This window comes from Streptomyces sp. NBC_00988, from assembly GCF_045162645.1.
Classification (GTDB): domain Bacteria; phylum Actinomycetota; class Actinomycetes; order Streptomycetales; family Streptomycetaceae; genus Streptomyces.
On the sequence record NZ_CP108730.1, the window covers coordinates 1 to 115343 of the forward strand.

A 115343-nucleotide genomic window follows, 5' to 3' on the forward strand; every position below is an offset into this window, starting at 1 on the left:
GAGGTCATCACCCTCAAGGACCGCGACCGGCTCGTCGGCGCGATCGAGCTGCGCACCGGCGAGGAGGACCTCGTCTTCATCACGGACGACGCCCAACTCCTGCGCTACCAGGCCTCCCAGGGCCGCCCGGCCAGCGGCATGGCGGCGCAGTCAGTCAGGGAGCGGACGAGGTCGAGGACACACTCAGCGTCGGGTACCTGGTCCAGCTTGTTGACCACGACGAGATCTACGAGCCGGAAGAATCACCGCGAAGTGAACGATTGTTAGCAGCCCTTGGGGGGCCGACGTTGGACAAGGCGCGCCCCTCGCTTCCCCATGCGCCTTCCTGCCGATCAGAGCCGCTCGGCACCCAGCAGTCTGGAGGAACAGCGCCTGGAACTGGAAGAGTTGGCAGTCCGGAGCAAGGCACTGGTACTGGAGTGGAAGCCGCTGGCCAGGGCCATTTACACCCCTCCCACGGCGCGGTAAGAGAGGGCGTTCGACGGCCTCGTCCTGGATCTCGACGAAGCGGACACGGACGAGTGGTGGGTCGTAGACGAGACACCCCGCCCGGGACCTCCCACCGGTCAACTCCTCCCCATCACACACACCACAGGGCAACTTTCCCGCATGTCGCCTAGCCCTCTCGAACCATGGCTATCTTGCCTAGCACCACGCAGCCCCGCCTTGGCTCCTGGAGTTCCCACGATGACCGCGCCCCGTATCCCCGACGTCCTCAACTTGTCCGTCGCCGGCCTGACGGCGATCGGCGATGCCCCGTTGTGGGTCGCGCTCGCGTTCGTGCTGCCCAGCGTTCTTACCGTGGCAACCCGGAGCTTCAACGAGGCGCTCATCGGCATCTCCCGCTTCCGAACGGAAGCAGTGCGACGCCAGCACGAAGACCGGCTCCTCAGCGAAGTCACCGACGCGGCAACAGGCCTGGGACACCTCCAACGGATGCACCAAGACACCCCAGCCGCTCGCACGCCCACCGACGATCCAGGCCCATCCAGCCCACCGAACGCCACCCCGCCACCCGCATCACCCCCATAACCCATAAAGCGACCTGCAACCTCACCACGCTGCCCCTAAGGCTCTGCACCCGTGCCCCAGACCACAATTTCGAGGTCCCTCCGCCCGAGCCGTGGCCGCGGCGCGGGAACTGCGGGCAGCTGAACCCGCGTCAGTGGCGGGTGACGGTGTAGCCGGTGTCGTTGACCGCGCGGGTCCACACGTCCCGGTCGAACCATTTGCTGATGTCGGGCTGCGCCTCGGTGATGGTGCGCATCCGGGCGTCCCAGTCGTGGCCTCCGGGCCCGCGGCTGCCGTCGCAGCCGGTGCACCCGTCCTCGCCGTGGATGTGGCCGGCCATCCAGGCGTTGACCGCGACGTTGACGATGACCCCGTACAGGTCGCCGCCGGTCTGGGCGAGGGTGTTCGGAACACCCGCGAGGACCAGGGCAAGTTCCGGATTGTCCAGCGGCGGCATCGGCGCCTGCCCCACCCCCTGGCGGGCGCTGCTGTCCTCGAAGGTCCGCGCGCTGTCGGCGAGGCGGTCAGCGAGCGTGCCCGCGTCGAAGTACCGCCAGGCCGAGCGCAGTTGGATGCCGAGGCGGTCGGCCACCGTGCGGATGTTCTTTTCGATGGTGTCCTCGACCATCGCCGGCGCGAGCGTCACACCGCGGTGGGCGAGCTCCGCCAGGGTCTGGGCAACGGCTTCCTTGAACGCCTTCGTGTTCCGCACGATGACAGCGTAGGGCAGCCCTACCAGCGGGCCGGCCCCCACGCCAACGGGCCACACGGGCATGGCTGTTGCCGAGGGAGGTGATGGTTCCGTCGCCTGGTAATCGCTGGCGCTCAGTGACCCCACTCAGGGCATGGGCGTGCGTGTGGCGTGCCCGAGGAGCCGGGCCACGTCCGGGGGAGCCACCGTCCACTCGGATTCCCAGGCGTACTTTTGCACGATGCCCACCAGATGCTGCCAGTCTTCGTCGGAAGGCGACGCCTCTTCGAGGTACACGACGAGATAGGTCTGCAGAGCGTCGTAGCTCGCCTCCAAGGTTTCCAGCGTGGTGGCCGCCGCCTGAGCGGACGGCCGACCAGAAACCTTGAACCAGGCACGGAACCAGGGCGCCAGAGATTCGTCGTTGATCCCACAGGCCTGCAGAAAGGCGACGTACTGCCGGAAGTCCCGTGGGACGGTGCGGCCGGTTGTAATGGCATGGGCGGTACTGCGCGGCAACCGCCTGGAGGACAACTCCATCCTCTGTGCCCCCGACCGCCCCTCGTACGCCCAGGCGTCGCGCAGGGCGCCGCTGAGATCGGCGACGTCCCTGACGAACTGCGGCTTGGGCTGCACACTTGACCGGCGGGAGTCCCGCTTGGCCTGCGTGACACCCTGCACGGCCTCGGAGTAGTAGATCTGGGTGATCAGGGACGGCCTCAAGTTCCCCGTGCATGCCCCCACGTACGCGAGCATCACCGGGCGAGCAGGCAGGCTTCTGCCACTGGCTGCCCGCTTGAGGTGGGCGGCCGAGTAATTGGTTCGTACGGCGAGTTCGTCGTACGAATGGCCCGCCGTACGTCGGAGCTGGCGCAGGTACTCGGCGAGCATGCCCAGGGCGGGCACGGTGTGGTCGACCGGCGTTTCCGGGCGCGCCATCATCGCCCGCCCGTCAGTTGCCGGAGCCGGGCGTCAGCGCGGCTTTCAGCAGGCGCCGCAGCAGACTGCGTCCCCCGCCACCGCGCGGGAAGCCGACGGCGAGCAGCACTGCGACGCCAATCGCGCCAGCGGCGGCCAGCAGCGTGACGGAGTCGCGCATGCTCATGCCCGCGGCCAGTCGGAGTACGACGGCGGCCGCGACGAAGCCGAGGACCACAAGGGCCTGCGCCATTCCGATGCCGGCCGGAGCCGCCGGGCTCGGCGACGTCACGCCTTCGGGGACGGGTTCGGACGCGCGCGTGGTCGCCTGGGCGTTCTGCTGGGGCATGATGCCTCCCGAATTATTCAGAGGGCCGGCTACGGCGGCCGCCGCTCTCGCTGCTGACAGGGCGAATCTGGTGGATCGCGGGGCGGTCTGGCGTTCCGCCCCGTGCGCGATGGGGATTCGGGTGGTCCGTGGGCCGCGGGCTGTCGGCGTACAGTCCGGTGCAGTGGCGTGGGGACCGCCGGAGGCCAGACTTCCGTAACTGGAGCGTCTTCACGGACGCACCTGGCGTTGGCTCAACATCCGTCCAAGGCGGGGACTTTCCTACCGGAAGCTCTGACCTGCCGCTTCGCCTGTGCGTGAGGGATTGGCTCCAACTTTGTCCCCCTTAACAGCACGACGGGCGCCTATTTGCGGACGCATCATGGACAGCGTTGCTCGCGCGGTCCGACGGTCCCCGCGAGCGCACCCCTGAATTGCTGCTGACACATCAATCTGGGGATCTATCGGGCCGCGATTGGCGCGCGGCCCAAGAGAGATTGGGCCGGTGGCCGCCGCCCGACAACGGCCACCGGCCCTCGTCATGCGGCCCTTTCAGCCCAACCAACGGCCTCGCCGAGTCACGCCCCACCGCGAGGTGCGGGCGAGCCCCAGCCGGACCGGACCGTGCCAGAGGTAGATGGCTGTGTCCGGGACGCCGAGAGCGCGCAGCAGTGCATCGAGCTGGAGAAGGAGCCGGACCTGGCGCCGGAAGCCAGCGGGCCAGATGCCGGCAAGCCGGTCACGGACGGTCGCCTCAGGCAGCGCGGCCCGGCGGGCCAGCACCCGGTACGGAACGGCGGTGCGGCCGCGGCGGCGCAGAGCTTCGAGGGACTGCCCGAGCGACCACATGATCACCCTCCGGGTCACTCCGGGACGGTCAACGGGAGCGAAGGGCTGCCAGATCGCCTCGGTCCTCAAGCGCAACAGCTTGCCCGGGTCGACTCCGGCAATGGCCGCTAGCGCCTTCACGGTCTCCGCCGAGGGCACGCACCTGCCGCTGCGTGCCCGGCCTACCGTGGCGGCCGAGAGCGGGAGGACGGTCGCGGTGGCGTGTATGGCGACCTCGGCGTCGGTCCATCCCCGCAGTACGTCGTCCAGCGCGGCAGCGAGACGGCCTTGGGCACTGCCGGGCGGGTGGACGGGGCGCCGGGGGCGGCCACCGCGCCGGTACGGGCGCCTGGTACACGGGGAGAGCGGAACGGACGGGGACATGGGGACGGTGACTCCTGACGAGGGATTGGGTGAGGGTGGAGTGCTGGCCAGCGCCGACCGCGCGAAACCAACCTCACCACTCGTCGAAGCCGTCCACAACCTGCGCAGGTTGTCCCGTGAGCGACATTCCTATATTCATCAGCGAACAGGAACTCGCATGTCACAAGGTGCGTTTGTGACATCTTCCCGAAGACGTCAGGGCCATGGCCGAGCAGGTCCCAGCCGTGGCCCGAGTCCGGGTTCGTCCGTGCGGTGGGGCCAATAAGGCCGCCACCGGAATCCCCCTTCTCGGCCACGTCCGCGTCCGCGACCACCGCACACGTACAGCGCAGAGACCGGGCAGCTCTGGTAAGGCCGCCATGTCCTGGGGCCGGCGGGCGGGATCGAGCTGGGTGGCCTGGCGTACGACGCCGTACCACGGTCCCGGCGGTCGTCAGTGATTGCCCCACCACCAGGCTCCGGCGGCGAACAACGCGGTGCCGGCTGCCGCCGATGCTCCTCGCACCATGCCGAATAGTGCGCTCTGTGCCAGGCGGCGAAGTGTCCTGGCGGGCGTCTTGTTCTGCTTCGAAGTCATCGTGGTCTCCTTCGCGCGCTGTCCTGTGGGAGTGAAGAGAAGGTCGTCGCGGTGTCGATGTTTCGCTACGCCAACTGCCTTTGGACGGCGTCCTGTTGGAATGCGATGTCTTCGGATGACTCCCGCCGAAGTCGTACGCGGTGGCATGATTCCTGGACGGATTCGGATGGTTTTGGACGGGGGGTCGGGATGGGGCGTGCTGGGCAGCTTCGTAAGCCTGAGTTGTCCGGTGCGCACCAGGAGTTGAATGCGGCGCTGCACCGGTTGCACCTGCTGGCCGGGCGCCCGAGCCTGACGGAAGTCGCTCGGGTCCTGCGCGGGGCTGGAATCTCCCGGAGCACCGTTCATGACGCGTTCTGCAGCCAGCGGCTGCCGAAGTGGAAGGTGATCGACGCCTTGGTAGAGGTCTTGTCCTCCCAAGCGCCGGGCGGCCGTCCCGAAGACGATCAGAGAGTGCTCCACGAGGTGTGGCTTCGGGCCGCTCAGGAGAGCGACGACCAGGAAGCGCCTCGGGCGCGGGCCGTCATTCCGCCGGAGTCAGACATCAACCCGCTCCATTTACAACGCGCGTTTCTGCCCCGCGAGGTTCCGTACTTGGAGGGCGTGGACATCGCATGGCGCTATCGCCCGGCGTCTGATCTGCGGCGGTTCGGCGGGGACTGGTTCGATGCGGTGCCCCTGCCGGGCCCCACCGTCGCGCTCGTGGCTGGGGACGTGATGGGATCCTCCACGCTCTCCATCGCTCTCATGGGGCAACTGAGCAGCGCACTCAATGCCCTGGTCCAACTCGGGCTTCCCCCGCACGAGGCCTTGAACCAGCTCAGCGATCAGGCGCAGCGCCTGCACGGAGACCAGCTGGCCACGTGTGTCTGCGCTGTCTACGACACGCGAACCCGCCGCCTCGACGTCTCCAACGCCGGCCATGTACCGCCCGTAGTGCTGTTCCCTGACGGCGAGAGCCACTTCCTGGACGTATCAACCGGGCTGCCGATCGGTGTCGCACCCAGTCTCTGCGAAACCGTCACATTCGAGATGACCCCGGGCACCACGCTCTTCCTCCTCACCGACGGGCTCGTCTCGTCACCCACGATGGACATCAGCGAGGGCATCGAGCGGCTGAGTACGACTCTGTCGGATGCGCAGACGGCCGCCGGCTCGCAGCTCCCACCGCTCGAAGGCCTCGTCGACGTGGCCATGAACGTCCTGGTTCAGGAACATCAGCACGACGATGCCGTCCTGCTCGCAGCACGCCTGTCCTGACAGATGTGTGAGAGATCCAGTGGCTGACCGCGCCTTTTGCGCTGCTGGCGCCGTTGGCCGGACTGGGTCGCGGGGCTTGGGAAGCAGCTCGGTGTCAGCGAACTAGCTAGTTGTGCGGCGTGCTGGATGAACTGGTCGAGGGTCTCTCGTACGGCGGCCGCGCGGGCACTAATCTCGTCCCGGTCGACGGCGCGGTGCACGATGTTCGCTTCTACAAGGATGCGCCGGGCCTCGGCGACGAGCTCGGAGTCCTGGCCATACATGTACAGCGCAGAAATGGGGCAGCTCCGGTCGCCGCCTCCCCGCTCGACACCCGGCGTCGAGTAAGCCGCACAGGCCATCGCGGACCGCTGGTAGCCCGCCGGGAGCGTGTGTCGCAGGTGTTCGGGGAGGGCCGTCGGCGGAGTGAAGTGGCCTGTGTCTCGTTGTGCTGAACCTGGTGGGATCTGCTGCCGCGATCCGTACGGGTCCGATAGAAGAAGGCCATGGCGGCGGATGAGAAGGCGGCGTTGACGGAGGGGATGTGGCGGGCCACGGACCTGATGTGGGCCTACCTCACCGAGGACCGGACCCGGGTCAGGACCGGACTGGTAGGCCTGGACAGTGACCAGCTGGCGCACACGCTCGCATGGCAAGCCCGGGACCACGACTGGCTGTTCGACGACCTGGGCGAGCCGTCGATGTCCGTGCTGCTCCTGGACACGGTCGCCGCCCTGGCACCTGTGGACTGCGAGTTCATGATGACGACCGCGGTGCGCAAAGGTGTTGCTGCGGGCACGGGACTGGCCTCCAGCGGGCTGGAGGACTTTCCGACGACCGCTCAGATTCACGCGCTCACGGTCTGCATGGCCGTGATGCTCCTGGAAGCCCACGGACGCCAGGGAGCTCTGGGGTTCGTCGCCGCATCGGCCGACGACTACGTCCGACGCGGTCACCCACGCCCCTACCCCACCCCGTGACTAGGACCAGCTCAGGTGCCTGCTGCGGGACTGGACGGAGGTGGTGGGTTGGGTTGGGGTGAGGGAGAGGGTGGGACTAGGAGCCGGGAGACGTCGTGAGTGGTCTGGGTATGGCTGGCCAAGTCGCCGGCATCCAGAGCCGTACGTTGTGTGTTTTGGGTGGCCAGGTCGGTGACCGTGACGTGGATGCGGCCGGCGTAGTCGATGTCGAAGGCGACCTCGATCTGCGGTGTGCCGCGGGGTGATGGCGGCAGGCCGGCCAGTTCGAGCATGCCGAGCTTCTTGTTGAAAGCCGCGATCTCGCGCTCGCCCTGGTAGATCGGGATTTGCACAGACGGCTGGTTGTCCTCGGCCGTGGTGAAGACTCCAGAGCGTTTGGTCGGGATCGTGGTGTTGCGCTCGATGATTTTGGTCATCCTGCCGCCCTTGGTCTCGATACCGAGGGACAGCGGGGTGACGTCGAGGAGCAGGATGTCCTTGACCTCCCCCTTGTTGATGCCGGCCCGGAGCGCGGCGCCGACGGCGGAGGCCGTCCCGGGGTGAAGCATTCTGCGGGGCGTCTTGCCGGTGAGTTCTTCGACGAGTTCGGTGATGGCGGGCATGCGGGTGGCGCGGCCGGTAAGGATGACGTGGTCGATAGCGTCGATGCGGGTTCCAGCGTCTTTGATGACGTTGTGGACAGGTGTCTTGCAGCGCTCCAGGAGGTCGCTGGTCAGCTGCTGGAACTGGGCGCGCGTGAGCTGCTGGTCAAGGTGCAGTGGATCCTGGGCGACGGTAGTGAGATAGGGAAGGTTGATCGAGGTCTCTGTGGCCGAAGACAGTTCGATCTTGGCGTTCTCGGCGGCCTCGCGCACCCGCTGCACCACCATCCGGTCTCGGGACAGGTCCACGCCGTGGAGGAAGCGGAACTCTTCAAGAAGGTGGTCGACGATGCACTGGTCCCAGTTGTCGCCCCCGAGGTGCTGGTCGCCGTTGACGGCATGGATCTCGACGACGCCGTCGCCGATTTCTGCGACACAGACGTCGAGGGTGGCGCCCCCGAGGTCGAAGACCAGCACGATTGCGTCCTCACCCCAGTCCAACCCGAAGGCGAGCGCGGCCGCGCAGGGCGCCGCGAGCAGACATGTCACGCTCAGCCCCGCCATCTGGGCTGCCTTTTCGACGGTGCGTCGTCCGGCGTTGTCCAGCAGGGCCGGCACTGTGATCACGACGTCCTGCACGGTCTCGTCAAGGTACTGCTCGGTGTCCCGTTTAAGCTTGCGCAGGATGTGGGCTGTTACCTCGGTGGGCGTGTAGGTGTGTCCCCCGATGCGGGTACTCCAGTCAGCGCCCAGCCGGTAGGTGGGGAGACGGACCGTGCGGTCGATGTTGATGAGGGCCTGACGGGCGGCCCAGGCCCCCACAAGAATTGTGTCTTCGGCGGACCAGGCGAAGACCGAGGGAGTCGTCTCGGATCCTTCCGCATTGGTGATGACGACGGTCCCTCCGCCTTCTATTACGCTGACGACGGAGTTGGTCGTGCCCAGATCGATGCCAATCCCTCGGTGTGCAACGGCGGTTCGGGAAGGTCCGACGCTGGTCGCGTATTCCGCCCAGTACACCCGGCTCGCCTCGGCGGCGTGCACCACGAAGGCGTCGGGCCCGTGAACCCGCACGAGTACGGCGGCGATGTCCGCGTACCGCCGGGCTGCCTCAGGCGGATCGCCTTCGTGCCCGACCCGCTCTTCCTCATCCAGGAGGAGCCGGGATGAGTTCTGGACCGTCCCGGCGCCCATGGGAGGGGGCCGGTAGCCGATGTTCCGGGCGATCGCCAGGTCTCCGACAGTGTCCCCCGTCTGCCGGCGCGGCCGGGGAAGGCCGCGGCCGCGCAGGCTCTGCAACAGGAACCGGTACATGTCGTCCAGGGTCAGCAGTTCGGCAGACGCCTCCGGGTCCCCTTCTTTGAGGAGGCGCAGCAGTTCGCCGGTGAAGGCGGTGTTGCGTTCACCAGCCGGCGCGAGCGCGGCCCTGTCTCCTGCGGTGGCGGTGAGGATGTAGCTTCCGGAAATCGCGGTCTGGCCCTTAACGAGATGATCGGGCGCGGCCATCAGATTCAGGGCGCGGCCGGAGAAGCAGCAGTCGAGAATGACCACGCGGTTACGTGCAGGGCTGTCGACGACCAGGTCCCGCACACCCCGATACGGCATGGCCGTATACCTCAGTAGGGCACCGCCGCGCCGGGTCTCGGCGAGGGCGAGGTACAGGTTCCCTTGATCGTCGAGCAGCCCATGACCGGCGAAGTAGATCAGCAGCAGATCCTCGGCCTCCTGCGTGAGGGCATCGAGTTGGCTGGCCAGTTCCTGGGGCGTGTGAGGATTGTCGATGACCGTACAGGTGTGCGGCGTGAACCAGCCGTGGACGGGCTCCCCGAGAGCCGCAGCCATATCGGTCAGGTTGTTGCGCACGGACGGCAGATCGGGAAGCTCGAGGTCGACCAGATGGCTTGAGGTACCGATCAGGACGACACGGGAGCGATCGCCGTCAGGCAGTCTCATCGCGGTCGGCCACCGGCTGCCCGGCATCGAGAAACAGCCGGAGCTGCGCGATCACGCTCTCCGGATCGGCAACCCGCCGCAGGTCGAACTCGAAGCTCTCTCCAGTGGGCCTCACAGCTTTGACCGTGACATCGCTCTTGCGTTGCTTCACCCACTCCACGACGGCGCGGGCGAGGACACCTGCTGCGCCGCTGGCAGAGAGGGCCACAGCCAGCGCCTCCGGAAGTCCGCCCAGCTTCCCGGCCGCGATCTCGCTCTGGACCAGCCGGGTCCGCCCTCTGAGGTCCTCCTCGTAACGCAGCGATGCGGCCAGGGATGTGAGTAGTCGTGCCGATTCTCCGGGACTGCTGCCCGCAACGATCAGTCTGCATTCCATCGTCATGACCCCGGTTTCCCCCTCACGACGCAGTGACCTCCCGTCGCCACCTGCGCGTTGACGTCGTTCCCGCCCAACTACCGCCGCGCGCCTCCGATGCTACGCGTGATGATGGCTCAGCCCGCCCGTCATGACAGATCGTCGTACACGAGCCGGATGCCGTCCTTCTCCAGGTCCTGCCGCCGGGGCGCCTGGCGCAGAAGACCGTGCAGGTCCCGGATCTTCAGCTGAGCCACGTGCCCTTCCTCTCCGTGACGTTCCCGGCCCGCTGGTGACGATGCATCAAGCCGCCGCCGGCCTTCCCCTGCTTCGTGCGCGCGGCTACCTGACTTCGACGGAGTACGAGGCACCGGGGAACTCCCAGCCGTCGGTGCCTTCGCCGATGTCCTCCACGATGACGTCGTCGACGAAGTGGTCCTCGAACTCGTCGTCGGTGAGTTCGCCGGCGAGCCAGAGTTCCTCGATCCCGTCCCAGTTGCCCCGGGTGCCGTCGATCCGCAGGGGCGCGGCGTCCACCGTGCCGCGCGTCCGTTCGTCGGTCCCGGTCCTGACGACACCGCTGATCTCGTACTGGCCCTCCGTGATGAGGTCCGGGAGCGGGTCGGCGGGGACGATCGCCACGTTCTCGTAGGCGGTGTGGATGAGATCGCGGTAGCCGCGGCGGACGTTGTACTCGGGATCCGACAGCCACTTGAAGAGGGTGTCGGGCCGGACGTCGAGGCCGGCGGTTTCCAGGGCTTCGTATCCGCGTCGGGTTCCGGTGAGCTGGGAGAGCTGGGCGTGCCAGTACTTGGCGTTGTATGTCGACAGCCGGTGGCGGGGTGTGACCTGGGCGCGCAGGAGGTCGCCCAGGGCGGCGCCGAGGGATCCTCCGCGTCCGGTGGGTCCGGCCATCAGTCGTCACCCTCGGGGATCATCTCGCCCAGCTCGATGAACTTCGCCTTGACCTCGCCGAAGCCAGTCCCGATCCGGTACGTGTCCGGGGGCGTGCCGGGCGGCGTCCAGAAGACAGCCGCATCCACGTTGCGCAGCGCGATGAGCGTGTGCCCGGCCTGGACCGCCTTGAAGGCCGCGACCCAGTGACGCACGGACGCCTCGGCGACCATGCTCATGCGCCAGTCCGGCCGCCAGAACGGGGAGCGCTGTTCCTGCCGCTTGGGCCACAGCAGCCGCAACGCGATCGACAACCGCGTCTTGTACGCCTTGTACGGCTGACCGCCGGCCTCGACGAGCTCGGTACGCGCCTTCCGGGTGGCCTCGTAGAACGGCTTGAACAGCGACTCGTTGGCCTTCCCCGTCCACGAGTCGTGGACGGCCGGCATCGCGGCGAGGTGCTCTTCGCGGACGAGCCTCGCGAGCAGCTTGATGTGCGGAGTGGTCACCCACACACGGCCCTGCTCGTCGGGCCGGTCGATGATCCGCCCCAGCGGGTGCGGCATGTCGGTGCGCGGCCACTGCGGGATGTCGATGAGGTAGATACCGGCGCTGGCCTTGTCGAACACCTCCAGGGGCCCGGTGTGCAGCAGCTTGTTCGGGGCCAGAGGAACGGCGGAACAGGCGGACGGATAGGAGCCGTTGCGGTCGATCAGGCACAGCACCCCCGCACCGAACGCGTCGGGCACGCCGAGCTGGTCACGCCGGACCCGCTTCCCGTTCTCCCGGATGAAGGGCACGCGCGTACTGGTGACGTCGGGGTGGACCCAGCGGGGCTCGCCGTCCATGTGCTCACTGATCAGCGGCCACGGACCGCTCTCCCGCGCCTCGATGCCGATGACCGAGACCGGGTGCATCTTCGAGCGGCCGACCGCGTCCTTGAGGATCTTCAACGCGGGGAAGACCGCTGTCTCCGGCTCGTCCTCCTCATCCCCCGGCCGAAGTTCCACTTCGCCCTCTGCGTCGTCTTCGTCGTCTTCGTCGCCCGGGCCGTGCCCGCTACTGCCCGCGGTGGACTGAACGGCGACAGACTGCTCGGTGGCGTCGGCGGGAGCGGTGGTGGTGTTGTAGGCGTTCAGCGCGGCGGCGAGGCGACGTCCCTCGTCGGTGTCTGGCAGGTGGGGCGGTGCCGCAGCGAGTTCGGCGAGCGATGGCCCGAGTTCGTTCAGGGCCTCGCGGTTGCCGTTCGTGAGTGCGGTGCGCAGCGCGGCCAGGACATGAGTGACGGCAGCGGGCAGTCCCTGCCGGGCGCCGGACGTGTACGGAAGCGCCGCCTCGGCCAACTCCCGTTCCACGGCACTGCCCACAGGCCGCGCGGGTTCTTCACCGGCCGTACGGACGGCGGGGGCGCTGCCGGCGTCGAGGAAGCGGGCGTGCAGCAGATCGGGGCTCAGGTACGCCGAGCCGATCACACCCAGGTCGCGCTCGGCGACCGTCACCCGGACCCTGGCCGGGTCCTCGGTCGGAGTGAGCGTCAGGGTGACGTCGGCGTCGAGAAGTCCCAGGAGCGCGGGGTCGTCACTGTCCACGATGGCGAGGACCGGCACGTGCAGGGTGCGCGCAAGCGTGGCCAGAACCTGGGAGGCGTCCGGGAGCCGGTCCCCGGACAGCGGCAGACGGGCGCTGCGGGCGGCCTGGAAACGGTCCACGACCACAAGGGCCAGACCCTCCATGTGCGGGGCGGTCTCCGCGACGTCCACGGCGGTCAGATCGCTGCCGTCGTCGATCATCAGCAGGTCGCCCGCCTGGACCAACTGGTGGGCGACCTCCTGCTCGTGCTCGGTGAGGCGGCCCTGCTTCAGACGCGGGTAGTCGCCCCCGGTCTCCGCGGCAACGATCCGGCGGAAGATGTCGTCCCGGTTGGGTCCCGACGCCGCGTACAGGACCGTACGACGGTCCACGAGCGCGGTCTGCCGCGCGGCCGCGAGTCCCAGGAGGCTTCCGCCGACGTTCGGGGCGGCCGCCACGAGTGTCAGCCGGCCCGGCTGCAGACCGCCCGTCGCGGCGTCCAGCCCGGCCAGTCCGAACGTGGGGCCTCCGGTGAGGACGGAGGCGAGGACGGACACGGCGTCACCGAGCGTGGCGAGCCTGCGCGGCGTAGTGCCGCGGTCCTGGTCGGCTTGGCTGTTCACCGCACCTCCTGCGGTCGCCGCGCCGGGGTGCGCGGCCGTGTCGGTCGAGAGGGCACTTGAGGCGGGGTCGGCGGGGAGCAGTACCGCGACCGGTGTGCTGTTGCGCCGGAGCACCTGCGGCTGGCCCTGAGCCGCCAGCGTGATGAGATCACCGAAGTCCCTCTGTGCCGCACTCAGGACGTGGGAGGGGAACGCGCCAGGCTGCCGGGCTGCCGGAAACCGGGCCAGCGGCACGAGCAGGGCGTGATCATCCCGCTTGTGGATCAGCGTCGAGACCCCGTCCTTCTCGGCACGCTTCACCAGGGTGAAGAGCTCCGTACGGGCCTCGGTCGCGGTCATTGCGGTCTCGGCCGGCGGCTTCTGACTCTGACTCACTCACCCTCCCAGAACACTCAACTCCTCACGACAGTAGCAAAATTCACTCACTAAATTGATCAGGCTCACACTTTTTTCCTGAAGACTTCACTCACCTGTCCGCCGGGGTCTGCAGCAGCGCGTTCTGCACGATGCGCGACAGGATGTCCCCGGCCTCGCCGGCCGTGACGTGCAGATTCGTGGAACGGCCGGTGTGTCCGGGGCAGACGCCCGCCCACTCCCACACCTTGATCGGCTACACCGCGGCAACGGGCACGATCCTCGGAAGAGCCAGCCGGACTTGCCGTGGTGCCGTCCCGCGCGGCATCACCCGACACCCGTAAACGCCATACGGGCTGTCCCTCTCCTGCCGACTGCCCAGAACATGCCGCCGGACAGCCCCTCGCCATCCCGTCGAGGCATCTCACCGCGATCGACTGTCGGGTTCACTCTTACGGCGGCATCGCGTTTTGTCGCAAATCTGCTTCCCTCGCCTCCCGCAGGCCCCTGTTTGAGTCGCTGAGCAGCGTGTTCCAGGTACGGCGGTCGGATTCCGGTGTGTCCGGGATGGCCTGATCGTCTCTCTGTGCAGCGGGATTTCGCTGCTGGGCGTCCCCGATTGTCAGACCCGGGCGACAGGATGCGGCGCTATGAGTCTGACGTCTTCACTGGCCGATCCCCACTCGCCGCTGTCTCGCTTTCTCTCCGCCTACCTTCCTCGCCCTCAGGAGGTGGTGAAGGACTTACGAAGACGCCTCGCTCCTTTTCCCGCCCCCGTCGAACCGGAGCATGACGGGCAGCGCACGGACTTTGCACTCATCGGACACACCATCGATCACCGGCTGCGCGTCGGCTTAGGAGCGCCCACCGGCAGTCCCATCGCCGGCGGAGTCGATTTGGCGCGGATCGATGACGCGGGCTGGCCCAGCCCGGAAGTGATCCTGGCCGTTCAGGATGCCGGGCGGGATCTGCTGGCCGAACTGGCAGGTTACGAGCGGCCTGACGGTGTGCCCCTGCCGCTGGCCGATGCCGCTGCGGAGGACCGTCTGGTACGGCTGTGTCATACCGCGTCCGGTTTCGAAACGATCTACCGGTGCGGCGGCTTCGTACACGGCAACAGCCTGGGGCAATGCGCGCCAGATGCCTGTCTTGAGGACCTGCTGGCAGCCGTTCCCCGCTCTGTTGTGGAGGACATCCGGCGTCAGACGATGCTGGCCGCCGCTCCCGGCCCCTTCCTCGCCCTGCGGGAGCTGCCGGCCCACCAGCGGATCTGCGGGCCGGTCTTCGAGGGCAGCATGCATGTGGGCGGCGCGGACGCAGACTTCATCCTGGGTGGCTGCCTCATCGACTGCAAAGCCACCATCCGGCCTCAGCGGCTGGGCCGCGCCGCGCTGTATCAGCTCGCCGGCTATCTCCTGCTCGACTACCACAACACCTACACCATCGACCGGGTCGGCCTGTATCTCTCCCGGCAAGGTGCATTCATCGACTGGGACATCAAGGACTTCCTCGGGCTGCTGGGTGCACGGCTGCCGCTGCCCGACCTGCGAGCCGCCTGTCATCGCGCCCTCACCGCGACGGCTCTCGCACACACCGACCCCGGCCCACCGCAGCCGCCGTCCGTCCCCTTCCCCCGGCCCCGCCCTTCGGTCCGTCCCGTCCAGGACACCCTCTTCGACTAGCCCCACACACGAGGCAGTGCCACCCCGCCGGCCTGCTCGGCGACTCGCCCGTTGTCCCTATCAGCGATCTCAAGGAGCTGTGCCTCATGTGGCTTTCACTCCAGACAGCACACCAAAGGCTTGCCGACCTCACCCATCACACGACGGTCCCCGGGTATCTGGATCATGTGAACCGCTACACGTTCGCCGCTGCCAGCCACGTGCTCATCGGTGATACGGCCGTGCCCGGCTACAAGCACCGGCAGCAATGGCGCTTCCTCGACCGGGACATCCAGAAGTCCGGCAAGCGGCTCGCCGGACTCCGGGTCGACCCCGGCGACCTCGTCGACGCCGGCCTGGAAGACAGCGGGTCACACACCTGGCGCTCTCGCGTCCGGCAGTGGATCTCTCAGGCCACCTACGAGTCCGAGCTTCCCCAGGTGCAGGGCCCTGGTGTCCTACCTGAAGGTTTCACCGGGCAGCAACTGCCCGAAGCTTTCACTCGGCGGACCATCGCAAGCACCCGGCCGCTGCCGCTGATGGTCTGGTCAGGGAAGGAGTGGCTGGTTCCTCGCGCCTATACCGCTGTGCTGGACCGGGCCGAGGAGGTCGAAGCCGGCCTCGCGGCGCAGGACGACGTGTGCAGCGGCTGCGGAGCGCCGGCCGGCCGCGAGCAGTGGCGTTCTTCGAGCGCCGCGGGATTCGTCGTCCTGTGCCCGTCGTGTGCCGCCCGGGCCTCAAGGCCCTATACCGGCCACCTGCGAGGCCGCCCGTACACGAAGGGGTTCGCCAAACGCTCTCCCGCCGAGGTTTTCCTGTGCCGGATGTGTCCTGAACCCCGGCGGGCCCTGTACTGGGACCACTGCCATTCCCACGATCTGTTCCGCGGACCGTTGTGCGTGAAGTGCAACAACTCCGAGGGCACTCGTGGGTTCATCGACCGTCCCGGAGGGATCGAGCACCTTCTGCAGTGCACCCACTGCCGCGCTCAGCAGACCCTCCCCCTCCAGCACCACGCCGACATCGTCCGCCGCCTTGCCGTATTCGAACCACACGCAGCATGTACACACGAGCTGTCCTGGAGGTGGTTCTACGTCGAGGACGACGGATCGGTCGTGGCCCGATTCCGGTGCTATCAGCATCACCCGGAGCTTGCATGGTCCGTCACCGTCCCAGCGGACGAAGTGAAACTTCTGGTACGCCGGTTCGTCGACGAAGCCATCAGCTCCGGACTGTAGCGGGGTACCGGGCATGTCGCCCTCGGCCGCCACCGGAGACGACATGCCCGCTGAGGCCGGACGTCGCCATCGGGTAGGCAGCGGCAGCAGAGACCCCGCGCCACGAATATCCCATCGTCACCCTTCGTCCCGCCCCTCCCCCGAGGATCCTGAGTGACAGGACGTCACCATGCGCTGGCCGTTCCGGTCCCGGGCCGCTGTCGTGCCTTGAGGGCAGTTGGTCAGGGAGCACGGGAACTGCCGTGATCGCATGAACCGTCCCTACTTCGTGCGGCCGGTTAGTTGGTGCTGGACAGCGGCGACGCTGTGAGAGGAGGGGCAGAGCATGTCGGGTGGGCGGAGAGCCGCGGTGACGGTTGCTGCCGTGTTGGTGATCGTTTCGACCCCGGTTTTCTGGCTGTTCGACGGGCCGTATACGGGGCAGTTGGTGGGGGCCTCGGTGCAGGCCGCCACGGGTGTGGGCGCTTTGGTGTGGGCCTGGATCCAGCCGGCCGCCGAGGCACGGGACAGCGCCGTGCGCACGGGGCGGGCCGAGGCGAGCGGGGGCGGGAGTGCCCATACCGGCATTCGCCGCCGTGGTGCCGGCGGCAGCGGAGCGGCTCGTGTTGAGCAGAGCGGGGATGCGGTCGCCCGCGGGCAGGGAAGCAATGCCGGCACCGGCATCGACTACACCGGCTAAGGCTGCCGTGGCTACGGGTGGACGGCGGGAGGGCCGATGAAACGGTTTCGGAAGGGGCGTTCGTCGGCTGCCCGGGAGGGCACGGGCGCAGCGGTACCGTCCGTCAGCGTCATTGAGAGCGGTGATGCCACTGCTGCGGATGGTGGCGATGCGCTGAGCGGCTATCGAGGTTCGGGGCGTCAGGCCTCGGCGGGTGGCGGGGCTGTGCAGGTGGAACGGTCGGGTGACGCGGTCGCCATGGGCGCCCATGCGGTGGCCATCAGCGGCCATGTCAGCCAGGTGCTGCTCTCTGCTCCGCCACCGAGCAGGCCGTTGGGCTGGCCCATCCGGTTGGGTGCCGGTGCCGGTGCTGGCGTCCGCGTTCCAGGCGCGGTCTGCGGTGCGGGAGCGGATCGATCGTGCCAGGGACGGCCATGCCACGGTGGTGCTGGCCCAGGTTCTGTCCGGCGGCGGGGGCGTGGGCAAGACCCAACTCGCCGCCGCCTACGCCCATCAGGCATTGGTGGACGGCGTCGACCTGGTGGTGTGGGTCGACGCCAGTGACATCGAGCAGGTCCTGGCACGCTATGCACACGCCGCGCACGCTGTGGAGGCGGCTTCCGATCATCTCCTCGGCAAGAGTGCCGAGTCCGACGCCGGACTGTTCCTTCAGTGGCTGGCGACCACCCGGCGCTCATGGCTGATCGTTCTCGACGACCTCACCGACCCGGAGGCGATGCAAGCGTGGTGGCCGCCGTCCTCCGTTTTCGGGTGCGGCCGCGTCGTGGCAACGACCCGCCGCCATGACGCGGTACTGTCCGGCGGCGGCCGGGCCGTGGTGGACATCGACACCTACAGCGCCGAGGAAGCCGAGGCCTATCTGCAAGAGCGGCTCAGCTCGGCAGATGCGGATCATCTCCTGGACGCACAGGCCGCCGTGCTGGCGGAGACGTTGGGTTTCCTGCCGCTGGCGCTGTCGCACGCCGCCGCCTTCATGGTCAACGAGGACGTTGCGTGTGCGGAGTATCTGCACCGCTTCAACGACAGTGCCGCGCGCCTGGACGATCTATTGCCGCGCGCGGCGGACACCGAGGGGTACGGGCGGCAGGTGGCCGCGGCTCTCCTGCTCTCGTTGGATGTCGCGCAGGCAAGCGAGCCCGTCGGCCTGGCCGTTCCGGTCATGCGTCTGGCCGCGGTCCTGGACCCGGCCGGCCATCCCCGTTCCCTGTGGGCCAGCGACGCGGCCATGCGCTACCTCAGCACCCAGCGCACCACGCCCCCAGACGATGCTCCCACGGCAATCGGTCCCGCCCAGGCCCGGGCAGCACTGCGGCTCCTGCACCGCTATGGTCTGCTCACCGATCACGCGCAGGCCGGCTCCCGGGCCGTGCGACTGCACGCCCTGACGGCACGCGCCGTGCGCGAGTGCACCCCTGATGCCGCAGTACCAGAGGTGGTGAAGACCGCTGCCGACGCGTTGACGGAACTGTGCGACGAGGTCCCTTGGGGCGATCATGAGACGAGGGCCGCGCTGCTGACCAACATCGACAGCCTCGACGGATGCTCAGGGGATCTGCTGTGGCAGGTCGACGGCCACTACGTCCTGCGCTGGGCCGGGCGCAACATGGCACAAGGTGCGGCGGTCCCCTACTGGCGGCGGCTGGTGGGCACCAGCGAATGGAAGTTGGGCCGGGCTCATCCCTCGACGCTCATTGCCCGGCGTGAGCTCGCCCTGGTCTGCATCTGCGGTCCTCTTCGCAAGGAGGCTTTCGCCGTACTGCAAGAGGACTTTCCCTACCAGGACAACCGGCTGGTTCTTGAAGGGTCACGGCCCGCTGCGGGCCCGGAGGCCGTGAGCGCCGTTGGGTTGCTGAAGGACACCGTCAGCGTTCGTCAACGGCTGTTGGGCTGGGCGCATCCGGCGACCCTCACGGGCCAGGCCAACCTCGCCCTCCTGCACTGGTCCCAAGGCGACAGGTCGACCGCCATCGGTGTGCTGGAGCGTTCCCTCGCCGGCTACCGGGCGACCTTCGGCCCCCACCATCCGTACACAATCTCGGTGGACAACCGGCTGCGCAGCTGGCGAGAGCAGCACAAGTGGCGCTGGTGGAGGCGCACACGCGGCCCGGCCGCGCCGACCGGGCCGGCGGGCGGCGACGCGACGCGGTGACGCGGCACGACCGGCGTCGCGGTGAGAAGGCGCAAGGTACGGGCCGGGAGTCACTGCTGGGTGCGGCTTTTGCGTGGCGGGTGACAGATCGGGCAGCGTTTGCCGGTGCCGCCGCGGCGGGAGCGCTGATCGGGCGTGGCTTCCCACCTCCCCGGGCAGCCGGGCTTCGAGCAGGCCCACCGGCACAGTTTGGCGGAGCTCGGCCTCAGCTCCTTCGCGGTCAGGTTCGGTTCGTCGATCACCTCGACAAGCTCGCCGGCGAGGACAGGGTGCACGTCCTGCAGGGATTTGCCGGGCTTGGGGCGCACCCTGCCGGCGCTGGTGCGTTGGCGAGCGCATCGGGGGCATCCGCTGGACTGGCCCGTGCGGCGGTTCGGCGGAGCGGGGTACTCAAACCGGCAGTCGGAACACCTCCACCGGCACGTCTTGTTCGACCCCGGAAGCAGGTCGAACGCGGTCCAGCCGATGTGGTCGACGACTTCGATCAGTTCTGCCGCCATCGCCGGATTGACCTCGGCGAGAGACTCACCGGCTCCGGGCCTGCTGTTCGCTACGCCCACCCTTGCGGAAGCGCACCGGCTGCAGCCACGGCCGCCAAGTGCCCGGCTGTGCAGTGCAGCCTGCCATTCGTAACCGCAGCCCGGCTGCCCGCATCGCCAGACGCACACGTCGTTGCAGCCGGGCGGCATACGGTCGGGTCCCCGGCCCGGGTTCGTGAGGTTCGCAACAAACTCCGCCTCCAAGTGCGGAGCCACATCCGCCGCCGACACCTCGGGGCCAGCAACGACTCTCTCCCACAGCTGCACCCCCTTGGTGAGAGCCGCTGTGACCTCGGCCGGTGTGAGCTGCCGCCAGGGAAGGCCGCGGTGTCGAAGTACGACGCCCACCGCCTCCGCCCAGTCTTCGGGATCCACCCCAGGGCCGGCCTTGTGGTGGATGAGTCCGGGTACCAGGACGGGCGGCAGCCCGCAGCTTCGGATGCGTTCCATGTCGAGTCCGGCAGCGAATGCTGCCTTTGTCTTCGCGGTGTCACGCTCCAGGCTTCCGGGTCTGCTGTGGGTCCATTCCGGGTCCAGGTCGATCAGCAGGCCCGGGGCCGGCTTGGGCAGGTACAGGTCGAATCGGTCCTGACTGCGCCCGGGCAGGCGGAGACGGTGGTCCAGTTCCACGCTGAACCCTGAGGCGGCCTCGACGAGCATGGCGACGTTGCACTCGAACGGGGAGCGGCCGTGACCGATGCAGTCCGGGCAGCCGCGCCCGTTGGTGCGGTTGGCGAGTGTCGCAGGCCAGATGTGTCCCTGGGCGCACTCCCACTCGCACAGGTCGTGGGACTGAGGGCGCAGGGTGTCCGGACCACGGTCGGGGCGGCTGAGGTTGCGGCGGAACTGCCGTACCAGCGCAGGATTCAGATCGGCCAGCGCTTCTCCCGGCCCTGGGGCCCGGTTGCGGCGCTTCGCGCACTCAGGGCACCCCGAGGGGTTGACGGTACGGGTGCGGAACTGCAACCGGGTGCGCCACTCGTGATCGCACCCTTCCGCCGAACAGCGCCACTGGCACCGGTCGGTGGAGGACAGCGGTATGTCTTCCAACGCCGTACCCGGGCTGGACAAGTTGGACACGAACTCGGCCTTCAGCCGAGCACGAACTGCAGCCACTTCGGTAGCACTTCGCCGTTTACCCATGACTCTTGTCTCCTCACGCGCTCCCCTCCCTTTCAAGGAGGGGAGGATTCAATCACCTGCCAGCAGCCGTGCCACCACGCCGGCCGGTGCCTGCAGTTCGGGGTTCAAGGACGTATCGGCGAGCATCGTGCGCAGGCGCATATGGAGCCTGGCGGAAAGCTGGCCGGTGCGAGTGAGCTCGTCCTCGGCATCGGCGAGTACTCGCTGCAGCAGTCGCGTGGACGCGGCAGGTCTCAGCAGCGTCAGGCGGTTGCGCAGTTCACTGACCGCGTTCAAGGCGGCTTCGGCGGCTTCGTCCCGGCAGGTCTGCCGATGCCCAGGGCTGCTGGCTGCCGGGGCGGCGTGGGCGTGGTCACCGACCGCGCGGCGCAGTCTTGCCTCCGTGGCGCCGCCGGGCGCGAGTGGTTTCAGCGTGAGTTCGGGATTCCATACGATGAAGCGGGGGCGGGTCCTTGGTGGCTGCGTGTGGCTGGTGGGCGGGGTGGCGGCCGCGGGTGGGCTGGTGCAGTCCGCATCAGTCATCCACTCCCGCAGTGCGTGCTTGCGCTGCTGGAGGCTGCCGGGATCGATATCGACAGCGACTTCGACGTTCTGCAGGAGGTGGGCAAGCGGGTCGTCGTGCATGCGGTGGTGCTGGTCATCTGTCACAGCTGTCCCTCCCGTCGTGGTGTGGCCGGTTCGGTGATGGGCCGTGGGGTGCTGACGGCGTTGCGCAGTGCGGCGCGGGCGAGGGCAATGTGCTTGCGGACCCCTGATGGCTCGATCCCCAGCAGTTCGCTGATCTGCGCCGTCGAACGCTGCTCGGCGAAATACAGGAGGGCCACCTGCCGGCGTCGCTCGGGAAAGCCGCGGATCGCCGTCCAGCAGCGTTCCAGAGCGTCCCTGGCCAGAATGACGTCGGCGGGATCCGGCGGCGGCGAGAGGTAGTCGCGGGCCAGTTCGGCGCCCAGCTGCTTCAGTCGTTGTGATCTGCGGATGTCGTCAATCCACAGGTTGCGGCACACCCGGCGCAGCCATGCGCGGTATCTGCCGGCCTCTATTTTCCGGGCCGTGGTGAACGCGCTTGCGGTGGCGAGGGATTCCCACTGCTGGGCCGCCGCCATGAAGACCCGCTGCACCAGGTCTTCCGCGGCCGGCTGTGCACCTCCGGTTAAGACCATGGCATAGCGCAGCAAAAGCATCGCTTCGCAGTCCCACAGCGTGGATATCTCATGCGCCGTCTGCTCGGAGATCCGCCGGCTCATCGCTGTCGCCCCCTTCGTTGCCGCCCCCCAGGCGGACTTCCATCGCAGGGCTGCCCATGCCCCGCTGCTGTACCACCACCGTTCCCGGCGGCGCATGCGACAGCAGCGCTACCAGCGTGGCCCGGCGCCCTCGTTCAGCAAGCCAGGCGCACCCGCTCATCACAGCTCCGACCACGCAGACGCCAGCCCAGACATGCCACGATGCCGCCGACCACAGCCCCCACACAAAGTGCCCTACACCAACCGTCATGCCCCTGAATCGAACGGGAGCCCGCGAGCGCTGCCATTGTTGCCCGCACTTCCTTCGCACCGCCCCGCAACCAGCCCGACCCCGTCGGCAGTTGCGCAGGACAGCGTCGGGCCCTCCTATCGGTCTGCGCCCGTTTCGCAGCCTGCCACCGCATATGCCGCAGAGGGCTCGTGGAAGAGCTAGCTCGATCCCGAGCATTCAGTGCCCCTCCAGGCACACCGGCCGCCGGTGCCCACTGTCAGCCAACTGCGCTGCGGTGTCGCGGCGTTGGCCTCCCGGCGCTCGATCGTGTGCGCACGGGGCCAGACGGCGAGCAGTTGAAAACAATTCCCCACTCCGGCCGGAGACGGCAGGGCCCGGACATCTACCCGCCGTCCTCCTCCCTGCTGCTCTCTGCCCGGAAATCCGGGATCGTGAACGGCTATGTGAAGGACAGTCAGAGCCGAGTGAGGGGCGCACCCCGTGGCGAGCACCGTGTTTCAGGGCGGTGCGGGAAAGCCGCATACGGGCGCGCCCAGACCGGAGACGAGGGGAAGTAGGTGAGGCCCGGGAGTGGTGTCGGGTGGTGTGGTGGCTGCTTGAAGCGGAAGGCGTCGCGAACCTCTGGGTCGACGGCGGCAGCGAATGTACTAACGTTCCCCGAACTGGGAAGCCCATGGTCCGGGAAAGGTCGCCGTGCGAGGTCATCTGCGCATCTGGATCGCGCTGATGCTGCTCGCCGCAGGTCTGCTGGTGCTCGTCGACCGGCTCGCCCCGTCGGCCCATGTGTGGCAACGGCTGGCCGTCTGGTGGCCGCTGGGACTCGTCGCCCTGGGGTGTGGCGGAGGAATCCGGCTCACCCTCGCCACCAGGACAGCCCTGCGTGGACCCGCGTTCGTAACACTCGTCGGCCTGGTTGCCCTTGTGGTGACAACCGACCCCCTTCCCGACTCTGTACGGCCGCTGCTGTGGCCAGCTCTGCTGGTGGCGGCAGGCGTGAGCATGCTCGTCGGCGTCGCCGTCAGCAGACCGAGTGCGCAGGAGGGCTCGGTCATCCTGCGGCTGGTGAGCGTGGCCGAGTCACGGCACATCGTCTGGCCGGTGGGGACGTTCTCGCTCGGATCCCTCACAGCCGTGGCCAGCGGATGCGTAATCGACCTGCGCGAAGCCAGTCCCCTCAACCAGCGTGCGCGCATCGACGTCACCGCCTTCCTCGGCGGTGTCGAGATCCGGGTGCCCGTCGGCTGGGAGGTGAAGTATGAGCGCTTCGGCCGCCAGATCGAGGTGCTCACGCCCCCCGGGGTGGGGGTGGAGGCACAGGAGCGGCCGTTCCTGCACGTGACGGCCATGACGTTCCTGGCCGGGCTGGAGGTGCGGGTCGCTCAGGCAGCAGGCGGCGACGGCTCGCCCGCGGCGTAGGGCACGGGCTCCTCCAGCGGCCCCTCCCGTTCCCAGAGCAGCCGGAGTTTGTCGTTGATAGCGATCTCGTCGTCAGAGTCGGCCGGCATCTTGACGGACATCTCTTTCAGCAGCCTCAACCGGTAGACGTCGATGACGGAGGTGAAGGTGACGCCGTACGCCTGCGCCGCATGGACGGCCGCCCGGTAGGCCAGGCCCGACAGCAGCGCAAACCCCAGGGGCAGGGCCAGCCACACCGGGTGGCGCAGCAGCAGCGCTGCGCTCACCAGAGACGTAAGAGCGAAGGACAGGCAGAGCCGGACCGCCGTGTCGAGTTCGTTGCGGGACTGGGAGACGAACCTCAGGACGTCGGGGGGCAGTACGAAGTACAACCGCGGCCACGTCAGCGTCGCATCGAGGGAGTACGCCTTGCCCGCCCTCTCCTCGGCAGCGCGCAGCCTGTTGCCCAGCGCCGTGGGCAGCACCTGCTGGCCGTCGGGAAAAGACGCAAGTTCACGGGGCACATGCTCGACAAGTTCCTCGTATGCGCTCTGGCTCAACTCCTCCTCCAGCCACACCAGCCGGTCCTTGCGGCGCTGCTGGATCCATCGTCCGCGTTCGCCCAGCTGCTGCAGGGGCCCAGATGCCTTCCAGTAGCCCTCCAGGAATCGGATGGAAGCCAACTCCAGGGGCTGCAGCAGCAGCCCGATAACCAGCGCGGATGCGGTGAGGACCAGCGCTCCGGGCCAGTTGATGTCTTCGACGTTCTCTTTCAGGACGGTGAAGGCCGGCGGTTGCGCGGGGGCTCCGCCGAGCCAGAGAGCTCCCACGGTCATCAAAAACACCACCGAGGGAAGGATGTTGACGAACTTGAGCCGCGGCGTGAGATCGGCATCGGTGAAGCCGAGCGAACCGAGCTGGCTCACCGCATGTCACCTCCCCTCGTGCCGGCCACAGTTGATCGTCGCCGCTGTGTGCGTGGCCCGACTGTATTTCGCTATGAACACCGGCTCGTCACAGACGGGATCGAAGCATCGGATGGTCAGGTTGTCTCGCCCTTCGCTGATCTGTACCCAGTTGGTTCCCGCGTGCATGCACGCATGCGAGGGCCGTTTCCGGCTGATACTTCCGCATCGGCAACTGCGGACAACCCACAAGGTGCCGCCGCTGCCCCTGAGATGTCCGGGCAGTTGGTTGTCCTGCCCCAACGCCGGCGTCACATAAAGCAGCAGGCGGAGGATCCCCATCCGGGACAGGGGACGGGGTCTGTGAGGCGGCATCGGCCCTCCCACGGCAAGGACGCAGGGCCTTGAGAGTAGGGGCAGGCAGCCCTCGGCGCCATGCGCTGCACCTCATCGCCCCACGCTGCAGGGGAGAGAGAGGACCATAGCCGGCGCCTCGTTCTCCCACGGCCGGCCGGGGCACCGACTTCACACAGCACGGTCGGCCGACCAGCTCAACTGGCCCTCGAACAGGCCCCGGTGGGATTGCGACCCGCAATCCCACCGGTCTTTGAATACCCTCCCGGCCCGGAAACCTGCCGAGCCCGCTCGCCATCCTCGCTCTGTGCCTGGCCCTCTCGTTTCCCTTGCGGCGCACGTCCCTATCGAGCGCACCTCATGCACCCGTTCCACAACTCAGCGCAGAAACCCTGCTTCTGTGCGTCGACGACGGGTGAATCGTGGGTCTGTCAGCGATCACGGGGAGCCGTCACGGTCGATGAAAGGGCTGTTCGAATCGGATCCGTGAGCCGGGGTGTGCCTGGACGGAAATCGGCGTCTCTGACGCTCCGTCACGTTCTGCTGGTGTCGGCTGAATCGTCTCGCCGGTGTCGACGTCCAGGGCATGGGCCATGATGAAATCTCTTGGCAGGACGTGCTATTCGAGGGCTTCGAGGTGCTGGTCACCGCGGCGCTGCACGGCGTGTGCGGTCTGGTGGTGCGACTGACCGGGCGGAACTGCGCAGGCGTCAGCGCTGGTCGCTGGTCGCGCGCACGGCCAGGTCCAGGACGTCTGTCGGCGGCCAGTGAAAATTCCCCACGTACGGCCAGCTCGATTCCCCATCTGGCAGTCACACTCAGTAGCCTTGGTGCAGGCTCGGGGACCTGGCGGATGAAGGGGTTGTGATCGTGGCACGGACCTGGCTGTCGATCCGGGTGGAGTTGGTCTCCGGGCACGGTGCAGACCTGTGGCCCCGCCCCGGCCGCGTCTTCGCCGCCGCGCGCTCGCATTCCTTCGCCGAGTTCGCCACGGCCATCGATGTCGCCTTCGGCCGCTGGGACCTGGCCCATCTGCACCTGTTCACGTTGTCCGACGGCACCCGGGTCAGCCCTCTGGACTGGTGGCACGACGAGGCCCCCGACGCCACCATGGATGGCCATGCCACCAAGCTGAGCAGGCTGCAAGCCGGCGAGCAGTTCGCCTACGTCTTCGACATGGGCGACGACTGGGCCCACCTGTGCACGGTGGCGGAAAAGCGCATCGATCCCCTTGCTGAACTCGGAGAGGTGCCCGGCCACCCGGTTCCATACTGGGGCTGGGGCAGTCTTCCGGACCAGTACGCACGCCGCTGGGACGGGGACGATGGGGAGTCTCCGATGCCGAAGCGGCCCGCCCGCGGACTCAGTGACCTGCCTCCGATCCTGCCGTGGTGGGGAGAGCGCCGCCGAGGATGACCTCACGCTGCGTACGCGAAGTGGCCGCCCGTGGGGAATCGAAGTGGCCATGGTGGGGAGCTGAAGTGGCCGCGAGCGGGGAAATCTAACTGGCCGCTGGCCGTCGTCCAGGGCGAGCCCCAGCGGGTCGAGGAGTCCCAGGATCGCGGCCCACCGCGCTGCGCAGCCGTGGTCGGGCTGTGGGCGCTGCGAACGGGAGTCGTGGTCGGCGTCCATGGTCGCCCCGACCACGGCGACTGGGTGGGGACTCGCAGTGGTGCTCCCGGGCGGGTGATTCTCCTTCGCGCACGCGGGCGCAGTCCTTGCGGGGCATGTCCGGCTCCCGTTTCCGGGAGCTGTCGTCAGGCAATCTGCGGGGAGCAGTTCACGCTCGCCGTCTCAAAGCCCTCTACCTAGTATGGACTTCACAACTCTGGGCCTGGTCGGAAGCCTTGCCACCGGCCCACTGGCCTTGTGGCTTCGCCTTCGCTGGCGCGTGCGGCAAGAGCAGGCGCGCGGTGCCTACCTCGTTGATATCGCTCACGCCCTCCCCCAGGGAGGGCGGTTCGACGGACAGTGTGGGGACGGAACTCGGCTTCGTCTGGTCGTGAACGGGAGCAGCGAGCATGAGTGATCGTGAGCCGCGGGAAGCCATGGGCACGGCACAGCCAGCCCAGAGCGCCTCCACCTTCCCCTCCACCGAAGAATTCGAGGCCTTCTACCTGGAGTTCACACCCAAGCTGGTCGGTTTCCTCGTCAGGCAGGGAGCGCGTCTGCCGATAGCAGCGGAGATCGCCCAGGACACCATGCTCAAGGCGTTCCGGAAGTGGGCGGAGATCAGCAACCCGCCGGCCTGGACGCGGCGGGTCGCATCCCGGGAACTCATCCGGCACCTCAGCCGCGCCGAAGCGGATCTTTGTGAGGACGTTCCAGAGCCTTCCCCGCTCCTTTCCTCACCGGACGCCGCTGTGGAATGGGAGCAGCAGCAGGACCTCCTGCGGCTGCTGGCCGATCTCCCTCCCCGCCAGCGGCAGATCATGGCCTGGAAATACTACGGTCACTCACCTACGGAGATCGCCGACGAGCTGGGCATCAGTCCTGAAACCGTACGCTCCAGCCTCCGCAAGGCCCGCCTCATGCTTGCTGCTCGCCTGGCACCGCGTGAGGAGCGTGAAGACCGATGACAGACCTGTTCGAACGGTTGTGGGCGAAGCAGAACACGCAGTTCGACACGGAGCTGGCCGACCTTCTTGACCTCAAGGCAGGCCTGCGTGAGATCTCGTTGGAGAGGGACCAGGCGCAACTCGAATCCGGGCTGGAAGACGTGCTGGATCTGTCGGGAGGACTGGCGGCCATTCTGGCAGGGAACATTGACGCGCCTGGGTTCGTGCCGGTTGAAACCGCTTCTGCACATCCGGGCCAGGACTCCGGCCCGTGGCTTGAGGCGGTGCCCGTAGAGGCCCGCCTGGCTGTTCGGACGTCTCCTGTCGCGCACGCCCTGCACCTGTCTCATGCAACGGTCCGCTCTCTCGCACGCGCCCAAGAGCAGGCGCAGCAGGAGGAAGCCCGCAGCCAGTGCGAACCACAGGGCCCCGGTCCGAATCACCAGTTCGACACCGACCGGATGATGGCTGTCAACTGCACTCGTGCGCTCCTTGTCGATTGCGACGTCGAAGCACTTCCCGCCCAGGCTGTCCTGTGTGCACATGACCTGCTGTGTGTGCTCGAGTACGTCGAAAAGCACGGTCACGCGCACTACGCCCAGGCCCTGGAAGGTGCCCTCGCTCGAGCTCAGGACCTGCTGCGGGCCCTGACCACAGAGGTCGTCACTCTCCTTGGTCTCAGCGAGAGCCTCCACATGGATTACGAGACGCTCCTGAGCCTCCTGAACGACTTCATCGGCGCAGACCTGCGCCGGGCGAACCTGGCAGAGGTCGACCTGGACGGGCTGTGGTGGTCAGAGACATCCACAAGCTGGCCGCCCTACGTAGACATCGAACTGCTCAAGCTCGACTCGGTCCAGACCGCACCAGGAATCTACGTGATCACCCAACGCGGCATGACCAACATCCCCGACAACCTCGCGTGCGCGTGAACTGGGTTCCGGTATCGAGCGAGGCCCGGCCTCCCAGGCTGCTCGCGAAACCGACTCTCAGCTCAGCCGTCGCGCGCGGTCCCGGCCGTCGCGCGCGAGGAACACCGGCGGCGCCCGGTCCCCTCGCTCGCAGTCCGGGGCCTGTCCCACCCACCCACTTCTCTTTCTTCCTGCTGTGGGGCGTGGACTCGGGGGGCGTAGAGGGGATGTCGGCCTCCCGGCCACGCCCCAACCAGCATGGTGACCTGCAGGGTTGCGAGCAGGCGCGGCAGAGAGCGCGGACGGTTGTCGGCCGGGTTGCCGGAGGGGATGTCGGCGCGGTCCACGGTGGTGTTGTCGCTTCGTGACCGTGGTCGGGCCTTCACGGTCGGGTTTCCGGCCGGGGCCGGCTGCTGCCGTGACCGGTACACGGCGGCGGGCAGGACGGCGCTGCACCGTACGGGAAGCGAGCAACTTCATGATGATCGGTGTGGACGTGGGCGGCGGGGACCGGCTGGCGCTGGGGGTGCTGACGCAGTACCGGATGGCGACCACCGGGCAGATGCACCGGGTGATCGCCCCCGAGGTGCGTATCGAGCAGACGCGGCGGCGGCTGGCCCGGCTGCGCGGTGAGGGGCTGGTCGACCGGATCACCCTGCCGCAGGCCGGACGGACCCGGGTCTGGTTCCCCACCGCGTACGGCGTGCAACTCGCCTCCGAGTGGCCCGAACTGCGCGGGAGGCGGCCCTCCAGAACCGTGTCCGACCCCACCGCCGTACGACTGAAGGCCAGCCACGCGCTGACCGTGACCGAGACCGCGCTCGTCTTCCTCGAGGACGCCCGCCGCCGCGGCGACGTGTGCGAGCCGCTGGACTGGATGACCGAGGTCCACCATCCGATCGGGAGCGGCGAGGCCGTCATCCCCGACGCGCTCCTGTACTACCGGCACGGCCCCGCCGACGGCGCAGGCGGGGCGATGCTGCGGGCCTTCGTCGAAGTCGACCGGGCCACCATGGGCCCCGAACGCCTCGCCGCCAAACTCACCGCCTACGAACGCCTCCACCGCTACGTGCCCATGGTCCCGGGACGCCGGCCGACCCCCCAGGAGGCGGCAGTTGAGGAGTGGCGGCGGCGCTACCCGCTCTTCCCCCGCCTCCTGTTCGTCCTGGACGCCACCGGACCCACCGGTGTCGCCAACCGGATCACCGCCCTGCGCGCCGGGGCCGGACTGCTGACGCCGTCCCGCTTCTCCTACGACGTCCCCGTCCTCGTAGCACCGCTCGCCGACCTCCTCCACCACGGCCCCACCGCACCCGTCTGGCACCCCATCCACGACCCCGACCGGCGAGTTGGCTGGACCGAGTCCGGGCATGGGCAGACGTAACGTGCTGACCAGTTGTGGCCATGGTGAACGCGGCGTGGCCGGACCCGGCGTCAGTGACGTGCTGTTGGAAACGTCAGCTCCGTCGGCGGCCGTCTTCCTAGATCTTGTCGTTGCTGAACAGAGCTTTGTCCAGCGCGCCTTGGACGTTGCTGCGGGCCAGATCGGTGGTGGCGGCCGGGAGCAGGGCAAGGGCTCCGGAGGCAAGCAGGAGGATGCGTACGCTGTCGCCAGGCACGGGTCCGACGCCGGGGAGAAGGGGGATGAGGAGCCCCGCCGCGACGAGTACGGCCGGGCCGGTGAGCCTGTTGGCGGCACGCCGAAGCTGTGAGGCGGCAGTCAGCTCGGGTGCGTGTCGCAGCAGTTCGTCCCAGTCAGATCTGACTGCGGCGAGCAGCCCCGCCCGCAGGGAGTCGCAGATGCGGTCGTAGTCGGACAGGGAGTGGACCTGAGTGAGGGAGCGGCTGTGCAGGCGGAGCTGTTCGGCCAGCTTGCCGTGCTTGTGGCGGATTTCGGTGCGCAGTCCGCGCTCGCGGAAGCGGACCGCACGGAGAGGTACTCGGTTGTTCTCAACCCGGCGGGCACCGGCATCGATGTGGTTGCGCAGGTAGGCGATCTCCGAAGGTCTGTCCCAGTCGTCGCGTGACCGGTACAGGTTGACCGTGCTCAAAAAGAGGGATCGGATCGCTTCGTCATCGCTACGGTTCCACGGGGCCGGGCGGACGGACTGTATCCAGCCGTCGCCGACCACCATCACGCGGACCAGCACCCCGCCGAACACGAGTGCCAGGGCGATGAGGATGTTCCATCCAGTGGGCCATGAAGCGTAGACGTCGGCAATGGTCACCGCGGCCCATGGACCGCCCACGAGGATGACAGCCAGCAGCGGGACCGTCGCGTAGGGAAGGCCCCAGGTGACCCGGCTACCGTCGCCGAGGGCGGAGCGCAGTATTCGCATGGAGGTGCTGAAGCGGATGAGCAGGGCGCCGAGGCCGATGAGCGGGACGGTGATCAGCGCCTGGGTGCGGACGGACATACCCAGGCCCTCCGCCGGCACGTGGGACACGAGCCAGCTGCCCAACTCGGTGCGGACGCCCCTGTTAACAAACCAGAGCAGACTGGCGCAGCCCGTGAGAGCAAACAGCAGCGTGAACGCGATGGCGGCGGCAGCGCGTCGTTCCCGGCTCCACAGCGGCAACTGTCCGTCCGAGCAGGCATGGTAGGCGGCCGGGGTAATCGCTCCGCGCTCCTGTGCGGTGAGCCCTGGTATCTCGTGGACCCGCAGGAGGACGTAGCGGCGCCAGGCGTTCTCGTTCTCGTTCTCCTGTTCCGCCTGACGACGGGTGATGAATCGGAACCAGATATCCACGCCCCGATACTGGAGGACGGGGTGGCCACGCTGCCAGCACGGCGCCTAGTTACGCACTGACCGTCCCGCGCCCGAGCACGCGTGGTCAAGGCGGGCCGCTGCCGCAACAACCGCCGGCCAAAGCCGCCTTGGGCTCACCCGTCGGTGCAGGTGAGCCCCAGGGCCAGCGGAGCCTCGCCCAGAGAGCCGTCCGCGATCCGGAACCGGTGGGCGGACAGGATCGCGCGCAGGGCCTATGTCGCCTCGTTTCCCCCGAGTTGAAGCCCTTCTGGGTGGGTCACTCGAACAGGTCACCTCAACGGAGCGCGGCGAGGGCGATCTCTGGCAGGTGGTGTTCGTGGGCCTCGCGCAGCCCCACCGCCCTGATGCTCATGGCCCGCCCGAACCGACGTTTCGAACTGGATCGAAGTCTTGGAGTGTGCCCCCACTGCGCCCATAGGCTTTTGCCGCGCCTACTGACCAAGGGCGCCGAAGGGGAGGAAACGATCATGCGCAAGAGCATCAGAGGTGCCACCGCCGTCGCGATCGCGACCGTCGCCGCAGCCGTGCTGAGCGTCGGCACGGCGGAGGCGAAGCCCGCCGCCGACTCCTGGGGCACCTGCCCCTCCGGAGCGGTGTGCATCTTCCCGGAAGGTGTGAACCCAGGTAACAGCCAGACCAGCCCCACCAACACGTACTGGAGCTATGGGGCCCACAACCTCAGCGGCCAGTACGGCTGGCACTGGGTCTACAACAACCAGACCGGCGGCGCCCACGCCCACCTCTGCAAGGGCTACAACGGCGTCAACTGCGACTTCGACATGGCACCTGGCGTGGCCTACTGGGTCGACCTGACCCCCGTGAACTCCATCAATCTCGACCGCCCGTAACACCCAAGGCCCCGGGGCCGGTATCGCACACAGCGGTATCGGCCCCGCCGCGTGGCACGATGCTTCGGAATCCCCCTCCGGGAGCCGGGATCCGGACCGCAGGGGCGATGGCAGCGGCCTCGCCCGATCCATCCATCCGGCCCGGACCTGCCTCCATGCCATGACCATCGGCTGCGGCGCGCCAGGGTTCAGACACAGGCTCCTATCCGTACCCAGGACGCAGCTGAGTGCCCGTCAGTGCCTGTGTCACATCCTCTTTGCGCAGGTCACGAGGCAGGAAGGATGATAGTGATCCCGTTTGCCGTTCGGCTGGGCGTCGATGGTCGCTGTTCCGAACGGCAGCGGTGGGGCGTTGGTGATGGGGCCTTTTGAATATCCCCACCCTGTACTCAGGGACGAGACGGACATGCTCGCCTCGTTTCCCACTCGTTGCTCGCGGGTGGCAGGTCGCGTTCCGTTTCGCTCGTCTGAGCCCCATCCGACCGATGAGGTCGTGATCGCCCTGCCCGGCCGCGCTGGACGCAGCCACCATCGTCTGCCGCCTCGGCAGAACAGCGGCACAAGGTCTGAGAGCTCGTCCCGACCGATGCTCTCTTGCCAGGTCCAACGCCTTTGCGGCGATGGTGAGTTCCCGATGGGGATGTGACGTTTCGCCCAGACCGTTGACCTGTCGCAGCACACCGTGGGGACCCCATACTCCGGGACCTGACGAACCGACGGGTGAAGGAGCACAGTGAGCGCAGCAGCGGCAGCAGGGACCTGGAAGCTCGGGGACCTGGAGGTGAATCGCATCGGCTACGGCGCGATGCGGCTGACGGGCAACGGGATGATGGGCAACTCCGACGGCATGCCGGTCGACCGCGATGTCGCCGTCGGCCTGCTGCACAGCGCGTTCGAGCAGGGGGTCAACCACATCGACACGGCCTCCTTCTACTTCTCACCACTGCGGTCCGCGAACGAGCTCATCAACCGCGCACTCTCGTCCTGGTCCGGCGATGTGGTCGTGGTGACGAAGGTCGGCCCGGCGCGCGATCCTTCCGGCGAGTGGCTCTACACGGTCCGCCCCGACCAGTTGCGCGGCCAGGTCGAGGAGAACCTGCGCCAGCTCGGCCGGGACTGCCTGGACGTGGTGAACCTGCGCGTCGGCGGCCCCCGCACGGCCGCGATCGCCGAGCACTTCGGCGCCCTCGCCGAGCTGCGCGAGGCCGGGCTGGTCCGGCACCTCGGGCTCTCCGGTGTCCTGCCTGAGCACGTGGCCGAGGCCCAGAAGATCGCGCCCGTGGTCTGCGTGCAGAACTCCTACGGCCTGGACTGGCGCCGTGCCGACGAGAGCGGGCTGGTGGACCTGTGCGGGAAACAGGGCATCGCCTTCGTCCCGTTCTTCGCGGTCTCCGGCCTGCGGCGCGAAGCGGCCGCAGACCAGGAGCGTGATGCGCGGGTCCACTCCGTCGCCGACGCCCACCACGCGACGCCGGCCCAGGTACGCCTCGCCTGGACCCTCCACCGCGGTCCGCACGTGCTGGCCATTCCCGGCACCACGAACCCGGCACACCTCGCGGAGAACATCGCCGCCGGAAGCCTGCGCCTGACCGAAGAGGAATTGGCTCTCCTCGACAAGCCGGACGAGGGCACCATCTGAGACTCTGCTCGCGATGCCCGGTGAACTTCCCCAGTCCGCTGAGAACCAGACCGAGTGGGGCGAGGAGTGCCCCTGGTCGCTTTCAGGAATCGCCATCCTTGGTCCTCAGGCGGCTGCGAGGGTGGCCGGGACCGCCTTGGTCTGGCGGCGGGGACGGGCCAGACGGCGCGACATGAGGGTGACGAAGGCCCACTGAATGTGCGCTTCCGCGTGGGACATCAGGCGTTCGTAGTCCCTCGCGTTGCGCCGGGCCCGCATCGTCCACGAATTTGACCGTTCCACCACCCACCTCTTCGGCAGCAGTACGAAGCCCTTGGACCATGATTGTGATGCCCATGGTGTTCTGGGCCCAGGTGCTGAACTCCTCGCCTCCATAACCGTTGTCCGCCCAGACCAGAACGACTTCGGGGTGCTCGGCGTGGAGGCGGGTGAGCAGGGTGCGGGCCGCGTCACGGTCCTGGACGTCGGCAGGGGTGACGAGCAGGTCGACGAGCAGGCCGTCCTGGTCAACGATGAGATGTCGTTTCCTGCCGTTGATGTGCTTGTTCGCGTCGTATCCGCGTGTCGCGTTCGACACGGTCTCCGCACCTTTGACGGACTGGGAGTCCACGATCACCCGGACCGGCCAGGCACAGCGCCGACGGCGCAGCCGCAGCCGCCGACGCAACTGGTCAAGGATCCGCTTGAGTGCGCCAACCTTCGCCCACCGGGCGAAATACCCGAACACCGTGCGCCACGGGATGCCGAAATCTGCGGGCAGCGCCCTCCACTTCGCGCCGTTATCCGTGATGTACCTGATCGAGTCGACGACTCGGCGGCGGGGCCACTTCTCCGGGGCCCCGCCTTTCGGAGTCTGGCAGGCGGGGGTGGGCAGGAGCCGTCCCAGGAGGGCCCATTCGACGTCGCTGGTGTCGGAGGGGTAGTGGTAGCGGGTTAGCAGCATGACGGGGTGCCGGGCCGCGACCTGAAGAAGGGGCCAACTGCGGGGCGGTCGCGGCCCGTTGCCTTTCTCCGGTTCACTCCAGGTTGGCGAGGAGGTGCAGGGTGGACTCGATCGCGCCCATCTGTGCCATGACCGTGCGGATATAGGGATCGTCGGGCTTCTTCTTCTGGTGCGGCAGGAGAATCCCAGCGATGAAGTTCTCCACCCGGTGGTGGACGGACTCGAAGAACGCCCGCTCGTAGCCGATCCAGACCTCCGGCGCGTCCTCCAGCATCCGGTAGCCCCACGTCTTGTCCCAGGTCACCGGCGGAAGCCCCTTCGCCGCGGCCACCATGCGCAGGTGCGCGAGCCCGGTGTGGACCTGCGCGCGGGTGCGCTCGGTGGCGGCTGTCGGCGTACACGTGAACGTCCCCAGCCTCGTACGGATGAAAAGGGACAGTTGCTGATGCGGTGAGACCTGCTGCTCGGCACTCTGCTGCTGGGTCGATACGGGCGGCGGAGGGGGCTGGCAGTGGTCTTGGATCCGCAGCGATGGCTGGAGCTTCGGCGCTTTCGCGGCCTGCTGGAGTCCGGGGCGATGAGCCTGTCGGAGATCTCCAGGGAGACCGGTCTGGACCGCAAGACGGTCCGCAAGTACCTCTCCGCACCGGGGCTGGCAACCCCTCCGCGGCGATCGCCGAGCGGGCGGTCGCGGGCAAGGGTGATCGACGAGTTCGGGCCGCTGATCGATTCGATGCTCCGGGCCGAGATCCTGATGAAGGCCGCGGTCATCCACGAGCGACTGGCCCAGGAGTACGGCTTCACCGGGAACTATCAGCGGGTCAAGCTCTACGTTCAGACGGCCCGGCCGAGGATCGCCGAGGAACTCGGGATCACGCCCAAGGAACTGGCGGGGATCCACCGCCGGTTCGAGGTGATCCCAGGGGCCCAAGCGCAAGTGGACTGGGGAGATGAGGGCAAGATCCTCGCCCACATGGGCGTCGCGAAGGTCTACTCCTTCCACATGACGCTCTCGTACTCGCGGGATCCGTTCTGCTGCTTCACCACCAGCCAGGACCTGCGGACGTTCTTCGACTGCCACCGCCGGGCATTCGCGCACTTCGGCGGGGCGCCGATGACGATCGTCTACGACCGGACCAAGACTGTGGTCCGCCGACACGTCGCCCCCGGCGAGGCGGTCCCGCTGCATCCGGAAGCGGTCGGCTTCGCCGGCCACTACGACTTCGACATCGACGTCCTGGCCGCCTACCGCCCACAGGGCAAGGGCCGGGTCGAACGACAAGTCCTGATCGTCCGCGACCACGTCCTGTCCGGCCGGTCCTTCTCCTCCGTCGAGGAGATGGACGCCGCGTTCACCTCCTGGGTGCCCGTGCGGCGGGCCCAGATCCACAAGACGCACCGGGAGGTCATCGCGGAACGGGCGGCGCGGGATCACGCGGCTCTCAAACCGCTGCCGCCGACTCCGTATCTGGTGGCCGAACGGCAGCTGCGGCACGTCGGCAAGGACTGTCTGGTCGCCTTCGACGGCAACCTCTACTCGGTGCCGGCCCGCAGGGTCCGCCCGCGGCAGCTGGTCGAGATCCGGGCAACAAAATCCCAGGTCATGCTGCATGCCACCCTCGCTGGTGTCCACGGAAGCACGCTGCTGGCGGCTCATCCCCGGGCGATCGGCCGCGGTGCCCGTGTCGTCGACGAGTCCCATTGGGACGGCCTGCCCACCGGTCAGGGACGCCGGACCACCACCGGCGACATCCCGGTCCGGCCTCGTCAAGAACGGCCGCGGGGCGAGGAGACCGGCCCCTTGCAGGCCCTGCTGAACAGGGCCGCGGCCACCCGGATCGAGGTCGGGCGCCGACCGTTGTCGGTCTATGACGAGCTGACCGGCACCCGGCCCTTCACCACCAACTCCCCGACGAAGGAGTCGTCTTGAGCGAGCTGACCGGCAACCGCATCCGCACTACGGCCGGCAAGCTCGGCCTGCCCCACCTCGCGGAAACCATCAACGAGTTCACCCGCCGGGCCGACGAAGCGAAGATGGGCTACCTCGACTTCCTCGACCTGGTCCTCTCCGAGGAACTGGCCGTCCGTGACGACCGTCGATTCCGCCAGGGACTGCGACTCTCCCGGCTGCCGCACCACAAGACGCTCGACGAGTACGACTTCTCGTTCCAGCCCGACCTCGACCCGCGCAAGGTCAAGGACCTTGCCACCCTCTCGTTCGTCGAGGCCAAGGCCAATGCGGCTCTCCTGGGCCCGCCGGGGGTGGGCAAGACACACATCGCCGTCGCTCTCGCCGTTGCCGCTTGCCGGGCCGGCTACTCGGTCTACTTCACCAGCCTCGACGACATGGTCCGCAACCTCAAAGCCGCCGAAGCCGCCGGGCGCCTGGCCAACAAGCTCGGCACCTACCTCCGGCCGGGCGTCCTCGTTGTCGACGAGGTGGGCTACGAGATCCTCGAACGCGGAGAAGCGAACCTGGTCTTCCAGGTCATCTCAAAGCGGTATGAAAAGGGCTCGATCATCCTGACCTCGAACAAGACCTTCAGCGAATGGGGACAGGTGTTCGGCGACGAAGTCCTCGCCACCGCCATCCTCGACCGCCTCCTCCACCACTGCGACGTGATCTCCATCAACGGACCCAGCTACCGGCTCAAAAACCGGCTCAAGGCCATCGAACGGGACACAGACGTGGCCTGACAGGCCGCGTCGACTCGGCGGCCGGGGCACGATCAGTCGTCTTCGAGTCGCTGGAAGACCGTGGAGAACTCGTCGGTCTCGATCAGCCCGGCGATCACATCGGTCATGCTGTCGATGCCGGGATCCCGGACGATCAGGCCGTCCGAGACCCAGAAGTAACGGCCGCCGAGAGCCTCGCCGCTTCCTGCCCAGGTCTCCATCAAGCGTTCGACTTCGGCGACCGTGAAGACAGTCGCGCTCCACCGGGAGCCGTCTTTGAGGTCCACGAAGACATCGACGTTGCACACCGCCTCCAACTCCTCGTCCGGGCCAGGCAGGAACGACGCCTCGAAGTCGTCCGCGCGAACCCGATACCACGGCCCGTCCCAACCTCGTTCGACCGATCCGGGCGATGCGCTACGACTCATCGTGCGAGTGTCTCCGGCCAGCCTGACGATCTCAACCAAGATCTCAGCCGTGCTGCTTCCCGCGACATAGCTGGGGACGTTCACCCGTACGCGGCTGGGGAGCTTAGGTCGTACGCCGACAGTCGAGCCTGTTCGGCGGTACCTGCGGGACTTTGTCGCCCGGAACAGGCCCGGCTCCGTACGCAGTTACGCGTACGCGTTGCTGCGGTGGTGGCGGTGGCTGCGCGTTGTTCAGGTCGAGTGGGACAGGGCCACGTCGACGGAAGTGCGGGACCTGGTGCTCTGGCTGAAGCAGACGACCAAGCCCCGCAACTCGCCGCGGACGAAGTCAGCGTCCACCGCGGGGACGGTCAACCAGATCACCCGCAAGCGGAACCCCGGAGATCAGTACCAGCCCCGGACGATCCGGCACAGCAACGCGGTCGTCCGCAGCTTCTACGAGTTCTGGATCGAGACCGGGCACGGCCCGCTGGCCAACCCGGTGCCGCTCGATCGCAGGGGCAGCCGCCCGCACGCTCACCACAATCCGCTGGACCCCTTCAAGCCCGAAGGCCGGATCCGCTACAACCCCAAGATTCCCAAGGCCAGACCGCGCGAGATCCCCGACGAGCGGTGGAACGACCTCTTCGGCGCCCTGCGCTCCAACCGGGACCGCGCGATCCTCTCCCTGGACATCAGCAACGCGGCCCGGGCCAGCGAGGTACTCGGCATCCGGGGCGTCGACCTGGACTGGGGCGACCAACTGGTACAAGTCAGCCGCAAGGGCAGCGACGATGCGCAATGGCTGCCGGCCAGCCCGGACTCCTTCGTCTGGCTCCGCCTCTACCTGGCGGAACTCGCCCCACTGGAGCCGAACGACCAGATCTGGTGGACACTTCGACGCCGTGACCGCGGAGCTGGACTGCGGCTTCAGCCGATGAACTACGAAGCCCTGCGGGCCGTGTTCCGCCGGATCAACGCTGTCCTTGGCACCAACTACACGATGCACGATCTCCGGCATGCCGCCGCCCTGCGCATGAGCCGGGACAAGAACCTGACACTGCTCGACGTGCAGACCATCCTCGGTCACGCACACCTGAGCACCACCGCGGACGTCTACCTCCTGGAAGACGAAGCAGTGGTGATCCGCCGCGTCGCCGAACACCTGGCCGAGCGTGAACTCCGAGCTCAGCAGGCCCCGCCACCGGTTGCCGTCGGTTACGAGGCCGACGATCTGGCCGTGCTGTTCGGAGGTCTTCCGCGATGACCGTGACCAGCATCAGACAAGCGGATTCCACTCCCTCGCCACGAGATTCCCTCGATCACCAGCGGATGCTCACTGCCGACCGCGGTCCGTTCGATGGCCTCTCGGTCGAGGGTGTTCTGGAGCTGTTGCCGTCGCTGACGACCTTCCCGCCGGCAACGAGCAGGCGCAGCAGGAGCAAGCGCGCGGATCGGTCGCGCGGGACCGCCCGAATCCTCCACTGGCTGCTGTCCTTCCCCGGGGACGGCTGGCAGGAACGGTGGCTCGTCTCCGGTGTTGACAGCGGCCTTGACTGGGGCTGGATCGACCTCGTCACGGCCGAATACGGGTCCGCCGAGGCGCCCCGGCGGGCAATGACGGCGGAGGGCCTGGGCTGTGTGCTCCTTGCCAGGGTGGTGCGGCCGAGCTACGAATTCCTGCAGGGCTACCGGACCTCGGGGCTCTACCGCCACGCCAAGCAGGAGTTCGGTGCCGAGCAGTTCGACAGGATCCGCCAGGCCGGCCTGGCCCGGGCAATGATCCCCAGCCAGCTGAGCACGGCCGAGAACAGCCTGGTGAAGGTCGCCTTCCGGACCGGCCGCGATCTCGACCGGCTCACCGCCGAGGACCTGATCGCCTACCACGAGTGGAGCAGGGAAACCTTCGCCAAGGCGCCCGCAGGGCTTCACGCCGCCTGGGACCTGATGTGCGACGCCGGTCTGCTGTCCGACGTGTTGCCGTTGCGCCGGACAGTGGCGCGGGGACAGCTTTCCACAGCGGCCATGGTGGACCGGTACAGCATCCAGTGCCGACCGGTGCGCGATGTCCTGGTCCGCTATCTGGAGGAACGCCGCCCGAGCCTCGACTACACCTCGCTTCAACACCTGGCGAGCCAGCTGGTGGGCGCTTTCTCGGCCGACATCGAGAAGCACCACCCGGGCATCGACACCCTGGACCTGCCCACGGAGGTTGCCCAGGCGTGGAAGGAACGGATCAGATTCATCACCCGGGAGGGCAAGGACCCCATTCCCCGCCAGACCCGGACTGCTGTGCTGACCGGAGTCCGGGCCTTCTACCTGGATATCCAGCGTGGGCACTGGAGGAGCCGAGCTGGGCGGCCTGGGCGGTCCCCAGTCCCGTCCGCAAGGCCGACACCGGCGGGTTCACCAAGGTCAAGAAGAAGGTCCGGGCCAGGATGCACCAGCGGGTGCGCGAACGGCTGCCCCGGCTCCCCGAGCTGGTGGATACCACCGAAGCCCATCACACCACGCAGAAGGAACTGCTGGCCGCAGCCCAGGCCACTGCCGTCGGAGAGATCTTCGATCACGGAGGCCGGCGATATCGCCGCATCAGCCGCCGGGAGGACCGAACCAAGAAGCGCTTTCAGTACCGGCCTGAGATGGTGCTGATCGAGGACATGGCCACGGCGGAGCAGTTCGACGTCACCCGCGACGAGGACGAGGCGTTCTGGGCCTGGGCCATCATCGAAACGCTCCGGCACACAGGCGTGCGGCTGGAGGAACTGCTGGAGATCACGCACCTCGCGCTGGTCTCTTACCAGCTCCCCGACACCGGCGAGATCGTGCCCCTGCTGCAGATCATCCCGTCGAAGGGAAACGAGGAACGGCTCCTGCTGGTCGGCCCCGAGCTCGCCAGCGTCCTCGCCACCGTGATCACCCGGCTCCGCGGAGACAACGCCGGCAAGATCCCTGTCGTCGCACGCTACGACTACCACGAGTTGGTCACCGGGCCGCCGCTGCCACACCTCTTCCAACGCAGGATCGGCTGGAAACGGGACGTCATCAGCACGAACATGCTCTACCAGTTGCTCAACGACACCCTGGCCCGAGCCGCCCTCACCGACCAGACGGGCGAGCCCCTGCACTTCACGCCGCACGACTTCCGAAGAATCTTCGCGACCGAGGCCGTCGCCGGCGGGCTCCCCGTCCATATCGCCGCCCGTTTGCTCGGCCATACCAGCACGAGCACCACGGAAGCGTACTTGGCTGTGTTCCAGGAGGACCTGATCCGCTCCTATCGCGCCTTCCTCGACCAGCGGCGAGCGACACGGCCCGCAGAGGAATACCGCGAACCCACGCCCGACGAATGGCGCGAATTCCAGGAACACTTCCACACCCGCAAGCTGGAACTCGGCGACTGCGCACGGCCCTACGGAACCTCGTGCCAGCATGAGCACTTGAACCGCCCCGGTTCGAATGGAGACTCGATTTCGTGAAAGGATCGAGTCATGGCACGACCTTCCCGTTACCCGCCTGCTGAGCAGTCGACGGCAAGCAGGTTGCCTCTCGCCGTCTAGGCAGGCCGGAAAAGCAGAGACCCCCCGCATTCGACCTGCGGGGGGTCTCTGGCTTCTGGGACACAACGGGCCCCTTTCGGCCTGACCGTGATGTACGCGGCCCGTCCCCCAAGGCGAGTGAAAGACGAGCCGCCTACTGTCCTGGCCGGTGGCGCTCGTCAGCTGATGAAGTCGCTCTTGTAGAAGACGCTGGCGTCGAGAAGGTCGTCGGGGCTCGCTGCGGTCTTCGACGAGAAGCCGAAGGCCAGTCGCGGCTGGCCCGAGACCATCCAGGTCGCAATGCCCTGCGGTTCGCGGCCGGGCAGCGACGCCCCGGCGCTCGTCTCGAAGACGTCGTAGACCGAAGCCCCCGAGTCGTTCAGGTCGAGAGTGACAAGGTACGAGGTGTTGTTCGCGCGGCCGTAGGTCAGGTAGGCGTACTCCCCGCAGGAGACGATGCCCTGGAAGTAGTCGGTGTCTTCGAGTCCGGGGATCTCGCCGTTGTTCGGGATCGCCCGTTCTACGAGCCGGTAGCCGTCGCTGAGCCGTCCGGCCACCGCGTCGTCCATGTCGAACACCGCGAGTCGCCAGAGACGCTTGGCGGTCGCGTCCGTCGCGTAACGGATCAGGAGTCGGTTGCTGTACGTGTCGATCGCCGGCCGGGGGAGCTTGACGAAGCTGGAAATCGTCGGGGTGCGGTCGTAGATGGTGACTGCCGGATGGTCCGAGTAGTCAAGGGTCAGCCCGGCGACGAACCGGAAACGGGACAGCTTCTCCCCGGCCCCGTTGTCGTCGGAGTCGGAGCCTTCGATCCAGAGATACGGTTCCGATCCCGACCCTGTCGACTCCACGCCCATCGACGAACCGTGGCCGAATCCGTGCAGCGCCATGATGTCCAGCACGTTCCCCGAGAGATCGGTCTTGGAGATCCACAGATCTCCGTTGTGACCCGTGCTGTCCCCGATCCGGTGCTGCGCGAAGTAGATGTGGCTGTTGACACTGTCGAAGGCGAACGACTGCATGGCCCAGGTCGGCTGGTGCAGCGGTGCCCGCCAGACCGGATTCCCTCCGGCGCCGGACAGCAGGAAATGCTTGGAGGAAGGCACGGACGCCGCCGCCGACCCCGCCGCCCCGAGCGAAAACGCTGAACCCGTCGCCGCAACGGCCGCGATCCCCGCCCCAGTTCGCAGAATTCCACGTCTGCTCGGCTGCTGCCGCTGTTCGCTCTCAGAACTCATACCGCTCACTGCTGCGCTCCCTCTGATTCCTTTGCACGCCACCCGGGGTCCGACCCGTTGCCGCTCCCCGTTTCCACGTTCTCGACGCGCGAGCCGCCCAGCCTGGCAGAGAGGATCACTTCTGACCACCCCAGAACCTTGGCCCTCCCAGGAGAGGGCGAGAGGAGATCACTATCCTGAACAGGCGCTCTCCTACGACGAGTTGACCCCGCCGGAACGTGACCTGCGGGACGCGTTCCCCACGAGCCCTGGGCCGCCCTCTACACCTTCACCGCTGAGTGCGTTGTGGCAAAGGGAGTCCCTGTTCGATGTGTGCGGCGCGGGTGATCATTCGGACAGAGGTGCCGGTGGGGTCGCGGGCATGAAGAAACGGGCCTCCCGGTAGTGACGTGGTTGTTGAAGCCCGTCACGGTCAAGGAGACCCGTTGTCCGGACAGTTGACCATTTCCGCTGCGCCCGCGTCCATCACGGCCACTCCGGAGTGTGACTGCTACGTGCACAGGTTCGGTTCGATCGCTCCGGGGCGGCGGGCGCGGTGCTATCCGAGTGACATGACGGACGGGGAATGGGCCGAGGTCCGCTCCGCGATGCCGGTACCGGCCTGGCTGCTCAAACGAGGTGGTCGCCCGGAGGCGCACTGCCACCGCGAGATGCTCGACACTGTGCGCTACCTCGTCGACAACGGCGTGAAGTGGATGGCCGTCCCGGTCGACTTCCCGTACTGGCGGGCGGTCTACGACTTCTTCCGCCGCTGGCGGACCTACAACTACGTACGGGAACTCTACGAGCGCCTGCGCCGGACGGCGAGGGAGCGCACGGGCCGCAATGCCGAGCCCAGTGCCGGGATCATCGACAGCCAGTCGGTGGACGCCTCCGAGACCGTCGGCGAGGACAGTCGCGGATACGACGGCGGTAAATCACGCGACGGGCGCAAGCGCCACGTCCTGACCGACACCGAGGGCCTGCTCCTGGAGGTCACCGTGACCACCGCGGACGTCCACGACTCCAAGGCCGCCCCCGCGCTGCTGGAGACATTCATGGAGCAGCCGGGCCGGCTGCTGAAACTGGTGTGGGTCGACAGCGCCTACCAAGGTCCGGCGCTGGCGAAGGCGTTCGCCCGCCACGGGGTCCGGGTCGAGGTCGTGCGCCGATCCGACGGGCAGCGCGGATTTGTCATACTGGCCCGCAGATGGGTGGTGGAGCGCACGCTGAGCTGGCTCTCCCGCTCACGCCGCCTCAACCGCGACCACGAACGCCGTGCCGACCACCACCAGCAGATGGTGTGGTGGGCCGCCGTGATCAGGCTGTCCCGGCGCCTGGCCGGGGACGCTCCGCACTGGCCGGAGAAACGTCCCGACCGACTGCTCCGGGCGCGGGCGTGAACCGTCCGTCCTTCTCCCGCACCAGCCAGCCCCGCCTCTCCAGCACATAGGCACGGTGACGGATCTTCTCCACCTCGTTCTTTGTCTCCGCCTCCCGGCCCACCGCCCGCGCCAGCTCCACCCCACTCACCGGCCCCGAAGCGGCCACCACCGCGGCGAACACCTCCCCATACAGGCCGCTGAGCACCTCCTCACCCATGCCCGACCGCCACACCGGCGGCTGCTCGCCATGCACCGCCCCGGAGCCACTCGATCCCACAGCGGTAACCACCGCACCACCGGACGGCACGGAAACCGGCGAACTCACCGGGCTCTCCTCGGCCAGCACCGACACGAGTTCCTCACGCCCCACCCGGGCCCGCTCGACTCGCTCCCGCGCGGCATCCACCTCCGCCTGAGCCTGCTCCAGGACCTCTGTCCAGGACTCCAGATCCCGCCTCGCCCGCGCCTCACGCTGTTCCATCAACCCCAGCACCGACGGCATCGCGACCTCCTCGATCAACAACAAGCCGCCCGCTGCCTGCCCCTACCTCTCCGCGACCACGCCCCCCACACGAAGAAGCCCCTGCTCACCGAACAGGGACTCCCTTTGCCACAACGCACTTAGCGGCACCGGACCTCGACGGTGGCACCGTCACCGTCTACTGGGACGGCCACGGAGGCCAATGGAAACGCCACATATCGGCTTTTCCTCAGAGCTGACCTCGATTCGTCGGCACGGTCGGAGCGCTGATTGAACCTGAGCCTCGACGATTGTCATGGAAGCCTCAGACACAGCTTCTAAGCGTTCCTCCAGCGCCTGGGCGATGAGCGCAGGGACCGGTCGGCGAGGTGCCATGCCGCGGCGGGCGGGGGGTGTCACGGGCGGTCGACGCTCTCTTCACCGTGCCGACACCGTTGACGCGCCCGCCCTCCCCGGCCAGGACAGCCTTCTCCCACCGACGTCAGGCGGCTGACTGCAGTTCGGGGCGGGCCTGCAGGTAAAGGCGGCTGGTCGGGGAGGCGGGGTCGTAGAGGGCGGTCATGTAGCCGAAGGTCGCGGAGAGCGCCGTGCGTACCGGGGCCGGCAGGTGGGGGTCGGTGGTGATGCGTTCGCGGGCTTGGATCTGCAGGTCGATGACGAGGCCAGCGCAGATGTCCTCGGCGCGGCTGTCGTGGATGAGCCGGGTGATGGCGGTGAGGTCGTCGTCGGCACCGTTGAGGTAGGCAAGGAGGCGGTCGCGGTCCGCACTGGGCAGGTGGTCGAGGGCGGCGCGGACGAGGACCGTGCGCCGCCGGCGGGCGAGGTCGGAGGTGTTGGCCAGCGTCAGGACGGAGTCGATCGGCTCCTCGCTGCCGAGGACGCGGGCCAGTTCACGGAACCCGGCGAGGTCGTTTTGGACCTGGAACGCCTGGCACAGCGTGAGCCCGGCCTCGGTGATGCGCTCCAGGACGGTGTTGTCGTGTTCGACGAGGGCGGCGGCGAGGTGGAGGGAGCACAGCAGGTAGGGAGCGAACTGCCCGGAGTGGACGCGCAGGATGGTGTCCTGGGTGACCGCCTGGGGGTCCTGCACGGCATCGAGGTGGAGCTGCTCGGTCTGTCCGGAGGCGACCTCGGCCGTGGTGCGCTGGACGATCTCCGTCAGCCGGGCCCGCAGGCCCGACGGGAGCGCGCTGCGCAGGATGGGCAGTGGGGCGATCCCGGCGAGGACGTCGCCGGCGAAGAGCGCGGCGCTGGCCGCCTCGGAGCCGAACGGCCCGGCGAGCGCATGGTGGGCGGTGGGCTGGCCGCCGCGCTGGGTGTCGCCGTCGACGATGTCGTCGTGCAGGAGGATCCCGCCGTGACGGACCTCCAAGGCGGCGGCGACCGCGACCAGGTCGCCGTCGTGCACGGTCACACCGAGGGTGTGGGCGGCGTGCAGGAACGCCATCCCGAGGAGGCGCTTGCTGGGCCGGGTGATGTACACGGCGGCGGCATCGTGGACGGCGGGATCGCTGATGCGGGCCGTGGCCTGCCGGAGATCCGTGTCGGCGAGATGGGTCAGGACGGATTCCAGGTCGAGCTGCCACTGGACGAGGTCGGAATCGGTGGGCAGGCGCACGGCATCCTCCAAGAAGGGGGTCAGGTGGTGGGGTTGGGCCAGGGGATCGCGGTCTCGGCGGGCTGGTCGTAGTCGACGCCGGCCACGTCGAAGCCGTACAAGCGGCGGACCTCGCCGGTGAACCAGTCGAGGTCCGCGAGGGTGCTGATGCTGTCGGTGGTGGCTTGGTCCCAGCGTTCGGCGGTCTGGGCCTGGACGTCGTCCGCCAGTTCCCAGGTGTCCAGGCGGACCCGGCCTTCGTCGTCCAGGACCAGCTCGGTGGCTCCGGTCAACTGGTCCCACAGTTCGGCGAGTTGGCCAGCCGGGGAGATGAGCCGATCGCCGAGTACACCGCGCAGCAGCCCGACGTACAGGGCGATGCCGGGGATGGCGGTGGAGGACTGGGTGACGGCGGCACCGTTGACGGAGGTGAGGGCGCGGCCGGCGACGAGCTTGCCGAGGCGCTCGTCGAGGGTACGAGCGGTGGCTTCCAGGTGGGCCTTGGCGGCGCCGATGGTGCCCTGGCGGTAGATCGCCGCGGTGAGCGGGGAGCCGATGTAAGAGAGGGCGGCCGTGGTGAAGCCGTCGGCGAGCAGGTCCCGGTCGGCGAGGTGGGTGATCCAGCGCTCCCAGTCGGCGCCGCCCATCACCGCGGTGGTCTGCTCGATGTCGTCGCCGCCCGCCGGTCCGGTCTCGACCTCGCGGATCTCGGGCCGTCCGTCCTCGAAGACGAGCGTCTTGGTGCGGTAGGGCTCACCGATCGGCTTGAGAACGGACGTGTAGACGGTTCCCGTGTCGGGATCGGTGCGCCGGGGCGCGGCCACGGAGTAGACCAGGTAGTCGAGCCGGCCGCCGAACCGCTGCCCGATCAGATCGGCGACCTGCTCCTTCAACTCGTCACCGAACGCGTCCCCGTTGAGGAACACCCAGTCGCTGCTGGCCTCGGCCGCGAGCCGGGCGGTGGCCGCCGTGCGGTACCAGCCCGCCGTGCCGGTACGACGCTCGGTCGGCGCCTTCTCGAAGCTGATGCCGATGCCCCGGATCCCGGCCCGCTTGATCCCGGCGAGGGTGGCCGCCAGCCCGTACCCGGCCGAGGAACCGATCACCAGCGCGACCGGCTGCTTCGCGGGAGGCTCGGCCGGGGTGGGGATCGCCTGCCACATGTCGGTGACGATCCGCTCGCAGCCGGCCGGGTGGGAGTCGAGGAAGAGGAAACCACGGCCGCGGGGAGCGATGACGCGTTCGGTCACGAGAAGTCCCTTCAGGAGGCGGGCGCCATCAGGCGGGCGACCGCATCCTGCAAGTCTGCAACGCTGCGAACACGCGCTGTCACCTCGTCGGCGACAACAATGCCGAGGCGGCCTTGGAGTGTTTCCACGATCTCCAGCAGCTGCAGGCTGTCCACGCCCAGGTCGTTCGCCAGGGCGGCCGTAGGCCGCGCGCACACCTCCGGGGGCAGTCCGGTGATGGTGACCATGACGTCGGTGACGATCGCCCCGGAACTGGCGTCGTCACCCGTCCCGGCCGCCCTGACAGTCGTGTCCTGGCTCATCGCGGCGTCCCGTCGGTCTGGGCGGCACGGGTGCGGGTGAGGAGGGCGTGCGCGGGGATCACCGCCGTGGTCGGGTGTCCCGTGGTCTCCCCGGTGGCCTTGTCGTGCTGGCCGATCAGCAACGCGCACGAATCGCAGAACGAGGTGCACGGCGTGTGCTGGGTGAACTCGGCCGGGACCACGCCGTGCAAGGCCTTCAAACCGCCGCCGGCGCGGACCCGCGCGACGTAGGCGGACTCGTTGGCGCGGGCCAGGACGGTCCGGGCGGGCTCGCGCAGCAGATTCCCGAACGACAGCTGATCGGGGACGTTAAAGGCCGCGCACGAGAACCAGCAGCCGTCTTGCTTCAGCAGGGACGTGGGCAGCACGTAGGCGCCGACGGTCGGCGCGAAGCAGTCGAAGCAGTGGTCCATCCACTTCGCCACCGGCGTCGTACCCGGACGGTGGACGGCCGCCTGGTCCTCCAGCCGCTCGTTGACCAGGTAGACACGCATCGTGGAGTGCACCCGCTCGTGCGGGAACGCCCCGTACGCCGCCTCGTACACCGCGAGCAGCGCGTCCATCCGGTGATCCCGTCGCGCCGGGTCGGCGAGCGAGGACACGGCGACGTTCAGCTCGCGGTCGCTGTAGTGGGTGACCGCGTGGTGGATGATCCGGGCAACGTCCTCCAGCGGGGTGGTCTGCTCGCCGATCGACAGCATCAGCAGCGGCACGAACAGCGCGTTGCCGAAGAAGCCCGCCTTCTCCAGCCGCTCGAACTCGGGACCGCACCGCCGTGCCGTGCCCCACACACCGTTCGTGGTCAGCTTGGAGATGTCGATCCCGGCCGTACGGGCCTGGGAAATGAGCCGGAGCAGGGCCCGGGGCGCGGTGAACGGCTCACCACCGGTGATCGCGATACTCGGCAGACCGATCGCCGTGAACTGCCGCAGCAGGAACGAGATCTGGCCGTCGGTCAGGGTCCGCCCGTCCGCGAGCGGGAGCGCGCCCATCCCGCACGAGGGGCAGGCGTCGTTGCACTTGGTGGTCAGCTCCATCTCGATCCGCATCGGCAGGTACGGCGCGCTCGTGTCGACGCCGGCGGCCGCCCAGCGGGCCCGGACCCGCTCGAACACGTCGGGCACCTTGACCGCGTACTTGCCCTGGTAGGGCACGACGGGTCCGCGGCCCTCGACGAACAGGTGCTGCCCTTCCTTGATCACAGTGGACTCCTCGCCGGGCACAGCCGCGCCCTGGCCTCCAGAGGTGGGACGGCACGGGGGAGCGTGCCGGTGGCCAGCCTCCCGCCCGGCCCGGGCACAGGTCTGTATGCCCGCTGTCTGCCCGCCCTTTCCAGCAGGCGGGCGGCCGTACTTGCCCCGCGAGCCGGGGCAGGCCACGGTAGAGCTGACAGGGCATCAATCGGAGGGGGGAGCCGGTGCGCGCTTCGCGGCTGGAGCAGCATCCGCTCACGTACGTCCGGCACCGGCTCGGCTGGAGCATGGAACGCCTCGCCCGCGAGCTGCATCTCGCCGCGGCCCGGCACGGCATGATCCTCAACCCCGACCGTGACCGCGTCTACAAATGGGAGTCAGGCCGGGTCCACGCCCCGGACGGCGACTACCAGATGCTCCTGGCCGAACTCCTCGGTGTCGACCAGGAGTTGGTCCGGACGATGGGCTGGCCGTGGTGGCTGCCCGCCTACGACATCCCGTACGGCTTCGAACCGGACGGCACCCGCGCCGTTCTCAGGGAGGTCCTGGTGGCCCTGCAGCACCCCGAGCGCCCCGACCGGCGGGCGTTCCTCGCCGTCGGCGCCGCGGCCCTGACCGGTGTCGGCCAGCAGTGGGCGGCCGTCGAACCCGGGCGGCTGCTCGGCGCGTTGCACGGGCGGCGCGTGGACGGCACGCTGCTGGCCTGGCTGGAGACCCGCACCGACGAGTTGCGCGCCATGACCAACACCAACGCCCCCGAGTGCACCGACCTCGTCCATTCCCTGCTGCGCACCTCGATCCAGCTGATCGACAACGCCGTCTACGACCACGCCACGGAACGCCGACTGCACCAGGTCACGGCCTCGGCAGCCCAGTGCGCCGGATGGCTGCACTTCGACCAGGGCGAGCACGCCGCCGCCCAAACACATTGGATCGCCGCCCTCCACGCCGCACACACCAGCGCGGACCGCGACCTCGGCGCGGGAATCCTCTCCGATCTCGCCTACCTCGCGACCTGGTTGAACCTGCCCACCACCGCGGTCACCCTGTTGGAGACCGCGCAGTCCCGGACCCGCTCACCCGCCGCCCGCGCCGTGCTCCACCTGCGCCGCGCCGGGGCGCTCGCCACCGCCGGCGACGAACGCGGCACTGGCCACGCCCTGATCACGGCCGAGAACGACCTCGACCGCGCGCAGCCCGGTACGACACCGGCCTGGGCGTCCTGGATGTCGCAGGCCGATGTCGCGATCGACTCCGGCCGGTGCTGGCTCGCCCTCGGCCGCACCCGCACTGCGCAGGAATCCCTCTCCCAGGCCGTGGCACTGCTGCCGCCTTCCCGGGAACGAACCCGCTCACTCGCCCTGGCCTACCGAGCCGAATCGGCGCTCGCCCAACACGACCTCGACGCGGCCGCCGCCGACGCGCGCACCGCCCTCGACACCGCCCTCGCAACCGACGCCGGCCGCTGCATCACCGTCGTCCGCACCGCCGTCGACCACATCGCCGCGCACCGCACCCACCCCGCGGTCACAGCCCTTCGCGAGTACGCACAGACCACCCTCCCCGCAGCTGGGTGAGGCTCATGCTCCCCGCGCTCAGGTGCGGACTCCCCTTTTCATCGGTCAGCTCGTCGGCTGGGCCTCCGGGCTGACCGATGAAACCAGCGCTCACCCATGGCTGAGACTGGATCATCCGGGTCGTGGACCTGGCCGGGCTGCCGGTGTGGAGGGCGCTGACCGAGTCCGCGCGATCCCCGCCAGTTGCTGACGTTCTCGGGCCCTGCGGTCGGCGCCTACCTCGTTGTCTGAGCGCTGGGCACATCAGACCCGCTTCAGGCAGGCCTAGGGACCGGGCCTCCCGGAGCGATCCGCCACAGGATTATGAGCCTTTCCACCGCGGACGGTGGGCAGCACGTAACGTGAATGCGTGCAATGCAGCCGTTGCGGGGCGGAAATTGACACCCGAGCACTCCTCCTGATCCAGGACCACGAGGTCGCGAGGACGGTCGAACTGTTCCGTGGGGAGCTGGACTTCCTGCGATGCGCGGCCGGGTGCCAAAGCGATATCCCCGCCAAGGTGCTCTTCTGGGCGTCCGCCGAGCGAAGGATGAGCCCAGCGAGCTACCGAGCTGCTCCACCCCGCGTCGGTTGGCCCACCGTACGACATCTTCCGGGCCAGGCGCGGGCGCAATGAGGCCAGTCGATGCTTCGTGGCCGTCATTGAGCACGCCCCCAAAATGCCCTGAGTCGCCGCGCCTTGCAATGTCCGGACAGCGAGCGAGGGGTTCACCGACGGCATCCCCGCTTCAATCGCCATTACAGCCCCGGCTCAGCCTGTAACAAGTCCGCGTCACTCGAAGGAGTTGGGCTCTCTTGCGCTGCTGAACGCGCAGCACCGGGCTCACGTACTGTCACGTGCCTGCCGCATGTAGCCGGGCGTTGCTGCTGGCCGAATCAGGGAGGGGACGGTGCCGAGGTGATAACGGATTCCGACTGGGGCGAACGCGGGCTGTGCAAGAGTGCCGACCCGGACGAACTGTTCGTCGTGGGAGCCGCCCAAAACCGGGCGAAGGCCGTGTGTACCGGCTGCCCCGTGCGCACCGAATGCCTGGCCTACGCCCTGGACGAGCGCATCGAGCACGGCATCTGGGGCGGGATGACGGAACGTGATCGAAGGGCACTTCTGCGCCGTCGGCCGACCGTGACTTCGTGGCAGCGCCTGCTGGAGACCGCCCGCTCGGAGCACGATCAGCAGACCCGTTCCGTTGCCCCGGCGAGCGGGCTGGTCCAGGTGCTGGACGAGGCCTGCTGATCGAGGGTCAGGGCCTCCCCGGTCCCGGGGAGTTGGTCTCTGCTCAGGTCGGGAGGAAGACGGCGGTGCCGGGGCCTTCGGCGTGGGCCTCGACCCGTACGCGAAGGTGTTGGTCCATGCCGTCGGCCAGGCGGCGTGCGACGGTGGCGTGCACCCATCGGGCCAGGCCGAATCGGTCGGTCACCGCCATGGCGGCGCTGTCGTCGACTCCGAGGCGTTCGAGCTCCCGGTACTGCAGATCCCGCTCCAGTTCGGCGACGACGATGCGCAGCGCGGCACTCTGTTCCTCCCTGGTGAGCGTGACCGGGGTCTTCAGCTCAACGGTGATTTCGTAGCGGTGTCCGCGGTCCGGCGAGCACATGTGGTCCGGCGTCCCCCGCCGGCTGCGAGGTGGTACAGGTACGCAGTGAAGCCGTGCCGGCTGGTCAGGGTTCCGGATCCGGTGCCGGTGCCGGTGACACAGATTTCGGCGCTCTGTTCCAGAACGTGGTGAACGAAGCGGAGCCGGGCCGGGTCCACGTAGCTGCCATCTGCTCGGTACATGGCCGTGCCCGGCAGGAAGAACTGCGCCATGGTGAGGGCCGTCGACCAACCAGGGAGAGCCCTGCGCCTCCACGGGGCCGACCGCTCGGCCGTTGCCGGGGTACTCGGCGACGAGGTCTCGGCACGCGTGCTTGGCGTCTTTCTTCGAGAGATAGTGCCGGTGGCCGATCCAGGCCGGGATTCCCCGGGACATGATGCCTCCGATCTCTGCCGTGAGATCAGCGTGCGGGCAGTGGTGCCAGCGCGCATCGCGACGTCGCCGACCGCTCGTGCGGCTGGGCGGCCAGAGCGGCAAAAGCGGAGGCCGCCGGGCACCCGCCGCATTGAGGTCGCGGAGGCGTGCAGCCGACGAAGCCGCGCGGCGCGAGCCGTGCGGAACATCAACCCGGCGCCCCGATCCCCTCGCCCACCGCCCACGCTCCCGCCCCACCCCCCTTTCCTCCTGGTGTTCGGGCGGGTCGTGGGTGGCGTAGAGGGGATGTCAGCCCAACCGGAAGCCCCGACCACGGCAGCTGACCAGCGGCAACAACAGGCTGCGGAATCCGGCGTGCGCAGGAGGTAGCGCAGGAGAAGACGCAACGGATGGTGCACGAGAAGGTGCGACCCCGACCGCGTTCCCCGCTCCGGCCGGGGACGCTCCGGAGGTGCTGTTCACGATGGCGTGCCTGCACGGCCTGCGGGCCAAGCTGTGCGACGGCCTCGGCTCCTTGGACCGGTTCCCGTTGGAGGTGGGCGCGATGGCCCGGAAGGTCGCCGAAGCGCTCGAAGTCCCGGAGTCGGCCACGACGTAACGCTGGAGTCGCGCCGTCGTTGGACAGCGCGACGCCAAGTGCCGGGCCCTGGGGATGTCATGGCTGATCCACCGGGGCCCGTGATGCGTCCGGCTCGGGGCCAACTCTGGTTGTCCGTCGGGTCGGTGAGCCAGTTGACGACGTCGGCGTCGTTCATCCGGGCCGCCTGTGTCTCGTGGGCGTCGCCGTGCTGGACGACGTGGAAGCGGCCCGGCTGGGGGTGACGCTGCTTCGGGGCGGGTCCGGCCGCCGGGGCGAAGCGCCGCCACGTGTCGGCCGTGAACCGCGCCAGGATCACCGTGGCGAACTGCTCGCGGGCCTCCGGGCCAAGGGGACGCCCTGTGGGCGGGACGCGCGGTCCGCGTCCACGTCATCTTCGGCGGGCGGCCCGACACCACCGTCTCGAGCGCGGTGACGGCCGGGGACGTCTTCGGGTCCGTCCTTCTCCCGGAACGTCTCCCAGTAACGGGCGAGCTGCCGCAGCGTGGCGTTGGCCTCGCCGATCACGACGAATCAGCCGCAGCACGCCGTCCAGGTCGCCGCCCAGGTCGAGGCGGCGCTTGAGTTCGTCGGCGAGGCCGACCAGGGCGTCATGGATGCCGGCGGTGTTGCCGCGGTGGGTCACCGTGGGCAGGACCCTCGCCCACAGGTGGGAGACCCGCTTGGGAGCGTCGACTGGGCATCAGCCCGGCCACGGCAGCACGAAGAGTTCAGGCCATTGACTCCTCCACCGCAGTGCCTTGGTCTCATAGACGGCCCGCGGGGCAAGCGCCGGATTGGGCCGGACAACGAGGTTGAACACATCGGAGAGTCCATGGGGGGCATAGACGCGCCATCGTCCGTCCGGCTCCAGACGCACCCCCAAGCAGCACGTCGTCGCAGCAAAGGAATCGATCGCCGACTCGGTGGACTCGTGCGGGGCGCAGGGCACGCCGAACTTCTCCTCGTACCAGAGGTGCACACGTGCTTCATTGCGGATCTCCACCTCGGCCGGCACCCCGTCGAACACCTCCCGCCCAGCTTTGATCACCACGTCTTCCGCTTCCCAGGACAGATCGGAGCCGTCGAAGTAGAAGACGTCGTAGTCCTTGATGCCGCTGGTCGGCGGCTTGTCAGTGACGACGTTCCACACCGTCTGGAACAGACAGCCCGCGGTCACATACCAACCGGGCAAGTTCAGCGTCGCAGTTCTGGCCAGCACATCCGTCAAGACCTCGTTGCGGGAGAGGACCGTCCGCAAGACGTCCAGCTGCTCATCAAGGGGAAGTCGACCAATCACTGGTTCTGACTATCACGACGAGTTCCCTCAAAGCGATGAGCCAGCGCCCCCCTCACCGTCCAGCACGTCCCGTACCCGGCGCTCGCCCTGGCGGCCGGCATAGCCAGCTTCATCGGAGGCGCGCTGTGGCTGGGCCGCTGACAGCCCCGCAGCAGGAATGGACGGCAGCAGCGTCTGCGGCTCCCGGCCGTGCCCGGTCCAAGGATCCGCCGTCCCGCGGGAAGGGTGGCGTCCTCGTGTTCGGCGTCCTGCACGAGAGGGTTCGCAGTGCGTTCGGCGGGCAGCAGCCGTTGGGACGGGGGCACCACCGATGCCGTACTGACAGGGACGGGTCCGGTGCCGAGCCGTCGGCGCCTGGTGCTCACACCCGCAGCGTGCCACGTACGGACCGCCGGTCCCGCCTGCGTGCAGTCAGGAGGCGGGCCGGTACGTGGCGGCCGGGCCCGTTGCCGTTGCGCCTCACGGGACCGCACCGGGTGTCGATCGGGCGAATACCCCAACCTCCCTTCCAAATTGCGGAGTTGGCGGGCCTGCCGACCGCCGAGAGCGACCTGCAGCTGGGTGAAGTCCGGGTGGTCCTCCGTCCCGTTCTCGCGAACGTGGATGAGGCATCCCCGGCAGAGTCCGTACTCGGTCGACGCCGGCAGCATCGAACGCCTGCACCGGTCGCACCGCCCGGGCGGACAGCAAAGACCGAAGTTGGGGCGCGCCCAGCTGCGACAGCCAGGGCACAGCCGGCTGGTGATGCCCCAGCATCCACAGTCCTGGCAGCTGCCGACGGGCCACCGTGCCGGCCGACGCCGTGTCCTCGGGCGGAGGAGGCCCGCTCGCCGCAGAACTTCGGCAGTGCCGCCCGGGATTCCACGGGGCACCTGATCGAGGGTCTCTTCGGCTACGACCGTCTCACCGTCGGAGTCCCTGATCGACAGGACGCCCCGGAGCTGACGGTGGACCAGCCGGCGCCATACATCGCCGACCTGCCGCTCTGCGGCAACCTCGGCGACCACGGCGGTCAGGGCCTCCCACTCCGGCCAGGTGCGGTCACTGATGCGGTCGAGGTGAGCGCTGGTGATTTGCGACATCCCGTGAGTTCTTCTGAGCCTCGCTGAGTCTCTGACCCTGTGGCCAGGGGGTTCTTCCTCCTTCGAGTGCTCTGTGGTCGCGTGACGTAACTTCGGGATTCTTGAAGCGTTCTCACCGTGTCCGACCGATCCGCAGTCGGGCCGGATGGCGTCCCGCGTGATGGTGTAGCCGATCGACGTTGAGTAGTGCGCCGGTGTGCTCCGGCTGTTGGTGTCCGCTCCCTGCGCAGGGGACGGGCCACCGTGCAACTCTCCCTGATGAACGCCCAGTTCACCGAGGGGAGGAGACGAGCAGTGGCCCTGTCCCAGTCTGAACTCACACGCCTGCTTCAGTCGCTGCATTCGACCGAGGGACTCGAACTCGTCCGCAGTGTCGCCGAGCGGATGCTGCAGGAACTGATCGAGGCCGAGGCCGCGGCGAAGATCGGCGCCGAGTGGAACGAGCACACCGAGGCCCGCACCAACTACCGCAACGGGCACCGCGACAAGACGCTCACCACCCAGGCCGGCGACCTCGACCTGGCCATCCCCAAACTGCGGTCCGGCAGTTTCTTCCCCTGTCTGCTGGAGCGTCGGCGCCGCATCGACCAGGCTCTCTACGCCGTCATCATGGAGGCATACGTCGAGGGCGTCTCCACCCGGTCGGTCGACGACCTGGTCAAGGCCCTGGGGGCGGACACCGGGATCTCCAAGAGCGAGGTCTCCAGGATCTGCGCCGCCCTGGACGAGCCGTTGACCGCGTTTCGCACCCGGCCGCTGGACCACACCCGATTCCCCTACATCTACCTCGATGCCACCTATTGCAAGGCGCGGGTCAACCACCAGATCGCCTCGCGTGCGGTGGTCATCGCCACCGGCGTCACCGAGGACGGCGGCCGCGAAGTCCTCGGCGTGATGGTCGGCGACAGCGAGACCGAGGCGTTCTGGACCGAGTTCCTGCGTCACCTGCGCGAACGCGGCCTGTCCGGGGTCCGTTTGGTCATCGGTGACCATCACAGCGGCCTGGTCGCCGCGATCGGCAAGGTGATGCTCGGCGCCGCCTACCAAAGATGCCGGGTCCACTTCCTGCGCAACGTCTTCGGCGTGATCGACAAGAACGCCGGTGAGATGGTGGCCGCGACGATCCGCACGATTTTCGCCCAGCCCGGCCCCAGCGCGGTCAGGGCCCAGGTCGACACCGTCGCCGACATGCTCGGCGGTCAGTTCCCCAGGGTGAAGAAGATGCTGCTGGAGGCCAAAGACGATCTGACCGCCTTCGCCGTCTTCCCGGAGCGGCACTGGAAGAAGATCCAGTCGACCAACCCGCTGGAGCGGGTCAACAGGGAGATCAAGCGCCGCACCGACGTCGTCCAGGTCTTCCCCAACGACGACGCCCTGTTGCGGCTGGTCACCGCCGTGCTCTTCGAGATGCACGACGAATGGATCGCTTTCCCCCGCCGCTACCTCCCTGAAGGCAGCATGGAGGACCTCTACCCAGAACTCCCCGAAAGCGCCCCGGCGCTGACCAACACACCAAACGCGCCCACCAATTGATCGGCTACACCATCACGCGGGACACGACCTCGGGCCGAAGGTGAGGGGGCTCGGGTTGGCGGCGCTGGCAGTTGTACGGGACCTGCGCGAGCGCTGGGCGCCCGCGTCGGCGCAGGAACTGGAGCAGTTCGAGACCGACGCACTGTCCGGGTTCGTCCTCGCACGCGCCTTGGCAGGACTGGCGGACGGCACGATCCGCGGGGATGTCGGGCACCTGGACCAGATCAGGACCTGGTTCGGCCGACCACTGTGGGATATGGAGCCGGCCGACGCCGACGCGCACTTCGGGAAGGTGTTGCGCGGCTCGCCGAGCGGCACCCGGCTGGCCCGGTCCCAGGCGCTGAGCACGTACTTCATGTTTCTGGAGCTGCGGCACAAGGTCGAACTGCACCGGATGACCGGCCGAGTCATCGAGTGCCCGATCGACGAGATGAACAAGCCGCGCGGCGCGAAGGACGCCCAGCTGCGGATTCCACCGAGCGAGCCGGAGGTCGGGACGCTCTTCACCGGCTGGGGCGGCGAGCTGGCCACCTGCCGCAAGTTCGCTCCTACCGCCAGGAACTACACCGCCTCGAAGCTGCTGTCCCAGGTCGGCCTGCGAGTGAGCGAGGTGTGCGGGCTCGACCTGGATGACATCAAGTGGGACTTGGGCCGCTTCGGCAAGCTCCACGTCCGCCACGGCAAGGGCCCCCGCGGATCGGGCCCGCGCGAACGGATGGTGCCGCTGATCAACGGCGCCGGCCGGACCCTTCGGTGGTTCATCGAGGACGTCTGGGGCCAGTTCGACGACGACCACACCCGCCCCGGCGCCCCGCTGTTCCCCTCCGAGCGCAAGAACGCCGACGGGTCCTCGCGGCGAGTGGGCGACGACGCCCTGCGCAATGGGCTCAAGGACGCGGCCAAAGTGTACCTGCCCGGGTGGGGCGAGGAGCTGACACCGCACGTCTTGCGGCATTTCTGCGCGTCTCAACTCTATGGAAACGGGCTGGACTTGCTCGCAATCCAGGAGGTTTTGGGACACTCGTGGATCGCCACCACGATGCGATACATCCACGTCCAGCAGACCCGGGTCGAGGACGCCTGGGTCGCCGGGATGGAACGGGCCGCGAAGCGGCTGGAAGGACTGGTCTGATGAGGTGGAACCTGCGGCTGACCGCCGCAAATAAAGGGGTCTGGAAGGCTTCTGAGCTCCAGCGCAACCTGGCCGAGCACGGGTTGGTGATCTCGGCGGGGAAGATGTCCGGCCTGTGGTCCGGGCAGCCCGTTTCGCTCAAATTGGAGGATCTGGACGTCATCTGCGTCGTCCTCGGCTGCGAGATCGGCGACCTGCTGATCCCCGAGCCGGAGAAGGTGAGCCGCCCGGGGCAGGCGGAGACGGAACGAGCGGCGGTCGGCGCGGGGGCTGCCACACCGGCAGTGATCCCCAAGCGCCGGGACGGCCGGTCGCTGCCGCCGGAGTGAACTGATGGCACGCTTCCCGAAGGGCTACGTCAAGCCCACCAGCTCCTGCCCAGGCTGCCTGGCCTGGGGCGACTTTCGCGGTCGGCTCTGTCACACCTCCTACATGTTCGGCCGCAGCCACGAGACGGCCGTCTGCATCGGCTGTTGGCGAGTCCAGCCGCTGAAGTGGGAGTACTGCCGTCTGTGCTGGTGCCAGGCCCGACTCAACGCCAGGACCGCCACCGGCATGCCGACCGTCAGCGGCGAGGTGTTGACCTCGTGGCTTCAGGCCGTCCGCCATCAGCAGCTCTTCTTCGTGGGACTGCACTACCGCAGAGGATCAGCTCTCACCGCCCTGCATCACGTCAAGGCGCGAGAAGCATCCCGCAGGCCACCACCCATGTCGCACTCACAGCCGAGAACCGGTTGGAGGCAACTACCGCTGTTCGAGCAGGTTCCGCGTGACTTCGGACGGCTCGACCCGGCCGCCACCGACCTGGCCAGCCCATGGCTGGCCTGGGCGAAGCACCTCGCCCACCAACTCACCGAAGCCCGGGGCTGGGGACGCGGCATCCGCTTCGCTGTCAACCGCGGCCTGGCCGTCGTCCTCACCGGGTACGTCGAGGGCGACGTCATCCGCCACAGTGAGATATTCACCCCGCTCCGTGCCCTCGACCTGCGGGTTGGTCACGTCATCACGGTCCTTGAGGAGATGGGAATCTTCCTGGACGACGAGGAACCCTTCTTTGAGCGATGGCTCGGTGAGCGACTGGAAGGTATCGCCCCCGGCATCGCTGCGGAAGCCGAACGCTGGACCCGTGTTCTGCGCGACGGCGGCCCCCGCAGCCTGCCCCGGCAGCAAGCCACGGTCCGGCTCTACCTCAACCGGGCCCGCCAAGCACTGTTGGCGTGGTCGAACCGCTACGACCACCTGCGGGAGGTGACCCGAGAAGACGTTCTGGCCCATGCCAAGACACTGCACGGCCACCACCGCATGGACGAGCTCGTCGCCCTGCGCTCACTGTTCGCCTGGGCCAAGCGGTCCGGCCTGATCTTCCGCAACCCGGCCAGCCGTATCAAGGTCGGCCAGATCGAGTACAGCGTGCTCCAGCCGCTCGCACCCGAACAGGTCGATCGCTCTGTCGCCGCGGCCACCACCCCGGCCTCCCGGCTCGTCCTCGCTCTCGCGGCGGTCCACGCAGCCCGGGTCGCTCAGATCGCCACCGTCATGCTCGACGACGTCGACATCGGGAACCGCCGCCTGACTATCGCCGGGCGAGTCCGGCCGCTCGACGATCTCACCCTGAAACTACTGCTGGACTGGCTGGAATACCGGCGCAAGCGCTGGCCGAACACGGCCAACCTCCACCTGCTGATCAACAACCAGACCGCCACAGGCACCGGTCGCGCCAGCAACCGCTGGATCCGTGGGCCCCTGCGCGGCCAGGAAGCGACCTTGGAGCGGCTCCGCGTCGACCGGCAGCTCGAAGAGGCCCTGACCCACGGGCCCGATCCGCTCCACCTCGCCGAGGTGTTCGGGCTCGATGAGAAGACAGCGATGCGCTACTCGGACTCCGCGCGAGCACTACTGGAACAGGCCGCTGAACAGCAGCTTCGATGATGTCCGGGCTTCTGCCGTCAGTTTTCGGGGGGCCGCGGCGGCGCGGGTTTCAGTCCGTCCAGGATGAGGTCGAGGAGGCGTTCGGCCTGCTCTCGCTGCTCGGGCTTAGCCGAGGTGAGGGCGATGCCAGCAAGGGCGGCGAACATGTCGGTCGGGCTGATGTCGGACCGGATCGTTCCGGCAGCGCTATTGGCGTCCATGAGGGAGGAGAGGGCGGTCTGAATCATCTCGTGACTTTCGGCGTAGGGATTGGTTCCCAAGTTGACGACGGCTCGCAGGGCGTCGGCCATGCCGAGTTTGGCGGTGGCGTAGTCGATGAAGCGGCGGGTCCAGGCTCGCAGCGCCTCAGGCGGTGACATCGCCGCAAGGAGGCCGGGGACGGCGTCGCACAGCCGGGCCACTTCGTTGCGGTACGCCGCCTCGATCAGAGCTTCCCGGGTCGGGAAGTTGCGGTAGAGGGTGCCGGTTCCCACGCCCGCTTCTCTGGCGATGCGCTCGAAGTGCGCATCCAGTCCCTCCTCGGTGAACACGCGCACCGCGGCGGCCAGGATCTTCTCCCGGTTCCGCTGTGCGTCAGCCCTCAGCGGGCGTCCTGCATCCCGGGCCATCAGTGGCTCTCCCTTGTCTCCATTTGCTAAGTGGAGGCTCCGCCACTTAGTGTGAACGAAGTGGCGGAGCCTCCACTTTCACTGTAGGGCACGGCCGCCCCCACTCCTCCGCTGGAAGGACTGTCCATCATGTCGGGAATCGAAGGCAAAGTCGTGGCGATCACGGGCGCCAGCAGCGGCATCGGCGAGGCGACCGCGCTTCTGCTCGCCGAGCGCGGTGCGAAGATCGTCCTTGGGGCACGCCGTCCGGAGCGTCTTGAGGCTCTGGCCGCCCGCATCGAAGAGGCCGGCGGTGAAGCCGTCTGGGCCCGCACGGACGTGACGCGACGCGAGGACCTTTCCGGCCTCGTCAAGCTGGCAAGCGATCGATACGGCCAGCTCGACGTCCTCGTCAGCAACGCCGGGATCGGCTTGATCTCCCGTCTGGATGACCTGCGCGTCGAGGACTGGGAGGAGATGATCGACGTCAACCTCAAAGGGGTCCTGTACGGGATCGCCGCGGCCCTTCCTGTCTTCCGGGAGCAGGGCTTCGGGCACTTCGTCAACACCGTGTCCACCGCCGGACTGCGTATCGTGCCGCTCCAGTCGGTGTACGCCGGCACGAAGAACGCCGTGCGCACCATCTCCGAGGGCTTGCGGCAAGAGGCCGGCGACAGCCTGCGCGTCACCGTCGTCTCTCCCGGTGCCGTCCGGACGGACTTCGCAGAGCGCATGGATCCGGCGGTGAAGACCCAGATCGACAAGATGATGGAGACCGCTCTTTCGCCCGACGCGGTGGCCCGCGCCATCGCCTTCGCCATCGAGCAGCCGGACGGTGTCGATGTAGGCGACATCGTGGTTCGCCCCACCGCCCAGGGATAGTCTGCGCAACCACGCAGCCCACCCCCACGTTCCTACCGAACCCCCGGATACCCCCAGCCGACGCACACGGACCGACCCCCGAGTTCCCGCTGAACAAGCTTCAGTTCCGCTGAACCCACGGGCCTTTCCGGCCTCGGGGAACGTCGGTACAGCCGTTGGCGCTGAGATTGATCATGGGGTCTAGCTGCGGATCTCCGTGTTCGGGTGAGGCTGGGCCTGGAGGCGTTCGCAGAGGTCGATCTCCTCGGGAGTGAGCGGGTCCCCGGGCCGGGCGGATCTGGCGGTGGCGACGGGGCAGGCGGCCGAGGCGGAGCGGCTGTTCCGGCAGTCCCTGACCATCCGTGAGGGGTTGGCGGCCGGTGAGCCGGCAACACCACCTACACCCGCGACCTCTCCATCTCCTACGAGTGCCTGGCGGGTCTGGCGGTGGCGACGGGGCAGGGTGTCAATCCCCTCGAACTGTGGAGACCTTCCTATGCAGCCAGTTCCTCGGTGAGGCTGGCCCAGTAGTCGTGTTCGTAGTCGATCGGGCTCTTGAACCCGCACACGCTGTGTAGCCGTCGGGCGTTGTAGAAGTCGGTGATCCAGGTGGCGATCCGGATGCGGGCTTCGGTGCGGGTGGCGAAGGCGTGCCGGTGGACGTACTCGACCTTCAGGACGCTGTTGAACGCTTCACTGACGGCGTTGTCGAAACAAGATCCGACCCGGCCCATGGACTGGAAGATGCCTAGTTTGCGGCAGGCGCGGCGGAACCTCCGTGAGGCGTATTCGGCGAGTTCAACCAGTCGTTGCAACACCGGGCTGTTGCAGCGAGCGTAGCTGCTCTTCGAAGACCTCGGCGGGTGTCCGCCAGCCGAGGGTCTTGCGGGGCCGGTTGTTGATCGCCATGGCGACGGCTTCGAGGTCCGTGGACGACCACCGGGACAGATCGGTGCCCTTCGGGAAGTACTGACGCAGCAGCCCGTTCGTGTTCTCGTTCGTCGGTCGTTGCCAGGGCGAGTGGGGATCGGCGAAGAACACCTTCGTCCCGGTATCGATGGCGAACTGGGCGTGGCCGGAGACGCGGTGCGAAATGCCGTGCTCGGTCCTGAAGTCGCTGATCACCCCGACGACGGATGCCGGGTCCGCCACGGCTACTTCACCCACAGGACCATGCAGCGTTTGAGGACATCACGCTCCATGACCAGTTCCTTGTTGTCCCGCTTGAGCTGGGCGTTCTCCCGCCGCAACCGCTCCAGCTCGTCGCTCCCGCCGGCCGGTGCCGTCCAAGTCCGGCGGGCGCGGGAGACCCAGCTCGCCAGCGTGGTCTCGTTGATCCCCAGGTCATCCGCGACCTCGGCGATCGTCTTGCCGGTCTCCGTGACGATCCGAACGGCTCCCTCACGGAACTCCGGATCAAACTTCCGTCGCTTCTCCGCCATGCCTCCCAACTTCCCCTGCAGTCACGGTCTTCACGCTACGAGGGGAGGGACAGGTGTGTGTCTCCCCTGCCTCCGGCTTTGCGGAAGTCGGGTACCGCCCGAGGTACCGAGCGCGGTACCTTGGGCCCATGCCTGCACTCAATGTGGAATTCACTGAGGACGAGATGGCGCGGCTGCGCGATCGGGCGGCTCTGACGGGCCGGAGTCTGAAGCAGCACGTGCACGATGTGACGGTTCAGGAAGCTGACCGGCTCGCCTTCGTGGAGGGGGCGGTCGAGGAAGCTGCCCGGGTGTTGCCCGGCGTCGTGGCGCGGTTTCCCGAGGGACAGCGGTGAGCCCGATCATCCGTGTCGATGTCGGCTGGGTCCTGCAGATCCAGTCGGCGATCTCCCCGCTGAACGTGCCCATCGCGGACTGGGGCGCTCTGGGGTTCATGGCCGACCGGCACACGTTCGAGCGGGAACGCGGCAACCTGTACTACGAGGAGGCCGCCTCACGGGCCGCGACTTTCCTGCACACCGCGCTGCTGCTGCGGCCCTTCACCGACTACAACCTGGTCATCGGCTGGGCCTGCGCCAGCCAGTACATGCACGTCTCCGGCCAGCCCCTTCAGGCCAAGGACGATGATCTGTACGAGCTCGCCCAGGCGGTCCGCGCACAGGAAGCCGATCTGCGCACGGTCGCGCAGCGACTGGAGTCCTGGCGCAGCGAGTGACGTACGGGACCGAACGGGCAGAGCAGGCGGGAGATAGGGAGCGGGCTGTCGCCGTCGGCTCCCGGGGGGGTGCCCCTATCTGTTTCGTCAACCCTGGTGGGGTCGGCTTGTAGGGGTTGATCCTGGTTTTCGGGAACGTCCCGCGAAGCGGGATGTTCCCGGTGGATCGGGTGGCTGGTGGGCAGCCCGGTGGCCGGCAGGGCCGCAGTCGCCGTGCCGGTGCGTGGGCGTGGGCGTGATGGGGCCTGGAGGGTAGGGGCGGTGGAGTCGTCAGGCAGCGAGGTCGACGTCGCCCGGGGTGCGTGCTTCGTAAAGAGCCCCGGTGCGGATCATCGCGTGGATGACGTTCACGCGCTGGCGGGCCAGGCGGAGGATCGCCTGGGTGTGGGTCTTGCCGCGTGCGCGTTGACGGTCGTAGTAGATCCGGGAGGACGGGTCGGCTTTGCAGCCGATCGCCGCGAACGCGGCCTGGAACAGGGCGCGTTTGAGGAGCCGGTTGCCGCGGTGGGGTGCGTGCTCGCCGCGGATCGAGGTGCCGGAGGACTTCGTGGCCGGGGCGAGCCCGGCGTAGGAGGCGAGGTGTCCGGAGCTGGGAAAGCCGGTGCCGTCACCGATCGCGACGATCACGGCAGCCGTGGTCCTGACGCCCAGGCCGGGCAGCGACGTCAGGAGGTGGAGAAGAGGGAGGGCCTCCAGCAGGGCGGCGATCTCCTGCTCGGCCTGGCGGCGCTGGGTGTGGGCGGCGGCGAGCTGGGCGGCCAGGCCGGGCACGATCAGCGCGGATGCCTCGGTGCCGGGAACGACGAGGGTCTGCTCGGCGAGCGCGTCGAAGATCTCGGTGGTGAGGTGATGGGCCTTGCGCGAGCCGTGTGCCTTGAGCAGGGCCTCGCAGCGGGCCCGGCCCAGTTTCTTCAGCCTGGCCGGGGAGCCGTGGCGCTGGAGGAGGGCCTGGATGTAGGGGTAGGCCAGGCGGGGGCCGAGGACGCGTTCGAGGGAGGGGTGGATCTGGGAGGGGCCTTGACCCTTGATCTTGGACACACGAGACACTGGATCCTGAGGATCTGAGAACGGACATCTCGTGGTCATGAAGAACTTCCATGAGCGCGATCGGCTCCAGCTCGGACAACGCACTCGCCGAGTCCTTCAACGCGACGTTCAAACGCGAGACGCTCCAGGGCCGCAAGACCTGGCCCAGTGAACGCGATGCCTGCCTCGACGCGTTCGGCTGGCTCAACCGCTACAACACCCGACGCCGTCACTCCCGCCTCGGACAACGCAGCCCCATCGCCTACGAGACAGCACTCGACACAACATCAACTACCCTGGCCCAAGCCGCATAGCCCGTGTCCAAGATTCCGGGTCAAGGCCCCTCGCTCCATGTGATCATTTCTCGTCCCCGCCAACGGGCGAGAGACGCTCCACCATGATCAAGATCCGCCCCGGCCCTTCACGATCAACAGACCCCTCAGCCCAGCCGCTACTGATCCGGGCCGGGCGGCCGGTCATAGGAGCTCAACAGCCCTTCGATGCGCTGGTTGTTGATGGACTGCCGGTCGTACAGGCACTTCGCGTATCGGGACAGAAAAACCTCGACGCTGTTGCCGGCCCGCTGGGCGACCTCGGCCGGGTCCGCGCCCGCGCACAGCCACGTGGACAGCGCCGAGTGCCGCAGGTCGTTGGGCCGTTTCGCGAGCGGAGTGCCGGTGAGGGCGGGCGGCAGGGCGAGGTCACGGCTCTCGTGCCAGACCCGGTGGTGGGTGCCGTAACTGATGACCCGCCCCTGTTCGGTGAAGAACAGCCGCCCGTCATCGGCCGTGCCGAACGTCGCGACGTGGTCCCTCCACATGGCCACCAGGCGCGGAGGGAGCGGAACGACCCGCGTTTCCCCCGGCGGACGGTTCTTCAGCCCGCGCTCGTCGTGAAACTCGCCACGGTCAGTCCACCTTTTGCCCGCCTGCGGCCGAGTACGGTGCAGGATCAACCACCCCCAACCGTTCCGCGGTAGGGAGCAGTCCGGCAACGCGACCGCGACCGTCTCCTCTGGGCGCAGGCCCGCGTAGTACATGCCCCGGCGGTCCGTACCGAAGTGATGTCCCGGTCGGCGGTGATCATGATGACGTCTGGGCGGGCGCCGCCCTCGTCCGAGCTGAGCAAGCATGACGCCGCCGAGCCGACGGACAGGTAAGGGCGCACAAGCCCGGGAACGCCTCCCACTCGCCGATCGTCTACAGTGCGACGAACGTCTACACCCTTGTAGTCATTCGTATCTGCCCGTTCACCTACGTCAGGTGGTCCAAGGGAAAGGGGCGCTGTCAGTGGATGGCCGCTCGCCTTGGGGCACGGCACCACGGTGACTCTGGCGCGCTCCACGCGGAGCGATGCCGCAGCGACTCGTCACCGGCCGCCTGGCGGCGTGTCGGGCGGACACGGCCCACTGGCCGCCCGAATCACCCATCTCGGACACGACCCGCCCGGCCGGAGCACCTGAGGGAGACCATGCGTCACAAGATATTGGTCGTTGAGGACGATCACGTGCTGCTGGACGTGCTGCGCCGTGGGCTGTACGAGGAGGGCTTCGAGCCCGTCCTCGCCGTCGACGGTGCCACCGCCCTGCGGCTGGCCACCAGCGACATCGCGGCGGTTGTCCTGGACATCGGGCTGCCCGACGCGGACGGTCGGGACGTGTGCCAGGCGCTGCGCACCAACGGCTTCCTGGCCCCGGTCATCTTCCTGACCGCCCGGCAACAGCTCGCGGACCGGCTGTCGGGGTTCTCGGCAGGCGGTGACGACTACCTGGCCAAGCCCTTCCATCTGGCCGAACTCACCGCCCGGCTGCGTGCGTCCGTGAAGCGGGCTGCGCCGGCCGCGGCGATCGCGGTCGGGGACCTGATTCTGGACGCGGTCGGCCACCGCGTCACCGTGCATGGCACGGCCGTGGCCCTGTCCCCCACGGAGTTCGGGCTGCTGGCCACACTCGTGGCCGCGGGCGGGAGCGTCGTTCGGCGCCGCGAACTGGTCGCGGCGGGCTGGCCGGAGGGTGCCCAGGTCAGTGACAACACACTGGACCAGTACCTGACCCGGCTGCGGCGGAAGCTGCGTGAGGCCGGCAGCACGCTGACCATCGGCACGGCGCGCGGGATCGGACACCGCCTTTCATGAAGCGCCTTGTCCTCGATCAGCTGGGAGGAACAGCGGGCGGCCGAAGCCATGGAGACGCCGGCTTCGACCGCCCACGTGAGTCCGCGGACATGCCCGGGCCGACACAGGCGGCCGCCTGCACTGACCACAGCTCGTCGGCGTGTGCCCAGGCGGCGCGGCTCTCGGCGCGGCCCCGCACACTCGACCCGTCGCCGGGCGCAGGGGGTCTGTCAGCCCATGTCCGTCAGGAGGGCGTTCAGTTCCTTCTCCTGCTGCGCAGGCGGCATCGGCGGGTTCGAGTGGTCGATGCCGAAGGTGCCCAGCACCTTGTCCATCTGGGCGTCGATGGAGGTCCAGCCGGTGTTGTCCAGCGGCTGCAGCAATGCCTGGTCGGCGTCCCACAGGTCACGCAGCGACTGGGCGGCCGTGTGCGCTCCCTTCGCGTTCCCCGAGCGTGCGTCCTTGAGCGAGGTGGAGGCGAGGTTCTTCAGCGCGGCGACCTTGGCGGGCGGGAACTTCTTCACCGCCTGGCCGGGAGCCATCTGGACGGCGGAGGTGTTGTCGGCCTCCGGCGCCGGGCCGGTGTGCGGCTGGCTGTGGGCCCAGATCAGCAGGCCCATGGTGGCGACGGCGAGCAGTCCGAAGCCGGCCAGACCGACGCGCTCCTTTCGCCGGTCGCCGGTGGCGTGGGTGACGTGGGCGGCCTCGTAGGTCTCGGTCACGTCCGGGCGTGTCACCGTCAGGTAGGCCACGGTGGCCAGGATCAGGCCGAGGAAGATCAGGCTGGTGGTGAAGGTGCCCAGCGCGAGGCCGGTCGGCTCGCCCGGCTGAGCGACCTTCGGGGAGGCGAGCCAGTCGCCGATGTTCGCGCCCAGCGGGCGGGTCAGGATGTAGGCGAGCCAGAAGGACAGCACCGGGTTCGCGCCGAACTTCCACAGCAGCGTGATCGCCGCGATGAGGCCGAGCGGCAGCATCACCGAGGCGCCCGGGCTCCAGCCGGTGAGCTCCAGGGTCCAGTCCCCGGTCGCGGTGCCGAGCGCGAAGGTGACGAGAACCGCGAGCCAGTAGAACGACTCACGCGGAAGCGTCGTGACCGAGTGGATCGAGAGGGTGCGCTCGCGCAGCCACCACACGCCGAAGACCACGGCGAGCAGAACCGAGAACACGGCGGAGCTGATCCACAGCGGCACATTGAGCTGGTCGGTGAGGATGTCGGTGTACAGGGTGCCCGTGACACTGACAACGACCACGGTCAGCCAGTACGGGAACGGGACGTACCGCTTGAGCCGCATCTGGACGGCCAGGACCACGACGAACACCGCGGTGAAGATCCAGGCCGTGTTCACCAGGCCGACGCCCAGCTTCATGTTGATCCAGTCGGCGAAGCTCTCACCGACAGTGGTGCACAGGATCTTGATCACCCAGAACCAGATGGTGACCTCGGGGACCTTGTTGAGCATGAGGCGCCCGCTGCGTGGGCGTGCTTCCGTTGTCGTTGTCATGCAGGGAGGCTTACGCAGGGAACCTGCAAGCAACCTGACTACGTGGCCGCCTTCGCGGCCGGGAGTGTCACCTGGACGTGACCGCGGCCGTCCGCGATCGCCCGGACCTCCACACCGGCCGAGGCAGCGATACGCCGGACCACCGGCAGCCCCAGCCCGTACCCGCCGCCGCCGGTCACGCCCGCTTCGAAGACCCGGTCGACCTCAGCGGGATCGAACCCTGGGCCGTCGTCCAGGACATCCACCACGATGGCCTCGCCCTGGCTGCGCGCGGTGATCCACACACGGGACTTCGCATGCCGCAGGCTGTTCTCCAGCAGGGGTGACAGCAGCGACACAGCGACGTCGGGCGCCAAAGCCACCTCGACCTTCGCCGGGAAGGCGACCTCGACCGCGCGGCTGCCGATCGCCTGCCGCGCGGCGGAGCGCAGATCACACCGGGTCCCCTCCTCCGTCCGTGCGCGCGCTGCGCGCAATATCGTCGTGATCGCCGCATTGAGGCGGTCGACCTCGCTCAGCACCACCTCCGGCACCACTGGCTCACCGGACAGCTGCGCCAGCTGCGCCTCGCCTCGCAGGACCGTGAGCGGTGTCCGCAGCTCGTGGGCGATCTCGTCGGTGAGCCGGCGCTCGTCCGCCAGCGCGTTGTCAACCCGCTCCAGGAGGCGATCCAGGGTCTGTCCCAGTTCCCCGAACTCGTCACGGGGGACTCCGAGGTTGAAACGGCGCCCGGGCTCGTGATGGCCCCAGTCGTCGGCGAGGGCGGCCATCTCGTGCACGACCCGCAGCGCGCGGTGCACCACGAGGTGCGCGACACCGCCGGCGAGGAGGATCGTAAGGCCGCCCAGAATCAGCGACAAGGTCAGGCTGCGTTGCTCGGACGTCTCGTAGGGCGTGAGATCCACCCGGACGATCACCATGACGTGGTGGCCGCCGGCCGGAACCGGCCGCGCGAACAGGAGGTAGTCGCCGACGGTCGCGGTCTGCGATCGCCCCGAGTCCGCCAGCTCCTCGACGCGCCCGACCACGCTCGGCGGCACGTCCCCGTCGATAAGACGGCCATCGGCATACACCCAGGCGACCTCGTCCAGCGCCTCGCTGCCGTTCTCCGTGAGCACGACACGGCCGCCCTTGGCGCTGACGTTCGCCGCGACGGCCTCGGCGCGCGTACGGGCCAGATCGTGCGCGTCGGCATCCGTCACCCTGCTCAGCAGCACGTGCGAAGCCACCACCAGGATCGCGACCACTGCGGTGGCGATCAGCACGGTGAGCGCGACGACGCTTCGGCGGAATCCCGTCACTGCCATCGATAGCCCACGCCGCGGACGGTCGCCAGCCGCTCGGCCACACCCAGCGGACCGAGCTTGGTCCGCAGTCGGCGCACATAGGAGTCGAGGGTGTTGTCGCTGACCTGGGCCCCGTGCGGCCAGCCGGCGGCGACGAGGGCGTGGCGGCGTACCGCGTCGCCCTGCGAGGCGATCAGGCGGCCCAGTAGCCGGAACTCGGTCGGGGTCAGGCTCATGCTCACCGCATCGTAGGTCACCACGTGCTTCGCCGGATCGAGGACGACCTCGTGCGGTGCGGACGCCACGGTGGCCCGGCGCAGCAGCGCCCGGACACGGACCAGCAGTTCCGGGATGTCGAAGGGTTTGGTCATGTAGTCGTCGGCGCCGGCCTCGAAGCCGCCCACCTTGTGATGCAGGCCGTCCAAGGCGGTGAGCATCAACACCGGCACGTCGACGCCGCGAGCCCGCAGGGCCAGGCAGACATCGCGACCGTCGGCGTCCGGCAACCCGAGATCCAGGACGACCAGTTGGGGCGCCGGTGCGAGCTGCCGCAGCAGGCTGTCGGCCGTGGCGGCGACGGAGACGGTGTGGCCGTCGTGCTCCAGGGCACGCTTGAGGATGCCGCGCACCGCCGCGTCGTCTTCGCACACCATGATGAAAGCCACGTGCTGACCCTAGATACTCACGTTCCAGTTCTCCATCTGCCCCGATCAGCCACGCGACGCTCGGGCACGACCGGCCGAACCGCAGCGGGGGCTGCCGCGGGAGGACCACCATGGGACATGGACCGTATGCAGGAGTACATCGACGCGATTCCGCCGGGTCACCGCCCGCTCTTCGCCCGGGTGAGCGGGCTGATCCTCAAGGAATTCCCGCAGGCGAGCGTGGCACTGTTGCCTACCTACTGAGCTCTTCGGGTTGTTGTCGGGTGCTGATCCCTGCGGTAGGCCGGTGGTATGCGGTACACGCAGGGCGGCGGGTTGACCGCCGAGCGACGACAGTTTCGGGAACGGGTCCGGTACGAGGCGGGCGAGCGGTTCGCCCTCGGCGAGCGGACCGCGGTGATCGCGAGGGATCTGCGGGTGAGTGAGCGGTCGGTGGAGCGCTGGCGGCATGCCTGGCGGGAGGGCGGCCTGGACGCCCTTGCCACCGCTGGGCCGCCGAAACTGCCCAGGCTGTCCGACGGCCAGTTCGCCGAGTTGGAGAAGGAGTTGGCCCGCGGACCCGCCGAGCACGGCTGGGAGGACCAGCGGTGGACTCTGGCACGGATCAGAGTCCTGATCGCCTTCAAGTTCCGCATCGACTGCTCGATGGCGGCGGTATGGCGGCTGCTGCACCGTCACGACTGGTCCTGGCAGTCTCCCGCGCGCCGGGCACTGGAACGCGACGAGCGTGCGGTCGGGTTGTGGAAGAAGGATGTGTGGCCGCAGGCGGAATGACTGCGGCGCCGCTGGGGGCCTTTGTGGTCTTCGAGGACGAGGCCGGGTTCTCGAAGACTCCGCCGCGGGCCCGCACCTGGGGCCGGCGTGGGCACGCGCCGGTGTTGCGGGTGCGGGGCCGGTCCTGGCGCCGCTGGTCGATCACTGCAATGTGCTGTTACCGGCCGGGCGAGGCGTCCCGGCTGATCTACCGGCCGCGCCGCCACCGCAAGCACAAGGGCACCGGACGCGACAGCTTCTCCGGGCGTGACTACCGCGACCTGGTCGTCCGCGCCCACATCCAACTCAAGGCCCCCATCGTCTTGATCTGGGACAATCTCAACGTCCACCGGGCCGCCGGGATGCGGGAGTACGCGGCCGCACATGACTGGCTCACCATCGTGCAACTTCCCTCCTACGCACCGGACTTGAATCCGGTGGAGGGCATCTGGTCGCTGTTACGGCGCGGCCCGCTGGCCAACACCGCCTTCACCGACGACGAGCACCTCGAACGCACCCTCCGCCGGGGCCTGCGCCATATCCAGCTCCGACCCGACCTCATCGACGGCTGCCTCGCCGGCACCGGACTCACCCTCACCCACCACCCGACAACAACCCGACGAGCTCAGTAATTGTGACGGTCGGCTATAATCTTGGGCCCGCGACGTGGTCGGGCAAGACCTGCATCTGGTCATCACCTGTCTCGGTGCTATTCCTGCCCATTGTCTTTGCCGCACTCCTCAACCGGATCGACAGTCGACTTGTTGACTCGCAGTACAGGAAGTACGTCAAGGAGCTTAAGAGGATGGTGAAGGACGCCACGAATCCAGAGCACCGGGCGGAGATTGAGAAGATGCTTCACGCCACTGAGAAGGATCAGGCGCAGAGGCTCCGCAAGCCTGCTGCCATTCAGTACGAGGAAGCCTCCGAATAGCCCCCACGATTTCCCTGAGTTCCCGGTAGACCTTCGCTGCGGCAGACGCCGGTCCGGCACCGGTCACGGCCCTGGCAACCGCTCAGGCCAGGGCGGTAGCAGCGGCTCGATCAGATCCCACAAGTCGTCGTCCACGACGCACGGTCGAGTACGTTGATTCAGGCGAAGCCGTGAGAAAATGTCGGCACAGATTCATTCCTCTAAAGTGCCAATGTGTCCAAAGATCCTGAGTAATTGTCAATTCCTGTGGATCAGTTGAAATCGATCACGCCACGAGAGCGGTGAGACGTTTGACGACCATGGCCGCGGGGCGGCGGCGCTCCCGCCGTCGGTGGTGCCATGGCAGCGGGCCTCAAGGCGTACACCCGAAGCCCGCTGCTCCTCATGGCCGGGAGCCGGCTTCGCTCACGAGCGCATCAGGCAGAACTCGTTGCCGTCGGGATCCTGCATCGTGATCCATTCCTCGCGCTCGGCATGGACCGTCGCCCCCAGCGCACACAGCCGCTTGGCTTCTGCGACTGCATCGGTTGAGCTCAGGTCGAGATGGACCCGGTTCTTGACCTGCTTGCCCTCTGGCACCAGTTGAAAGAAGATGCGGGGCAACCTGCCATCAGTGCCAACGAGCAGGACCGTGGGGTCGTCCTCCGGGTCGCTGATGCCCATGGAACGCAGCCGAGCCAGTTCTTCCTCGTCGTATGGCGCGATTTCGTAGTCGTCCAGGGCCTGCGCCCAGAATCGGGCGGCCGAAGCCGGATGAGGGCTGTCGAAGACGATGTCCTTGATGGATGCCACAGGACTCCCTTCGGGAACGGATGACGTCAGAGAGGGTGAGGCGAGCTACTGGTGAACTAACTGTCAAGAGTGGCAGATCAGTTGAGATGGCTCAGGCGGCGCTGAGTTCGGGGCGTTCGAGCAGGTGGCCGCGTTCGAATCGGGCTCCAGCCCGGACGAGGGCGACAAGGTGAGGTGCGTTCACGGCCCGCCAGCGAGCCTGGGCGGACTCGACGAGCTTGAAGACCATCGCGAGGGCGGCGGCCGCGCTGCCGGCTCCCCGGGTGACCTTGGTCCGCAGCCGAACCGTCGCGAACGTCGACTCGATCGGGTTGGTCGTGCGCAGGTGGATCCAGTGCTCGGCGGGGAAGTCGTAGAACGCCAGCAGCTCCTCGACGTCGTCGGTGATCTTCTTCACCGCCTTGGGCCACTTCGCGCCATAGGCGTTCTCGAAGGCGGTGACCGCCTTGACCGCGCGCTCGCGGTCTTCGGCGTTGTAGATGTCCTGCAGAGCCTTGCGGGCGCCGGGCTGCGCTGACTTCGGCAGGGCGTTGACGACATTGGCCGTTTTGTGAACCCAGCACCTTTGGTGCCGGGCTTCGGGGAAGACTTCCGCGAGGGCCTTCCAGAAGCCGAGCGCGCCGTCGCCGACAGCCAGGACCGGGGCACGCATCCCGCGCCGGGCGGCATCGCGCAGCAGGTCGGCCCAGGACTCGGCCGATTCGCGGTAGCCGTCGGCCATCGCGATCAGCTCCTTGGTACCGTCCGCGCGCACGCCCATCAGGACCAGGACGCAGGACTTCGCCTCCGCGAGCCGGATACGCAGGTGGATGCCGTCGGCCCAGACGTAGACATAGTCGGATCCGGCCAGGTCACGCTCGCCGAACGCCTTGTGGTCGGCCTGCCACTGGGCCGTGAGGCGGGTGACGGTGGCCGGCGACAGCCCGGCCGAGCTGCCCAGAAACTGCTCCAGCGCGGGGACGAAGTCGCCGGAGGACAGGCCGTGCAGATAGAGCAGCGGCAGCACCTCGCTGATCTTCGGGGACTTCCGTGCCCAGGGCGGCAGGATGGCGGACGCGAACCTCTTTTTCTGCCCGGTGCTCTCGTCGACGCGCTTGTCGTTCACCCGCGGAGCCTTCACCTGCACCGCCCCTGCGGCCGTGGTCACCGACCTCGGCTGGTGGTAGCCGTTGCGCACCACGAGACGGCGCCCGTTGTCGTCGCGCTGATCAGCCAACTCGGCTATATAGGCGTCAACTTCGGCTTCCAGGGCGGCGGCGAGCATCCGCCTCGCCCCTGCGCGGACGATCTCGTCGATCAGGGAGCCGTCCGGGGTGCTGCCATCGGCATTGACTACGCTGAGCATGGGCGTGCCTTCCCGACCCGCGCTGCGAACGCGGGCCTACTCGGTGACCTTCAATCGATCACTCGGGAAGGTACGCCCGTCGCGCCCAACCCGAGCCCGATCCACAGGTCCTGAGCATTGCTCAAAGATCCTTGGCGAGACCTCTCTCACTCACTGAGCGTTTTCAGCGTTGCCTCTCCAGGGTGAGGACGGCTTTGGTGATGACGCTCATGCGGTTGGGGCTGATGCGGGATCTGCGGAAGATCTGCCAGGACTTCAGCCGTGCTATGCCTCGTTCGACGGGTGCCCGGGCCGCGGACAGGGCCCGGTTCTCGGTGCGCTCGGTGAGGGTGAGTTCACCGTTGGGTGGGCGGCGTTTGGCGGTGGTGACCCAGTCGCCCGCACCGATGTAGGCCATGTCGGCAAGGACCGGGATGCCCTGGCGCGCGCAGATCCGGAGGATCTTGTGGGCGCGGGCGGCCGTCAGATCGTGGGTCCGGCCCGGCAGTGCCGGCGACAGCCACAGAATCTCGCCGGCTGGGTCCGTGACGACCTGCACGTTCACCCCGTGCCGCTGGTGTTTCGAGGAGTAGTCGCCCATGCCGTCGCCGACGCGGTCGCACTCTGCGAGCGTGCCGTCCAGGAGGACGAAGTCCGGGTCGTGCGCGCGCAGCGTCTTCAGCAGGCCTGGCGCCTGCGCGGCGAGCAGACCGGTGACCGCGGTGACGTAGGCGTGGGCGGTGCCGACGGATATCCCGAAGCCCGCGGCGATACGGGCGAGGGTGTCGTGGCGCCGCAGGTACTCGAGTGCGACCAGCGCACGGCGGTGCGGCGGGAGTTTGCACCGCCGGTCACCCTCACGGGTGACGATGAGCATCGTGACCCACTCGACCAAGGCGTGGGGCAGGTCGAGTGCGGCAGGATACGGAACCAACAGGGCTCCTGTGCTGCTGAGTTGAGACGTCGAACACCTCCCTCAACGGCACGGGGGCCCTGTCCGTTGCGCACCCTGGCCTTCACACTGCCCGGTCACTCGATCAGTAGCCACGCTGAAAATGCTCAGTCTTGACGAAAGACATAGAGGCACCGCCCACGGCCCTGTCGCCAACGCACTGCGCCCCAAGAAGATCTCCGACGGCTCCAGCTCCGGTTCGGCGGCCGCCGTCACCCTGGGCGACATGCCCCTCGGCACCGACACGGAGGGTTCAGGCATCGATGATCGGAGTGGCGGCCGACGTGGCCTTGGTGAGGCGCGGCAGGGCGGCGGCGCCGACCGCAAGGAGGGCGACGATGCCCATCTGGACGTATTCGACTCCGGCGAAGGCGTGGGCGATGTTGTCCGGCGCCAGGGCCAGGTAGAGAGTGCCGAGGGTGGCCACGCCGAGAGCCAGTCCGCTCTGCTGCAAGGTGATCAGAACGCCGCTGCCGATGCCGGCCAGGTGTGTGGGGACGGTGGCGAGGACGCTGCGGAATAGGCCGGCGAACAGCATCGACTGTCCGGCACCGACCAGAGCGAGTGGCAGGGCCATCGCCCAGAGGCTGACGTGCGGCCACCTTCCGACGACGACCGTCACCAGCGAGGCCAGTCCGGCGAGTTGGACAACGGCGCCGGCGGACAGCGCTGCCAGCCCGAACCGTGTGATCAGTTGGGGCGCGACATGTGAACCGGCGAAGAAGAGCAGGGCCATCGGCAGGGCGCCGACGAGGGAGCCGTCCACGACCTGGGCGACGGCGGCGGGCCGGCTCTGGACCGCCTCGGCAAGCGCCGCGCCGAGATGCGACTGGGTGGCCGGGTCGACATGCTGCACGAGCACGTCGAGTTCCCCAGATGTCTGATCGTCGACGGCCACGGCACCCCGCTCGCGGTCCTGCTGACAGGTGGCGACCGCAACGACGTCACCCCGCTGCTTTCCCTGCTCGATGCGATCCCGCCGATCCGCGGCCGGGCCGGTCGGCCCCGCCGCAAACCTGGCTCGCTCTTCGCCGACTGCGGCTACGACCACGACATCTACCGCGCCCAGGTCCGCGCCCGCGGCATCATGCCCGCGATCGCCCGCCGCAGCACTACCGTTGGGGCGTGGAGAGGAGTTTCGCGTGGCTGCACGGCTTCCGCCGCCTGCGGATCTCCTTCTCCGGCTCCGGCAGGGTTCCGCCCACCGGTTTGTGCCGCTCGCCGCCATGAGCTCTACAGGGCCGGCGGCCTCATCCCGGCCTTGCGGGAGGACGAAAGGGGCACGCTGCCGGGTCCCGGATGCTTTGGTCATCAGGGAGCAGGGCGTGTCGCCAGCGGTATTCAGGTGGTTCGGCGGGGTGGCCCAGGTGGGGGTGCGGGGGTACGGCGTCGTACTGGCGCAGTTGTGCTCTGATCCGTTCCTTCGTGCTCAGCCAGGTGCGCTCCTGCTCGATCAGTCCCTCAAACACGTTCATCGTCTGCAACACCAGGGTGAGGCAATCGGAGAGGCGGCGGCTGCGGCGAGCACGGTTGGCAGGGCTGGCAGCAAAGACGAACCACGGCTCACCGGCGAAGCACCACTGCCAGTCAGGGTGGCGCATGTCATGCGGGTGGTCTGCGGGCCATGGATCGGGATCGCATTCGCTCAATGCGCTGAGGATGTTCCAGAAGCGGGCGTGGTCGTGGTCAAGAGTGGGATCGGAGCCGGGGACAGGGTCCCGTTCCGGCTCTGGCGGGCCCACGAAGACGATCAGGGACTGCCGGGCCCGACTGGCCTGCGACAGGTCACGGAAGGTCCGGATGTTCCGGGCCAGCTCTCGCATCTCCTGGGTGCCTTCCGCGCTGTCGAGGGCGGCGAACCAGTTCTCGTGCCGTTTCTGCGCCTGTGTACCGAACGGACAGGGGTAGGCCGGCGAGCCCGTCAAGGCGGCGGCGAACTGCTGGTGCGTTCGCGCAAGCCAGGCGGGTCGTCGATCAGCGGCTGAGGCTCCTGGCCCGCCACCGGCCGGGTAGGTCCGCGTGAGGTCTGCGCCGCTCCACAGTCCCGCTCGCGTCATCAGCCACTCCCCAGCTACAGCAAACGGTCGGCCAGTTCGGCAACACCCACTCCGTCGTAGGTGCGCAGCAAATACCGTAGATCCGCCAAGGCGGGTCGGGCCTCGGTCGCGTCCAGTCCCAGTGATTGCGTGCCCAGCCGCCACTGTGTGTCGTCGTCGGCCGCGTCCGCGAGGACGCGGAAACCGGACCCCCCCTCGTAGCGCTGGTGCAGGACGCGCAGCAGCGCGGGCCAGCGGGTGATGATCTCGGCCAGGACGACGAGACACCGGGCCCTTGCGATGGCTGCCGCCGATTCACTGAGCGGCGCGGTAGCGGCCAGGACGCGTTCGTAGAGCTGCCAGACATTGAACAGGCGTTTGGCCTCCCTCAGGGAACGGTACCGCTGCCCGGCCAGCCGTTCCACGAACATGGCGTGGACGTCCGGGTGCTGCTCCATGGTCCGCCAGGCCACCACGGTCACCGGTTCTGGGGAGTTCTGATCCGGCATGGCCGGGGAACGTACCGGCCCCGTGCCGGCGCCGGTGCCCGCCGCGGTGGGCGCGGATGCCGTGCCCGGCGTCGGGGACGGGTCTGTGGCCGGGTGCGAGTCCGGCAGCGCCAGGCCTGTCCGAGGTCCGGCAGCAGGGGGTTCCCGTGTCATGGCCGCACCCGTTGCCACATCCACAAAACGCTCGATGCCTGCGTCGCCGATATGGGGCACGGTGATGGGCAAGTGGATGAGTTTGCGCAGAAAGGCCCAGCCCGTGTCCTGGTCGCCGTTCTGCGCCACGGTCAGCTGGCCCGCCACCACGGCGGGGTCCAGGCCGAGCACGAACCGGACGCGTGTCTTACGGGCCGAGACGAGTCCGGAGAGGAAGAGGTTGACCGCCTCGAAAACCTCTGTGGTCGTATGCGCCTGGCAGCGGTCGATGTCATCGACGAAGACGACCAGTCCGTACCCGGCGTCCGCCAGATCGTCCAGGATGTCGCCCAGGTCGTGCTGGTGCACGTAGAGCGCACCGGCCTGGGCCCTGCGCAGAGGGTCCTGCAGTACATCGCCCGTGGTGACACCCGCGAGAGTCAGCGGTTCGGTGACCGGACGCCGGAAGAGTTCGGCGGGCAGATACCGCGAAGCCTGTCCCCACTGGAAGCGGACGGCGGTGTGCGCCGAGCCCGCCAGCAGGATCGCCAGGGTGATCCACACGGCTGTGGCCGCGGTGCCGACGGACTTCCCGAAGAGATGGACGGGCTGATTGAGCGCCGCGAAGGTGATCGTCACCTGGGCGGCGGTGGCGAGGAGGACGAGGCCGAAGACGGGCGAGATCATGCGGCGCCTGAGCGCCGACCGCAGGGCGAAACGGTCGACGCGCTGCACGTTGCGCCGGAACCAGTAGCGCTCACGCGCGGCCTCGGTGGGGTAGAGCGCCTCGGCCGCCGCCTCGATCACGACATGGGCGAATCCGGCCCAGACCTGCTCCCCTGACTGATGTACCCAGGGGTTGAACCATGCGGTCAGCACCCCACGTCCGCTAACCGTCCCGCCCCGGGCTGCCGGTGCTGCATCGCCGGCAGCTGGGGGCAGGACAGAGGAGGAACCGCGGCTGCACAGGCGTAACGCCTCACGGATCGTGAGGGGCTGCGCCGGGCGGAGACCGGTTGCGGCCGGCGGCTGCAGGTGGTCCGAGCGGAGCTTGGCGCGTACGAGTTGCATCAGGGTGCTCTTGCCGCACCCCCACGGCCCCTCCACGCTGACCACCGCCGGGCCAGCCTGCCAGCCGTCGTCGGAGCGGCCGACTTGATCGGCGATCGCGTCGGCGAGGACCTGCCGGTTCAGGAGGTCCTGGTCGGCCGGCGCGTCGGAGATGCCCCAGGTCGTGACCGGGCCGACCTCGATGGTGCGCAGGGCGGTGCCCTCCTCCGGGTCCCAGAGCCGGACGGCCCCCTCGTAGCCGCTGGAGGCGAGCCTGGGCCCCGCGCCGGGTTCCGTCCAGGCGCTCAGGGTCCACACCCCCACCCCATGACCGCGCAATGGCGGGCCCACGGCGGTGCCGGTCTCCGGGTCCCATCTCATGATTAGCCCGTCGTCGCCGCCGGCCGAGGCCAAGCGGCGGCCGCCGTGCCGGTCCGTCCAAACGGCGAGCGACGCGACCCGGCCTCCGTGACCGGTGAGCGGCGGGCCCAGCGCCCTGCCCGTAACGGGATCCCAGATCCGTACGGTGCCGTCGAAGCCACCCGAGGCGAGGCGGGGTTGCCCGTCCGGGCCCGACCACGCAACAAGTGTGCGGACGCAGCCGTCGTGGCCGGTCAGCACTGGCCCGGCCGCGACCCGGGCGTCCGGGTCCCATATCCGGATCGTGCCGTCGAACAGGCCGGCTGCCAGGCGTCTGCCGCCGTCGGGTGCCGACCAGGTGGCCAGGCTCATCACCCAGGCGCCGTTGTCCGCCAGTACGGCGATCTCGCTGCCGGCGTCCACGTCCCAGATGCGTATGGTTGCGTCCACTCCGCCAGAGGCCAGCCGACGGGAGCCGTCTTCGGTCGTCCAGGCGGTCAGCGCCGGGATCCAACCGGCGTGGCCGGTCAGGGGCCGGCCCACGGGGGTGGCCGTCTCGACATCCCAGATCCTGACCGTGGCGTCGTCACCCGCCGACGCGAGGCGGTCGCCGTCGGGCGCAGTCCAGTGCGCCAGGGCCCACACGGCCGCTGTATGCCCCTGCAGCACGGGAGAGGTCTCCGTGCCGCTGACCGAGTTCCAGATCCTGAGCGAGGCGTTGTCGCCGCCCGCGGCGACACGGGTGCCGCCCGGGTCCGGCCAACTGCTCAGTGTCCACAGCGCTGCGGTGTGCCCGGCCGCCGTCCGCCCCAGTCGTTCCCCGGTGCGGGCGTCCCAGACCTGGATCGCCCCGCCCTCCGCCCCGCACGCCAGCCTCGTGCCGCCGTCCGGGGCCCGCCAAGCAGCCAGCATCGGAACCGACTCGGAGTGTGCGCGGATCGGGTTGCCCACCGCCCGCGCGCTCTCCGGATCCCACACCCTGGTCGTGCCGTCGCTGCTGGCCGAGGCCAGCAGGACCCCGTCGTCGGCAGCGCACACGGCAACCGCCGCGACCCAACCCGTGTGACCGTCCAGCCGTGCCGTCAGCTCGCCCGTCTGCGGATCCCAGATGTGGATCGTGCCGTCCGTACCGCTCGATGCCAGCCGCACCTCTCCTTGCGCAGTACGCCATGGGGTGAGCGTCCAGACGACCTCGTGCCGAGCGGGCAGCGGTGCGCCGACCGTACGGCCGGTGCCGGGGTCCCACACCTGCACGCTGCCGCCGTCGCCCCCCGCTGCCAGCCTGATCCCGTCCGGGCCCTCCCAAGCGGCCAGCGCCCAGACGGCGGCCCTGTTCACCATCGTCAGAGTCCTCAGCAGCCGGCCCGACTCCGTGTCCCACACCCGCACGGCCCCGTCGGCCCCCGCCGACGCCAGGCGCCTTGACCCGTCCGGCCCGGCCCAGTGGGCCAGGCCCTCCACCCACCCGATGTGACCGGGCAACTCCCGGAGCAGCGTCGGACCGTTTGGATCCCACACCCGAATCGTCGAATCCTCACCCGCCGAAGCCACCCTGGTGCCCGCTCCCGCCGGCCAGGCCGTCAGAGCCAGCACGGCACCGACATGCCCGAGCAAGGCCGGCTCCCGCTGCTCCAGGGTGTCGGCGTCCCACAGCCGGATCGTCCCGTCGGCCCCGCCGGACGCCAGCCATGTGCCGCCCTCGCTGTCGTCCCACGCCTGCAGCACTGCCATGCCGCCGGACTGCGCAGGCAGCCACGGCTCGGACACTCTGTTCGCCGTGCGCGTCGTCCCGTCGCTGCCGGACAAACCAACCCCCCGATGAGCACACGCCCTTGGGTAGGTTTGTCCCCCGCCGCCGTCAGGACGATGCATGACAGCTGGACACGATTCACGGCCCTGCCGACGTCAGGTGTTGGTCGTGGAAGCAAGGCACACGCCGTTGAACGTTCGAGTGGCCCTCGGGCGAGTGCTCAGCTGGGGACGATGACCGTCATCAGCGCGGGCTGCCCGGCGTGGATCTCGTGGTCGAGCCGCCCTCCGCACAGGGAGCGTCGCAGACCTCGGTACCGGTGGCGTGCTGCCCCGGCTGCAGCACGACAGTCGCTGACACCACCGCCCCGGCAGGGAACGCCGCCGGCCACGGCCGGCGGAACCCGGTGGTTCGAAGGGAACCTGCCCCTGCGCCCTGCGGAGTCGACCTTGGCCTCTGCCGTTCGCCGAGCGGATGCCGCCCCCTGGATACCGGCCGACAGTGACTTCGACATGGGCCCCTTCCACGGCACCGGCCTCGATCACCGTCGGGAGGCGCTACACCTCCCCCGACCTTGCGCCCGCGGCTTCAAGGAGATCGGGCACACGACGCCAGGCGTTCGCGGCTGCCTCTCCGCGCACGATGATCAGCGGTACCCCGGGCTGTCAAGGCTGCTACTCATACGCAGGTTCCCCTCTGGCGTGTTACCTGAGTTCCACCGAGTAGCTGCTGCCGTCGAACTCCCATCCGTCGGTGCCTGCGCCGATGTCCTGCTCGATGACGTCGCCGATGAAGTGGTCCTCGAACCCGGTGTCGGTGAGCTCGCCGGCGATCCAGAGTTCCTCGATCGCGTCCCAGTCGCCCCGTTCGCCGTCGATACGCAGGGGTGCGGCGTCGGCTGTTCCTCGCTGGCGCCGGTCATTGAGCATTTTCAGCGTGGCTACTGATCGAGTGACCGGGCAGTGTGAAGGCCAGGGTGCGCAACGGACAGGGCCCCCGTGCCGTTGAGGGAGGTGTTCGACGTCTCAACTCAGCAGCACAGGAGCCCTGTTGGTTCCGTATCCTGCCGCACTCGACCTGCCCCACGCCTTGGTCGAGTGGGTCACGATGCTCATCGTCACCCGTGAGGGTGACCGGCGGTGCAAACTCCCGCCGCACCGCCGTGCGCTGGTCGCACTCGAGTACCTGCGGCGCCACGACACCCTCGCCCGTATCGCCGCGGGCTTCGGGATATCCGTCGGCACCGCCCACGCCTACGTCACCGCGGTCACCGGTCTGCTCGCCGCGCAGGCGCCAGGCCTGCTGAAGACGCTGCGCGCGCACGACCCGGACTTCGTCCTCCTGGACGGCACGCTCGCAGAGTGCGACCGCGTCGGCGACGGCATGGGCGACTACTCCTCGAAACACCAGCGGCACGGGGTGAACGTGCAGGTCGTCACGGACCCAGCCGGCGAGATTCTGTGGCTGTCGCCGGCACTGCCGGGCCGGACCCACGATCTGACGGCCGCCCGCGCCCACAAGATCCTCCGGATCTGCGCGCGCCAGGGCATCCCGGTCCTTGCCGACATGGCCTACATCGGTGCGGGCGACTGGGTCACCACCGCCAAACGCCGCCCACCCAACGGTGAACTCACCCTCACCGAGCGCACCGAGAACCGGGCCCTGTCCGCGGCCCGGGCACCCGTCGAACGAGGCATAGCACGGCTGAAGTCCTGGCAGATCTTCCGCAGATCCCGCATCAGCCCCAACCGCATGAGCGTCATCACCAAAGCCGTCCTCACCCTGGAGAGGCAACGCTGAAAACGCTCACTGGTCGGTCTATGCGACGTGATTGCCGCAGGGCGAGAGTTGCATGACCTGTATGAATTTCTACCCAAATCGCCAGCCGCCGTGGAGAGCGAGCTAGAGCAGTTCTCGGGCGCGTGGGGTGAACGGCCGACCAGGAACGCAAACAAAGTATACGCACTATTGGCGCAGGCTACCGTTGATCGTTTGCGAGCCTTGGCCACCCTTTTCGTTGGACCAGACACCGTGTTTGTACCGCAGACCGTGGCCCGGAGCTGTCTAGAAATCGCTTCAATGGCAGCTTACTTGGCTGACACAGAGATCGACGCACGCGAACGCGTACGCCGTTTTATGAACGGTGAGAGTCCGGCCGGCCCGTATCGGCCTGGCTGGAGGCAACCGCCCGGGAGCGCGTCGTGGCAGTCATGGCCGATGTCTACGGTGTGCCGGCCCGCGCCGTCAGGCGCAGCTGGTTCAGCGCGTTTCCCGAGCAAGCCCACCTGCTGACGTCCACGGCAGCCCAGTCAGGTCCGCCAGGGCACCAGGAAACCTGATCCGGCAGCAGACCACACGTTCCACGATCCGCCGCGCCGGGGAACTTCCCGTGCCCGGCCAGCGCACATGGCTCGGCAAGCAGGTGGCACCGGCGCTCCCCCGCCTGGCTGATACCGGGCTCACGTTCCGCGAGGGCACGGCGAAGGCCGCCTGTCCGTACGGCTCTCTCCCCGTTCAGCGTCCCTGGGGAGGAACAATCCGTTCCGTCTGTCCGTACTATCTCTACGCAACAGCACTTTTGCGCCAGGTGCGGTGACCTGAGACGTTGCCGACCCTGGCCGGAGAGACCGGTGCCGCGGCCTGAAACCGACCGCCGGCCCGTGCCGCGGCTCATACCGACGAAAGGTCAGCACATGCCTGCCAGCACACCTCCCGCCAGCGAACTGACATCGCACTACATCGCCCAGGTGACCGGTGACCTCGAGCACAACCTCAAGGAGCAAGAACGTATCGGCGCGGACATGGCCGCCCTGCAGGAGCAGCTGACCGCCCTGCAGCAGGACCACACCGTGCTGGTGACCATGCGTCAAGCGCTCGGCGTGGCCCAAGCACCGGCTGAGCCTGCAGGTATGCCCGAAGGTACGTCAGGCCCTTCTCCTTCGCCGAAAGCCGGCGCAGGATCCCGCGGCAGGCGGCGGGCGAAGAAGACCACGACGGAGCAGGACACGACGGCTGCCAAGCCCGCGGTCACCAAGCCCCCGGCCAAAGCTGCAGCCACGGCGAAGACAGCCCGGCCCACTCTGGTGGAACTCATCCGCCGCCATCTCACCGAGCAGCACGAACCGCGCTCCGCTGCGGAGATTTCCGTCGCGCTCGGCCAGGCCCATCCCGAGCGCGCGATCAAGACGAAGGTCGTACGCGTCACCCTCGAGGGGCTCGTGGCCAAGAGCCAGGCCCAGCGCACCAAGCAGGGCGCCTCGGTCTTCTACACCGCCCCCGGCGCGCCGGAGCCGACCACCGCGCCCCCGACCGAACAGCAGCCCCAAGACACCGGCCGCTGACGTCACGGGGCAGCAATCACGCAGCACTGTCGCAGCCCTCCGCCCTGCCCCAGCCGACCGGTCAGGAAGTGCTCCGAACGCCACCAGGCCAGCTCTTGGATGCGTACACACACTGGTCCACCAGCACGGCAGGCGGCAGCCGGGCTGCGGACAAGGACGACGGGCTGGCGTTGCGGCGTGGACGCCGATGCCTCGGCCGTACCCTCCGTGCTCTGTCCCGGTGCCCGTGTCAGGTCGGAGGAGTGTCCTTGAACGTGTGGATCCGGTGCCACTGGTAGTAGGGCTCCCGGGCGGGCGTCCACCAGCCGACGGTGCGTCCGGCCAGTCTCTCCCGGATGTACCCGGCGACTTCGGGGATGCCGGCGGCCAGTGGGCTGACCTGGAGAGCCCCTCCAGGGGCAACGGTGACGTAGCCGTGCTCGTAGACCGCGTCGCAGCCGAACGTGCAGGCGAGCATGGCGATGTTGGCCAGGTCGCGTTTCTCGTCGTCGCTGCACTGCGCGCGCTTTTTGATGTGGGCGGCGATCAGGAAGGCGGCGGGCAGGCTGCGCCCGCACAGTGCGCACCGGCCGATGCCTGCGGGGGTGAGAGCGCGTTTGAGTGCGGCCTGCTCGCCGCGCTGGGCGCGCCGGGCGGTGCGCTCGAGTTCTCCGTCGAAGGCGGCCACGGCGGCCTGTTCGTCCAGCGGATCGGCCGGCTCGGTGGCCGCGACGGCGGCATCGAGGGTGAGCAGGCTCTGCAGGGTCTCGCTCTCGTCCTCGCTAAGGACGGAGATGCCCATGACGTTGCGGTTGGGGTTCCAGCCCAGCAGCCGGCGGATTTCCTCGATCGCGAGGTCGAAGCCGCGGGTGCCGGAGAGGGCGTACATGTACTCCCAGGTGCTGCCCGCGGGGTCGGTGCCCCACAGGCGGGTGGCCAGCTCCTTGTTGCGCCACATCAGCGCGATGGTGCCGCCGAAGTAGAGGCGCTTGTCGCCGCTGAAGAACACCCAGTCGCCGGGGTGCATCCTTTTGATGCGGGAGACGTTGACGTCTCTCTTGCCCGGCACCACGCCCCACATGGGGGCGTGGCCGTCGGGGAAGAGCTGCTTGAGATGGTCGACGGTTGCGACGTCGAGGAGGTCGGCGTGGTCGTCGAAGACGACCGGATGGACGATGGTGTCCTGGTAGTGCTGCTCGACGTCTTTCTCCGACCGGCGGGCCGGCTGCATCACGATGCGCATGGCGTGGTTCACTCCCCCAACTGCGTGTACTTGTCCGCCCTGCCCCGTGCCAGGTGCACCGGGTACTTGCGGCGGTTCGTCTCGATCTTCTGGGCGAGGGCCTGTTCGAGGTCGACGTCCAGGACGTCCGCCAGGCGCAGCAGGTAGGCCAGGACGTCCGCCATCTCCTCGCGGACCTGCCCGGCACGTTCGGTGTCCTGCATCACCTGGGCGGACTGCTCGGGGGTCAGCCACTGGAAGATCTCCACCAGCTCGCCGCTCTCCCCGGCCAGTGCCATGGCGAGGTTCTTCGGCGTGTGGAACTGTTCCCACTCGCGTTCGGCGGCGAAGTCGGCGAGCGCCTGCTGCAGATCCTGAATCGTCACGCCCCATCCCTCTCAGCCGGCTGCGCCGACCGGGCCGGTGGGCGTCTCAACAAGCCTGCAGCGTATGTCAGTCGGGCCTGTTATAGATCATCTATGCATGTCTTCGAGGGGACCGTCGGCCAGGCCGCGCGGCGGGTGGGCGAGCCGGATTTCATCGCCCGCTGTGTGGAGCGGCACACGGCTGCGTACGGCCGGGCGCCCGGCGAGGGTGAGGTGGGCAGCTGGGAGCGGAGCTGGCCGGCCCTGCTCGACGTGCTGGCCGCAGCCGGGCTGCAGGATCTGCATCTGCTGCTGGAGTACGAACTGCCCGGCTCCAGCAGGCGCGTGGATGCGCTCGTGCTGGGCCGGCGGGCGGGCCGGCTGACGGCCGTGGCGATCGAGCTCAAGCAGTGGACCGCTGTCGGCCCGCATCCCGCGGTTTCCGGGATGCTGATGGTGGGCGGGCGCGAGGTTTTGCATCCGGCCCGTCAGGTCGGCGGCTACGTCGCCTACCTCGCCGACTGGATCCCCGCCGACCTCGAACTGGACGTACGCGGCCTGGCCTTCCTGCACAACGCTCCCGCCGCGCTCATCGAGCGGCTGCGCGCCCAGGTGGCCAGTGGGCCCAGCGCCGCCTATCCGATCCTGGGCGCGGAGGACCTTCCCGCCGACGCCGACGCCGCGGTGCTGGCCCAGCGCCTGCAGTGCGCCGATCTGCACCCCGCCGGCCCGGAGGATGTCGCCCGCTTCCTGACGTCACAGCACCGCCCCGGTGCCCGGCTGCTGGCCCGCATCGCCGACACCATCCGCGGCCGGGACGGCTTCAAACTCATCGCCGAGCAGGACCAGGCCCGCCAGGCCATTCATCACGCCGTCGCCGCCGTCGAACGCAACGCCCCCGGGCACGTGGTGGTGGTCACCGGCGGACCCGGCACCGGCAAGACCGCCATCGCCGCCCGCGTGCTGGGCGACCTCTGTCTCAAGGACGGGGCCAACCCGCGGCTGCTCTCGCCGTCCGGGACCCTCACCCAGCAACTCGTGCGCGCCGTCGGAGACTGTGCCCAGGGTCTCATCAGCACTCTGACCACCACGCTGCCGGCCCGCCTGGACAAGGACACCAGCATCGTCCTGCTGGACGAGGCACACCGTGCCCGCACCGACCCGCTGCAGCGCCGCAGTGAATTCCCCCACCTGTTCACCCGCCTCATCGCCGGCTGCGCCGCGCTCGTCCTCTTCCTCGACGAACGCCAGATCGTCCGCCCCAGCGAAGGCACCACCCTGGACGAACTGCGCCGCCTCGCCCGCCACCGCGGCTACAGCTTCGCCCACATCGATCTGACCACCCAGTTCCGGTGCAGCGGCTCGCGGGCCTATCTCGATTTCGTCGACGGGCTGTTCGCCCCGGACGCCGCGGCGCCTTCCTGGCGCGGCGGCGACTACGATCTCGCCCTCGCCGGCAGCCCCGCCGCGCTCGAGGACTGGGTCCGCTCCCACCACCGCCAGGGCCACAGCGCCCGCATTACTGCGGGCTTCTGCTGGCCCTGGGACTCGCCCCCCACCCCTCCTCTGTGGCCCGAAGTGTCCATCCCGTGGAGCGATGCGACGGGAGTCCACACCTGGCAGCGGCCCTGGAATGCACGCGCCGATGCCCTGCTCGCCGGCAGCGGCACCCCGGGCCGGGCGTTCTGGGCCACCGACGAGGGCGGCCACCAGCAGATCGGCTGCGTCTACACCGCCCAAGGCATGGAATACGACTACAGCGCCGTCATTCTCGGCGAGGACATCACCTGGACCCCGCACGGCTGGCAGGCCCGACCCGAACACAGCCGCGACCACGCCCTGCGGGGTCTGGCCCCCCAGCAGTACCTGACCTACGCGCTCAACACCTACCGTGTCCTGGCCACCCGCGGAACCCGCGGCACCCGCCTCTACTCCACCGACCCCGCCACCCAACACCACCTGCAACAACTCCTCCCCCACACCCGGCCCTGAGCGGGCGGCACCACCATGCGGACTCCCTCGCCCCGGCCGGCGCGGGGCGGGTGGGGAGGCCGCTGGGCGCCGGATCCGGCGTGCCTGCCGCTGGTGGCCGGCCGGCCTCGAACGTCCCGGCAGCCCCAGGGGGCTGCCGGGACCGGAGAAGACATGCACACCCGGTCGGCTCCCGCTGCTCGCTCCGGCGCCCGGGCCGGCCCGCGAGCAACGACGCCTCACCGCCGCGGCACGACCGGCTGTGCGTGAGCCGGCAGGACCGGCAACAGGTGCGCCGCTCACCCCGACCCGCGGGTCAGGCATGCGGTGGAGTCCAGGAGTGCACTCGCCTCGGCCGGAGCGGCTGCAGCCGTCGCAGGCGGCACCGGCTTCGCCTGCGGCCGCTGTCCGTGCTCCTGCTGCCGCCGATGCCGCGTGGGGGCGAAGCGGTAGCCGACACCGCGGACGGTGACGAGAAGCCCTGCGTCCTCGACGCCGAGCTTGGCGCGCAGCCGCCGTACATGGACATCGAGCGTCCGCGTGCCGCCCGCGTAGTCCTCGCCCCAGATCTCACGCAGCAGCTGGGCTCGGTCAAAGACCCGTCCCGGGTGCTGGGCGAGGTACTTCAGCAGCTCGAACTCCTTCATGGTCAGGTCGAGGGCGCGGCCACGGCGACGGGCCGTGTACGTTGCTGCGTCCATCGACAGCACGCCATGGTGAAGGGGCACGGTGGGAGAGCGCGTGAGGGTGGTGTGCTGGTGGTGGCCGGCGGCCAGGCGCAGGCGTGCTTCGACCTCGGCCGGGCCGGCGGTATCCAGCAGCATGGCGTCGATGCCCCAGTCGGCGGTGACGGCTGCCAGGCCGCCTTCCGTGACGACGAGGACGAGGGGGCAGTCGGGATCTGCGGAGTACAGCGTCTGGCACAGGTTGCGTACCTGGGGGAGGTTGCGTCGGCCGTCAATCAGGATCGCGTACGCCGCAGGGAGGTCGCCGGGTGCCTGTCCTGTATGAGGGATCACCTGCACGGGGTGCAGCAGGTCGAGAGCGGGGAGAGCCCGGGGTAGCGGCTGGTGTGAGTCGGTGAGCAGCAGTACGCCGGTGGCCTGGTGTGGCGGGGGTAGGGCGGGGGTGGGCGGAGGTGGGCTGATGCGCTCCGGGCCGCTCTGGCGGGTGGTGTCTGCGCGGGTATCTGCGTTTGGGTGCCGGGCTGCGCCGGTGTTTGCTCCGGTGTCCTTGCGGAGGGTGGCCTGCGGCGTCGCAGGCTCGCGGCGCGCGCTCGTCGTGCTGTGGGGCTGGTGGGGCATGGGCATCGGGGAGGAGTTCGGGGTCATCGTGGCAGCAGGCCGGCCGGCCTGCGCGGTGGCGGGGCCGGCACCGTCCGCGGGTGCGGCGGTGGGAGCCGGCAGCGCCGGCGGCAGGCACAGGCGGTCCAGGGCGTCCTGGGCGCCTGCGATGTGGTGGCGGGCCGCGAACCGCAGCCAGGCCGCGGCCTCGTCGTGACGGCCGTGCTCGAGGCATGCGCGGCCGCGCGCGTATGCCTCGTGCCCCCGCACCGTCTGCTCCGCCTGCTCACGCAGACGCCGCGCCTGCTGCGGGTCCAGGGTCTTCAGCCGGTTCAGCAGCGTGGTGAAGTGCCGGCGTGCCTCGTCCGGTTCTGTGCGCGGCGGTGCTGGGAGGCGCTCGTTGGGCTCCTCGGGGCGGTTCACTCGTGCACCTCCTGCGATGCCCTCGGGCGGCCGTGGTAGGCGGCCATGCCCGGATCCTGGCGCAGTTTCCGCAGCGCCCTCTTGAGGATCTTCTTGGTGTTGTCGATGCCCGTGCCCAGCAGTGCCGCGCACGCGGCCACCGGCATGCCGTCGAGATGGCGCAGTTGCAGCGCCTGTCGCTCCCGCTCGCACAGCCGCGTGAGTGCGCGCCGCAGATCCATCCTCAGGTCGGCGGCGGCGTAGGGGTCCTGGGAGGCGAGTGCGCGGGCGAGTTCGTCGAGATCACTGTCCTGGACCGGCAGGATCCGCCCTTGCTTGCCGAGGTGGTCGACGGCCCGCCGCTGCGTGATCATGTATAAGGCCGCGGTCGGGTTGGGATGCTCCGGGTGAGCCGGCCACCACGCGAAGAACTCCATCAGCGCCTGGTCGCGCAGCTCCGGCGCAGCAGCCCTGCCCACCCGTCTCGCCAGGACGTTCAGCACCCGTTCCGCCTCCTGGTGGTACACCGCCAGCAGCATCGCCTCCGTGACCACCCCAGACGGCGGCCTGGTCTGCACGGGCGGCGCGGGAACGATGGTGCGTGGCGGGTCGTGCCGTGCGGTCCTTGGCCCGGGATCGGCCACGCTCATCGGCGCCGCCCGATCGTGCCCGCCCGGGAGCCGGTTCCCGGGCCGTGCGGGGGCGGGGGGTGCGGGGCCGTATCGGCGGCGTGCGCGGACTCCAGCGACCACGCGCCGCCCCAGCCGCGGTGCGACACCCGCACCCGCCGGCCGGCGGCGGCCGCGGCCGCCGCGTGCTGCATCATCAGCCGCTGCTCGCGCGCCATCCGCACCCGCATCCATGCGCGCACCCCCGCAGCAAGCAGCGCCACGACCCCGGCCGCCACCTCCCCCGGCCCTCCCGACTGAAGCACCCGTCTCCACCGCCCCGATCCTCAACCCACGACCAGCTTCCACCCCCTCTATCCGCGCAGCAGCCGAAACGGGTACCACCGCACGCCGGGCGTTGCGTTCGCTGGAGCCGGCCGGCCAGCCCGGTCACGGAAGTTCTCCGGCACGCCACCGGCGCCGTCCCGGCCGGCCCTGTGGGGGGCGGATGATCGGCCCTGTGCCGATGGCTGCTTTCCGCCGTGTCTGCAGCCACCGCAACCGGCAGCCCGGCTGCGGGAGTTGGCTGTGCTCCGGGCGGTTGTCAGTGGCGGCTGATAGAGATGGGGACGTGAGGGTCCGAGGTCTTTGTGATGCGCCGGCGCAGTCCGCCTGCGGACGCGGCGGGGAGCAGCACCACATGCCGCGAAGTCTCGCCGTGGCGTTTGCCGCAGCAGAGGGTGAGCGGGCCGCGGTCGTCCAGGGGCTCGCCCCGGAACTGTCACCGGCGGGCACGGGCCGGCCGGATCGGGCTCAGGCCGTGCGGCAGGCGCCGGCCGGTGTCTTCGCCCAGGCCCAAAAGATCAAGCCGGACGGGGGGGCGCTGCCTTGTCGGTCTCGCCTGCGGACGGGCGGACGTGTCCACGGATTTCGGAGAGTAGTGACGCATGCGGATTCTCGCGCAGCCGGCCCGGCGCTCGGACAGGACGGTCGAGCGGCATTATCAGGACACCATCGTGCGCCCCGTGGCCTTCGGCCGGTATGCGGAGCTGTTGGAGCCGGCGACGCTCGGCGCGCTGCAGCGTCTGTTTCCCGGCGGATCCGCCCAGATGTGGGGGGTGATGCCCGGCAGGAACGAGGCGAATCTCCCCGAGATCCGCAAAATGACGCCCGGATCCTGGGTGTTCTTCAGCGGCGACAAGCGTCTCTACCTGGGGGGTACGGTCGCCCTGGCGTGGCGCAGTCCTGAGCTTGCGGCACGGCTGTGGGGCACCGACTCCGACACGGACGGCACCTGGGAGTACATGTACGCCCTCACGGGCACCCGCGACTTCGACATCCCCATCGAGGAGATCCGGGATCTCCTCGGCTGGAAGCAGACGCGGAACATCATGCGCTTCCAGGCTTTCACCCAGGCCGAAGCGGATCTGCTGCAGCAGCACTATGGGCTGGAGCCCTCCCCCCTCGACGGTCCTGCCAGCGCCGGTTCCCCGTTTCTGCCGGGACTGCACAGCGACACGGCCGGCTTTGAAGATCTCCTCGGCAACGAGGCGGACGTGGACATGCTGGCGAAGCTGGCCGCCGCCAGGAGCACCGCACTGCCGCTGGCCATCGCGCTGCTCGGTGAATGGGGGGCCGGCAAGTCGAGCTTCATCCAGCAGATGAGCCGGCGGATCGAGGAACTCGCAGCGCTCTCCGCCCACACTCCCCACAGTCCTGGTGCGTTCACCACCAGCGTCCGCCAAATCCACTTCAACGCCTGGCACTACAGCGACGAGCACGTGTGGTCGGGTCTGGTCGATCACCTCTTCCGTGCGCTTGCTCCCGCACCCGATCTACAGGCGACCGCCACCGGTACGGCAGTGGCGGAGCGCGAGCAGTGCGCTGCGGAGCTGGTGCGCCTGGAGAGCGAACAGCAGCAGCTCGACACGGAGCTGGAGCGCACCGCGCAGGCGCGGCCCAGAGGTGTCCTGTCCTTTGCGGGCTCACCGCTGGAGGGAGTCCGGCTGCTGTGCACCGCGGGCCGCCTCGCGCTGGGGGACGTCCGGCACGGCCGGCTGGTCATCGCGGGCTGGGTACTGCTCCTGGGGGGCGTGTATGCCGCACACCCCTGGCTGGCTTCGTGGCTGGGTGTTCTCCTCGGTGTCCTGGGGAGCGTTGCCACGCCGGCGCTGCCCCTCTGGATGGTGCTGCGGCGCCGGCATGAGCAGGGCATCTCCTTCACCGGAAGGGTCCGCGCTTTCCTGGAGGAGCGCTCGCGCACCGTGCGCGAGGAGGTCACCATCGCCCGCGCCCGCCTCGCGGAGATCGATGCCGCCGTCCGGCTGGCGCAGTTCCTCACCCAGCGCAGCGCGCCGGACTCCTACCGGCAATACCGGGGACTGCTGGGCACGGTGCACGATGACCTGTCCCAGCTCGACGAAAAACTCCGCGAGGCCCACGCCGAGTGGGCCCGCTCCGCCTCGGACCAGCCGCCGCCCCTGGAGCGGATCATCCTGTACATCGACGACCTCGACCGGTGTTCCCCACCACGCGTCGTCGAAGTCCTGGCCGCCGTGCACCTGATGCTCGCGCTGCCGCTGTTCGTCGTGGTGGTGGCGGTGGATCCCCGCTGGCTGCTCAGGTCGCTTGAGCACCACTACCGGGAACTGTTCACCGACACGGCACCCACCCCGCCGCTGCCCGGCGCCCCGGACACGGCCACACCCCTCGACTACCTGGACAAGATCTTCCAGATTCCGTTCGTCGTCCCTCCCGCCACGCCGGAGAAGACCGCACGCCTCATCACCGCGCTGCTCGAAACCCCTGACGTTCCGCACGCCCCAGGCAGTCCAGGCGGCCCGGGCATCGAACCCGGCGGGACGGCCGCCGCGGCGACGGAGCCGGCTGTGCCCGCCACGCCCGGTGATGTCGCCGCACCGGTTCAGACGGCAGCGGAGGAGGACGGGGCGGGCGGGAGCAACCCCGTCCAGCTGCAACTCCAGCCGGCGGAGATCGCCTTCATGGCCCGTGTGAGTGCGCTGACCCGCACACCGCGTGCGGCCAAGAAGCTGGTGAATCTCTACCGGCTGGCACGCATCGGGGTGCCCGGCAGCCACCTGCCGGCCTTCGTGGGCAGCGAGCAAGTGCCAGGAGAGCACCAAGTGGTCCAGATCCTGCTGGCCCTGCTGGTGGGCAGTCCACGGCACGCCGCCGACGTCTTCCGCGCTGTGGTGCAGGCACCGCCGAACACAAAGATCACGGAGGTTCTGCGCGGTGCGCCCGCCGGCGTCGCAGCGGCACACCAGGTGGCCGACCTGATCGAGCAGGCCGACGCCGAAACACCGGTGCTCATGGATACCGCTGTCTACCAGCAGTGGTGCCCCCGGCTGGCACGGTTCTCGTTCTACACGCGTGACCTCACCGGCTGACCCGCCCCCGCACACTGCTGCCCGCGCTATAGCCGCCGGAGGTTACCCATGACCCGCGATACACCGCCCGGTAAGCCGGGGTCCCGCGGGCGCCGCCAGGACGGTCGCCGCGCCCGCAGGACCGCCGGCTCTGCCGTGGAAGAGCTCCTGGGCCGGTACGACGCGCGCCCTTTGCCGTACGCGCAGATGAAGAGGACCGACACGGTCACTGCGCGCATCCCGATAGCGGCGGACCCGATGCTCGGCCCCGGCCTGGTATGGGAGCTCACCGCGCCCCTTTCCCTCTCGACCGGCGCGTTCCCGTGGGATGCCGAGCCGGCCGGGCGGGGCAAAAGGGTGGGGAACTGGTTGCACCGCCGCTTCGTCCTGGGCAGGCAGGGCATCTACGCCCGGCTGCACCACCACTACGTGATCTTCGACGATCTGGACCATGAGACCTGGCCACTGGTCGGCCGAGCCACATCTCTGCGTGCAGCCCTGCAGAAGGCCGAGGTCGTGAAGGCCGGGCACCTCGACGAACCTGCGCTGCTGGCCACGCTCAACGCCACACTGTGGGATGTGGCCCAGCGGTGCGCCCGGCTCACCAGCCTGCGCCGTGCGCGCCAGCGAGCGGACGCCTACGACACCGGAGGCCTCCTGCCGGCACAGACGGTGCGGCAGACGAGCGAAGTACTCGCCAAAGCCCGGGCGGCTCTCGACAGCCCCATGGACAACCTGGAGGAACTCGCCTGGCATGTACTTGAGGCGGACGACCACTACAGAGCCTGGAAGGCGTTGCAAGAACTCTCCGGCCGCAGCGACGACTTCGCCGACCTGGCCGTCGCCGAGGCTGTCGATCCTCATCACGCGGCCGCATGGGGCGGTCACTTCGCACAAGCCCGCGCCACAGCCGCGACCCTCGCCGCCTCCATCAGCGCCGCCCGTTCGTTCCTTGAGGATCACGGGCTCGCGACCGCGGAATGAACAGGGCCTTGACCCGCACAGCCTTCCGTAAAGGGGATTGCACCACCCCAACAGCGCACCGTCCACTGGAGCGTGGCGGTCCACGAAACGTACGGGCCCGTTCACCGGTCGACCGGCCTGCACTCGGCCTCGGCCGTTCGCCATCAGTACGGCTTCCGGGCCTTGAGGCCGTCGACGGCCCGGAGGGAGCTCACCGAGCGCACGCTCACCCTGAGCCGGACGTGAAGGTGACCGTCAGCCGGCAGTCCAGTGCCGAGGCAATGCGGTCCAGGAGTGCCAGGGTGGGCAGGTCCCGCCCGGATTCGATGCGTGAGATCGCGGCCTGCCCGGTCCCGGCGAGTTCGGCCAGGCGTGTCTGGGACATGCCTCGCTGCCGGCGCCAGGACCGCACCAGGCCGGCGGTGTCGTTCACCGTCCGGCGTCCGCGCTGTAACGGGGCAGAGCAGTGGCGTCGATCTTCCAGCCGGTGACGGTGAACGGGCGGGGACGCGGGAACCTCGTACGAGGTGAGGTGGGCGACCGGGCTCGCGCCCTCGCGGGCGTATACCGTCACATCCCAACCATTGCAGCCACGGCCGCTGCAGAGGCAAACACGCTTGTCACCGACTGGGTGCCAACCAGCGCCTCTCGTAGTCTCTCCCGCTGACTTGCCGAGGTTTGGCCGGTCCTCATGATCTCGTCTTCGACGCTCGCAAGGACCTCTCCAAGAGCAGCGATCTCGGGGCCTCCTCTCATCCGCCCCAAATCGCCACGCAGTTCCCTGACACTGTCCAACAAGTCCTGCGCAGCAGAGTCAGTCGGGCCGCCGGCGGCGTGGGAATTGAAGACTTCGACGTGGGCGTTGTTGATGGCCCCGATGAGGCCGCCAACGACCTTCTGACCAAAGGTGAGGTCATCGCTGCCCTTGCTCATACGGTCCCACCCTCTTCTGCGGCCTCCGGGGCCAGCGATTCCATCGTGTTGGCCGGTTTGCCTGCGGCCGTCTGCTGCGTACGCGGTTGCTCCGTCGCGGGCTGAGTGACTGCCTCACGGATCTGGCGGATCTGGCCCAGCTGTTGAAGCAGGGCTGGTGCCGCAGCCCCAACCGTCAAGGCGCCAAAGGCTCCTGTGGCTTGCCCACTGGTCCCGAACGCGGTGGCAGTGGCCCCGCCGAGCACCAGCCGCGTGACAGCGATGGCCACGATGGGGGGGCAGGTCGATGAAGCTGAGGAAGCTCGGGGGGTTCTTGCGTCTGTTACCCGTCGGCGTCAGCCGCGCAGCGCGCCATTCGCCCAGGCGGCTGAACAAAGCGACTGCTTCGATCAGCGCCCCGCCCGCCCCTCCGAGCAGCATGTAATCCATCACCGTCGCGTTGTCGCCCCCCGGTCCACGCTGAACGAACGCGCCTCCATGCTGCCACCTTCGTCGCCGCCAACGGCCCGCTCGTACGTTCCTGATCACGAATCAGGTCCCGGAAACGGCGTTGAAGGTGAAGCGGGCGGGGGTGGTGGCGAATCTGGGTGGATGTCCCCGGGGTGCAGCGTGGACGGACCCGATGCCCCGTGGCAGCGGCATTCACTGTGGGGGGTGTGGCAGGTCAGCGACTCAGCGCACCTTCGGTGCGCGCCGGGGGCGTGGTAAATCCCGTGGCGCGCTGGAGGTGCTTCTGTCTGCCCTGACGGCGCTGGTATCGGTCCGGGACGCTGGCAGAGTTCGTTCCGGCCGAAACCGATGCTTCTGTGATGCCGGTGAGCTCGCAGGTCAGCGTGGTGCTGGGGGCCGACCACGGGAACCGTGGAGTGTTGCTGTGAGCACGTGCGTCAGAATTCCTGATTCGCCCTGGCCCTCCCGGAACGGCGTAACCGGCCGTCCGGCGAGGGAGGGGGCAAGACCGTGGACGTGCTGCACGAACGCTGTGCCGGCCTCGACATCAGCAAGAAGGACGCCAAAGCGTGCGTCCGCACCCCGAGTTCGAAGCGGCGGGGGTCCTTCACGACCGAGACCACGACGTGGGGATCGACGACGAACGCGGTCCTGGAACTGCGGGACCATCTGCTCGCCGCACGGGTCACGCTGGTGGTGATCGAGGCGACCTCGGACTACTGGAAACCGTTCTACTACGTGCTGACCGAGGGCCTGAACGTGATCCTGGTCAACGCCCGGCAGGTCAAGAACCTGCCAGGCCGCAAGACCGACGTTTCCGACGCCGCCTGGCTGGCCCAGCTCGGCGCCCACGGACTGGTCCGCCCCTCCTTCGTGCCACCCCAACCGGTGCGCGAACTACGGGACCTGACCCGGGCCCGCACCCAGATGACCCGCGAGCGCGGACAGATCGTGCAGCGCCTGGAGAAACTGCTGGAGGACACCGGGATCAAACTGTCCGCGGTCGCCTCCGACATCATGGGCGTCTCCGGCCGCGCCATGCTGGAGGCGTTGACCTCCGGGGAACGCGACCCGCAGGTCCTCGCCCAGCTGGCCAGGCGCAAGCTCCGCAACAAGATCCCCGAGCTCACCGAGGCCCTGACCGGGCGCTTCCGCGCCCACCACGCGTTCCTGACCCGGCTGCACCTGGACCACTACGACCAGCTCACCGACGCGATCCGGCAGCTGGACCAGCGGATCGAGGAGGCGATGGCCCCCTTTCGTCCCGCACTCGACCTCCTGGACACCGTCCCCGGGATCAACCGGGCCGTCGCCGAGGTGATCATCGCGGAGACCGGCAGCGACATGAGCCGGTTCGCCTCCGCCAAGCACCTCGCCTCCTGGGCCGGGGTCTGCCCCGGCCACCACGAGTCCGCCGGCCGCACCAAGAACACCAGGGTCCGGCCCGGCAACCCGTATCTCAAAGGCGCCCTCGGCCTCGCCGCGTTCGGCGCCGTGAGGACCAAGGACACCTACCTGCAGGCCCGGTACAAACGCCTGACCGCCCGCCGCGGTCCGCTCCGGGCCCTGGTCGCCGTCGAGCACTCGATCATCACCGCAATCTGGCACATGCTCACCGACAACGTCCCCTACTGCGAACTCGGCGGCACCTACTTCGCCCGGCGCGACCCCGAACGCGCCACCCACCGCGCGATCAACGCGCTCAACCAGCTCGGCTACACCGTCACCCTCAACCCGCTGGAAGGCACAGCCTGACCGACCCGAGCCACGGCACCCGGCGCCACCACGGCCACCGGGCACCCAGCCCTGCCTACACCCACCCTGACCTGCTGCTATTTACGCGTCAGGAGCAGGCGCAGAGCGTGCCGGGCATCGGTGCGGCGGATGGGGTCGCGGGCGAGGACCGCGACGGTGGTGGCCAACAGCCGGGCGAGTGCCGGGGACAGGAGTACGGCCAGGATGATGATGGGCACCACAGGGCTCCCTTCCTTCACGGGTGTGGGTGGGAAGCCATTGAGCCCGCTGGGAGCAGCGCGTTGGGGGAAACCGAATGACGGCGAACGATCGCGAAACAGCCGAAGAAGGTGCCACGGACGACCCGGTGGGCGCGTTCGCCGCCTGGCTGACCGACTTACGCCGCAGCAAGGGCAATCCCAGCCTGGACAGCATCGCGCGGGAGATCCGTCGCCGGGATCCCAGCGCGACGGTCGTGCCCAGCACCATCTCGGAAATCCTGAACGGCAGGCGGCTGCCGCGCTGGACCACGGTGGAGCCCATCGCCCACGCCCTGGGCGGTGAGAGGGCCGTGGCGGAATGCCTGCGCCGGTGGCAGGCCGCCGACACGACCCGCCGGACCGCCGCAGCCGGCCCCGGCACGCCCCCGGACCTCCCGTCGTCCCCGCCGGACACCGAGACCGAGAAGGACCTTCCCCCACGGGGCCGCCGACGTACGAGCGTTGGCCTGGCCGGACTCGGGTGCATCGCAGTCGCCACGGCCGCCCTGGCTCTCTACCACTCCGCTCACGACCGGTCCGGCGCCCCCACCGCCGGGGCAGGGACCCGGTCCTCAACGTCCGCACCCGCAACGTCCAGTTCACAGCCGTCCCCGTCCAGCCCGGCGGCCTCGGACTCTCCCGTCTTCACACCGGGGACGACGAGGCTCACCGCCCACACCGTGCGGGTGTCCAGAACACCGGACGGGCTGGTCACCATCTCAGTGCAGTCGGTGAACGGCAACAACATCGCAGGGCCGGCTACTCCGTGATCACCCCGTGGACCAGCTGCTCCGTCACCGGCGCGGACGTCGGGCAGTCCGCGGTCATCCCCGGACCGTCCGGGAAGTGGATCCGCCTGGTGATCCTCGACTTCCCGGAGTCCACGGCGAACGACGCCACCAAACCCGACTTCGACATCCCCATCGACTTCCAGATCACCCGCGGCCGCGGCACCCCACCCCATGCAGGCAAGCAGTGCATCTGATCGCTGAGCCGCCCCGGGCCGGACCTCTGTCCCACCGCAACGACCGTCGTTGCCGAGCACGACGCGGCCGACGAGGAACCGCCTGTCGACAGTGCTGTCCGACGAGCTGCCTGGCAAGCTGGACGACGAGAACAGGCACGTCAGGAGCAACACATGGCCAAGCAGGACCCCGCCCCGGACGCGGTGACGCAGCGGGCGGCACACGTCCTGGACCAGTGCGTCATCGGACCGGTGGAAGTCCCCCGAGCACATGCGCCCGTTCATGGAGGCTTTGGTGGCGGCGCTGCTGAGGGTGGGACTGCCTCGTACAGAAAACGGTGCACCTCAACTTCTTGAGCACATCGACTTTCTGACACCTTTTTATGGGCATGATCCGGCGCCGATCCGGCCGCGCGCCGCCACTTACCGATCTTGCTCATCAATCGGTCGATTCCTCAGCACTCGAAGGTACACCGACGTCTTCGGCCTTCAGGGCACTGAGTCTCGCGGCGGCTGACTTCGCCTCGGCCGCGCCGATGCGCCGGTAAATACCAACCGCTTGACGAAGCGCGGCCAAAGCAGCCTGGGAGTCCCCAACCCGGACGAGACTGTGGGCCACGCCGTCGAGCGCCCGTGCCTCATCCAGCGGACCCCCGGATCGACACCAGAGCCGGATCCGCCGCACGCGGCGAGCAGACCTGTCAGCGCGAGACCGGCGCGGACGCGGCCGGCCGTGCGCCTAGGGGGCCAAGGCGCCCGTCCCGGGGATATCCCACAGGCCGTTGTCGGTGCCGATGACGAATGTGTGCGGCTTCCTGTCATCCGCGGTGACGCCTGCCGGTACCCGGACTCGTATCTCCGAACTGGGCGAGCCGGCCGTCGACCACACCTGTCGGCCGTGCGAGTTCTGCCACCATGACATCCACAGCTCACCCTCGGTCGTGGTGACCAGGTAGAAGAGGGGGGAGTTGCCGGGGGCGACGAAGCCGATTCCAGCGTCCAGTTGCTTGCCGGACGGCCGGTACAGGTTCTCCCAGCGCCATTCGTTGCGGATGTCGTTGAAGTTGGCGTGCCAGAGGTTGCCGTCGCTGCCGAGCACTGCGACGTGCATGGCCCGATTGTTGCAGCAGATCCCGACCGGCTTGGCGATCCCTACGCCCGGGGGGGTGCCGGGTGTCGTCCACTGGTTCGGCTGACCGTTCGTCCCGCGCCCGCAGACGTGCAGGTTGCCGTCGGCGGTGATCACCGCGGTACACGGGTAATCCTCCTTGTAGCAAGCCGCGCCCACCGCCTTCACCACCGGGGAGTTACCCGGGGGAGCGCCGACGTGGGTCCACTTCTGGGCGAGCCGCTGCGTGTGGTAGAAGATCTCGCCGTTGCTGGACAGGACATAGGCCACCGGCGAGGTGGACGTGGCGGTGGCCCCGAGCCCCATGCGCAGCCGCTTGGTGCTAGTAAGCGGGACGCCGAGAGTCTGCCACTCGAAGCCGGCCGAATTGCTGATGTTCAGGTACAGCTTCCCGTCGGCCCCGAGGACGTAGATGTGGGCCTTGTCCGCGAAGGCGGCACTCCCGCAGGCCTCGGCGATCGTCGTGCCACTCGGCGTGCCGCGGTCGTCCCAGGTCCGGCTGGTGCCCATCACGTAGTTGACCGCGAGATCGCCGTTCGGCTTGATCACGGAGACAAAGGGCGTGCCGCCGATCACGCACGCTCCGGCCCCGGCCAGGGCCGACCCGCCGTCGTCGGCCCAGGCCGAGGTGGCTTCGGTGATCCACGCGATCAGGTACCTCGCAGTGGCGGTGATCGCTTCCTGCAGGATCGGCGGCAGCGCGGCGCGGATGCTCGCTCGGATCTTATCGGTCATGCCGTAGTAGTCGCCGCCGGACCAGAGGCTTTTCATCCGCGACTTGGACTTCCTCGCCGTCGCGATGATGTGGGCCGCCGGGTCGTTGCCGAGCGAGCTCGGCTGGTAGCTGACCGGGGGCGAGACGGTGCTCTGGATCGTCATGGCGTAGCTCTCGAAGTCCGTGTGGTAGCCGTATACCGGGCGAGAGAACCAATAGGTGTAGTTAGCGGCGTGCATGGGCTGCGTCAGGTCGGTGAAGTAATGCAGGGACAGACCGAGGTAGTAGCCTGCCTCCGCGAGATTCCCGTCCTGGTGGCGTGACAGTGCGACGTTGAACAGGCTGGCGCCCCTGGTCAGCGCGGTGGGCTCCGTCTCACCCATGTAGTTGTGGCCGGTGTCCGGGTCATAGAAATGCGACTTGTACGTCCTTTGGCCCTTCTCCACGTCGTCGTACGGCGGCATGTAGTCCGCGTCCATCAATCCTTGGCACAGGTTGTCGTGGAACGGATCGTTCAGTTTCCCCTGGCCCGGCTTGACCAGGTTCACCAGCGCGGCGCCGAGCCCCCCGTAGGTGCCCGCGAGCACCGCCGCCCGGTTGACGATCCACAGGTGGGTGCTCCAGACCTCGTCGAACGGCAACTGGTCGTCCCACCCCGGCAGTCCGGCACCGCCTGTGCCCTCCCCGTCGTGATCCGTCCCGAGCTGGACGGCGTACCCGTCCAGGCTGATGCCCCAGACCTGCTCCAGGGAGGAGGCCGACACCTGGAGCAGCGGCCCGTTGCTGACGGGGAGCCATTCGTCGAGGCTGAGATAGAGGCGGTGATCGGTGCCCACGGCATAGGCGGCCCCGCCGGGCAGGACGGACATGCTGATGACGCCGGCGGCCGGCAGGCCTGAGTCGGCCGGCTGGAAGGTACTGCCGTCCCAGCTGTAGAGGCGCCCGGTGCTGCACAGCACCAGCGCCAGCCGCGGGCCGCCCGCGGCGACCTGCACGATCGGCCCGCCGCCTGTCGGGCGCCCCAGCGGCGTCACTGTCTGCGGGCCAGGGTCGAAGCGGACCAGGTTGCCGCCGGGGTCCGCGCCGAGCACGGTGCCGTCGGGGGAGACGCTGACCCAGGTGAGCTGGACGTCTGCTGATATCGGGATGGTCCACTTACCGCCTTCGGGCCTGCTGAGCCCGAACAGCCAGCCGGACTCGTCACAGGCCCAGAGGGTCTTCTGGTCCTGCGCCGAGACCTGGCGGTACTGCCGTACTAAACCGACGTCTGACCAGATGCTGTCCTGCATGACGTACTGGTAGACGGAGCCGTCCGCCTGGACGGCCCACGTGCTGGCCGCGCTGCCCGCGCTGATCCCGGTGGTCGTGCCCTTCCCGGGCGCCGGGACCGGAACCCAGCTTTGCGTGCCCACGTCGAGCTGATGCAGGCCGCCCCTCGTGTCCAGTATCCAGACCGTGCCGTCGTCACCGCAGCTGATCCGCTCCCCGACCGCGCCTGCCAGCGTCGGCCCGGGCAGCCATGGCCGCCCGTCGCCGTCGTACTGGCTGATCGTCCCGGCGGCGTCGATTACCCACAGATAGCCGGCCGTCCCCACGCCGAGCGCGTGCAGTTTGGCGGGTGCCCCTGGGACGGAGTGCCAGCTGCCGTCGCCGAAACGGAAGAGAGCACCGTCGCTCAGGCAGCAGACGGTGCCGTCTGAGGCAACCCCCAGCGACTGGACAGGGCCGCTGTTCGGCGGAGACGGCATCGGGGTCAATGACTGCGGGCCGGGATCGTAGCGGTACATCGTGCCGCCTTTGTCCGTCGCCCACACCAGCGAGGCGCTGCCGACGGAGACGCTGGTGAGGGCGATGTTCGGGGACGGCTTGATGTAGTGCCATCCTGCCGCTACCCCCTGCCACGAGTAGAGTGAGCCGGCGGCGTCGACGCCGTAGACGCCGCCGTCCGACGCCGCGCCGACGTCGACGAGGATGCCCACCTGCGGTGCCCACGCGATAGCGTCCTCGGTGTTCTGCAGCAGCACCTCGGACGTGTCGAGCGCCCATACGGTGCCGTCGCCGGCGGCGCTGATGCTGATCACCTGAGGACCGGTGGATGCGAATCGCTTTCGTCGCGCGGGGCCAGGGGTGTGCATGGCGACTCCTTCGGCGGGCTCGCGAGAACGGCGCACGCGCGATCGTTTCCTGAAGGGGCTCTGGGAAGCTCGGCGGATGCCGACAGGGCCGGCAGTGCAGCGTGCGAATCGGAACCGTAACAGCGCGAATGGCTGACGGATACCACATATCGGACACGGGCGGCCGCTAGGGCCTGTGTGATGTCGTGATCAATCGTGCCGATCTGGATCCGTCTGGAACGCGGATCCGGTAGGAAGGCGTTCGTGACGCGCAGGCAACTCAGCGACGAGCAGTGGCAGTTGATCGAACCGTTCCTGCCGATAGGCGATTACGGTCCGTACCCTGAGCGGCTGCGTAAGCAGTTCGAGGGGGTGATCTGGCGGTTCCGCACCAGCAGCCAGTGGCGGGAGATGCCGGGCGAGTTCGGCCCATGGCCGACGGTCTACGGCCGCTTCCGCGTCTGGAGGGACGCCGGCGTCTTCACCGCATTACTGGAAGGCATGATCGCTGAGGCCGCCCGCCAGGAGCAGGCCGACTTGTCCCTGGTCAGCGTGGACTCCACCACCGTCCGTGCCCACCACGACGCCGCCGGGATGCGCATCGGCAAGGAAGTCATGGACGCCCTCGAGGAAGCCGCCGCCGACCAGGAACGGGCCCGGCAAAAGGGGGCGGCCCGCCGGAACAGAACGGACAGGACGGACGCGACGCCCCCGGCCGGGAAGAACTGCGGCACCTCAGGCGACGGCGCAAGCTCCGTCTGAAGGAAGCCCTGCTCGGCAGGTCCCGAGGCGGGCTGACGAGCAAGATTCATCTCGCTGCGGACCGCAAGTGCCGTCCCTTGTCGTTCGTCCTGACCGCGGGACAGGCTGCTGACAGCCCGCAATTCGCCCCCGTGCTGCAGAAGGTGCGGGTCCGTCTGCCGGTCGGCCGTCCCCGAACCCGGCCCGGGGCTGTCGCCGCGGACAGGGCCTACTCATCCCGCGCCAACCGCTCCTACCTGCGCAAACGCAGCATCAAGGCCGTCATCCCGGAGAAGAAGGACCAGGCCGCCAACCGGAAGAGGAAAGGCAGCCGGGGCGGCCGGCCCACAGGTCACGACGCCGATCTCTACAAGGAACGGAACACCGTCGAGCGCCTGATCAACAAGCTGAAGGCCTGGCGGGGCATCGCGACTCGATACGACAAGACGCCCGAGAGCTATCTCGCCGGCCTCCACCTCCGCGCCTCGATGATCTGGATCAACGACCTGCTGCAAGCAACCGCTTGATCACGACATCACACAGGCCCTAGTACTGCAACGGTCTTTGCCGTGACTGCTGGCCAGTTTCAGGGGCTGTGTCCCCGTCGTTTGTGATGCGGGCTTGGTGCTGGCGTCTGCGGCGCCAGGTCGACCAGTTGAGGATGTGGTCGACGGGTGGGGGCAGGCGGTCGGTGAGACGGGCGATCAGACGTCTGACCTCGGCGAGGCTGAGGTGGATGAGCTGGGAGGATCCGTTGCTGCTTTGTCTGTGTCGCGTTGGCGGGCGCGCAGGACGGTCAGGCAGGCGTGGGCGGCCACGGCCAGGGTCATGTGGCGGTGCCAGCCGGGGGAACGGCGGATGACTTCATCAACTCCGAGGCCCCTGACGGGGAACGCCGCTTGAGGCCGGACCACCCCCGTGTGCGCGACCACTCCTACGACTGCTCCCGCAACACCCAGGAGTTGGACCTGTCTTCCGGTGACCGTTCAGCCGCACCGCGGACTGCGGCGCGGTGACCGCTACGAACGTGACGGAGGATCAAAAACACTCACTGAGGCTCCAGCCGGGTGCGCAGGCGGTGGGCAACGAGCTGATGCTGCTTCTTCGGGCTCATCATCATCAGCAGCTGGCCATGGCTGATCTCCGGCCAGGCCAGCGGCTCAGGCTTGTCGAAAGCCTCACGGAACTCACGAAGATGCCCGTAGATGCTCTGCTCCGTCACACCCCCACCATGCATGACGAAATCGTCATGACACGTGAGGAACGAACCACCCCGATCCGCCAGGCGCGCCGCACATCCGCAGGGGCGTACCGAGCGCCGGCCGCCGGCGCCGTGCCGGGAGCAGCGGCTCGCCTCGGGATGCACGAGCGTCACCCGCCAGCACCGCCAGGGCAGTTCATCCCGCATGCGGCCAGGCTCTCGTCAACAACCAGACGGGCCAGGCCCGGTCTGCCCGTCGGAGTCAGTGGAGCGTCACGGTGGCACATGGCTTCACCGATGAGTCGTCGCCCCTGCCGAAGCCGTTCTCTCCGCTGCCTCGCCCGGGCAGCTACAGCAGCCCGATGAGATGAGCGAACCACCGTCCCGGGGTGTCACTGTCCAGGAGCCAGGGCAGTGCCAGTCCGGCCGGTACGGCCAGCGCACCGGCGGTGAGACTGGCGGCGGTGAAACGTCTCCGCAGCAAGGGCTGTTCCGGCCGGGCACACAGCACACTCACCCGGGCGGCGACGAGCAGGACGACGACGCACGCGGTCAGGAGCACCGTGCCGTAGCCGACCAGCTTCGCCGGGCCTGGGCCGGGGAACGCCTGGAGGGCGGCGGTGTAAGCGGTGGTCACGGCAACGACGGCCGCGGGGGCGAGGCCGGTGATGATCCACTCCCCTCTCCGGGCCTTCGCCGCACCCGACGTGCGGAAGATGTGGTGCAGGCTGCGGGTGAAGGGTGTGAGATCGGCCAGATCGTCAACGGGGCTGCTGCCCCAGGCGGCGGAGTCGCTGCTGACGATCCGGTCGTAGGCCTGCCGGAAGGCGGCGATCTCGTCGTCGGTGGCTTCCATCAGCCGTACCAGGGCCTCAAGATGGGGCCAGGTGTCGGGCAGGTCCTCCCCGTCGATCCAGCGGCTGACCGCCGCCCGGAACACATCGTCTTTCATGTCGGCGGGCAGCGCGACGGTCAGCTGCCGGATCGACTGCACTCCGGCCCGGCGCAGCAGTTGGGACAGTTTCAGGGCCAAGGCGTCCGGCGTGCTGACTGTGCTCAGGCCAAGCATCAGTTCTCCCGACAGGGCGTGCAGGCTGCCCGCGGCGGAGGCGGAGTGCGCCGCAGACGGTACGCCCGCCGCGATCTCCTTGAGCACGTGCGGTCCGTCTGTGCCGGTCAGGAGTTTTCCGGGATTGTCCAGCGGGCCCTTTGGCCCATCCTCAGCCAGGTCAGCGGCGTCGACCGCCTGCCCCCACACGATGCGGGTGGCCGCTGCATCGTCGTCGGCATGCGGCGGTATCTGGGCGCCGAGCTGCTCGCCGAGGTCATCCAGCTCGTCGTCCTGGACATCCAGCTGCTCCTGGGCGACCTCGAGAAGCTCCCGGATGCGGTCCAGGGGCGGCAGCTGCAGGTCCTCAGCCACCGAGCCCTCCGGTGGCGGTGCTAGGACGGTGTCCGCTGCGGTGTCGCGGTCGACGCGCAGCAGCTCCACCCGTTCGCGGGCCACTTGCTTCTCCGCCGCGAGCCTCAGCCGGCGGGCCCGCTCCTCCGCATGGCGGGCGTGTTTGAGTTTCTCGTCGGCCTGGTTGCGGTACTCCAGCGACATCCGCAGTTCGCGCTGCAGTTCCGCGCGGGTGTCTTCCCTGGCCTGATCGCGTTCGCTCTCCAGGATCGTGATGCGCTGCTCCAGAACCGAGACCAAGGCCTCCAGCTCCTCGCGGCGCCGTTCGGAGGCGGCAAACCTCTGCATCGCCTCGATCTGACGCAGCCGGGCATCGTCCAGGGCAGCAGCGCAAGCGCCACCGGGTCCAACCGCCGCTGCGTGGCAAGCACCGCCGACAGAGCGTCGCCCGGGCGTACCACCACCTCTTCCTGCTGCTGAAGAGTCTTCGCGGCCTGCTCCGCGGCCGCCAGCAGGCCCAGCCCGTGCTCCAACTGGCGCTTACGCATCGCAGGTTCCCGCAGATAGCGGGCGGCGACCTGGGTGACCAGATCCGCGGGCGGAAGCCGACTGCCGTCACGAAACCCGCTCCAGGAGGACTTGCCGTAGGGGAAGGCCTCCTCCAGGCCGCGCACCGTGACACCTGCCGTGATCCTGCGTAACCAGCAGGCGAACTCATTGGCCTGCCCCGTCCGCCCCTTCAGCACGCCCAGCGGCCGCCCCATCCGCTCCCCCGCCTCGCGCTTGTCCAGGAACAAACCCGGGTTGTCCTCGATATACGAACATCCACCTGCAGCAACAGCGTTCGACTCCAGCGGACAACGAAACCATGAATCACCGTGGGTCTCCAGCACACCAGCCGATCACCGGAGACTCTCATGCCCGATCCCAACTCCCCCCAGCCTCACCGCCGTTCATGGCCCTACGTCATCACCGCCGCCATCGCCCTGACCCTCCAGCAGGGATGGAACCCTCAGCAGGTCATCACGCTCACGACCTGCCTCCTCGCCCTCATCGCCCTGATCACCTCCACCGGACATAACGGTGAATAGCCGCCCAGCTCCTTCCACAGCCGAACCCGCCCCGGCAGGGGCAGGCCTTCCCAGCCGCACCGACCGCCTCCAGCAGGACGGGCCCATGCGCGGTGCGGTGGCCTGCTGGATCGCTCCGGTCGCGCCGCTGTCTCCTCCGCAGTCGGCCGCCGCCCGCAGGCCCGGCTCCGGCCGGCGCAGTGCCTTCACCGCCCGTAGCCGAGGCGATGCCCTCTTCCCGTGAACCCGGCGGCAGCCGGCCCAAAGCGGATCCAGCAGGCGCGCAATCGGGTCCCGGTCGCAGCGCGTGTCAACTCGACGAGCGCGGGGCCACGTTCCCGTCCCGGAACTCCGGCCGCCTCGGCGGCCAGGCGGTCGAGGAGCGGCACGGTGAACACTCCGTCGGCGAACCCCTCCCAGGTCGCGACGCCGCACGACGCGAGGCGTCCGGCGTGCGCTTCTTCTTCTTCTTCGAGGACGGCGAACGCGGCGCGGAGCCGGTCGGCCAACTCGGCTCCGTTGCCCGGCTGTTGGTGGTGTTCGGGGTTGTGCAGGAACACCGCGTCGAGGCGGAGGCGGCCCAGCTCGCTACGGCTGCGGTCGGTCTGCCAGCGCACGTAACGGGGGTCGAGGCTGTGGCGGACGCCGGGGTCGTCGACGACGCCGGCGGCGTGGGCCTCCGCCGCGGTGGAGGCGGTGAGGAACCCCGTCTTCGTCGCGATGCCCGTGTCGGGGTGCCCGGCGAGGACCGGGGCCAGGAAGTGGTGGGCACGGCCGTCGCAGTAGTTGGGGGCGGTGTCGATCCAGGCGGACGGGGAGAGGGCCGCGCGCCGGGCGGCGGCGGCCATCTCCCCTGCGGGGATGCGGTAGGTGCCCAGCCCGAGGGAGGCCGTCACGGTCGCGCCGTCCGCACGGTCGCGACCTGTGCCGCCACCAGCTCGGTGACGACGGCCGCCGCGTCGGCGACGGACACGCCCGCGACGTCGGCGAGGTCGCCGAGCCGGTGCCATCGGGGCTCGGTGAGCCGGTGGAAGAGGGGGGCGGCCGCCGGTGCGGCGTCGATCTCCTGTCCGGCGCCCCGCAGGCGCACCACCCTCTCGCCGTCGGCTGTCGCGTCGGTGATCCGGGCGCGGCCGGTCGTCAGCCGTACGGACAGGTCGGCGTCGGCGGGCACGTCGGTGAGGTGGGGCAGGGACGGGCGGCTTGCGCGGTCCTTCGGTCAGGCTTCGGCGTGGATGACAGTGCCAGATCGACGGGCCAGTACTGGCAAGCCAGACGCAGGGCCTGCTGACGGTACTTCAACCGCACAGGCGCGGGCCGGTGCGATAGCGGGCCGCGCCGCACCGAACGCGCCCCGAGCACCTGGTAGTAGCCGGAGGCGGTTTCCCGAGTGTGCATCGGCCGGTGGGCACGGATACGGGTACGGGTCGGCGGCCGTAGGTAGCGATTCAGGGGACGTCTGGCCGTCTTGGGGACGGCGTCAGTTCGCGGGCTCCCTGCCAGAGCGTCTCGAAGAACTCCTGGCAGCGGGCAAGGTCCTTCCGGTCTTGTTCGCCGTTGTCCAGGCACCAGCGGTCCAGCCGAGAACCGCCGAGGACGTCCAGGAGATCGCCCTCGGCCGTGTCCGGTCCGGGAACTGCAGCACAGTCCGGGTCAGGGCGCAGATCCAGCTTGTCGTAGAGCCCCTCATACGCCACGTCGGTGTTAATGAAGTAGAGCTTGCGCATGGGTGACACGTGCAGCACGCGGAAGTCGACCGTGAGCGTTCCCTGGCCGCGCACGGCCATCCGCCTTATGTGAGCCTTCAGCCTTTGCTCGTGCTCCACGACCATGCGCCTCAGGTGCTCACGGAACTCTGGAGCGTCACAGATCCTGCCTCCGGCACCCACCTGACCGGGGACATCGATCTCCTCAGTGAAATCCGGTACCAGAACGCGCACGTGCACTCTCCGTGCGGGATCCCTACTCAGGTTGTACAGCATGGACCTGACCGGATTGACGAACGTCTCTCCGGTGAAGCTCATCGCCGCCAAGTCCACCTCTCCCCCGGCTTCGAGCGCCTGCCGGATCTCATTTCCCAACGTCGTGGGCGTGACCCGAGGGCGCAGAACCTGGTTAAGTCGCTGCAGTTCGTCTTCAACGCGACGCACCGTGGCGGCCAGGGACTGCTCTGTCTCCTGCTGAATTGTGTGCACCGTGTTCAGGCGCTGCACCTCGCTGTAAAGCACGTAGCCCACCGCAGTGAGTAGTGACCCGCCCAGGTAGACCTTGTCCTGCAACGCGTCACCGACGGGCTTCACGAACTGGGCGACCAGACCCATGGCGAAGACAACGGCGAGAACAATCTTCGTAACGGTCGACTCCGCGCGCCCCCATATGCCGGCCAGTCTCGCGCTCCACGACAGCCCCGTATCCGACACAGTCCCCCCTGGCGAACCACCGATATCACCCTCCTACGCCCAGAGTGCCCGTCAAACCAGCAGATGCGTCGGGATAGCGCGGACTCCGCAGCCCGGGACACCAGATCGCGCACCCTGGGGTCGTTGAAGGCAGCCTTCGCCGGAGGCCAGCGAGTCTTCTTCACCAGCACGTACGGCGTGAGTCCGGCCGGGTGCCAGGAGAACGTCACACCCTCCAGAGCGAGTTCTGAGTGATAAGGCCGGCGACCAGATCGCGGGGCCGCCGTGGTGTCGGGAGCGCGACGGGTGACTTGGGGCACGCGAACTCTTCTGCGACCGCCGCCTGCGACTGCGCGTCTACACCCTGGGCGCCGGTGCCCGCGCCGCGAACACCGGCTCTCTCTGCGGCGGTACGCGATGGCTCACGGACGGGCGGATGGCGGGATGGTGACGTGCAGCAGGTGGGGGCGCGGGGTGGGGTCGTTGCCGCGGATGTCGGTGAGCAGATGGACGGCGTCCTCGCCGTCGGCGGTCAGGCTCGTGATGTGGGTGGTGTTCGGCAGCCGCAGCAGGGGTGTTGACCGGTGGGTGCGGGTGTCGACGGCGACGAGGGCCTGCTCGATACCGCCCTGGCCGGTCCGGCCGGCGAGCAGAACGGTGTGCTCGCCGACGGCCAGCGATGCCTGCGGAGTGAGCGGTACGGATTCGGACCACCGGTCGCGGGGGCAGCGCCAGCCATCTTCCTGGCGGGTGGTGACGTCCCACCCGCCGCCCGCCAGGAAGAGGGCACCCGACCGGGCCAGCACGGCCTGGTTCACGCGGCCTTGGAAGACGACGTCGTAGGAGGTGCTGTCGGCCAGGGTGTCTCCCAGCCGGGTCAGGGTGTGTCCGCCCGCGCCCTGGGCGGTCCGGGGGCCCTGGCTGGCGAACACCCACGCACTGCCGTCCCGGCCGGGCATCAGCTGGCCGGGGCCCTGCAACCCGCCACCCAGCAGGGTGGCTTGCTCGCCCGTCAGGCGCAGGACGGCCGTCTCGGCGAGCACGAGGGTGTCGCCCCCGGGTGTCGTAAGGGCCGGCCCCTTGCACAGGGTGGGAGCTGCGGTCCAGGCGGTGCGGCCGGTGGCCGGATGGACACCCAGCACCCCGTCCATCGTCGTCCACAGCAGCCTGCCGTCATCGGTGTGTGTGAGGCCGTCGATCTCCCCCGCCGTCCAGCCCGCGCCGGCGGTCAGCACGTGGGTGGCCGTCACACCGGGTTCGGCGATCGCGGGGAATCCGTCGATGCCCTGCGCCGGGAACCGCACCAGCGATGGCGACGGCTCCTGCCTGCCGTTGCCCAACAGGTCGGCGAGCGGCACGTAGGAGCCGCCGCGCCGGCTGGTGACGGCCAAGTGGCGGTAGAACAGGGTCTCGGCGCTAATCAGCCCGGACACCATGGCCTCGACGTGGGTGCGATCCAGCAGCACCACATCCGCGTAGTAGTCGGCGAAGTTGAGGACCGTCGAGGTGAAGCCGGACATGGAGACCAGCACGGGCCGGACACCTGGAGGTCGGCCATCCAGCCTTCCGTTGATCTTTGATCGTGGGCTGATCTCGATCGGGTGGCGCTCCCATTTGGCCTCGACGATGTAGGGGGTGTACCCGAGCATGAACGCCACGTCGGTCTCGTCCCGGCCATCCAGCCCACGCTGATCACTGACCACATCCTGCAGGCCGCCCCAGCGCAGCACGTCCGCCAGGAATGCGTTGAAGCGCTGCCCGCGGGCCGCCTCCTGGCCCGGCGCGTAGCGGTGCAGCTCCTGGTAGGAGGCCATGAGCGGCGTCGTTCGGGCAGGCATCGGTGATCCGGTTTCGGCGTGCGTCGTCACGCCGACGAAGGTAGCCGGTCCGCTCCCCCGCTGCTGGCGTCTGCCGGCCCGGTAGCGACCCCACAGCACCCAAGCTGTACAGACGATGACCAGAGCTTCTTCGCCCATGCCCGGGTACACACCAGTTGGCCGTGGTGCGCCATCCGAACCGGCGCGTCACCGTGCTTGGTTCAGCGGTGGACAGCGACGACTTCGACCTCCGCGTTCATCGCACGCAACCGTCTGACTGCTTGGAGAAGTGAGACCTGGGCGAAGGCGAAGAGCGAGTCGACACGGATGTCCCGTCCGTCCTTGAGGAGGATCCCGAAGACCACCCGGAGGGTGCCGAAGTCGTGAAGGAGGCGGTGGTCCGGCGCTTCCCGGACAACACGCGGCGTTCAGCAGTCCTCGGCCCTTGTGGCGGAGGGCGGCAGCGCCAGGACCAGCAGAGCGTCGATGGTTTCGCCGTCCAACTGGCTGTCGAGGTGGAGGGATCGGCGCAGGAGGTCACCGACGTCCCTGGGCTCAAGCCCAAGGCGCAGGCGGGCGATCAGGCAGATCTCGCCGAAGAGCACCGGCGTCCCGCCCGGTTCTCGCAGGATGTACCAGTCGAGGAGCTTGACGACGTCCTGTCTGATGTCCCCGAGGGAGACACCGATCTTGGTCGTTTTTCCGGCCCGGGCGACGTCGTCGGCGAGGCCTCCGATGACCGCTTCGATCAGCGTGGTGCGTAGGGCCGAGACAGGGATGAAGCCGTCGGTGTTATCACTGAGGGCAACAGCGGGCCACCAGGCCAACTGCGCGGCGGACTCCTCGTACTTCGTCTTGCCGCGCCCCAGACCACGCTTGGTCTTTCGGCCGTCCGCGTCCTCGAGGCTGTCGCAGATGATCTTTGTCAGGCGGTTGTGGTCAGCGACCAGGCCAAGCGGCTGCTGGGAACCGAACACCGTCGTGCCGGACAGGAGCGCCTGCGGTCCGTGGGTCCTGTGGTGCTCCTCGGTCCAGTCGCGGGCGACGGGTTCCGACCAACGCGGGCCCTCGTCGGCGGTTTCGGTCTGGGGAACGGGCAGGCTGCTGCGCCCGTATTTCGGGTGCGGCAGGTCGTCGAGTGCCAGCCCCGCGATCTGTGTCAGCCCGGTCCGGTCGACGAGGTGGGCCGGTTCGAGTTCCGGTGCCTTCAGGTCGATGACGCAGCGGTCGAGCGGCAGAGAGCCGGGCCGACGGGACGCGGCCCACAAGGCAAGATGCTCGCGCCAGTGAGGCAGCGGTTCCTTGGGGGCGGTGAAGTCGGCGATCTTCGCGATCCGGGCATTGCCCGGTTCTACTGGGCGGGCCAGGAAGTCGATCGCCGCGACGGTGACAGCGTCCTTCACCGGGCGAGCGTCGTAGCCCTCATAAGCGCGGTCCACGACCTGGCCGGGCCGGTGCCACGCGGCGCCGTCCCACCAGTAGCCGCCGTGCCGGTAGAGGAACCCGTTGTGCCCGTACATCCAGGCGTGGTGCAGATCACTCATGTCCTGGTCGCGGATCAGCAAAACGGTGCGCCCGTACGCGGGGTGCTGGTGGACTGCCCACGCGTAGGCGCGGTTCTTGGTCTCGGTCGTGAAGGCCACCCATCCACCGCCGGGTAAGGAATCCGTACGCCCCCACAGTCCTTCGCCCTGGTTGCGGCCAGTCCGTTCGATCGCGTCGGGATTGTCCAAGGGCAGCCGCTCGTCGTTGATGAACGGCAGCCCCGGAACCGGGTGATCGGTACGCAGGCCGTTGGCGACCGGATGAATCCCACTCATAGTGCCTCCTCTGATGCAGCTCCCAGCGCCCGGAACGCGTTCACGCCTCCGTGCATCCCTGCGACAGGGCAGACACCGCCAAACCCGAATGAACGGCCGGGCTGCCACCGGCGTTTTACCGGCTTCAGCGGCTGGTACCGCGGACCCCACAAGCACGCCCAGGTCAGATAACACGGACACCATCCCCGAGAACTTCGGGTCACACCACCGCCAGCGCCCTGCACCACAGGCCCGGATACCTCACTCGACGGCTGGTGAAAAAGCGCGGATGCGACGTCACCCCTCCCCTCAACGAGGCGTTCGACTTCACGAACCATTGCCGGGAGAACCCCTTCGCATGCCGCACAGACCGGGGTCGCCTGAAGCTGCCCAGGAGCTCGCTGTCTACAAGTCCCCACCAGCGCAAGCCGTACCCGTACGCCATCGGCGGCCGGGTCCCGGCCCTCGATGGCCGGCTGCACACACCCGTACCGGCACGCCGTCCTTCGGTCAGGCTTCGGCATGGATGACGGTGCCGGACGGTTCGACGACGGTGAGGGTTTCCCACTCCCCCGACCGCTCAGTCGCGGTAGGGGTGCGTCAGGGTCATGGGCGTCTGCGCGATGTCGAGGACGTCCTGCGGGAATGCGCGGCCTGCGGTGTAGTAGCGGGCGCGGGTGCGTCCGACGGGCTGGAGGATGTCTGCGGCTGTGAGGTCACGCAGGTCGCGTTGGGCCTGCTGGAGGCTGAGGGCTTCGCCGTTCTGGTAGCGGGAGCGGCGTACGCGTCCGGCCATGGCCACGTCGTGGAGCGCGGTGACGGTGCGTTCGTCCAGGCCCCGGCCGGCGGCGAAGGCGGCGAGGTGGCTCCAGACGCGGCCTGAGCGGGCGAGGCGGCCCTGGACGGTCTGGGCCTGCTGGTGGTAGGCGGTGAGGTTGAACCTGATCCAGGCGGAAACGTCCCTGTCGGGCTGGTAGTGGCTGCCCAGGTCGCTCAGTTCGCGGTAGTACTCCCAGGTGTTGCCCGGTCGTCCCAGCCAGCTCTCGATGGAGGAGAACTCGGGTGCGAGAACCCCTTCTCTGGCGATCATGAGGGTTTGCAGGGAGCGGGACATGCGGCCGTTGCCGTCGGCCCAGGGGTGGATGGAGACCAGGTGCAAGTGAGCCATCGCGGCCCGCACCAGGGCGTGTGTGGTGTCGCTGTCGCTGAGCCAGTCGATGAGTTCCTGCATCAGGCCGGGGACGAGCGGGGCTTCGGGGGCGGTGTAGGCGGCGATGCTCGGATCGCGGGCGTCGGTGACGTAGACCGGGCCCTTGCGCCACTGGCCTGCCGGCCTGCGGACGCTGTGCCGGTGTCCCTGCAGCATCCAGTGGAGAGAGTTGAGCAGGCCCTTGCTGTAGGAGAAGTCCCGGGCGTCGTTGAGGGTCTGGATGTAGGTCATCATCCGCTGGCAGGCAAGGGTCTCCTCCCGGTTCTCCTCCGAGATGTCGACCTCGCTCTCGCCCTCCAGAAGGTCCTCGACGTCCACGGTGGCCACCTTGAAACCCTCGATGGAATTCGAGGCCGCCACCGCGTCCGCGGTGAGGAACTTGCGCAGGCCGGCCGTCCACTTCGCGGGAGTGCGCACGTCGTGCCGCAGGGCCGCGCGCATCCGGTCGATCTGGTCGAGGACCTCACGGTCCGCGGCGGTGAGATCCGGCATAGGGAAGAGCACCACTCGATGATGTGATGACGCAATCATTGCGTCAAACAGGTCGGGGGGTTCTCTCCCCCACAGCGCGAACAGCGATTGCGCACCAGATCGACGTCGGCGCGTCCGGGCATCTGGCGTTTGAGTGTCTTGATCGGCCACAACAAGAGCCCCGCCAATGTCACCTTCCGGGGCGCCGTGGCGGCCGGCGCCGGGCCGATCTCGGCTCCCGCCCGGCCCGCGGTGGTGTCCGCCACGCGGCGAACAAAATACCGGCCGCACCGATCACGGCCTGGAGGGCCGCCACACCGGCCGACAGGCAGATCGCGGTGCAGGCAGCCAGGATGCACACGAGCGCGATCAAATCGACTGTGCGGCGATCGGGCTCTTCCGGGGATTCCTGGGCGGTATCCGAAACAACAGAGTTCTCTTCTGGTGGCTCAACCTGCGAGGGCACCGCCGTTCCTTCCCGGTCGGGAAGGACGGGCTCGCGAGGAACTGGGCCCCTGGAAAAGCAACAAGCCGCTTCACGCCGCATGTCTCCTGGGGTTAATTCCCCGGCTTCCATCGCTCACGCGATGAAGCCCGTCCCCCCAAAAACATGCAACCAAGCGGCTACACACAGCAAACGTAAGTCGAGTACCGACAGCGTGTCAACTCCCTTCCGACAATGCCGTCAACGCCACCTCCCCCGGCTCTCCGGGCGGCCGGCCCGGCCGCACCGAGCGCCGCGCCGCCCCGCCATCCATCCGATGCGTCGCCAACAGCCGCACCCGCCCCCCGACCGCCCTTCACCCGAGCCGAGAATGAAATCGACGCTCCGATCGATCTCTTGACGCACCATCACTCGATGGTCGGGATCACATGGCCCGGCCGGCAGCGCGGCACCTGTCAGCGGCCGGCTACTGAGATTCACGGCGTGATGTCGCGACGAGATGGACGCTGAACTGCGCGGACTTGTCTTCCTCCGACG

At 68.6% G+C, this 115343-nt stretch carries 100 protein-coding genes and 10 pseudogenes; 48 read left to right on the forward strand and 62 right to left on the reverse strand.

Features of this window, described 5'->3' with window-relative positions; translation table 11 throughout:
• Positions 1–267: hypothetical protein (locus OG496_RS00005; RefSeq protein WP_405976889.1), on the forward strand; the 267-nt coding region annotated here is incomplete at its 5' end.
• Positions 268–687: 420 nt separating this feature from the next.
• Positions 688–1032, forward strand: a complete 345-nt coding sequence (locus tag OG496_RS00010; protein WP_405968962.1) for a hypothetical protein — start codon at positions 688–690, stop codon at positions 1030–1032.
• A gap of 130 nt (positions 1033–1162) precedes the next feature.
• Here the strand turns inward: OG496_RS00010 and OG496_RS00015 are convergent, their stop codons facing one another.
• The 5 genes from OG496_RS00015 to OG496_RS00035 all read right to left on the reverse strand — a co-directional run bounded on the left by OG496_RS00015 (position 1163) and on the right by OG496_RS00035 (position 4737).
• Positions 1163–1723, reverse strand: a complete 561-nt coding sequence (locus OG496_RS00015) for a hypothetical protein (RefSeq protein ID WP_405968963.1) — start codon at positions 1721–1723, stop codon at positions 1163–1165.
• A gap of 126 nt (positions 1724–1849) precedes the next feature.
• Entirely contained in the window at positions 1850–2644 is a 795-nt protein-coding gene (locus tag OG496_RS00020; RefSeq protein WP_405968964.1) for a helix-turn-helix domain-containing protein, read from the reverse strand.
• 10 nt (positions 2645–2654) lie between these two features.
• Positions 2655–2969, reverse strand: a complete 315-nt coding sequence (locus OG496_RS00025; RefSeq protein ID WP_405968965.1) for a hypothetical protein — start codon at positions 2967–2969, stop codon at positions 2655–2657.
• A 531-nt stretch (positions 2970–3500) separates the two neighbouring features.
• Positions 3501–4160, reverse strand: a complete 660-nt coding sequence (locus OG496_RS00030; RefSeq protein ID WP_405968966.1) for a hypothetical protein — start codon at positions 4158–4160, stop codon at positions 3501–3503.
• 433 nt (positions 4161–4593) lie between these two features.
• On the reverse strand, positions 4594–4737 hold the full coding sequence (locus OG496_RS00035) for a hypothetical protein (RefSeq protein WP_405968967.1): 144 nt from the start codon (positions 4735–4737) through the stop codon (positions 4594–4596).
• Positions 4738–4980: 243 nt separating this feature from the next.
• Here OG496_RS00035 and OG496_RS00040 point away from each other — a divergent pair, with 243 nt between their 5' ends.
• Complete coding sequence (locus tag OG496_RS00040; protein WP_405968968.1) at positions 4981–5997, forward strand: PP2C family protein-serine/threonine phosphatase; 1017 nt, start codon at positions 4981–4983, stop codon at positions 5995–5997.
• 485 nt (positions 5998–6482) lie between these two features.
• Positions 6483–6956 carry a hypothetical protein gene (locus OG496_RS00045; RefSeq protein ID WP_405968969.1) on the forward strand — a complete coding sequence of 158 codons (474 nt, stop codon included), beginning with the start codon at positions 6483–6485 and terminating at the stop codon, positions 6954–6956.
• 125 nt (positions 6957–7081) lie between these two features.
• Here OG496_RS00045 and OG496_RS00050 read toward each other — a convergent pair.
• The 6 genes and pseudogenes from OG496_RS00050 to OG496_RS00075 all read right to left on the reverse strand — a co-directional run.
• Positions 7082–8557 (reverse strand): annotated as a pseudogene (locus OG496_RS00050) (Hsp70 family protein); the annotation flags it as partial.
• A 333-nt stretch (positions 8558–8890) separates the two neighbouring features.
• Positions 8891–9517: pseudogene (locus tag OG496_RS00055) on the reverse strand (caspase domain-containing protein); the annotation flags it as partial.
• Entirely contained in the window at positions 9477–9872 is a 396-nt protein-coding gene (locus OG496_RS00060; protein WP_405968970.1) for a hypothetical protein, read from the reverse strand. The pseudogene OG496_RS00055 and the gene OG496_RS00060, both read right to left, overlap by 41 nt.
• A gap of 315 nt (positions 9873–10187) precedes the next feature.
• The gene (locus OG496_RS00065; RefSeq protein WP_405968971.1) at positions 10188–10760 is read right to left on the reverse strand and encodes a hypothetical protein; all 573 of its coding nucleotides are present in this window, start codon (positions 10758–10760) and stop codon (positions 10188–10190) included.
• Positions 10760–13306: a type II toxin-antitoxin system prevent-host-death family antitoxin gene (locus OG496_RS00070; RefSeq protein ID WP_405968972.1), complete on the reverse strand. Its 2547-nt coding sequence runs from the start codon at positions 13304–13306 to the stop codon at positions 10760–10762. Before OG496_RS00070 ends, OG496_RS00065 begins: the two co-directional genes overlap by 1 nt.
• Before the next feature lie 91 nt (positions 13307–13397).
• Positions 13398–13532: a hypothetical protein gene (locus OG496_RS00075; RefSeq protein WP_405968973.1), complete on the reverse strand. Its 135-nt coding sequence runs from the start codon at positions 13530–13532 to the stop codon at positions 13398–13400.
• 403 nt (positions 13533–13935) lie between these two features.
• Between OG496_RS00075 and OG496_RS00080 the strand changes: the two genes are divergently transcribed.
• The 4 genes from OG496_RS00080 to OG496_RS00095 all read left to right on the forward strand — a co-directional run bounded on the left by OG496_RS00080 (position 13936) and on the right by OG496_RS00095 (position 19012).
• Positions 13936–14967: a hypothetical protein gene (locus OG496_RS00080; protein ID WP_405968974.1), complete on the forward strand. Its 1032-nt coding sequence runs from the start codon at positions 13936–13938 to the stop codon at positions 14965–14967.
• Positions 14968–15053: 86 nt separating this feature from the next.
• Complete coding sequence (locus tag OG496_RS00085; protein ID WP_405968975.1) at positions 15054–16184, forward strand: endonuclease domain-containing protein; 1131 nt, start codon at positions 15054–15056, stop codon at positions 16182–16184.
• Between the two features lie 349 nt (positions 16185–16533).
• Complete coding sequence (locus OG496_RS00090; RefSeq protein ID WP_405968976.1) at positions 16534–16863, forward strand: hypothetical protein; 330 nt, start codon at positions 16534–16536, stop codon at positions 16861–16863.
• Positions 16864–17209: 346 nt separating this feature from the next.
• On the forward strand, positions 17210–19012 hold the full coding sequence (locus OG496_RS00095) for a tetratricopeptide repeat protein (RefSeq protein WP_405968977.1): 1803 nt from the start codon (positions 17210–17212) through the stop codon (positions 19010–19012).
• 50 nt (positions 19013–19062) lie between these two features.
• Here OG496_RS00095 and OG496_RS00100 read toward each other — a convergent pair whose 3' ends face one another.
• The 3 genes from OG496_RS00100 to OG496_RS00110 all read right to left on the reverse strand — a co-directional run bounded on the left by OG496_RS00100 (position 19063) and on the right by OG496_RS00110 (position 21938).
• A complete protein-coding gene (locus OG496_RS00100) occupies positions 19063–20667 on the reverse strand; it encodes a zinc-ribbon domain-containing protein (protein ID WP_405968978.1) in 1605 nt (534 codons plus the stop codon).
• Between the two features lie 75 nt (positions 20668–20742).
• Positions 20743–21318 (reverse strand): hypothetical protein, encoded by a 576-nt coding sequence (locus OG496_RS00105; protein WP_405968979.1) that lies wholly within the window; start codon positions 21316–21318, stop codon positions 20743–20745.
• A 20-nt stretch (positions 21319–21338) separates the two neighbouring features.
• Positions 21339–21938, reverse strand: a complete 600-nt coding sequence (locus OG496_RS00110; protein ID WP_405968980.1) for an RNA polymerase sigma factor — start codon at positions 21936–21938, stop codon at positions 21339–21341.
• Between the two features lie 925 nt (positions 21939–22863).
• Here OG496_RS00110 and OG496_RS00115 point away from each other — a divergent pair.
• Positions 22864–23586: a LiaF transmembrane domain-containing protein gene (locus tag OG496_RS00115; protein ID WP_405968981.1), complete on the forward strand. Its 723-nt coding sequence runs from the start codon at positions 22864–22866 to the stop codon at positions 23584–23586.
• Here OG496_RS00115 and OG496_RS00120 read toward each other — a convergent pair.
• Complete coding sequence (locus OG496_RS00120; protein WP_405968982.1) at positions 23550–24491, reverse strand: hypothetical protein; 942 nt, start codon at positions 24489–24491, stop codon at positions 23550–23552. The genes OG496_RS00115 and OG496_RS00120 overlap by 37 nt on opposite strands.
• 1203 nt (positions 24492–25694) lie before the next feature.
• On the opposite strand from OG496_RS00120, the gene OG496_RS00125 reads away from it, so the two are divergent.
• From OG496_RS00125 to OG496_RS00140, 4 genes are all read left to right on the forward strand, one after another.
• The gene (locus tag OG496_RS00125) at positions 25695–26240 is read left to right on the forward strand and encodes an IS1096 element passenger TnpR family protein (RefSeq protein ID WP_405968983.1); all 546 of its coding nucleotides are present in this window, start codon (positions 25695–25697) and stop codon (positions 26238–26240) included.
• Between the two features lie 605 nt (positions 26241–26845).
• Positions 26846–27403 carry an RNA polymerase sigma factor gene (locus OG496_RS00130; RefSeq protein ID WP_405968984.1) on the forward strand — a complete coding sequence of 186 codons (558 nt, stop codon included), beginning with the start codon at positions 26846–26848 and terminating at the stop codon, positions 27401–27403.
• Complete coding sequence (locus OG496_RS00135; RefSeq protein WP_405968985.1) at positions 27400–28314, forward strand: hypothetical protein; 915 nt, start codon at positions 27400–27402, stop codon at positions 28312–28314. The genes OG496_RS00130 and OG496_RS00135 overlap by 4 nt, the downstream gene beginning before the upstream one ends.
• Before the next feature lie 460 nt (positions 28315–28774).
• Positions 28775–29677, forward strand: a complete 903-nt coding sequence (locus OG496_RS00140) for a replication-relaxation family protein (protein ID WP_405976525.1) — start codon at positions 28775–28777, stop codon at positions 29675–29677.
• A gap of 97 nt (positions 29678–29774) precedes the next feature.
• Here OG496_RS00140 and OG496_RS00145 read toward each other — a convergent pair whose 3' ends face one another.
• Positions 29775–31043, reverse strand: a complete 1269-nt coding sequence (locus OG496_RS00145; protein WP_405968986.1) for a hypothetical protein — start codon at positions 31041–31043, stop codon at positions 29775–29777.
• Between the two features lie 488 nt (positions 31044–31531).
• On the opposite strand from OG496_RS00145, the gene OG496_RS00150 reads away from it, so the two are divergent.
• Both OG496_RS00150 and OG496_RS00155 read left to right on the forward strand, forming a co-directional pair.
• Positions 31532–31912 carry a hypothetical protein gene (locus OG496_RS00150; protein WP_405968987.1) on the forward strand — a complete coding sequence of 127 codons (381 nt, stop codon included), beginning with the start codon at positions 31532–31534 and terminating at the stop codon, positions 31910–31912.
• Between the two features lie 733 nt (positions 31913–32645).
• Positions 32646–33551, forward strand: a complete 906-nt coding sequence (locus OG496_RS00155; RefSeq protein WP_405968988.1) for an oxidoreductase — start codon at positions 32646–32648, stop codon at positions 33549–33551.
• An 82-nt stretch (positions 33552–33633) separates the two neighbouring features.
• Here the strand turns inward: OG496_RS00155 and OG496_RS00160 are convergent, their stop codons facing one another.
• Complete coding sequence (locus OG496_RS00160) at positions 33634–34494, reverse strand: IS5 family transposase (RefSeq protein WP_405968989.1); 861 nt, start codon at positions 34492–34494, stop codon at positions 33634–33636.
• A gap of 73 nt (positions 34495–34567) precedes the next feature.
• A complete protein-coding gene (locus OG496_RS00165) occupies positions 34568–34798 on the reverse strand; it encodes a hypothetical protein (protein WP_405968990.1) in 231 nt (76 codons plus the stop codon).
• 207 nt (positions 34799–35005) lie between these two features.
• Between OG496_RS00165 and istA the strand changes: the two genes are divergently transcribed.
• Entirely contained in the window at positions 35006–36424 is a 1419-nt protein-coding gene (istA, locus tag OG496_RS00170) for an IS21 family transposase (RefSeq protein ID WP_405968991.1), read from the forward strand.
• Positions 36421–37191 (forward strand): IS21-like element helper ATPase IstB, encoded by a 771-nt coding sequence (gene istB, locus OG496_RS00175; RefSeq protein ID WP_138359593.1) that lies wholly within the window; start codon positions 36421–36423, stop codon positions 37189–37191. Before istA ends, istB begins: the two co-directional genes overlap by 4 nt.
• 32 nt (positions 37192–37223) lie before the next feature.
• Here the strand turns inward: istB and OG496_RS00180 are convergent, their stop codons facing one another.
• Entirely contained in the window at positions 37224–37598 is a 375-nt protein-coding gene (locus OG496_RS00180) for a hypothetical protein (RefSeq protein ID WP_329304350.1), read from the reverse strand.
• A 265-nt stretch (positions 37599–37863) separates the two neighbouring features.
• On the opposite strand from OG496_RS00180, the gene OG496_RS00185 reads away from it, so the two are divergent.
• The 3 genes from OG496_RS00185 (at position 37864) to OG496_RS00195 (ending at position 41056) form a co-directional block, all read left to right on the forward strand.
• Positions 37864–38844 carry a tyrosine-type recombinase/integrase gene (locus OG496_RS00185; RefSeq protein ID WP_405968992.1) on the forward strand — a complete coding sequence of 327 codons (981 nt, stop codon included), beginning with the start codon at positions 37864–37866 and terminating at the stop codon, positions 38842–38844.
• Between the two features lie 65 nt (positions 38845–38909).
• Entirely contained in the window at positions 38910–40229 is a 1320-nt protein-coding gene (locus tag OG496_RS00190) for a hypothetical protein (protein WP_405968993.1), read from the forward strand.
• The gene (locus OG496_RS00195) at positions 40220–41056 is read left to right on the forward strand and encodes a tyrosine-type recombinase/integrase (protein WP_405968994.1); all 837 of its coding nucleotides are present in this window, start codon (positions 40220–40222) and stop codon (positions 41054–41056) included. The genes OG496_RS00190 and OG496_RS00195 overlap by 10 nt, the downstream gene beginning before the upstream one ends.
• Before the next feature lie 239 nt (positions 41057–41295).
• Here the strand turns inward: OG496_RS00195 and OG496_RS00200 are convergent, their stop codons facing one another.
• The gene (locus OG496_RS00200) at positions 41296–42222 is read right to left on the reverse strand and encodes a hypothetical protein (protein WP_019067335.1); all 927 of its coding nucleotides are present in this window, start codon (positions 42220–42222) and stop codon (positions 41296–41298) included.
• A gap of 683 nt (positions 42223–42905) precedes the next feature.
• On the opposite strand from OG496_RS00200, the gene OG496_RS00205 reads away from it, so the two are divergent.
• Positions 42906–43736, forward strand: a complete 831-nt coding sequence (locus OG496_RS00205) for an IS5 family transposase (RefSeq protein WP_405968995.1) — start codon at positions 42906–42908, stop codon at positions 43734–43736.
• Here OG496_RS00205 and OG496_RS00210 read toward each other — a convergent pair.
• From OG496_RS00210 to OG496_RS00230, 5 genes are all read right to left on the reverse strand, one after another.
• The gene (locus tag OG496_RS00210; RefSeq protein ID WP_405968996.1) at positions 43654–44244 is read right to left on the reverse strand and encodes a hypothetical protein; all 591 of its coding nucleotides are present in this window, start codon (positions 44242–44244) and stop codon (positions 43654–43656) included. The genes OG496_RS00205 and OG496_RS00210 overlap by 83 nt on opposite strands.
• A 436-nt stretch (positions 44245–44680) precedes the next feature.
• Positions 44681–45817 carry a polyprenyl synthetase family protein gene (locus OG496_RS00215; protein ID WP_405968997.1) on the reverse strand — a complete coding sequence of 379 codons (1137 nt, stop codon included), beginning with the start codon at positions 45815–45817 and terminating at the stop codon, positions 44681–44683.
• 20 nt (positions 45818–45837) lie between these two features.
• On the reverse strand, positions 45838–47046 hold the full coding sequence (gene fabV, locus OG496_RS00220) for an enoyl-[acyl-carrier-protein] reductase FabV (RefSeq protein ID WP_405968998.1): 1209 nt from the start codon (positions 47044–47046) through the stop codon (positions 45838–45840).
• 11 nt (positions 47047–47057) lie between these two features.
• Positions 47058–47348 (reverse strand): acyl carrier protein, encoded by a 291-nt coding sequence (locus OG496_RS00225; RefSeq protein ID WP_405968999.1) that lies wholly within the window; start codon positions 47346–47348, stop codon positions 47058–47060.
• Positions 47345–48550 (reverse strand): radical SAM protein, encoded by a 1206-nt coding sequence (locus OG496_RS00230; protein ID WP_405969000.1) that lies wholly within the window; start codon positions 48548–48550, stop codon positions 47345–47347. The genes OG496_RS00225 and OG496_RS00230 overlap by 4 nt, the downstream gene beginning before the upstream one ends.
• 215 nt (positions 48551–48765) lie before the next feature.
• On the opposite strand from OG496_RS00230, the gene OG496_RS00235 reads away from it, so the two are divergent.
• Together OG496_RS00235 and OG496_RS00240 are read left to right on the forward strand one after the other, a co-directional pair.
• Positions 48766–50118 carry an XRE family transcriptional regulator gene (locus OG496_RS00235; RefSeq protein ID WP_405969001.1) on the forward strand — a complete coding sequence of 451 codons (1353 nt, stop codon included), beginning with the start codon at positions 48766–48768 and terminating at the stop codon, positions 50116–50118.
• Positions 50119–51019: 901 nt separating this feature from the next.
• The gene (locus tag OG496_RS00240) at positions 51020–51352 is read left to right on the forward strand and encodes a WhiB family transcriptional regulator (RefSeq protein WP_405976526.1); all 333 of its coding nucleotides are present in this window, start codon (positions 51020–51022) and stop codon (positions 51350–51352) included.
• 43 nt (positions 51353–51395) lie between these two features.
• Here OG496_RS00240 and OG496_RS00245 read toward each other — a convergent pair whose 3' ends face one another.
• The gene (locus tag OG496_RS00245) at positions 51396–51713 is read right to left on the reverse strand and encodes a hypothetical protein (RefSeq protein ID WP_405969002.1); all 318 of its coding nucleotides are present in this window, start codon (positions 51711–51713) and stop codon (positions 51396–51398) included.
• An 826-nt stretch (positions 51714–52539) separates the two neighbouring features.
• Between OG496_RS00245 and OG496_RS00250 the strand changes: the two genes are divergently transcribed.
• Positions 52540–52686: a hypothetical protein gene (locus tag OG496_RS00250; protein WP_405969003.1), complete on the forward strand. Its 147-nt coding sequence runs from the start codon at positions 52540–52542 to the stop codon at positions 52684–52686.
• Positions 52687–53368: 682 nt separating this feature from the next.
• Here OG496_RS00250 and OG496_RS00255 read toward each other — a convergent pair.
• The gene (locus tag OG496_RS00255) at positions 53369–53965 is read right to left on the reverse strand and encodes a nucleotidyltransferase family protein (RefSeq protein ID WP_405969004.1); all 597 of its coding nucleotides are present in this window, start codon (positions 53963–53965) and stop codon (positions 53369–53371) included.
• A 1376-nt stretch (positions 53966–55341) separates the two neighbouring features.
• Between OG496_RS00255 and OG496_RS00260 the strand changes: the two genes are divergently transcribed.
• From OG496_RS00260 to OG496_RS00275, 4 genes are read left to right on the forward strand one after another with little or no spacing between them, the layout of a single operon-like run.
• Positions 55342–56580: an IS256 family transposase gene (locus tag OG496_RS00260; protein WP_405969005.1), complete on the forward strand. Its 1239-nt coding sequence runs from the start codon at positions 55342–55344 to the stop codon at positions 56578–56580.
• Positions 56581–56635: 55 nt separating this feature from the next.
• Positions 56636–57712 (forward strand): tyrosine-type recombinase/integrase, encoded by a 1077-nt coding sequence (locus tag OG496_RS00265; RefSeq protein ID WP_405969006.1) that lies wholly within the window; start codon positions 56636–56638, stop codon positions 57710–57712.
• The gene (locus OG496_RS00270) at positions 57712–58041 is read left to right on the forward strand and encodes a helix-turn-helix domain-containing protein (protein ID WP_405969007.1); all 330 of its coding nucleotides are present in this window, start codon (positions 57712–57714) and stop codon (positions 58039–58041) included. Before OG496_RS00265 ends, OG496_RS00270 begins: the two co-directional genes overlap by 1 nt.
• A gap of 4 nt (positions 58042–58045) precedes the next feature.
• Positions 58046–59641 (forward strand): hypothetical protein, encoded by a 1596-nt coding sequence (locus OG496_RS00275; protein WP_405969008.1) that lies wholly within the window; start codon positions 58046–58048, stop codon positions 59639–59641.
• Between the two features lie 17 nt (positions 59642–59658).
• On the opposite strand, the gene OG496_RS00280 is transcribed toward OG496_RS00275, so the two are convergent.
• Entirely contained in the window at positions 59659–60249 is a 591-nt protein-coding gene (locus OG496_RS00280; protein WP_405969009.1) for a TetR/AcrR family transcriptional regulator, read from the reverse strand.
• A gap of 129 nt (positions 60250–60378) precedes the next feature.
• On the opposite strand from OG496_RS00280, the gene OG496_RS00285 reads away from it, so the two are divergent.
• Positions 60379–61110 carry an SDR family oxidoreductase gene (locus OG496_RS00285; RefSeq protein ID WP_405969010.1) on the forward strand — a complete coding sequence of 244 codons (732 nt, stop codon included), beginning with the start codon at positions 60379–60381 and terminating at the stop codon, positions 61108–61110.
• 473 nt (positions 61111–61583) lie between these two features.
• Here OG496_RS00285 and OG496_RS00290 read toward each other — a convergent pair whose 3' ends face one another.
• The 3 genes and pseudogenes from OG496_RS00290 to OG496_RS00300 all read right to left on the reverse strand — a co-directional run bounded on the left by OG496_RS00290 (position 61584) and on the right by OG496_RS00300 (position 62531).
• The gene (locus OG496_RS00290) at positions 61584–61904 is read right to left on the reverse strand and encodes an integrase core domain-containing protein (protein ID WP_405969011.1); all 321 of its coding nucleotides are present in this window, start codon (positions 61902–61904) and stop codon (positions 61584–61586) included.
• Positions 61888–62172, reverse strand: a pseudogene (locus OG496_RS00295) (IS30 family transposase); the annotation flags it as partial. The gene OG496_RS00290 and the pseudogene OG496_RS00295, both read right to left, overlap by 17 nt.
• Positions 62173–62243: 71 nt before the next feature.
• A complete protein-coding gene (locus tag OG496_RS00300) occupies positions 62244–62531 on the reverse strand; it encodes a transposase (protein WP_360072061.1) in 288 nt (95 codons plus the stop codon).
• A gap of 128 nt (positions 62532–62659) precedes the next feature.
• On the opposite strand from OG496_RS00300, the gene OG496_RS00305 reads away from it, so the two are divergent.
• Positions 62660–62866 (forward strand): hypothetical protein, encoded by a 207-nt coding sequence (locus tag OG496_RS00305; RefSeq protein WP_366498551.1) that lies wholly within the window; start codon positions 62660–62662, stop codon positions 62864–62866.
• Positions 62863–63246 (forward strand): hypothetical protein, encoded by a 384-nt coding sequence (locus tag OG496_RS00310; protein ID WP_405969012.1) that lies wholly within the window; start codon positions 62863–62865, stop codon positions 63244–63246. Before OG496_RS00305 ends, OG496_RS00310 begins: the two co-directional genes overlap by 4 nt.
• 270 nt (positions 63247–63516) lie before the next feature.
• Here OG496_RS00310 and OG496_RS00315 read toward each other — a convergent pair.
• Positions 63517–64257, reverse strand: a pseudogene (locus OG496_RS00315) (transposase); the annotation flags it as partial.
• Between the two features lie 83 nt (positions 64258–64340).
• Between OG496_RS00315 and OG496_RS00320 the strand changes: the two are divergent.
• Positions 64341–64586, forward strand: a pseudogene (locus tag OG496_RS00320) (integrase core domain-containing protein); the annotation flags it as partial.
• A 137-nt stretch (positions 64587–64723) separates the two neighbouring features.
• Here OG496_RS00320 and OG496_RS00325 read toward each other — a convergent pair.
• Positions 64724–65311 (reverse strand): annotated as a pseudogene (locus tag OG496_RS00325) (site-specific integrase); the annotation flags it as partial.
• Between the two features lie 431 nt (positions 65312–65742).
• Between OG496_RS00325 and OG496_RS00330 the strand changes: the two are divergent.
• On the forward strand, positions 65743–66405 hold the full coding sequence (locus OG496_RS00330; RefSeq protein ID WP_405969013.1) for a response regulator transcription factor: 663 nt from the start codon (positions 65743–65745) through the stop codon (positions 66403–66405).
• A gap of 209 nt (positions 66406–66614) precedes the next feature.
• Here OG496_RS00330 and OG496_RS00335 read toward each other — a convergent pair whose 3' ends face one another.
• From OG496_RS00335 to OG496_RS00345, 3 genes are read right to left on the reverse strand one after another with little or no spacing between them, the layout of a single operon-like run.
• Positions 66615–67886, reverse strand: coding sequence for a hypothetical protein (locus tag OG496_RS00335; protein WP_405969014.1), 1272 nt, complete (start codon positions 67884–67886; stop codon positions 66615–66617).
• A gap of 38 nt (positions 67887–67924) precedes the next feature.
• Positions 67925–69193 carry a sensor histidine kinase gene (locus tag OG496_RS00340; protein ID WP_405969015.1) on the reverse strand — a complete coding sequence of 423 codons (1269 nt, stop codon included), beginning with the start codon at positions 69191–69193 and terminating at the stop codon, positions 67925–67927.
• Entirely contained in the window at positions 69184–69837 is a 654-nt protein-coding gene (locus tag OG496_RS00345) for a response regulator transcription factor (RefSeq protein WP_019065258.1), read from the reverse strand. The genes OG496_RS00340 and OG496_RS00345 overlap by 10 nt, the downstream gene beginning before the upstream one ends.
• A 117-nt stretch (positions 69838–69954) precedes the next feature.
• Here OG496_RS00345 and OG496_RS00350 point away from each other — a divergent pair, with 117 nt between their 5' ends.
• From OG496_RS00350 to OG496_RS00365, 4 genes are read left to right on the forward strand one after another with little or no spacing between them, the layout of a single operon-like run.
• The gene (locus OG496_RS00350) at positions 69955–70080 is read left to right on the forward strand and encodes a hypothetical protein (RefSeq protein ID WP_405969016.1); all 126 of its coding nucleotides are present in this window, start codon (positions 69955–69957) and stop codon (positions 70078–70080) included.
• A gap of 48 nt (positions 70081–70128) precedes the next feature.
• Positions 70129–70611, forward strand: a complete 483-nt coding sequence (locus OG496_RS00355; RefSeq protein ID WP_405969017.1) for a winged helix-turn-helix domain-containing protein — start codon at positions 70129–70131, stop codon at positions 70609–70611.
• Positions 70593–71222 carry a transposase gene (locus tag OG496_RS00360; protein ID WP_405969018.1) on the forward strand — a complete coding sequence of 210 codons (630 nt, stop codon included), beginning with the start codon at positions 70593–70595 and terminating at the stop codon, positions 71220–71222. The genes OG496_RS00355 and OG496_RS00360 overlap by 19 nt, the downstream gene beginning before the upstream one ends.
• Before the next feature lie 2 nt (positions 71223–71224).
• Positions 71225–71524, forward strand: coding sequence for a hypothetical protein (locus OG496_RS00365; RefSeq protein WP_405969019.1), 300 nt, complete (start codon positions 71225–71227; stop codon positions 71522–71524).
• 405 nt (positions 71525–71929) lie between these two features.
• Here OG496_RS00365 and OG496_RS00370 read toward each other — a convergent pair whose 3' ends face one another.
• From OG496_RS00370 to OG496_RS00385, 4 genes are all read right to left on the reverse strand, one after another.
• Positions 71930–72316: a VOC family protein gene (locus OG496_RS00370; RefSeq protein WP_405969020.1), complete on the reverse strand. Its 387-nt coding sequence runs from the start codon at positions 72314–72316 to the stop codon at positions 71930–71932.
• 91 nt (positions 72317–72407) lie between these two features.
• Positions 72408–73661 carry an IS256 family transposase gene (locus OG496_RS00375; protein WP_405969021.1) on the reverse strand — a complete coding sequence of 418 codons (1254 nt, stop codon included), beginning with the start codon at positions 73659–73661 and terminating at the stop codon, positions 72408–72410.
• 163 nt (positions 73662–73824) lie between these two features.
• A complete protein-coding gene (locus OG496_RS00380; protein WP_405969022.1) occupies positions 73825–74574 on the reverse strand; it encodes a transposase family protein in 750 nt (249 codons plus the stop codon).
• 271 nt (positions 74575–74845) lie between these two features.
• A complete protein-coding gene (locus OG496_RS00385; RefSeq protein ID WP_405976890.1) occupies positions 74846–75490 on the reverse strand; it encodes a hypothetical protein in 645 nt (214 codons plus the stop codon).
• On the opposite strand from OG496_RS00385, the pseudogene OG496_RS00390 reads away from it, so the two are divergent.
• Positions 75473–75771 (forward strand): annotated as a pseudogene (locus tag OG496_RS00390) (transposase); the annotation flags it as partial. The gene OG496_RS00385 and the pseudogene OG496_RS00390 overlap by 18 nt on opposite strands.
• Before the next feature lie 71 nt (positions 75772–75842).
• Here OG496_RS00390 and OG496_RS00395 read toward each other — a convergent pair.
• The 3 genes from OG496_RS00395 to OG496_RS00405 all read right to left on the reverse strand — a co-directional run bounded on the left by OG496_RS00395 (position 75843) and on the right by OG496_RS00405 (position 81358).
• Positions 75843–76649, reverse strand: a complete 807-nt coding sequence (locus OG496_RS00395) for a YqcI/YcgG family protein (protein ID WP_405969023.1) — start codon at positions 76647–76649, stop codon at positions 75843–75845.
• Between the two features lie 14 nt (positions 76650–76663).
• On the reverse strand, positions 76664–80410 hold the full coding sequence (locus tag OG496_RS00400; RefSeq protein WP_405969024.1) for a P-loop NTPase fold protein: 3747 nt from the start codon (positions 80408–80410) through the stop codon (positions 76664–76666).
• 723 nt (positions 80411–81133) lie between these two features.
• Positions 81134–81358 carry a hypothetical protein gene (locus OG496_RS00405; RefSeq protein WP_405969025.1) on the reverse strand — a complete coding sequence of 75 codons (225 nt, stop codon included), beginning with the start codon at positions 81356–81358 and terminating at the stop codon, positions 81134–81136.
• Positions 81359–81479: 121 nt separating this feature from the next.
• On the opposite strand from OG496_RS00405, the gene OG496_RS00410 reads away from it, so the two are divergent.
• Both OG496_RS00410 and OG496_RS00415 read left to right on the forward strand, forming a co-directional pair.
• Complete coding sequence (locus OG496_RS00410) at positions 81480–82229, forward strand: transposase family protein (RefSeq protein WP_405969022.1); 750 nt, start codon at positions 81480–81482, stop codon at positions 82227–82229.
• 893 nt (positions 82230–83122) lie between these two features.
• Entirely contained in the window at positions 83123–83770 is a 648-nt protein-coding gene (locus OG496_RS00415; protein ID WP_405969026.1) for a hypothetical protein, read from the forward strand.
• A 229-nt stretch (positions 83771–83999) separates the two neighbouring features.
• On the opposite strand, the gene OG496_RS00420 is transcribed toward OG496_RS00415, so the two are convergent.
• The gene (locus OG496_RS00420) at positions 84000–84992 is read right to left on the reverse strand and encodes a hypothetical protein (protein ID WP_405969027.1); all 993 of its coding nucleotides are present in this window, start codon (positions 84990–84992) and stop codon (positions 84000–84002) included.
• 8 nt (positions 84993–85000) lie between these two features.
• Positions 85001–85357: a nucleotide pyrophosphohydrolase gene (locus tag OG496_RS00425; protein WP_405969028.1), complete on the reverse strand. Its 357-nt coding sequence runs from the start codon at positions 85355–85357 to the stop codon at positions 85001–85003.
• 93 nt (positions 85358–85450) lie between these two features.
• Between OG496_RS00425 and OG496_RS00430 the strand changes: the two genes are divergently transcribed.
• Complete coding sequence (locus tag OG496_RS00430) at positions 85451–87328, forward strand: DNA/RNA helicase domain-containing protein (RefSeq protein ID WP_405969029.1); 1878 nt, start codon at positions 85451–85453, stop codon at positions 87326–87328.
• Between the two features lie 278 nt (positions 87329–87606).
• Here the strand turns inward: OG496_RS00430 and OG496_RS00435 are convergent, their stop codons facing one another.
• From OG496_RS00435 to OG496_RS00445, 3 genes are all read right to left on the reverse strand, one after another.
• Positions 87607–88455: a winged-helix domain-containing protein gene (locus OG496_RS00435; RefSeq protein WP_405976527.1), complete on the reverse strand. Its 849-nt coding sequence runs from the start codon at positions 88453–88455 to the stop codon at positions 87607–87609.
• 554 nt (positions 88456–89009) lie between these two features.
• A complete protein-coding gene (locus OG496_RS00440; RefSeq protein ID WP_405969030.1) occupies positions 89010–89570 on the reverse strand; it encodes an RNA polymerase sigma factor in 561 nt (186 codons plus the stop codon).
• A 68-nt stretch (positions 89571–89638) separates the two neighbouring features.
• Positions 89639–89884 (reverse strand): hypothetical protein, encoded by a 246-nt coding sequence (locus tag OG496_RS00445; protein ID WP_405969031.1) that lies wholly within the window; start codon positions 89882–89884, stop codon positions 89639–89641.
• Between the two features lie 663 nt (positions 89885–90547).
• On the opposite strand from OG496_RS00445, the gene OG496_RS00450 reads away from it, so the two are divergent.
• On the forward strand, positions 90548–93010 hold the full coding sequence (locus OG496_RS00450) for a P-loop NTPase fold protein (protein WP_405969032.1): 2463 nt from the start codon (positions 90548–90550) through the stop codon (positions 93008–93010).
• Positions 93011–93196: 186 nt separating this feature from the next.
• Positions 93197–93973, forward strand: coding sequence for a hypothetical protein (locus OG496_RS00455; RefSeq protein WP_405969033.1), 777 nt, complete (start codon positions 93197–93199; stop codon positions 93971–93973).
• A 205-nt stretch (positions 93974–94178) separates the two neighbouring features.
• Here OG496_RS00455 and OG496_RS00460 read toward each other — a convergent pair whose 3' ends face one another.
• Both OG496_RS00460 and OG496_RS00465 read right to left on the reverse strand, forming a co-directional pair.
• On the reverse strand, positions 94179–94385 hold the full coding sequence (locus OG496_RS00460; protein WP_405969034.1) for a helix-turn-helix domain-containing protein: 207 nt from the start codon (positions 94383–94385) through the stop codon (positions 94179–94181).
• 137 nt (positions 94386–94522) lie between these two features.
• Positions 94523–94885 (reverse strand): hypothetical protein, encoded by a 363-nt coding sequence (locus tag OG496_RS00465; RefSeq protein ID WP_405969035.1) that lies wholly within the window; start codon positions 94883–94885, stop codon positions 94523–94525.
• 960 nt (positions 94886–95845) lie between these two features.
• Between OG496_RS00465 and OG496_RS00470 the strand changes: the two genes are divergently transcribed.
• On the forward strand, positions 95846–97090 hold the full coding sequence (locus OG496_RS00470; protein ID WP_405969036.1) for an IS110 family transposase: 1245 nt from the start codon (positions 95846–95848) through the stop codon (positions 97088–97090).
• 77 nt (positions 97091–97167) lie between these two features.
• Here OG496_RS00470 and OG496_RS00475 read toward each other — a convergent pair whose 3' ends face one another.
• The gene (locus OG496_RS00475; RefSeq protein WP_405969037.1) at positions 97168–97308 is read right to left on the reverse strand and encodes a hypothetical protein; all 141 of its coding nucleotides are present in this window, start codon (positions 97306–97308) and stop codon (positions 97168–97170) included.
• A 77-nt stretch (positions 97309–97385) separates the two neighbouring features.
• On the opposite strand from OG496_RS00475, the gene OG496_RS00480 reads away from it, so the two are divergent.
• The gene (locus OG496_RS00480) at positions 97386–98099 is read left to right on the forward strand and encodes a helix-turn-helix domain-containing protein (RefSeq protein WP_405969038.1); all 714 of its coding nucleotides are present in this window, start codon (positions 97386–97388) and stop codon (positions 98097–98099) included.
• Positions 98096–98314, forward strand: coding sequence for a hypothetical protein (locus OG496_RS00485; protein WP_405969039.1), 219 nt, complete (start codon positions 98096–98098; stop codon positions 98312–98314). The genes OG496_RS00480 and OG496_RS00485 overlap by 4 nt, the downstream gene beginning before the upstream one ends.
• Before the next feature lie 718 nt (positions 98315–99032).
• Here the strand turns inward: OG496_RS00485 and OG496_RS00490 are convergent.
• Entirely contained in the window at positions 99033–102218 is a 3186-nt protein-coding gene (locus OG496_RS00490) for a zinc dependent phospholipase C family protein (protein ID WP_405969040.1), read from the reverse strand.
• 297 nt (positions 102219–102515) lie between these two features.
• Here OG496_RS00490 and OG496_RS00495 point away from each other — a divergent pair.
• Positions 102516–103519, forward strand: a pseudogene (locus OG496_RS00495) (IS5 family transposase).
• 177 nt (positions 103520–103696) lie between these two features.
• Here OG496_RS00495 and OG496_RS00500 read toward each other — a convergent pair.
• The 3 genes and pseudogenes from OG496_RS00500 to OG496_RS00510 all read right to left on the reverse strand — a co-directional run.
• Positions 103697–103861: pseudogene (locus tag OG496_RS00500) on the reverse strand (IS701 family transposase); the annotation flags it as partial.
• Between the two features lie 179 nt (positions 103862–104040).
• The gene (locus OG496_RS00505; protein WP_405969041.1) at positions 104041–104400 is read right to left on the reverse strand and encodes a hypothetical protein; all 360 of its coding nucleotides are present in this window, start codon (positions 104398–104400) and stop codon (positions 104041–104043) included.
• A gap of 142 nt (positions 104401–104542) precedes the next feature.
• Positions 104543–105943, reverse strand: a complete 1401-nt coding sequence (locus OG496_RS00510; RefSeq protein ID WP_405969042.1) for a hypothetical protein — start codon at positions 105941–105943, stop codon at positions 104543–104545.
• 569 nt (positions 105944–106512) lie between these two features.
• On the opposite strand from OG496_RS00510, the gene OG496_RS00515 reads away from it, so the two are divergent.
• A complete protein-coding gene (locus OG496_RS00515) occupies positions 106513–106686 on the forward strand; it encodes a hypothetical protein (protein ID WP_405969043.1) in 174 nt (57 codons plus the stop codon).
• Positions 106687–106871: 185 nt separating this feature from the next.
• On the opposite strand, the gene OG496_RS00520 is transcribed toward OG496_RS00515, so the two are convergent.
• The 7 genes and pseudogenes from OG496_RS00520 to OG496_RS00550 form a co-directional block, all read right to left on the reverse strand.
• Positions 106872–107561: an aldo/keto reductase gene (locus tag OG496_RS00520; RefSeq protein WP_405969044.1), complete on the reverse strand. Its 690-nt coding sequence runs from the start codon at positions 107559–107561 to the stop codon at positions 106872–106874.
• Complete coding sequence (locus tag OG496_RS00525) at positions 107558–107839, reverse strand: hypothetical protein (RefSeq protein WP_405969045.1); 282 nt, start codon at positions 107837–107839, stop codon at positions 107558–107560. Before OG496_RS00525 ends, OG496_RS00520 begins: the two co-directional genes overlap by 4 nt.
• Before the next feature lie 274 nt (positions 107840–108113).
• Positions 108114–109085, reverse strand: coding sequence for an ATP/GTP-binding protein (locus OG496_RS00530; RefSeq protein ID WP_405969046.1), 972 nt, complete (start codon positions 109083–109085; stop codon positions 108114–108116).
• A 401-nt stretch (positions 109086–109486) separates the two neighbouring features.
• On the reverse strand, positions 109487–110932 hold the full coding sequence (locus tag OG496_RS00535) for a hypothetical protein (RefSeq protein WP_405969047.1): 1446 nt from the start codon (positions 110930–110932) through the stop codon (positions 109487–109489).
• Between the two features lie 170 nt (positions 110933–111102).
• Positions 111103–111255: pseudogene (locus OG496_RS00540) on the reverse strand (DUF6119 family protein); the annotation flags it as partial.
• Between the two features lie 54 nt (positions 111256–111309).
• On the reverse strand, positions 111310–112701 hold the full coding sequence (locus tag OG496_RS00545; RefSeq protein WP_405969048.1) for a hypothetical protein: 1392 nt from the start codon (positions 112699–112701) through the stop codon (positions 111310–111312).
• 559 nt (positions 112702–113260) lie between these two features.
• A complete protein-coding gene (locus tag OG496_RS00550) occupies positions 113261–114394 on the reverse strand; it encodes a Fic family protein (protein ID WP_405969049.1) in 1134 nt (377 codons plus the stop codon).
• Positions 114395–115343 lie beyond the last annotated feature (949 nt).

What these genes read in the sequence shown, in the direction of transcription:
- OG496_RS00010 (WP_405968962.1), top strand. Translation starts at nt 688, where the DNA reads ATGACCGCGCCCCGTATCCCCGACGTCCTCAACTTGTCCGTCGCCGGC.
- OG496_RS00020 (WP_405968964.1), bottom strand. Translation starts at nt 2,644, where the DNA reads ATGATGGCGCGCCCGGAAACGCCGGTCGACCACACCGTGCCCGCCCTG.
- OG496_RS00025 (WP_405968965.1), bottom strand. Translation starts at nt 2,969, where the DNA reads ATGCCCCAGCAGAACGCCCAGGCGACCACGCGCGCGTCCGAACCCGTC.
- OG496_RS00030 (WP_405968966.1), bottom strand. Translation starts at nt 4,160, where the DNA reads ATGTCCCCGTCCGTTCCGCTCTCCCCGTGTACCAGGCGCCCGTACCGG.
- OG496_RS00035 (WP_405968967.1), bottom strand. Translation starts at nt 4,737, where the DNA reads ATGACTTCGAAGCAGAACAAGACGCCCGCCAGGACACTTCGCCGCCTG.
- OG496_RS00045 (WP_405968969.1), top strand. Translation starts at nt 6,483, where the DNA reads ATGGCGGCGGATGAGAAGGCGGCGTTGACGGAGGGGATGTGGCGGGCC.
- OG496_RS00060 (WP_405968970.1), bottom strand. Translation starts at nt 9,872, where the DNA reads ATGACGATGGAATGCAGACTGATCGTTGCGGGCAGCAGTCCCGGAGAA.
- OG496_RS00065 (WP_405968971.1), bottom strand. Translation starts at nt 10,760, where the DNA reads ATGGCCGGACCCACCGGACGCGGAGGATCCCTCGGCGCCGCCCTGGGC.
- OG496_RS00080 (WP_405968974.1), top strand. Translation starts at nt 13,936, where the DNA reads ATGAGTCTGACGTCTTCACTGGCCGATCCCCACTCGCCGCTGTCTCGC.
- OG496_RS00085 (WP_405968975.1), top strand. Translation starts at nt 15,054, where the DNA reads ATGTGGCTTTCACTCCAGACAGCACACCAAAGGCTTGCCGACCTCACC.
- OG496_RS00105 (WP_405968979.1), bottom strand. Translation starts at nt 21,318, where the DNA reads ATGCACGACGACCCGCTTGCCCACCTCCTGCAGAACGTCGAAGTCGCT.
- OG496_RS00110 (WP_405968980.1), bottom strand. Translation starts at nt 21,938, where the DNA reads ATGAGCCGGCGGATCTCCGAGCAGACGGCGCATGAGATATCCACGCTG.
- OG496_RS00130 (WP_405968984.1), top strand. Translation starts at nt 26,846, where the DNA reads ATGAGTGATCGTGAGCCGCGGGAAGCCATGGGCACGGCACAGCCAGCC.
- OG496_RS00135 (WP_405968985.1), top strand. Translation starts at nt 27,400, where the DNA reads ATGACAGACCTGTTCGAACGGTTGTGGGCGAAGCAGAACACGCAGTTC.
- OG496_RS00140 (WP_405976525.1), top strand. Translation starts at nt 28,775, where the DNA reads ATGATCGGTGTGGACGTGGGCGGCGGGGACCGGCTGGCGCTGGGGGTG.
- OG496_RS00150 (WP_405968987.1), top strand. Translation starts at nt 31,532, where the DNA reads ATGCGCAAGAGCATCAGAGGTGCCACCGCCGTCGCGATCGCGACCGTC.
- OG496_RS00160 (WP_405968989.1), bottom strand. Translation starts at nt 34,494, where the DNA reads ATGCTGCTAACCCGCTACCACTACCCCTCCGACACCAGCGACGTCGAA.
- OG496_RS00180 (WP_329304350.1), bottom strand. Translation starts at nt 37,598, where the DNA reads ATGAGTCGTAGCGCATCGCCCGGATCGGTCGAACGAGGTTGGGACGGG.
- OG496_RS00190 (WP_405968993.1), top strand. Translation starts at nt 38,910, where the DNA reads ATGCTCACTGCCGACCGCGGTCCGTTCGATGGCCTCTCGGTCGAGGGT.
- OG496_RS00195 (WP_405968994.1), top strand. Translation starts at nt 40,220, where the DNA reads ATGGTGCTGATCGAGGACATGGCCACGGCGGAGCAGTTCGACGTCACC.
- OG496_RS00205 (WP_405968995.1), top strand. Translation starts at nt 42,906, where the DNA reads ATGACGGACGGGGAATGGGCCGAGGTCCGCTCCGCGATGCCGGTACCG.
- OG496_RS00225 (WP_405968999.1), bottom strand. Translation starts at nt 47,348, where the DNA reads ATGAGCCAGGACACGACTGTCAGGGCGGCCGGGACGGGTGACGACGCC.
- OG496_RS00245 (WP_405969002.1), bottom strand. Translation starts at nt 51,713, where the DNA reads ATGTGCTCGCCGGACCGCGGACACCGCTACGAAATCACCGTTGAGCTG.
- OG496_RS00270 (WP_405969007.1), top strand. Translation starts at nt 57,712, where the DNA reads ATGAGGTGGAACCTGCGGCTGACCGCCGCAAATAAAGGGGTCTGGAAG.
- OG496_RS00275 (WP_405969008.1), top strand. Translation starts at nt 58,046, where the DNA reads ATGGCACGCTTCCCGAAGGGCTACGTCAAGCCCACCAGCTCCTGCCCA.
- OG496_RS00280 (WP_405969009.1), bottom strand. Translation starts at nt 60,249, where the DNA reads ATGGCCCGGGATGCAGGACGCCCGCTGAGGGCTGACGCACAGCGGAAC.
- OG496_RS00285 (WP_405969010.1), top strand. Translation starts at nt 60,379, where the DNA reads ATGTCGGGAATCGAAGGCAAAGTCGTGGCGATCACGGGCGCCAGCAGC.
- OG496_RS00300 (WP_360072061.1), bottom strand. Translation starts at nt 62,531, where the DNA reads ATGGCGGAGAAGCGACGGAAGTTTGATCCGGAGTTCCGTGAGGGAGCC.
- OG496_RS00305 (WP_366498551.1), top strand. Translation starts at nt 62,660, where the DNA reads ATGCCTGCACTCAATGTGGAATTCACTGAGGACGAGATGGCGCGGCTG.
- OG496_RS00330 (WP_405969013.1), top strand. Translation starts at nt 65,743, where the DNA reads ATGCGTCACAAGATATTGGTCGTTGAGGACGATCACGTGCTGCTGGAC.
- OG496_RS00335 (WP_405969014.1), bottom strand. Translation starts at nt 67,886, where the DNA reads ATGACAACGACAACGGAAGCACGCCCACGCAGCGGGCGCCTCATGCTC.
- OG496_RS00340 (WP_405969015.1), bottom strand. Translation starts at nt 69,193, where the DNA reads ATGGCAGTGACGGGATTCCGCCGAAGCGTCGTCGCGCTCACCGTGCTG.
- OG496_RS00350 (WP_405969016.1), top strand. Translation starts at nt 69,955, where the DNA reads ATGGACCGTATGCAGGAGTACATCGACGCGATTCCGCCGGGTCACCGC.
- OG496_RS00355 (WP_405969017.1), top strand. Translation starts at nt 70,129, where the DNA reads ATGCGGTACACGCAGGGCGGCGGGTTGACCGCCGAGCGACGACAGTTT.
- OG496_RS00375 (WP_405969021.1), bottom strand. Translation starts at nt 73,661, where the DNA reads ATGCTCAGCGTAGTCAATGCCGATGGCAGCACCCCGGACGGCTCCCTG.
- OG496_RS00395 (WP_405969023.1), bottom strand. Translation starts at nt 76,649, where the DNA reads ATGACGCGAGCGGGACTGTGGAGCGGCGCAGACCTCACGCGGACCTAC.
- OG496_RS00400 (WP_405969024.1), bottom strand. Translation starts at nt 80,410, where the DNA reads ATGGCAGTGCTGCAGGCGTGGGACGACAGCGAGGGCGGCACATGGCTG.
- OG496_RS00405 (WP_405969025.1), bottom strand. Translation starts at nt 81,358, where the DNA reads ATGCTCAATGACCGGCGCCAGCGAGGAACAGCCGACGCCGCACCCCTG.
- OG496_RS00415 (WP_405969026.1), top strand. Translation starts at nt 83,123, where the DNA reads ATGCCTGCCAGCACACCTCCCGCCAGCGAACTGACATCGCACTACATC.
- OG496_RS00420 (WP_405969027.1), bottom strand. Translation starts at nt 84,992, where the DNA reads ATGCGCATCGTGATGCAGCCGGCCCGCCGGTCGGAGAAAGACGTCGAG.
- OG496_RS00430 (WP_405969029.1), top strand. Translation starts at nt 85,451, where the DNA reads ATGCATGTCTTCGAGGGGACCGTCGGCCAGGCCGCGCGGCGGGTGGGC.
- OG496_RS00450 (WP_405969032.1), top strand. Translation starts at nt 90,548, where the DNA reads ATGCGGATTCTCGCGCAGCCGGCCCGGCGCTCGGACAGGACGGTCGAG.
- OG496_RS00455 (WP_405969033.1), top strand. Translation starts at nt 93,197, where the DNA reads ATGAAGAGGACCGACACGGTCACTGCGCGCATCCCGATAGCGGCGGAC.
- OG496_RS00465 (WP_405969035.1), bottom strand. Translation starts at nt 94,885, where the DNA reads ATGAGCAAGGGCAGCGATGACCTCACCTTTGGTCAGAAGGTCGTTGGC.
- OG496_RS00480 (WP_405969038.1), top strand. Translation starts at nt 97,386, where the DNA reads ATGACGGCGAACGATCGCGAAACAGCCGAAGAAGGTGCCACGGACGAC.
- OG496_RS00505 (WP_405969041.1), bottom strand. Translation starts at nt 104,400, where the DNA reads ATGCGGGATGAACTGCCCTGGCGGTGCTGGCGGGTGACGCTCGTGCAT.
- OG496_RS00510 (WP_405969042.1), bottom strand. Translation starts at nt 105,943, where the DNA reads ATGCAGAGGTTTGCCGCCTCCGAACGGCGCCGCGAGGAGCTGGAGGCC.
- OG496_RS00515 (WP_405969043.1), top strand. Translation starts at nt 106,513, where the DNA reads ATGCCCGATCCCAACTCCCCCCAGCCTCACCGCCGTTCATGGCCCTAC.
- OG496_RS00545 (WP_405969048.1), bottom strand. Translation starts at nt 112,701, where the DNA reads ATGAGTGGGATTCATCCGGTCGCCAACGGCCTGCGTACCGATCACCCG.